The sequence below is a fragment of the Chryseobacterium sp. BIGb0232 genome, from assembly GCF_024810195.1.
GTDB lineage: Bacteria > Bacteroidota > Bacteroidia > Flavobacteriales > Weeksellaceae > Chryseobacterium > Chryseobacterium pennae.
Window position 1 is genome coordinate 1153427 of the sequence record NZ_JANUEH010000001.1, and the last position, 115343, is coordinate 1268769.

At 34.2% G+C, this 115343-nt stretch carries 101 protein-coding genes, 1 other RNA gene and 1 pseudogene (2 of these 103 running past the window's edge); 32 read left to right on the top strand and 71 right to left on the bottom strand.

All coding sequences use genetic code 11. The features are described from left to right. Positions 1–370 carry the 3' end of a discoidin domain-containing protein gene (locus M2372_RS04965; RefSeq protein WP_123318112.1) on the top strand. Its footprint begins 467 nt before the window's first position, so only the last 370 of its 837 coding nucleotides appear in the window; its start codon lies off the left edge, out of view; it ends in the stop codon at positions 368–370. Between the two features lie 100 nt (positions 371–470). Here the strand turns inward: M2372_RS04965 and M2372_RS04970 are convergent, their stop codons facing one another. Beyond that, positions 471–1193, bottom strand: a complete 723-nt coding sequence (locus M2372_RS04970; protein ID WP_123318111.1) for a phytanoyl-CoA dioxygenase family protein — start codon at positions 1191–1193, stop codon at positions 471–473. Positions 1194–1196: 3 nt separating this feature from the next. Then, the gene (locus M2372_RS04975) at positions 1197–2447 is read right to left on the bottom strand and encodes a dicarboxylate/amino acid:cation symporter (protein WP_115969252.1); all 1251 of its coding nucleotides are present in this window, start codon (positions 2445–2447) and stop codon (positions 1197–1199) included. Positions 2448–2667: 220 nt separating this feature from the next. On the opposite strand from M2372_RS04975, the gene M2372_RS04980 reads away from it, so the two are divergent. The 4 genes from M2372_RS04980 (at position 2668) to M2372_RS04995 (ending at position 8621) form a co-directional block, all read left to right on the top strand. After that, positions 2668–3156 carry a BON domain-containing protein gene (locus M2372_RS04980; RefSeq protein ID WP_115969250.1) on the top strand — a complete coding sequence of 163 codons (489 nt, stop codon included), beginning with the start codon at positions 2668–2670 and terminating at the stop codon, positions 3154–3156. A gap of 10 nt (positions 3157–3166) precedes the next feature. Then, positions 3167–3586, top strand: coding sequence for an SH3 domain-containing protein (locus tag M2372_RS04985; RefSeq protein ID WP_115969248.1), 420 nt, complete (start codon positions 3167–3169; stop codon positions 3584–3586). 75 nt (positions 3587–3661) lie between these two features. Beyond that, positions 3662–6364 carry an outer membrane beta-barrel protein gene (locus M2372_RS04990; RefSeq protein WP_123319061.1) on the top strand — a complete coding sequence of 901 codons (2703 nt, stop codon included), beginning with the start codon at positions 3662–3664 and terminating at the stop codon, positions 6362–6364. Positions 6365–6761: 397 nt separating this feature from the next. Next, positions 6762–8621 carry a CocE/NonD family hydrolase gene (locus tag M2372_RS04995; RefSeq protein WP_123318110.1) on the top strand — a complete coding sequence of 620 codons (1860 nt, stop codon included), beginning with the start codon at positions 6762–6764 and terminating at the stop codon, positions 8619–8621. Positions 8622–8834: 213 nt separating this feature from the next. Here M2372_RS04995 and M2372_RS05000 read toward each other — a convergent pair whose 3' ends face one another. From M2372_RS05000 to speB, 3 genes are all read right to left on the bottom strand, one after another. Next, entirely contained in the window at positions 8835–9446 is a 612-nt protein-coding gene (locus M2372_RS05000) for an alpha-ketoglutarate-dependent dioxygenase AlkB (protein WP_123318109.1), read from the bottom strand. 253 nt (positions 9447–9699) lie between these two features. Then, complete coding sequence (locus M2372_RS05005; RefSeq protein WP_115969240.1) at positions 9700–10542, bottom strand: methylated-DNA--[protein]-cysteine S-methyltransferase; 843 nt, start codon at positions 10540–10542, stop codon at positions 9700–9702. A gap of 69 nt (positions 10543–10611) precedes the next feature. Beyond that, the gene (gene speB / locus M2372_RS05010; RefSeq protein WP_123318108.1) at positions 10612–11472 is read right to left on the bottom strand and encodes an agmatinase; all 861 of its coding nucleotides are present in this window, start codon (positions 11470–11472) and stop codon (positions 10612–10614) included. A 359-nt stretch (positions 11473–11831) separates the two neighbouring features. Here speB and M2372_RS05015 point away from each other — a divergent pair, with 359 nt between their 5' ends. Continuing rightward, a complete protein-coding gene (locus tag M2372_RS05015; RefSeq protein ID WP_115969236.1) occupies positions 11832–12491 on the top strand; it encodes an HAD family phosphatase in 660 nt (219 codons plus the stop codon). Positions 12492–12579: 88 nt separating this feature from the next. Here the strand turns inward: M2372_RS05015 and M2372_RS05020 are convergent, their stop codons facing one another. From M2372_RS05020 to M2372_RS05045, 6 genes are all read right to left on the bottom strand, one after another. Beyond that, a complete protein-coding gene (locus M2372_RS05020; protein WP_103248181.1) occupies positions 12580–13974 on the bottom strand; it encodes an arginine decarboxylase in 1395 nt (464 codons plus the stop codon). A 122-nt stretch (positions 13975–14096) separates the two neighbouring features. Further along, on the bottom strand, positions 14097–14972 hold the full coding sequence (locus M2372_RS05025; RefSeq protein WP_123318107.1) for a tyrosine-protein phosphatase: 876 nt from the start codon (positions 14970–14972) through the stop codon (positions 14097–14099). Between the two features lie 309 nt (positions 14973–15281). Further along, complete coding sequence (locus M2372_RS05030) at positions 15282–15911, bottom strand: thiamine diphosphokinase (RefSeq protein ID WP_123318106.1); 630 nt, start codon at positions 15909–15911, stop codon at positions 15282–15284. Continuing rightward, positions 15901–16470 (bottom strand): cob(I)yrinic acid a,c-diamide adenosyltransferase, encoded by a 570-nt coding sequence (locus M2372_RS05035; RefSeq protein ID WP_123318105.1) that lies wholly within the window; start codon positions 16468–16470, stop codon positions 15901–15903. The genes M2372_RS05030 and M2372_RS05035 overlap by 11 nt, the downstream gene beginning before the upstream one ends. A 194-nt stretch (positions 16471–16664) precedes the next feature. Continuing rightward, the gene (locus M2372_RS05040; protein ID WP_123318104.1) at positions 16665–19079 is read right to left on the bottom strand and encodes a TonB-dependent siderophore receptor; all 2415 of its coding nucleotides are present in this window, start codon (positions 19077–19079) and stop codon (positions 16665–16667) included. Between the two features lie 331 nt (positions 19080–19410). Continuing rightward, positions 19411–19995 carry a hypothetical protein gene (locus tag M2372_RS05045; RefSeq protein ID WP_148060701.1) on the bottom strand — a complete coding sequence of 195 codons (585 nt, stop codon included), beginning with the start codon at positions 19993–19995 and terminating at the stop codon, positions 19411–19413. Positions 19996–20170: 175 nt separating this feature from the next. On the opposite strand from M2372_RS05045, the gene M2372_RS05050 reads away from it, so the two are divergent. Continuing rightward, positions 20171–20662 (top strand): DinB family protein, encoded by a 492-nt coding sequence (locus M2372_RS05050; RefSeq protein WP_123318102.1) that lies wholly within the window; start codon positions 20171–20173, stop codon positions 20660–20662. 79 nt (positions 20663–20741) lie between these two features. On the opposite strand, the gene M2372_RS05055 is transcribed toward M2372_RS05050, so the two are convergent. From M2372_RS05055 to lptB, 3 genes and pseudogenes are all read right to left on the bottom strand, one after another. Then, a complete protein-coding gene (locus tag M2372_RS05055; RefSeq protein WP_123318101.1) occupies positions 20742–21698 on the bottom strand; it encodes a YafY family protein in 957 nt (318 codons plus the stop codon). Between the two features lie 40 nt (positions 21699–21738). After that, a complete protein-coding gene (locus tag M2372_RS05060; protein WP_123319060.1) occupies positions 21739–23466 on the bottom strand; it encodes an ABC transporter ATP-binding protein in 1728 nt (575 codons plus the stop codon). 503 nt (positions 23467–23969) lie between these two features. After that, a pseudogene (lptB, locus tag M2372_RS05065) lies at positions 23970–24695 on the bottom strand (LPS export ABC transporter ATP-binding protein); the annotation flags it as partial. A 150-nt stretch (positions 24696–24845) separates the two neighbouring features. Here lptB and M2372_RS05070 point away from each other — a divergent pair. Then, entirely contained in the window at positions 24846–25139 is a 294-nt protein-coding gene (locus M2372_RS05070) for a TM2 domain-containing protein (RefSeq protein WP_115973962.1), read from the top strand. A 178-nt stretch (positions 25140–25317) separates the two neighbouring features. Here the strand turns inward: M2372_RS05070 and M2372_RS05075 are convergent, their stop codons facing one another. Further along, positions 25318–26835 (bottom strand): hypothetical protein, encoded by a 1518-nt coding sequence (locus M2372_RS05075; protein WP_123318100.1) that lies wholly within the window; start codon positions 26833–26835, stop codon positions 25318–25320. Positions 26836–27215: 380 nt separating this feature from the next. Then, positions 27216–28205, bottom strand: a complete 990-nt coding sequence (gene hemB / locus M2372_RS05080) for a porphobilinogen synthase (RefSeq protein WP_123318099.1) — start codon at positions 28203–28205, stop codon at positions 27216–27218. A 118-nt stretch (positions 28206–28323) separates the two neighbouring features. On the opposite strand from hemB, the gene M2372_RS05085 reads away from it, so the two are divergent. The 3 genes from M2372_RS05085 (at position 28324) to M2372_RS05095 (ending at position 31005) form a co-directional block, all read left to right on the top strand. After that, the gene (locus M2372_RS05085; protein ID WP_115973959.1) at positions 28324–28674 is read left to right on the top strand and encodes a T9SS type A sorting domain-containing protein; all 351 of its coding nucleotides are present in this window, start codon (positions 28324–28326) and stop codon (positions 28672–28674) included. A gap of 104 nt (positions 28675–28778) precedes the next feature. Beyond that, entirely contained in the window at positions 28779–29690 is a 912-nt protein-coding gene (locus M2372_RS05090; protein ID WP_115970221.1) for an ABC transporter ATP-binding protein, read from the top strand. Between the two features lie 4 nt (positions 29691–29694). Next, entirely contained in the window at positions 29695–31005 is a 1311-nt protein-coding gene (locus M2372_RS05095) for an ABC transporter permease (protein ID WP_123318098.1), read from the top strand. A gap of 353 nt (positions 31006–31358) precedes the next feature. Here M2372_RS05095 and M2372_RS05100 read toward each other — a convergent pair whose 3' ends face one another. The 8 genes from M2372_RS05100 to M2372_RS05135 all read right to left on the bottom strand — a co-directional run bounded on the left by M2372_RS05100 (position 31359) and on the right by M2372_RS05135 (position 39090). Further along, on the bottom strand, positions 31359–32030 hold the full coding sequence (locus tag M2372_RS05100) for a porin family protein (RefSeq protein ID WP_123318097.1): 672 nt from the start codon (positions 32028–32030) through the stop codon (positions 31359–31361). Between the two features lie 16 nt (positions 32031–32046). After that, positions 32047–32919, bottom strand: a complete 873-nt coding sequence (gene sucD, locus M2372_RS05105; RefSeq protein WP_002977143.1) for a succinate--CoA ligase subunit alpha — start codon at positions 32917–32919, stop codon at positions 32047–32049. A 90-nt stretch (positions 32920–33009) separates the two neighbouring features. Then, positions 33010–33912, bottom strand: a complete 903-nt coding sequence (locus tag M2372_RS05110) for an LpxD N-terminal domain-containing protein (protein ID WP_123318096.1) — start codon at positions 33910–33912, stop codon at positions 33010–33012. A 70-nt stretch (positions 33913–33982) separates the two neighbouring features. Further along, entirely contained in the window at positions 33983–34546 is a 564-nt protein-coding gene (gene efp, locus M2372_RS05115) for an elongation factor P (RefSeq protein ID WP_115970217.1), read from the bottom strand. A 29-nt stretch (positions 34547–34575) separates the two neighbouring features. Beyond that, positions 34576–35370, bottom strand: a complete 795-nt coding sequence (gene lpxA, locus M2372_RS05120; protein ID WP_115970216.1) for an acyl-ACP--UDP-N-acetylglucosamine O-acyltransferase — start codon at positions 35368–35370, stop codon at positions 34576–34578. After that, a complete protein-coding gene (locus M2372_RS05125; protein WP_115970215.1) occupies positions 35371–36768 on the bottom strand; it encodes a bifunctional UDP-3-O-[3-hydroxymyristoyl] N-acetylglucosamine deacetylase/3-hydroxyacyl-ACP dehydratase in 1398 nt (465 codons plus the stop codon). Next, a complete protein-coding gene (gene lpxD / locus M2372_RS05130; RefSeq protein ID WP_115970214.1) occupies positions 36761–37792 on the bottom strand; it encodes a UDP-3-O-(3-hydroxymyristoyl)glucosamine N-acyltransferase in 1032 nt (343 codons plus the stop codon). The genes M2372_RS05125 and lpxD overlap by 8 nt, the downstream gene beginning before the upstream one ends. A 71-nt stretch (positions 37793–37863) precedes the next feature. Continuing rightward, positions 37864–39090 carry an HD domain-containing protein gene (locus M2372_RS05135; protein ID WP_123318095.1) on the bottom strand — a complete coding sequence of 409 codons (1227 nt, stop codon included), beginning with the start codon at positions 39088–39090 and terminating at the stop codon, positions 37864–37866. Positions 39091–39385: 295 nt separating this feature from the next. On the opposite strand from M2372_RS05135, the gene M2372_RS05140 reads away from it, so the two are divergent. The 6 genes from M2372_RS05140 (at position 39386) to M2372_RS05165 (ending at position 44725) form a co-directional block, all read left to right on the top strand. Beyond that, positions 39386–39700 (top strand): hypothetical protein, encoded by a 315-nt coding sequence (locus tag M2372_RS05140; RefSeq protein ID WP_123318094.1) that lies wholly within the window; start codon positions 39386–39388, stop codon positions 39698–39700. 178 nt (positions 39701–39878) lie between these two features. Then, a complete protein-coding gene (locus tag M2372_RS05145) occupies positions 39879–41027 on the top strand; it encodes a S41 family peptidase (protein ID WP_123318093.1) in 1149 nt (382 codons plus the stop codon). A 131-nt stretch (positions 41028–41158) separates the two neighbouring features. After that, positions 41159–42703, top strand: coding sequence for a bifunctional response regulator/alkaline phosphatase family protein (locus tag M2372_RS05150; protein WP_115970211.1), 1545 nt, complete (start codon positions 41159–41161; stop codon positions 42701–42703). Positions 42704–42900: 197 nt separating this feature from the next. Beyond that, positions 42901–43527, top strand: coding sequence for an MliC family protein (locus M2372_RS05155; protein ID WP_123318092.1), 627 nt, complete (start codon positions 42901–42903; stop codon positions 43525–43527). Between the two features lie 143 nt (positions 43528–43670). Then, positions 43671–43961, top strand: coding sequence for a YciI family protein (locus M2372_RS05160; RefSeq protein ID WP_123318091.1), 291 nt, complete (start codon positions 43671–43673; stop codon positions 43959–43961). After that, entirely contained in the window at positions 43961–44725 is a 765-nt protein-coding gene (locus M2372_RS05165; RefSeq protein ID WP_115970207.1) for an exodeoxyribonuclease III, read from the top strand. The genes M2372_RS05160 and M2372_RS05165 overlap by 1 nt, the downstream gene beginning before the upstream one ends. Positions 44726–44795: 70 nt before the next feature. Here M2372_RS05165 and M2372_RS05170 read toward each other — a convergent pair whose 3' ends face one another. The 37 genes from M2372_RS05170 to M2372_RS05350 form a co-directional block, all read right to left on the bottom strand. After that, positions 44796–45167 carry a septal ring lytic transglycosylase RlpA family protein gene (locus M2372_RS05170; protein ID WP_115970206.1) on the bottom strand — a complete coding sequence of 124 codons (372 nt, stop codon included), beginning with the start codon at positions 45165–45167 and terminating at the stop codon, positions 44796–44798. Between the two features lie 1062 nt (positions 45168–46229). Then, positions 46230–46982, bottom strand: coding sequence for a hypothetical protein (locus M2372_RS05175; RefSeq protein ID WP_123319059.1), 753 nt, complete (start codon positions 46980–46982; stop codon positions 46230–46232). A 19-nt stretch (positions 46983–47001) separates the two neighbouring features. Then, positions 47002–47676 (bottom strand): hypothetical protein, encoded by a 675-nt coding sequence (locus M2372_RS05180; RefSeq protein WP_123318090.1) that lies wholly within the window; start codon positions 47674–47676, stop codon positions 47002–47004. 386 nt (positions 47677–48062) lie between these two features. After that, positions 48063–49364 (bottom strand): 30S ribosomal protein S12 methylthiotransferase RimO, encoded by a 1302-nt coding sequence (gene rimO, locus M2372_RS05185; protein WP_123318089.1) that lies wholly within the window; start codon positions 49362–49364, stop codon positions 48063–48065. A gap of 96 nt (positions 49365–49460) precedes the next feature. Then, the gene (gene rfbC, locus M2372_RS05190) at positions 49461–50006 is read right to left on the bottom strand and encodes a dTDP-4-dehydrorhamnose 3,5-epimerase (protein ID WP_115970201.1); all 546 of its coding nucleotides are present in this window, start codon (positions 50004–50006) and stop codon (positions 49461–49463) included. A 2-nt stretch (positions 50007–50008) separates the two neighbouring features. Further along, positions 50009–50971, bottom strand: coding sequence for a glycosyltransferase family 4 protein (locus tag M2372_RS05195; protein ID WP_123318088.1), 963 nt, complete (start codon positions 50969–50971; stop codon positions 50009–50011). After that, positions 50971–51867 (bottom strand): NAD-dependent epimerase/dehydratase family protein, encoded by an 897-nt coding sequence (locus tag M2372_RS05200; protein WP_123318087.1) that lies wholly within the window; start codon positions 51865–51867, stop codon positions 50971–50973. Before M2372_RS05200 ends, M2372_RS05195 begins: the two co-directional genes overlap by 1 nt. Next, positions 51864–53072 carry a glycosyltransferase family 4 protein gene (locus M2372_RS05205; RefSeq protein ID WP_123318086.1) on the bottom strand — a complete coding sequence of 403 codons (1209 nt, stop codon included), beginning with the start codon at positions 53070–53072 and terminating at the stop codon, positions 51864–51866. Before M2372_RS05205 ends, M2372_RS05200 begins: the two co-directional genes overlap by 4 nt. Further along, positions 53072–54208, bottom strand: coding sequence for a non-hydrolyzing UDP-N-acetylglucosamine 2-epimerase (gene wecB / locus M2372_RS05210; protein ID WP_123318085.1), 1137 nt, complete (start codon positions 54206–54208; stop codon positions 53072–53074). Before wecB ends, M2372_RS05205 begins: the two co-directional genes overlap by 1 nt. A 22-nt stretch (positions 54209–54230) precedes the next feature. Next, on the bottom strand, positions 54231–55349 hold the full coding sequence (locus M2372_RS05215; RefSeq protein ID WP_123318084.1) for an NAD-dependent epimerase/dehydratase family protein: 1119 nt from the start codon (positions 55347–55349) through the stop codon (positions 54231–54233). After that, the gene (locus tag M2372_RS05220) at positions 55346–55759 is read right to left on the bottom strand and encodes a WxcM-like domain-containing protein (RefSeq protein WP_123318083.1); all 414 of its coding nucleotides are present in this window, start codon (positions 55757–55759) and stop codon (positions 55346–55348) included. Before M2372_RS05220 ends, M2372_RS05215 begins: the two co-directional genes overlap by 4 nt. A 44-nt stretch (positions 55760–55803) precedes the next feature. Continuing rightward, on the bottom strand, positions 55804–56838 hold the full coding sequence (locus M2372_RS05225; protein ID WP_123318082.1) for a polysaccharide biosynthesis protein: 1035 nt from the start codon (positions 56836–56838) through the stop codon (positions 55804–55806). 2 nt (positions 56839–56840) lie between these two features. After that, positions 56841–57605 carry an AglZ/HisF2 family acetamidino modification protein gene (locus M2372_RS05230; RefSeq protein WP_123318081.1) on the bottom strand — a complete coding sequence of 255 codons (765 nt, stop codon included), beginning with the start codon at positions 57603–57605 and terminating at the stop codon, positions 56841–56843. A gap of 5 nt (positions 57606–57610) precedes the next feature. Next, a complete protein-coding gene (gene hisH, locus M2372_RS05235; RefSeq protein ID WP_123318080.1) occupies positions 57611–58225 on the bottom strand; it encodes an imidazole glycerol phosphate synthase subunit HisH in 615 nt (204 codons plus the stop codon). After that, positions 58222–59367, bottom strand: a complete 1146-nt coding sequence (locus M2372_RS05240) for an N-acetyl sugar amidotransferase (RefSeq protein ID WP_123318079.1) — start codon at positions 59365–59367, stop codon at positions 58222–58224. Before M2372_RS05240 ends, hisH begins: the two co-directional genes overlap by 4 nt. Before the next feature lie 20 nt (positions 59368–59387). Then, positions 59388–60383 (bottom strand): glycosyltransferase family 2 protein, encoded by a 996-nt coding sequence (locus M2372_RS05245; RefSeq protein ID WP_123318078.1) that lies wholly within the window; start codon positions 60381–60383, stop codon positions 59388–59390. Positions 60384–60440: 57 nt separating this feature from the next. Further along, entirely contained in the window at positions 60441–61397 is a 957-nt protein-coding gene (locus tag M2372_RS05250; RefSeq protein WP_148060700.1) for a right-handed parallel beta-helix repeat-containing protein, read from the bottom strand. 184 nt (positions 61398–61581) lie between these two features. Next, complete coding sequence (locus M2372_RS05255) at positions 61582–62697, bottom strand: glycosyltransferase (RefSeq protein WP_123318076.1); 1116 nt, start codon at positions 62695–62697, stop codon at positions 61582–61584. Then, on the bottom strand, positions 62694–63767 hold the full coding sequence (locus tag M2372_RS05260; protein WP_259080633.1) for a glycosyltransferase family 4 protein: 1074 nt from the start codon (positions 63765–63767) through the stop codon (positions 62694–62696). The genes M2372_RS05255 and M2372_RS05260 overlap by 4 nt, the downstream gene beginning before the upstream one ends. Before the next feature lie 77 nt (positions 63768–63844). Beyond that, the gene (locus M2372_RS05265; protein ID WP_123318074.1) at positions 63845–64900 is read right to left on the bottom strand and encodes an EpsG family protein; all 1056 of its coding nucleotides are present in this window, start codon (positions 64898–64900) and stop codon (positions 63845–63847) included. Continuing rightward, positions 64897–66153, bottom strand: coding sequence for an oligosaccharide flippase family protein (locus M2372_RS05270; protein WP_123318073.1), 1257 nt, complete (start codon positions 66151–66153; stop codon positions 64897–64899). Before M2372_RS05270 ends, M2372_RS05265 begins: the two co-directional genes overlap by 4 nt. Positions 66154–66181: 28 nt before the next feature. Beyond that, positions 66182–67471 carry a nucleotide sugar dehydrogenase gene (locus tag M2372_RS05275; RefSeq protein ID WP_123318072.1) on the bottom strand — a complete coding sequence of 430 codons (1290 nt, stop codon included), beginning with the start codon at positions 67469–67471 and terminating at the stop codon, positions 66182–66184. Between the two features lie 2 nt (positions 67472–67473). After that, positions 67474–69312, bottom strand: coding sequence for an acyltransferase family protein (locus M2372_RS05280; RefSeq protein ID WP_123318071.1), 1839 nt, complete (start codon positions 69310–69312; stop codon positions 67474–67476). A gap of 14 nt (positions 69313–69326) precedes the next feature. After that, a complete protein-coding gene (locus tag M2372_RS05285; protein ID WP_123318070.1) occupies positions 69327–70292 on the bottom strand; it encodes an SDR family oxidoreductase in 966 nt (321 codons plus the stop codon). Beyond that, a complete protein-coding gene (locus M2372_RS05290; protein WP_123318069.1) occupies positions 70293–72674 on the bottom strand; it encodes a tyrosine-protein kinase in 2382 nt (793 codons plus the stop codon). It abuts the gene before it with no gap. 7 nt (positions 72675–72681) lie between these two features. Beyond that, complete coding sequence (locus M2372_RS05295; protein WP_123318068.1) at positions 72682–73500, bottom strand: polysaccharide biosynthesis/export family protein; 819 nt, start codon at positions 73498–73500, stop codon at positions 72682–72684. Positions 73501–73537: 37 nt separating this feature from the next. Beyond that, a complete protein-coding gene (locus tag M2372_RS05300; protein ID WP_123318067.1) occupies positions 73538–75466 on the bottom strand; it encodes a nucleoside-diphosphate sugar epimerase/dehydratase in 1929 nt (642 codons plus the stop codon). A 126-nt stretch (positions 75467–75592) separates the two neighbouring features. After that, on the bottom strand, positions 75593–76729 hold the full coding sequence (locus tag M2372_RS05305) for an aminotransferase class I/II-fold pyridoxal phosphate-dependent enzyme (protein WP_123318066.1): 1137 nt from the start codon (positions 76727–76729) through the stop codon (positions 75593–75595). Positions 76730–76762: 33 nt separating this feature from the next. Beyond that, entirely contained in the window at positions 76763–77227 is a 465-nt protein-coding gene (locus tag M2372_RS05310) for a regulatory protein RecX (protein ID WP_409013130.1), read from the bottom strand. 50 nt (positions 77228–77277) lie between these two features. Beyond that, entirely contained in the window at positions 77278–78543 is a 1266-nt protein-coding gene (gene glyA / locus M2372_RS05315) for a serine hydroxymethyltransferase (RefSeq protein ID WP_123318064.1), read from the bottom strand. Positions 78544–78695: 152 nt separating this feature from the next. Next, entirely contained in the window at positions 78696–79598 is a 903-nt protein-coding gene (locus M2372_RS05320) for an NAD(P)/FAD-dependent oxidoreductase (RefSeq protein WP_123318063.1), read from the bottom strand. 151 nt (positions 79599–79749) lie between these two features. Further along, positions 79750–80787 carry a cytochrome-c peroxidase gene (locus M2372_RS05325; RefSeq protein WP_115970175.1) on the bottom strand — a complete coding sequence of 346 codons (1038 nt, stop codon included), beginning with the start codon at positions 80785–80787 and terminating at the stop codon, positions 79750–79752. Between the two features lie 228 nt (positions 80788–81015). Further along, positions 81016–82533 (bottom strand): glycosyltransferase family 39 protein, encoded by a 1518-nt coding sequence (locus M2372_RS05330; RefSeq protein WP_123318062.1) that lies wholly within the window; start codon positions 82531–82533, stop codon positions 81016–81018. A 175-nt stretch (positions 82534–82708) separates the two neighbouring features. Next, entirely contained in the window at positions 82709–83920 is a 1212-nt protein-coding gene (locus M2372_RS05335; RefSeq protein ID WP_185018689.1) for an efflux RND transporter periplasmic adaptor subunit, read from the bottom strand. Between the two features lie 99 nt (positions 83921–84019). Further along, the gene (locus M2372_RS05340) at positions 84020–85291 is read right to left on the bottom strand and encodes an ABC transporter permease (RefSeq protein WP_115970172.1); all 1272 of its coding nucleotides are present in this window, start codon (positions 85289–85291) and stop codon (positions 84020–84022) included. Between the two features lie 84 nt (positions 85292–85375). After that, entirely contained in the window at positions 85376–86608 is a 1233-nt protein-coding gene (locus tag M2372_RS05345; protein ID WP_115970171.1) for an ABC transporter permease, read from the bottom strand. A gap of 85 nt (positions 86609–86693) precedes the next feature. Beyond that, a complete protein-coding gene (locus M2372_RS05350) occupies positions 86694–87383 on the bottom strand; it encodes an ABC transporter ATP-binding protein (protein ID WP_123318060.1) in 690 nt (229 codons plus the stop codon). 423 nt (positions 87384–87806) lie between these two features. Between M2372_RS05350 and M2372_RS05355 the strand changes: the two genes are divergently transcribed. The 3 genes from M2372_RS05355 to M2372_RS05365 all read left to right on the top strand — a co-directional run bounded on the left by M2372_RS05355 (position 87807) and on the right by M2372_RS05365 (position 90895). Beyond that, on the top strand, positions 87807–88781 hold the full coding sequence (locus M2372_RS05355) for a ribonucleotide-diphosphate reductase subunit beta (protein WP_115970234.1): 975 nt from the start codon (positions 87807–87809) through the stop codon (positions 88779–88781). Positions 88782–88889: 108 nt separating this feature from the next. After that, positions 88890–89180, top strand: a complete 291-nt coding sequence (locus M2372_RS05360; protein WP_123318059.1) for a DUF1398 family protein — start codon at positions 88890–88892, stop codon at positions 89178–89180. Positions 89181–89236: 56 nt separating this feature from the next. Beyond that, positions 89237–90895 carry a ribonucleoside-diphosphate reductase subunit alpha gene (locus tag M2372_RS05365; protein WP_115970168.1) on the top strand — a complete coding sequence of 553 codons (1659 nt, stop codon included), beginning with the start codon at positions 89237–89239 and terminating at the stop codon, positions 90893–90895. A 230-nt stretch (positions 90896–91125) separates the two neighbouring features. Here the strand turns inward: M2372_RS05365 and M2372_RS05370 are convergent, their stop codons facing one another. Then, on the bottom strand, positions 91126–94329 hold the full coding sequence (locus M2372_RS05370) for a TonB-dependent receptor (RefSeq protein WP_123318058.1): 3204 nt from the start codon (positions 94327–94329) through the stop codon (positions 91126–91128). Positions 94330–94536: 207 nt separating this feature from the next. On the opposite strand from M2372_RS05370, the gene M2372_RS05375 reads away from it, so the two are divergent. Together M2372_RS05375 and M2372_RS05380 are read left to right on the top strand one after the other, a co-directional pair. Further along, positions 94537–95427: a DUF72 domain-containing protein gene (locus M2372_RS05375; RefSeq protein ID WP_123318057.1), complete on the top strand. Its 891-nt coding sequence runs from the start codon at positions 94537–94539 to the stop codon at positions 95425–95427. Between the two features lie 132 nt (positions 95428–95559). Continuing rightward, the gene (locus M2372_RS05380) at positions 95560–95790 is read left to right on the top strand and encodes a hypothetical protein (RefSeq protein ID WP_115970166.1); all 231 of its coding nucleotides are present in this window, start codon (positions 95560–95562) and stop codon (positions 95788–95790) included. 63 nt (positions 95791–95853) lie between these two features. Here the strand turns inward: M2372_RS05380 and M2372_RS05385 are convergent, their stop codons facing one another. The 6 genes from M2372_RS05385 to M2372_RS05410 form a co-directional block, all read right to left on the bottom strand. Continuing rightward, positions 95854–96372, bottom strand: a complete 519-nt coding sequence (locus M2372_RS05385; RefSeq protein WP_228455618.1) for a hypothetical protein — start codon at positions 96370–96372, stop codon at positions 95854–95856. Between the two features lie 113 nt (positions 96373–96485). After that, positions 96486–97130: an HD domain-containing protein gene (locus M2372_RS05390; protein ID WP_115970164.1), complete on the bottom strand. Its 645-nt coding sequence runs from the start codon at positions 97128–97130 to the stop codon at positions 96486–96488. Further along, positions 97130–97972 (bottom strand): serine aminopeptidase domain-containing protein, encoded by an 843-nt coding sequence (locus M2372_RS05395; protein ID WP_115970163.1) that lies wholly within the window; start codon positions 97970–97972, stop codon positions 97130–97132. The genes M2372_RS05390 and M2372_RS05395 overlap by 1 nt, the downstream gene beginning before the upstream one ends. A 90-nt stretch (positions 97973–98062) precedes the next feature. Beyond that, positions 98063–98953, bottom strand: a complete 891-nt coding sequence (locus M2372_RS05400; RefSeq protein WP_115970162.1) for a ribokinase — start codon at positions 98951–98953, stop codon at positions 98063–98065. A gap of 65 nt (positions 98954–99018) precedes the next feature. Then, a complete protein-coding gene (locus M2372_RS05405; RefSeq protein WP_123318055.1) occupies positions 99019–99654 on the bottom strand; it encodes a DUF4241 domain-containing protein in 636 nt (211 codons plus the stop codon). A gap of 93 nt (positions 99655–99747) precedes the next feature. Continuing rightward, on the bottom strand, positions 99748–102363 hold the full coding sequence (locus tag M2372_RS05410; RefSeq protein ID WP_123318054.1) for a valine--tRNA ligase: 2616 nt from the start codon (positions 102361–102363) through the stop codon (positions 99748–99750). A 128-nt stretch (positions 102364–102491) separates the two neighbouring features. Between M2372_RS05410 and M2372_RS05415 the strand changes: the two genes are divergently transcribed. Then, a complete protein-coding gene (locus M2372_RS05415; protein WP_115970160.1) occupies positions 102492–102956 on the top strand; it encodes a DUF1573 domain-containing protein in 465 nt (154 codons plus the stop codon). A 199-nt stretch (positions 102957–103155) separates the two neighbouring features. Further along, positions 103156–104025 (top strand): polyphosphate kinase 2 family protein, encoded by an 870-nt coding sequence (locus M2372_RS05420; protein WP_123318053.1) that lies wholly within the window; start codon positions 103156–103158, stop codon positions 104023–104025. Positions 104026–104043: 18 nt separating this feature from the next. Here M2372_RS05420 and M2372_RS05425 read toward each other — a convergent pair whose 3' ends face one another. From M2372_RS05425 to rnpB, 3 genes are all read right to left on the bottom strand, one after another. Beyond that, positions 104044–104628 carry a hypothetical protein gene (locus tag M2372_RS05425; RefSeq protein ID WP_123318052.1) on the bottom strand — a complete coding sequence of 195 codons (585 nt, stop codon included), beginning with the start codon at positions 104626–104628 and terminating at the stop codon, positions 104044–104046. A 47-nt stretch (positions 104629–104675) separates the two neighbouring features. Further along, positions 104676–105206: a hypothetical protein gene (locus tag M2372_RS05430; protein WP_123318051.1), complete on the bottom strand. Its 531-nt coding sequence runs from the start codon at positions 105204–105206 to the stop codon at positions 104676–104678. Positions 105207–105382: 176 nt separating this feature from the next. Next, positions 105383–105706, bottom strand: an RNA gene (gene rnpB, locus M2372_RS05435) — RNase P RNA component class A. A 209-nt stretch (positions 105707–105915) separates the two neighbouring features. Here rnpB and M2372_RS05440 point away from each other — a divergent pair. From M2372_RS05440 to M2372_RS05475, 8 genes are all read left to right on the top strand, one after another. Then, positions 105916–106407 (top strand): RNA polymerase sigma factor, encoded by a 492-nt coding sequence (locus M2372_RS05440; protein ID WP_115970156.1) that lies wholly within the window; start codon positions 105916–105918, stop codon positions 106405–106407. Then, positions 106400–107074: a beta-carotene 15,15'-monooxygenase gene (locus tag M2372_RS05445; RefSeq protein WP_123318050.1), complete on the top strand. Its 675-nt coding sequence runs from the start codon at positions 106400–106402 to the stop codon at positions 107072–107074. Before M2372_RS05440 ends, M2372_RS05445 begins: the two co-directional genes overlap by 8 nt. Positions 107075–107134: 60 nt before the next feature. Next, positions 107135–108760 carry an AMP-binding protein gene (locus M2372_RS05450; RefSeq protein WP_123318049.1) on the top strand — a complete coding sequence of 542 codons (1626 nt, stop codon included), beginning with the start codon at positions 107135–107137 and terminating at the stop codon, positions 108758–108760. 394 nt (positions 108761–109154) lie between these two features. Continuing rightward, on the top strand, positions 109155–109994 hold the full coding sequence (locus M2372_RS05455) for a carboxypeptidase-like regulatory domain-containing protein (protein WP_123318048.1): 840 nt from the start codon (positions 109155–109157) through the stop codon (positions 109992–109994). Between the two features lie 172 nt (positions 109995–110166). Then, on the top strand, positions 110167–110352 hold the full coding sequence (locus M2372_RS05460; RefSeq protein ID WP_115970152.1) for a class I lanthipeptide: 186 nt from the start codon (positions 110167–110169) through the stop codon (positions 110350–110352). Positions 110353–110413: 61 nt separating this feature from the next. Then, positions 110414–111331 (top strand): LLM class flavin-dependent oxidoreductase, encoded by a 918-nt coding sequence (locus tag M2372_RS05465; RefSeq protein ID WP_115970151.1) that lies wholly within the window; start codon positions 110414–110416, stop codon positions 111329–111331. After that, complete coding sequence (locus M2372_RS05470) at positions 111324–112478, top strand: lanthionine synthetase LanC family protein (RefSeq protein ID WP_123318047.1); 1155 nt, start codon at positions 111324–111326, stop codon at positions 112476–112478. Before M2372_RS05465 ends, M2372_RS05470 begins: the two co-directional genes overlap by 8 nt. Then, positions 112475–115343 carry the 5' portion of a lantibiotic dehydratase gene (locus tag M2372_RS05475; RefSeq protein WP_123318046.1) on the top strand. Its footprint extends 182 nt past the window's final position, so only the first 2869 of its 3051 coding nucleotides appear in the window; the start codon lies at positions 112475–112477; its stop codon lies beyond the right edge, outside the window. Before M2372_RS05470 ends, M2372_RS05475 begins: the two co-directional genes overlap by 4 nt.

Consider the following 115343-nt stretch of genomic DNA (forward strand, 5'->3'; position numbering starts at 1 on the left):
GAAAAAAGGAGACTGGCAGGGATATCTGGGACAGAATTTTGAAACTATCATCGATTTTCAGTCACCTCAGCAACTCACTCAAATATCCTCCACCTACCTTCAGGATAACAAATCATTGATCCTTATGCCTAAAAAAGTGGAATATTATGCCTCTATGAATGCTAAAGATTTTATTCTCCTGGATACCATCGAAAATGATATTGATCCTAAAGATGAAAAAGTTCAGACCAAAGACTTTACTACTGAAATTCTTCCTACTGAAGCAAGATATCTTAAAGTAAAGGCTTATTATTCTGGGAAAATTCCCGGATGGCATCAGAAAACCGGTAGAGAAACGTATATCTTTGTTGATGAAATTTCTGTACAATAATAAGAATAGTTGGAGATGAAGGTTCATTCAAAAGAGTTCACTTCAGCTTTTCAATCCAAAAATAAAGCCCTTCGAAAAGTTCGCAGGGCTTTATTTTTTATCAATTCATTCTTTCTGCCCATTGCAGGACTTCCGGGAGCTCCATGTCAGAAAATTCTATATGAATAACTCTTCTTTTCTTTCCATTGGTAGTTCTGTTTGATCCATGAAGAGTAAGAGGTTTCATAAGCATCACGCCACCTTTTTCTACCTTACAGATTTCTTCGGTTTCCACATTCCAGTCTATCGTTTCCGGCCTGTAAATTCCTTTAACATGAGATTGAGTAATCACTTTTAAGGCCCCATTATTTTCATCAGTCTCATCCAGATGGATTCTAATCGTATAAATATTCTCTAAAATATTCAATGGAGGCTGTACAGCAAACTGGTTCTGCTTTGTGGTCCATGGACCAAAACCAGACAATTCCAGTTTTTTATCTACAGAAATGGTGAGATCCTGATGATAAGCAACATACCAGTTAGAGGTTTCCGGCTTATCAAAATAGATACTTTTCACTACAAAATATTTTTCACCAAAAATTTCATTGATGATTTTCCTGATATTCTCATTAAAGATGAGGTCTTTAACTTCCGGAATTTCTTTTAAAAACTGTCTTATTGCAAATAAGTCTTCTGATTTCCTGAAGTTCTCTTTTGAAGTATCTATATTGTCCAGAACATGGATAATCTGAGCAATCTCTGCATCAGAAAATACTTCATTAATAACTGAAAAGCCATATTTTTCAATATGGCTTTTATATGATGATAAGTTTATTAAACTCATTATTTAAATTTTGTCTAAAGGTTCGGTTAGCTGCCCTTCCCATTTCGATACTGCTGATGTAGCCAATGTATTTCCTAATACGTTTGTCATACTTCTTCCCATATCACAGAAGTGGTCAATTGGTAAGATCAATGCAATTCCTTCCGGTGGAATTCCAAACATTGAACAGGTCGCAACAATAATTACCAAGGAAGCTCTCGGTACTCCTGCAATTCCTTTTGAGGTAAGCATCAGTACTAAAAGCATGGTGATTTGTTGTCCGATGGTCATCTCTACTCCGTAAATCTGAGCAATAAAAATCGAAGCAAATGTCATATACATCATACTACCATCCAGATTAAAGGAATATCCTAAAGGAAGAATGAAAGATACTACTCTGCTGTTACACCCGAATTTCTCAAGTTCTTCTACCAATTTCGGGAATACGGCTTCTGAACTGGTTGTAGAGAAGGCAATCAATAATGGTTCTTTAATTCTCTTTAATAAATCAAACAGTCTGTTTCCTAAGATAAAATACCCTACCAATAAAAGAACCAGCCAAAGTATACCCAATGCAAAGAAGAAGTCTCTCAGGTAGATCGCATATACTTTAAAGATTTCAAAACCATTGGTAGCTACCACAGCAGCAATAGCTCCCAATACTCCCAGAGGAGCAAACCACATGATATATCCTACCATTTTAAGGATACCATGAGCCATGATATCAAAAAGCTTTACTACCGGTTTAGAGTATTCTTCTCCTAGATTAGCTAAAGCAACTCCGAACATAATCGCAAATACTACAATCTGCAATACTTCATTGGTTGCAAAGGCTTCAAATAAACTTTTAGGAATCATATGCTTTACAAAATCTTCTAATGAAAAACTTTTACTGCTTTTCAAAAGATCTTCTGCTGAAGCAACGTCCTGAACGGGTAGTTTGGTTACATGTCCCGGCTCCAGCCAGTTAACAAGTATCAACCCGATAAAAAGGGAAACCAAAGAAGCGGAAATAAACCAAAGCATTGCTTTTGTTCCTACTCTTCCGATCATTTTGATGTCACTCATTTTAGCAATTCCTACCACAAGTGTAGTAAATACCAAAGGTGCAATAATCATCTGTACCAGTCTGATGAAAACCGTTCCCAATAATTTTATGTTCTTGGAAAAAGGTTCTGCGCTTTCCGGATACTTTACATGTACAAGTCCTCCAATTCCTACTCCCAGGATAAGCGCGATGATAATTGCTATAAAAAGTTTATTCTGTCCTTTCATATATATAGTTCAATTTGCGCAAATATAATGGTTTTTGAATTGGCAGAATATTTTATTCTCATCACCTTAAGGCCGTATTAAGTTTTCGAAACATAAAAATTAAAACGCTGGTTCATAAAATATTGTAAAAAATTTAAGAAACATTTATTGAATTTTTATTCTTTTGGTACAAATTTTATTATTACATTTGATTGTATAACAACATTAATAAATATACAATATGAAAAAAACTATCGCAATGGCTGCATTAGCTGTAGCTGTATCTTTCGGGGCAGTTTCTTGTAAGAAAAAAGTTTCTGATGCCGAACTTCAGACTCAGGCTACAACTGTGGTAACTTCTAATCCCAATGCTTCCGTTGAAGTAAAAGAAGGCGTGGCTCACTTAAGCGGAACTTTCGCAGACCAACAGTCTAAAGACGCTATGATTGCACAATTAAAAGCAATTAAAGGAGTAAAAGAAGTAATGGATATGTCTAAAGTTGAAGTAACTCCAGCTCCGGCACCTGTTGAAACTAAATCTGCTGTAGATCCTGTAGTTCAGAAAAAAGTTCAGGATGCAGTAAAAGATTTCCCTACAGTAAAAGTTGAAGTTATCAATAACGAGCTTACCCTTACAGGAAACGTTTCTCAGGAACAAGCTAAAAAAATCAAGCAGTCTGTTGACGCTTTAAAAGTTGGTAAAGTTAAGTTTAACTACACAGTAAAATAATTAAATTAAGATGAGTACATTACAAGATAAATATTCAAGCGTAGTTTCAGCAGCTCAGTCTGCCGGGATTTCAAACTTACAGGTTCAGGAACAGGATGGAATTTTATATGTTTCCGGAGATGCTTCCAATACAGCTGCAAAAGACGCAGTTTGGAATGCTTTAGGAGCTATTGATTCTACTTATTCTGCTTCAGATATCAATATTGATGTACAGGTTGCAGGTCTTACTTCAGGAGCTTCTCTTACTGTTGCTACAGAAGATTCTAACCTGAACATCAGACAGGAGCCTTCTACTGAAGCTGCCGTAGTAGGTAAAGCTGCAAAAGGTTCTGCTGTAACTTTAATTGAGCAGACTTCTGATGACTGGTGGAAAGTAAAAAATGCTGACGGTCAGGAAGGATATGCCTATTCAAGATATTTAAAAGCATAAAATATTTTTTAAAATATTCACAAGGAACATCCCTATATTGGGATGTTTTTTTATTTTTACGCTTTGGAAAGCTCAATGAAGAAAATCTTATTATTCGTGTTTTTGGTGTGTAATTTTCTAATTATATACGCTCAAAGACTACATATTGATGGAAAAGTAACCGATCCGGAAAAAAAACCTGTAGAAAATGCTACCATATATCTGCTAAAGGCTAAAGACTCCACTATTCTCAATTATACAGCTACCAATAAGGAAGGAAAATTCTCATTACAGACTGATGAGGTAAAAGAACCCTCCTTTTTAAAAATTGATACTGAAAAATTCTCTTATTCAAAAGCACTTGAAAAAATTGAGCAGTCATTATCCCTGGGCGATATAGAGCTTGAGAAAAAGAAAGTAATAAATCTTGATGAGGTAAAGATCACTGTTTCTCCGGTGAAAATAAAAAATGACACCATAGAATTCAATGCTTCTGCCCTTAAAGTACGTCCAGACAGTCAAATTGATGAGCTTTTGAAACAGATTCCGGGAGTAGAAATTGGCAATGACGGAAAAATAACGGTGAACGGGAAAGCCGTAGACCAGATTATGGTGAATGGCAAACCATTTTTTGATAAGGATGGAAAGACAGCACTACAGAACCTTCCCGCAGATATCATAAAAAATGTCCAATTTACCACCACTAAAACTAAGGAAGAGGAACTGACCAAAAGGGCTCCGAAATCTCAGAATACTACCATTAATTTCAATATTGATGAGAAGAAAAACAAAGGCCTTATTTCAAAAATATTGGCCGGTTATGGTTCTGATAAACGGTATGAAGGGAATGTTTTTTTAAATTATTTTAAAGGAGATACCAAAATCAGTGCTTTGGCTTCCGCCAATAATATCAATTCAAAGAGCAGTTCAGGAGATCAGATCTTTGATACAATGGGACGTAGCGCCCAGCAGGGAGGTGGAATACAAAAGTTCAGCAGCTTTGGACTGAATTATAATGACAAACTTGGAAGGGATGCCAATCTAGACAACCTCAGCCTGCAATATACAGATTCTAACAATGAGACCCGTTCCAAAGCTTCAAAGACAACACTTCTTCCGGATGCTACTCTAAAAACCGATTCTGAAAGCAGCAATGAAAATGAATCAAGGCAATATAATTTCAACAGTTCTGTAGGAATAAAACTGGATTCGTTAACTAACATTTACATAGCGCCTTCATTTTCAAAATCAGAAACGTTCAGTTCAGGGCAATCCATATCTTCAACATTAAAGGATGATAAACTTTTGAATGAAAGTAAAAACAATACTCAAACCAAAGGCGAGACCAATACTTTCAGTCCCAATATCAATTTTTTCAAAAACTTTAAGAAAAAGAACAGGTCAATGATGGCCATGATCAACACTTCTATTACAGAATCTAACAATGAAAATATCAATCAGTCACTGAATACATTTTATAAGGATGCCGTTATGAGTACCGATAACCGTAACCAGTTACAAAAGAACCGTTCTCAGGATAATAACTATAGCTTTATGGCCAGATATACGGAACCTATATCAGATTCTGCAACTATAGGTATCAGCCTTCAATACAACTCAAAATTAACCAGAAATATAATAGATTTCAATGATTTTGATCCTGCTACAGGGCAATATTCTCAATATAACACCCGTCTTTCCAACAGTATGGATCAAAGAATCAATCAATTTTCTCCTGAGCTATCCTATTATCTCTACAAAAAGAAATTCGGTCTCTGGGCTACAGTAAATGTTGATATTTCAGATATGAATGTAAACTCAGTTTTTAACGGGCAACTGTATAATCTTCAGAAAAATTTTCTCCTTCCTAAGTATTCAACCAATTTCCGATATTCTTTTACGGATCGTCAGTCGTTGATTATCTCCAACTCTTCCAGTTTCACAATTCCTGATTCCGGAAAGCTTATTCCCTATAAGGATGAATCTGATCCTTTAGTTACAAATACCGGAAATCCGGATCTTAAAAACACCTGGATCAATGAAACCAGCCTTTCTTTTAACAGTTATAACATAATCAAAAATCTTAATTATCATATTACCGCCGCGTTTACTTATAGAAATAATGATGTAATCAATTATTCCAAATATGATAGTTCCGGCAGGCAGATTATTACCTACAGTAATATCAGCGGGAATAAAAACTTTAGTTTGGGTATGGGGCTTACCAAAACATTTAAATGGAATGATCATAAACTCAGAATCGCTCCAAGGTTCAGCATGAATTACAATTATAATAATGGATTCATCAATGGTGAGTCATTTACCAGCAGAGCCTACAATTTTAATCCGGGTCTTAATCTGAATTATGAAATCAAAGATATATTTACTATAAAACCTTCCTATAGCCTTGGATATAGCTTTTCAAATTATACCAACTATAATGTAAATACAGTAAACACAACCAATCAGTCTTTAAAGGTTGAAGTAACCAATTATCTGTTTCAAAAGGCTTTTTTCATAGGTAATGATTTTTCCTACAATACGAATTCAAATATTGCTCCCGGATTCAAAAAAGATTTCTATTTCTGGAATGCCAGTGTGGGATATTCCTTCTACAATAAACAGCTGACAGCAAAAATAAAGGTCTATGATGTTCTAAATCAAAATCAAAGTGTAAAAAGAACCATCACAGATTCTTATTTCGAAGACCGTGAAGACCTGATTCTAAAACGTTATATCATGTTTTCTATTAGTATGAAGATTAATAAGTTTGCAGGTAAAAAACCGAAAAAAAAATAAACACCATACTTTTATATACTCTCAATCAATGGCCGGGAATTTTTCCGGCTTTTTTGTACGCTTTTTTAACTACAAAAGTTTTGGACACTAAAGTTATTTTAAATGACTACTAAATGTTTGAGAAGTATATTTAAGCTTCCGAAAATCTACGATTTTCACCATAATTTCAATTGAAGACGTAAACATTCCCCTCCAGTGGAGGGGGTGGCGAAAATTCAAAGAATTTTTGACGGGGTGGTTCTACCTGCATCTTACCCTTCTTCCTCCACAAAACTTCCTTTTACAAATTCCACAACCCACAGTAAAAAATCAAAACAAAATAACTTTTAAAGGAAGATTCATCTGAGAAAATACCGTGAAAGTATTTTTATTTTTAAATTAGCCCCAAATTTTACTTATGAAGACCCATATTTCACTTGTATTCATTCTTCTTTTCATTCTTGGAAAGGCTCAGAATACGGAAAAAAAAGACAATTTCGTTAAAGATAACTTTACCAAAAAGGAGTTTTATATTCCCATGCGTGATGGTGTAAAGCTCTTCACTGCAGTTTATATTCCTAAGGATATTTCAAACAAAAACAAATATCCGTTTCTGATGCAGAGAACCTGCTACAGCATTGCTCCTTACGGTGAAAATGAATATAAAACCAAAGTGGGTCCTAACACCTACCTGATGAAAGACAAATACATTTTTGTATATCAGGATGTCCGTGGAAGATATATGAGTGAAGGTACTTTTACCAATATGACTCCACAGGTGGAACGTAAAACAAAGAAAGATGTAGACGAAAGTACAGACACCTATGATACTATCGAATGGCTTTTGAAAAACGTTAAAGATAACAATGGTAAAGCAGGACAGTTCGGAACTTCTTATCCTGGATTTTATACCGCTGTAGGAACATTAGCACAGCACCCAGCACTGGTTGCTTCTTCTCCACAAGCTCCGATTTCTGATTTCTGGAATGATGATTTCCTTCACAACGGAAGATTTATGCTTGGTTATTTCAGAACATTTCCTGTCTTTGGAGTTCAGAAAACAAAACCGGAACAGAAAGGATGGTATATGGATTCTTTCATCAAGCAAACTTCTGAGGATGGCCTAAAATTCTACAGAGATATGGGAACCCTTAAAGATGGCTATGAAAAATATTATAAAGATAATTTCTTCATGACAGAAATTATGAATCATACCAACTATGATGAATTCTGGCAAAAAAGAGGCCTTCTTCCTCATCTTAAAAATATCAATCATGCGGTAATGACCGTTGGTGGCTGGTTTGATTCAGAAGATCTTGCCGGACCTTTAAATATCTACAAAACAATTGAAAAGACAAGCCCAAAAGCTAAGAACACGATTGTAATGGGACCTTTCTCTCATGGTGGATGGTCTCAGGAACAGGGTAAACATTTCCACAGTGAAACTTATTTTGGAGACAGTATTGCCACCTATTACCAGAAAAACGTAGAAACAAAATTTTTCAGCCACTATCTGAAAGGAAATACCAAAGAGGATGCAGGACTTCCGGAAGCATTAATGTATGACACCGGAGCAAAACAATGGAAAGAATTCGCTTCTTACCCTCCTAAAAATGCTCAGAAAGTAAATTTCTATCTTTCTGATAAAACATTGAAAAAAGCATCAGGACAAGGGTATTCAGAGTATTACAGTGATCCTAATAATCCTGTTTTAAGTTCTGATCATTTAAAAGACTTCAATGGATTTACTCCTAAAAACTATATGTCGGAAGATCAAAGATTTGCAGTTGGAAGGCCTGATGTATTGACGTTTACAACGGATGTTCTAACGGAAGATATTGCCTTTGCTGGCGAGATTATGGCAAAACTTAATATTTCTTCATCTTCTACAGACGCAGACTTTGCAGTAAAACTGATTGATGTTTATCCTGAAGATTTCAAACCCACAGAAAAGAAAGACGGTGTAATTTATGGAAACTATCACCAGATGGTAAGAAGCGAAATTATGCCTGCGAGATTCAGAAATACTAAAGAAAAAGGAGAAGCTTTGGTTCCTGACCAGAAAACAGCAGTGAACTTCAGACTTCAGGATGTGGTTCATACCTTCAAAAAAGGCCACAAAATCCAGATTCAGATCAGCAGCACATGGTTCCCGCTTTTTGCTTTGAATCCTCAGAAATTTATGGATAATCCGAATTTTGCTTCTAAGGAAGATTACACTAAAGCATTTATTAAAGTGTATGGTGATAGCTCTATTGAAGCTGATGTATTGAAATAAATTGAAAAAGCTGTTCGGATGAACAGCTTTTTTTGTCATTTATCTCTCGCGGATTTTATTGATGATGCAGCCTTGTCAAGGTTTAAAACCTTGACAAGGCTATTTAGATTAATTAAATAAACTTTGAGGTATTTTTTAACCACGGATGGCACAGTTTTTCACAGATGATGGTGTTATAAATCTGCGTGATTTACGTAATCTGCGAGATTCTTTTTATTCTTCAATCGTTCTGAAAGTAAGGTTTACTCTTGGGGTTTTCACTTTCGTTGTAGGAGGAAGTCTGTGAAGCCAGTGATCCTGGGTTGTGCCTTTCATAATCAGTAAGCTTCCGTTTTCCAGGAATATTTCAACCTTTTCTTTGGTAGTTTTATGCTTAAATAAAAATTTTCTTTCGGCTCCGAAGGTCATGGAAGCAATGGCTCCATGTTTTTTCAAATCGGTTTCACCATCACTGTGATAAGCCATTCCTTCGCTTCCGTCATGGTACAAATTGAGCAGACAGGAATTGTAGGTTTCATCTGAAACTTCTTCACATTTCTCTTTTAATTTCAATAACTCAGGAGTCCAGGGTTTTGCATATTTTGTTCTGTTGGAGTAGGTATATTCAAATGCTTTTTCTCCAAACCAGGCCACTTTTCGTTTGGTGAGAATCAGTTTTCCGAAAATTACTGCCTCATCATGTTCCCATGGAATCTGGTTGAAAAGATAGTCATAATACCTATCAGACTCTTCTTTTGAGAAGACTTTCCCATAGTATAAGACGGTTCCGTTATGTGGTAAGAGACTTAAAGGATAATCTGGTGTTTCATCGAACAGGCTGAGCATTGTTTTTGTTTTGATAATACAAATTACGTAATGTTTTGGAAATAACTGGAAGTTAGTATTAAAACCACCCCGTCAAAAATTCTTTGAATTTTCGCCACCCCTCCAGAGGATGGGAATGTATAGTCCTTTAACTGAGGTATTGGTAAAAATCGGAGATTTTCAAGGGCTTTAGTGAACTTCACAAACAGTTAGTAGTAACTTAGAAATAATTTAAGCATCTAAAAACTTTTGTGACTTTGTGGTCTAAAATATTTTATGAATAAAGCTGTGAACTTTCCCAACCCACAATCATCTGCTTTCTATCACTTCCCCATCGGTAACCACCAAGATGTCCTGTAGACTGAATAACACGGTGACAAGGGATGAGAAATGCCACAGGATTACTGCCTATTGCCGTTCCTACAGCTCTTGATGCTTTAGGATTTCCAATTTTTTCTGCAAGATTGCCATACGTAGACAGTTTTCCCATAGGAATTGTCAATAGGCTTTCCCAAACCTTCAACTGGAAATCGGTTCCTTTTAAGTGAAGTTTAATGGTATTGAGCTTTGTCCAGTCTTTATCGAATATAGACAATGCGTTTTTCTGAAGCTGATCTTGTTTTTCAAAAAAAGAAGCATTAGGAAATTTATGTTGCAAATTCCCTAATGCTGTTTCTTTATCGTTTTCAAAAGCCATATAGCAAATTCCTTTTTCTGTAGAAGCTACCAGAATATTTCCAAACGGACTCTCTGAAAAACTATAATTGATGACAAGACTTTTTCCCCCGTTTTTATATTCTGCCGGAGACATTCCTTCTATTTTTACAAACATATCGTGTAATCTGCTTGTACTGGAAAGTCCGGTTTCGTAAGCGGTATCAAAAATACTTGCTTTTTCTTCCTTCAATAAATTTTTAGCATGTTCAAGACTGATGAACTGTAAAAATTTTTTCGGACTTGTTCCTGCCCAATCCGTAAAGATCTTCTGAAAATGGGCCGGACTTAAGTGAATATTCTCTGCCACTTCCTCCAAACTTGGCTGAAGCCTGAAATTGCTCTGGATATACTCTATCGCTTTAGCAATTCTGTTATAATCGATTTGATTCTGTGTGGACATTTTGTATTGTTTTTACCTCACAAATTTCCAAAGAATATACGGCAGAAAAAATCCGATTCTTGCGGAATATTAGTTATCGTTGTTATAAATATCGTTATAAGCAAGCATCTTATAATATAATTTAGCCGCAAGGAAAGCGGTTGGCTTAGCCATTGGAGAATCCATTAACTCTACAATATCAAATGCCACTACATTACATTTTTCAAATACTTTTCTTAATAATTCTAATGTTGGATACCATTGTAATCCACCCGGTTCAGGAGTTCCTGTAGATGGAGCAATAGAAGGATCAAAGGCATCAAGGTCAATCGTAATATATACGTTTCCTGAAACTTTTTCCAATACATCATTCACCCAGTTTTCGTTATTAGCAATCTCGTGAGCAAAGAATACTCTTCCTTCCGGCAAATACTGAGTTTCTTCAGCATCCATAGAACGGATTCCCACCTGTACTAAGTTATGTTTCTGGTTAGCTTCAAACACAGCACAAGCGTGATTAGAAGTAGAACCGTGGAACTCAGGACGTAAATCTGTGTGAGCATCCAATTGAAGAACGGTAAGGTTTTCAAATTTTTCTCCTACTGCACGGATAGAACCGATAGAAACAGAGTGCTCACCACCAAATAAAGTGAATACTTTCCCTTCATTATTCAAAAGCTCTTTTGTTTTCTGATAAACAGCTTCTGTCATTGCTTCAGGAGTAGAATTTTCAGAAACTTCTCCAGCTAGATACACTCCCTGAAGATAAGGTTCAGTTTGTGTTTCAATGTCATAAAGCTCCATATTTTCAGAAGCGTCTAAGAATAATTCAGGACCTTTATCAGCTCCTTTTCCCCATGTTGAAGTTCCGTCATAAGGAACAGTTACCAACATTACTTTCGAATTCTCTAACGTTGCGTTTTCCTCGGGAATTCCTGCGTATGTTCTCATGCTTTATTTTAAAATTTTAATGTTGTAATTGATGACAAAGATACGAAGAGTTTGTGAATGATGGTTCTGGTTACATCTGAACTACAGATAATTTTTCAGTAAGGAAGCTGGAAGTTATGAAAGCCTTAAGAAGAGTTTGAACTGTATTTTAATTAACATTTTTACCCCATTATCATACCCATACTGAAACTTTGCTCATAATAACTTCCAGCCTCCAGCTTCCCGCTTCCACCTCATTGCCCTCTATTTCTTATTCCAAACTCAGATTAGTTAAGAGCAGATGTTTTAATTTACAATCCTTCGTTTCATTAACTTTCCCTTTTCAACACAATTTCCTATTTTTGTGAAAAACTTAGAATATGTCTTTAAAAGCTGTTCTTTTCGATATGGATGGGGTAATTGTAGACACAGAACCATTGCATAGAAAAGCCTATTTCAAAACGTTTGATGAATTGGAAATTGCAGTTTCCGAAGATTTATACACTTCTTTTACCGGGGCATCAACCAAAAGAGTCTCTGAAACTCTGATCAAGGAATTTAATTTACATCAGACTTACGAATCTATTGCAGACATCAAAAGGTCTCATTTTAAAGATTATTTTTATAATGATGATGAGTTTGACCTTATTCCCGGCGTAAGAAACCTGATCCAACATTATCATGAAAACGGTATTAAGCTTATTTTAGCTTCTTCTGCTACCATGACGACTATCAATATGGTATTTGAAAAATTTGGGCTTGAGCAATATTTCAGTGGAAAGATCAGTGGTGCCGATTTAAAGGAATCCAAACCTCATCCTGAAGTTTTTCTACTAGCTGCTGAAATGGCAGGTGAACCTGTTGAAAACTGTATGGTGATTGAAGATTCTACGAATGGTATTCTTGCTGCCCACAGAGCTAAGATATTCTGTACAGCTTACAGAAGTCCACATTCAAAAAATCAGGATTATACTTTAGCTGATACGGTGGTTTCTGATTATGAAGACCTTGTACTGGATAAGATTTCAAAATATTTTTAAATAAAAAGCTCTCAGAAAATCTGAGAGCTTTTGTTTTATTCTGAGATTGCTTCGTCACTTTCGTTCCTCGCAATGACTAGTTGAGGTTTTATTTGTAACCAAGAAGCTTCAAGATATCTTCAGGTTCCTGTTTTTCACGGAAAATTTCATACTGTAACTCTCCATTTTCATCTTTCTGGATCAGGACGTGTCTTGGCTGAGGCATCAGACAATGGTGAACTCCACCATATCCTCCGATAGTTTCCTGATAAGCTCCTGTATGGAAGAATCCGATGTACAAAGGCTTTGTATCACTGAAAACAGGCAGATAAATGGCATTGGTATGCTGCTCAGAGTTATAATAATCATCTGAATCACATGTCAATCCACCCAGGAATACTCTTTCGTAACTATCTTCCCAACGGTTTAGCGGAAGCATGATAAAGTGTCTTGAAATCGCCCATGTATCCGGAAGTGTGGTCATGAAAGAAGAATCAATCATATTCCACTTCTCTCTGTCATTCTGACGTTTCTGAGAGATAATCTTGTAAAGGTTTGCCCCACTTTCTCCAACAGTAAAACTTCCGAATTCTGTATAGATGTTTGGTTCTTCCACCCCTTCTTCTTCACAGAATTTTTTGATCTGAGAAACAATTTCCTCTACCATGTATTGGTAATCGTAATCAAAATTCAAAGAAGTCTTGATTGGAAAACCACCCCCAATGTTCAGTGAATCTACTTCAGGAGCAATTTTCTTCAAACGTGCGTATACACGAAGACATTTGTACAATTCGTTCCAGTAGTAAGAAGTATCCTTGATTCCCGTATTGATGAAGAAGTGAAGCATTTTCAATCTTGCATTCGGGTGTTCAGCAATCTTCTGGCTGTAATAAGGAATGATATCTTTATATCCGATTCCTAATCTTGAGGTATAAAATTCAAACTTTGGTTCTTCTTCAGAAGCAATTCTGATTCCGATATTAAAGGTAGAATCAATACTTTCTGTAAGTTTATCCAGTTCACGGTAATTATCCAGAATCGGAGTAATGTTTCCAAAACCATTATTGATCATATCAGAAATATTGGTCAGATAATCATCTGTTTTGAATCCATTACAGATTACCTCAATGTTTTTATCTACCTTCCCTTTCTCATAAAGAGATTTTACAATATCCATATCATAGGCAGAAGACGTTTCTATCGAAATATCATTCTTTAGGGCCTCTTCCAATACGAAATTGAAATGACTGGATTTTGTACAGTAACAGTAGGTGTAATTCTTTTTATATTCAATCTTTTCAAAAGCTTCTTTAAACCAGCTTTTGGCTTTTTGAATATTTTGAGAAATTCTCGGCAGATAGCTAATCTTTAGCGGAGTGCCAAATTGTTCAACTACGTCCATCAATGGAACGTCGTGAAACAACAAATTGTTCTCAGAAACATTAAATTCCTCCGTAGGAAAATATAATGTCTGATCAATAAGTTCCGAGTACTTTATTTTCATTTCTAAACAAGTGAATTAAGAAATGCAAAATTGCTAAAAAAGTTTGATTTTTAGGTGTTAAAATTATTATAATTTTAAATAAAACAACAATATTGTTGTTTAGAGAAATTTACCCCTGATAATCAGTGGGTAAACTTTTGAATATATCCCTCTCTTTTGATTTCAGAAATACCTAATACCTGCTGAATATAAGTATCTATAGACCCATACTTTTTATCGATCTCTTCAAAAGCTGCATCAAGGTATCTTTTTTCTACCCAACTAAGCTTTTCCAAAACCTGTAAATCCATCTTCGGATACAGGAAATGTAGGTTATTGGCCAATCGTAGTCTTTTCTCTACCAGGGGCTTCCTGAAATTATTGGACAAAAGATATTCATTATAAATGGTTTCTTTATCAAACTTCAATATGGTCAGGATTAAGGCAGTAACAATTCCTGTTCTGTCTTTTCCGGCTGTACAGTGGTAAAGAATAGGTTTCTCCGATTCCAGAATCTCTGTAATAATAGTTTTTATTGTCTCAGGATTTTCGGTTACATATTCACGGTAGAAGTCAATCATTCTTTTGTCTGCATCAGAAGCATTCACTTTTCCTTTCAAAACCATTTTTTTAGCCTGTGACAACTGATCTCCTTCATCTTCAAAAGCTGAATATTTCTTATAGGTTACCCCATCCGGAAGATAATCCGGGCTATCAGAAATCTCTTTTGAATTTCTTAAATCTATAATCTCTGCAATACCCAGTTTTCCAAATTCATCAAAAGATTTCTTTTTAAGCTTATGGAGATGGGCACTTCTATAAAACATTCCTTCTTTTAAGGTTCGTCCTTCAGAATTTTTAATATTGCCTACCGCCCGGAAGTTATTAACCTTTTTGATCTTAAGGGCTTTCTCAGTTTCATTTTTGCCATATTCAGGTGTTTCAAAATGTTGTGTTTTGCATGAAAAAATGCAGCATAATGAAATGGTGATAACCGGTATTTTGATGAATGTATTCAATAGCTTTTTGTTTTATTACAAAAGATACAAAAGTTTATTTTACTAACACTTTAGTTCACTTAAGTAAGCTTAAAAAATTACATAAAAGAAGTACACTTAAGAAGAAAATCAAAGATTTTCAGAACTTAGGTGTACTTCTCAAACAGTTACTAGTCACTTAGAAATAACTTAAGTATTCAAAAACTTTTGTGACTTCTGTGGTTAAAGATTTTATATTAAATTTTGGCTAAAGCCAATGCATCTTATTTTATTGAACGGTTTAAAGCCTGTTTCTATTGAATTACTTGTGTAATTTTACTTAAAACTTTATCACAAATAATTTTTCCCAATAAAAATCAACAGATCTCCTTTTTCATAGGTAATGGAAACCTCATCTTCTACCGCAAAGTTTCGGGTTCCGATTGTTGAGGTAATGTTCAGACTTCCATTATCCAAAGGCCAATTTAATCCTTTTGTTATAATATTTTCAGCTGCAGGAAAAGGGTACAGGGAAACCATTTTATCTTTTATTCCTTTTATCGTAAAGTTTTTAGGAATGAAGTAATACTCTGAAAATTCATCATAAAACTTCACATCCAGTTTATCTTTAAAGGCATAAGCCACCGTAAGATTTCCTAAAAAATGATCCTGCTCGCCCCCGCTTCCACCAAAAACATCTACATTTTTTCCTCCTTTTTCGATAATGATATCCAGTCCTTTATAAAAATCTGTATGATTCTGATCGGGTGTATGGATAAATTTTTCCTGATAAATATTTTCATCAGATCCGGAATGGGAATCAAAATCACCGGAAATAAAATCCAGTTGAGCCAAAGGAAAGCCTATTCTTTTGAGATAATGAAAAGCGCCGTCTGTACAGGCAATCAGATCATAATGATCCGGATTTGGAAAAGATTTTGGAGCTTCACCGTTGATGAAAAGTAATACTTTATCTTTCATTCGGGTTCCAGTATTCTTCAGGTTCGTTGTTTAGTTTTGATATATATCTTGCCAACACGAAAAGATAATCTGAAAGTCTGTTTAAATATTTAATCAATTCCGGACGTACTTCTTCAGCTTCATTTAAAAATACCAATGAACGTTCTGCTCTTCTACAGATTGTTCTTGCCGCGTGCAAAAATGTTGCAGGTTTACCTCCACCTGGAAGGATAAAATACTGAAGTGGTTCCAGCTTTTCGTCAAAAATATCCATCCATTGCTCCAGTTCTTCAATTTCTGTTTCTGAAATAATGATCGGAAGACGGGATTTTCCGTTGGCCAGCATCAGCTTATCTACTGGGGTAGCTGCTTCTGAACCTACTGTGAATAAATCAAACTGAATTTTTTTCAGCTGTCTCAAAACTTCTTCATCTTCAATATGGCTTTTAGCTATTCCGATGAATGAATTCAGTTCATCTATATTTCCGTAGCTTTCCACTCTGGCACTAGCCTTAGAAACTCTTGTTCCACCGTATAGTGCCGTTTGGCCTTTATCTCCTGTTTTTGTATAAATTTTCATAGTACTAAAATACCTTTTTTTGAACAATGTAAAAAGTAAAATGTAGCAATAGCTTCCTATTCTATCTGAAAATAATAAACTGACATTAATTCCTAATGTCAGTTTATATTTTCCCATATGGGTTTTATATCTTTTGAGGCTGCTTCACCTTTGTTAGGCATGACAACACAAATATCGATTCCTTTATTTATAGATTAAAAAGTATAATTAACATTTAGCTGAAAAGTGGTTCCATTAAATCCAAACTGATTCACTTCCCAAGGATATTTGAACCTTCCTCCAAGATCTGTTACTACATCTCCTTTGCTATCTATAACATCCGGATAAATATTTAATAAATTATTTACGACTCCGGAAACTTTAAGGTCTTTCGTGATTTTATATGTTAAAACGATGTCTGTAATTACCTTACCAGAAAATGTCTGATCTTTGGCAGGATCAGTTGCGTGCTGCCATGCAACAGAACCAAAGTAAGTATTATTTAAGTTAAAATTAAACTTTGAAATTTCATACGAAAGACTGAGAATAGTTTTTGTTTTTGGCCTTGCAGAGGTAATTCTAGATTGTTCTTTTCTATCAAAAAAGTTTTCTGAGTAATCATTTTCAGCCAAAATAGGTGGAACGGCAATATTATCTACTATTTTAGTTTCGTTATAATTGAAAGCAGCAATAATTCCCAATCTTCCTTTGCCTACAGCGGAATTATAATTAGCTACAAAATCTACCCCTTCAGTAACCGTATTTACCGCATTGGTAAAAAACTTCAAAGAGGTTATTTTATTATTGTTTAATATTACTTCCACAGGGTTTGCTACATCCGGACTACCCGGAGCACCGGTTTTGTACCCAATATCTCCTGAGAAAAGTACTCGGTCTTTAATTTTTATTCTATAATAATCTGCGGTAATAGTCAGGTTTTTAAAAGGTTTTATGGCAAATCCCCCAGTAATGTTAAAGGCTTTTTCAGCATTTAATTTTGGTACACCAAGATCAGATCTTACAATTTGAGAGTCATTATTAAAAGTCCCCTGATTAGCTACAGTATTCCCTGTAATTTTGGTTTGAACATTGGAATAATAAATTTGATGTAATGAAGGTGCTCGAAAGCCTGTAGAAACAGATCCTCGGAAAACCAGTTTATCATCTAACAATTTATATCTTGCATTTCCTTTCCAGGAAACATTATTTCCAAAATCACTGAAATTTTCATATCTCACGGTTCCTCCAAGTAACAGGTTTTTCGTAACATCCCATTCAGCATTTATATAAGCTCCAATATTCTGACGATTTTCATTGACTTCGTTTTGAGGCTGCAGCCCAGGAAATGATTCTGCACCACTTCCTATGTAAGATGCTTCCTCTCCTGCCGTTGCCTGATAATTTTCATTACGCACTTCCACTCCAGCTCCTAAAACAACCGCACCAAAGTCCCGGTTGATATCTATATTTCCTATAATATTACTAAACTGATGACCACCCGCTTTAAAACGGGTTGGTGAATTTGCACCCAAAGATGTATTTATGGTATTTACAACATAATTTACAGCATTAGAGCCAAAGGTTGCACTCCCATCAAAACTCCATTTTCCAAACATACCTTTCCATCCGGAGGTTAAATTATAATCATAAACATCTGTTTTAAATTCAGGCTGAAATCCATTGTAAGGTTGTCCTTTTGGAGTTAATAAACCAAAATCTGAAGCTACCCAATAGGGTGTTCTATACAAAGCATAACTGGTCCCATTCCTGTAAGTTGTACCCCCAAAAGCATAAAATTTACCTGTCTCGCTTGTTGGCAATTCAAAATTCACAAACATATTAGCAACTTTTGTCTCCGGTTGTCCTATAATCATTCCTAAACCAGGATTGGCTTGCGTCCAGGCATTATCCACCCCAAAAAGATCATCTTTTGTAACAGAACCTGCACGGTTCGTTTTATTTTGGGAAGAATATCCTAATGTAAGATTCAAACTTCCATTTTTGGCAACTCTGATTCCTGTATTAAAATCTGCTCCGATATTAAAGCCGTCTCCTTTTGAAGTAATCCCTGAAAAAAGATTGACTGCACTTTTTCCAACGCTGTTCTTAAGAATAATATTGATCACTCCTGCAATAGCATCAGAACCGTATTGTGCGGAGGCACCATCTCTCAATACCTCTACATTCTGTAAGGCGGCAGATGGAATGCTTTTCAGATCTGTACCTACCTCACCTTTTCCGGGGGTGTCATTTACATAAATTAAAGCACTTTGATTTTTTCTTTTATTGTTAACCAAAACTAATGTTCTGGATGGGCCTAATCCTCTTAAATCTGCCGGATCAAAATGAGCCGTTGCATCAGAAACAGTTTGTTGTGATGAATTAAAAGAGGGTACAGCGTACGTCAAAGCTTTATCAAAAGTAATCTGTCCTGTGGATTTTAACTGTACTGCCGAAATATTATCAATAGGAATTGCTGAGGTAATTATGGTTCTGGGCTTAGTTCTCCCTGTGGTCACCACAACTTCATCTATATTATTTTCTTTTACAGTTTCCTGAGCATATGCCATAGTACCAGCTCCACTTAATAGTAATGCATAGATTTTTTTATTAAAGATTTTCTTTTTCATGTCAAGTATTAATAATTGAATAAATTTATAAAAATATTAAATACTAAACATAAAAATATAGCATAAAATAAATATACCATCCAAAACATAACATATCTTTATTAATATGTAAAAATATAATGGTTAATTTACAAAATACAAATTGGTCTATTAATACTCTAAAAAAGAAATACAGTAATTATCTTATATTTTATATGAAAAATAATTAACCAAAATAACAAAATAACGTGATTTTATTCTTTTTAATAAATAGTTTAAATAGATTGAAATTGCATCAGCTATGGGCTTACAATAACTATAAAAATGGCCGGCAAAAGCCGGCCAATCCAAATTATTTATTTACCTCTACGTATTGTATGATGGTCTGGTTTTTGGGGTTGTAGATCAGAGTACTACTGTTGGGAAATCTTTTCAGCTTATAATACTGAATGCTTTTATCAGTTTTAATATCTTCTAAAAAGCTTGTATCAAAAGTATTATCAGGAAGAAATTTTGAGAGAAGGCTTATTTTACTGATAATGCTTTGCCCATCAATCTTTTTAGCCGTTTTATCTGATTTTCCTTCATTAGAAGTGGGTTGTTTTTCTAAAAAAGGCAACAAGACATCAATGTTTGCTTTGTATTTAAAAATATAACCTTCGGTTCCTGTAGGAAGCTTTATTTTCTTTCCTTTTTCTTCTGAAATCATATTACCTTCTGCGTTAGGGAAAACTGTATTGAACTTTGCATCCTCGGAATTAGTAAATGAATTAATAGATTCGTTCACTGTTTTTTTAACAGTCTCTTCTACTGCTTCCTGGGCTTTCTGCTGTACCTTTTCCTTGGTTTCCTGGACCGTCTGATCTATTTTTTCTTCAATTTTATTACATGATACTAATAAAAAAGTGGTCATAACAGGCAAAATATACTTCTTCATAATTCTAAATAATCATTTTCTTTTTATTAATATACTTCTCTTAAACGGAAAAGTAGTCTTCAATATTTCAGCAAAGAAATAAATATTTTTTCAGTATCAAAAATTCTACTGACAAACTGTTGTCATCATCCACTCATACCTTTGTATCAACAATAACAAACAAAAACGATACATTATGACAACTACAGCAACAGCAACTAAGCAATTCATGACTACTGAGCAGTTATTAAAGGACTGGCAAGGACACAGAAACCTTACAAGAAGAGTGATTGAGGCTTTTCCTGAAAAAGAATTATTTGAATTTTCAATTGGTGGAATGAGACCATTCGCTAAAATGGCAGTAGAGCTAATTTCTATTGGAGGTACAGCTTTGAAAGGAATTATTGAGAACAATGTGGAAGCCTATAGTGAAGAAGCTTTTAATCCAAAAACTAAAGAAGAAATTTTGAAAAAATGGGATGAAGAAACTGATGTGATCAACCATTATTTCAGACAAATTACTGAAGAACGTTTCCAGGAGACTTTTAATCTATTCGGACAGTATGAGTTCCCGATATATGAGAATATTCTTTATTTTGTAGATAATGAAATTCATCACCGTGCACAGGGATATGTTTATCTGAGAGCTTTAGGAATTGAACCTCCTTTCTTCTGGGAGAGATTTTAATACAAAAACAGATTTATAAACCATTTCATCTATTTGCCAATAAAAGTCAATCTACCTCAGCTGTTTTCGGCTGAGGTTTTTATTGATGCCTTTCCATCATTTTGACAAGCAATTCTCTCATCCTTACCTGAAGGCTTTCCGGTTCAAGGACAGTAGCATAGTCTGCAAAAGTAATAACCCAACGGGGAAATCCGTCACTGATCCATTCTGTTTCAAAAGTAAGTTCCATCCCTTGATCGGTTTCTACTTCTTCAACCAACCCATAATATTTTTTAGAATTGACTAAATGAGCCATTATTTTTTTATCTATCAAAAGTTTCGCTTTCACTTTATTTCCGTGTGACTTTCTGTAGTCATTGATTTGCCCATATTCCTGTAAAAAAGGAATCTGTGTTTTAGAAATCTTTAGAATTCTGTCTATTCTAAACTGCCTGAAGTCTTTTCTCAGTGTACAGTAAGCCATGATATACCAAAAATTGAATTCAAAGAAAATTCCGACTGCTTCAATGGTTCTGTTGGTTACTTTTGAATCTACTGTCTGATATTCAATATTCAGCTGTGTTTTCTCAGCAATGCTTTCCAGAATAATAGGAATTACATTCTTCAGAGAGTCTTCCTCTTTCTGTTGCGTATGAAAATTAAAAACATCAATCTGTTTTTCAATATTCTGAATTAAATTCTTATCTGAATGCCTCAACACGGAACGTACCTTTTCCATAGCGGTCTGATAATGATTTCCCAAACTCTGATGGGAAAATTTCTGCATAAGCTTTTCGGCGGTAATGAAGCTCAAAACCTCTTCTTTGGTAAACATCACTGGTGGAAGTTTATAGCCATCCATCAGGGAATATCCGTTTCCTGCTTCTCCAACGATTGGAATTCCTGCATTTTCAAGGGTTTTTACATCCCGATAAATAGTTCTTATGCTGACATCAAATTTTACTGCCAGATCCTGTGCTCTTACTACAGGTTTAGACTGCAGCTGGGTAAGAATAGCTGTGATGCGGTCGAGTTTTTTTAGATAGTGATCGTTCATGTATTGACAGTTGTTGGCTGAAGATAAGTCAACAAAATTATTAATTTTCTTTAAGAGTATTTACCAGTTTATCGAGATTTAAGCTTCGTGCTGAGGCGTCAAAAATTTCACGATAAGTTCCTTCTTTATTGTACAATTCATCATGAGTTCCATTCTCTACTACTCTTCCTTTTTTCATAACGTAGATCATATCAGAATCCAGAATCTGGGATAATGAATGGGAAATAATGATAACAGTTCTTCCCTCTTTTATAGCATCCAGAGAATTTTTGATCTGTTCGGTAGCGATGGCATCCAGACTTGCGGTAGGTTCATCCAGGAATATAATCGGAGGATTCTTCAAAAACAACCTTGCAATCGCAATTCTCTGTTGTTGTCCCCCTGAAAGTTGAGTGGCATCATGCTGGTAACCGGTAGGAAGATCCATAATCTGATCGTGCAGATAGGCTTTTTTAGCTGCATCCTTAATTTCTTCAAGGGTGGCATTCATATTTCCATAGCGGATATTGTCTTCAATACTGCCCTGAAAAATGTGGTTTTTTTGAAGAACTAATCCCAGATCGCTTCTCAGAAATGTATTATCAAATTCATTTAAGTTCACCCCATCAAGCAGAATCTCACCTGAATCAGGCAGATAAAATTTACACAGCAAGTTAATAACCGTTGATTTTCCAGCTCCGCTCAGTCCTACCAATGCTGTCGTTTTTCCATTTTCAATTTTCATGGAAACATTATGTAAGGCCTGGGTTCCGTTGGGATAACTAAAGTCTACGTTTTTCAGTTCAAAAGTTCCTATAATTTTATTTTCCACAAAGGTTCCATTCGGTTCTGTTTCATGATCAGCATTAAGAATATCAAAATATCCTTCAGCATAGATCATTGCATCATTCATATCATCATAAATCCTGTGCAATTGACGGATTGGTGCTGACACATTGTTGAAAAGCATAATATGAAGCATAATGGCTCCGATAGTCATTTGCTGATCCAATACCAGGTACACTGTTAGAAGAATAATTAAAACGACTCCAAACTGTTCGATGAAAGTTTTTAATCCGTCATAAATAAAGTTAGTTTTCCTTGTGAACATCTGGCTTTCCATCAACTGCATCTGCAGATCATATTGTTTTTTTCCTTCAAATTTTTCACGGACAAAACTTTTAATCACCATAATGGAATTCACCAGATTCAAAAGCCCAGAAGTCTTTTTCTCTCTCTGATTTCTCAGCTGCCGGCGTACTCCACTCAGTTTTTTAGCCTGCAGTGAACTTATGTAAAAATAGATCGGAACAATGATTGTTGACACCAATCCTACATACACATTCTGCATATACATGATGATAAGTGCAATAATGGCATTGGAAAAAAGCGGAAGAATATCAATAAAAAAATTCTGCACCAGTTTTGTTAAGCTTTCAATTCCACGATCAATCCTGATCTGCAATTTTCCGGATTCGTGATTTTCATCATTAAAGTAAGCCACTCTATAGCTCAAAATTTTGTCAATAGCAGATTGTGCCAGCACAGAACTGACATTGATTCTGATCTTTTCACCATAAAACTTCTGTCCGAAATTGATAAAAATATTCAACAGTTCCTTTCCCAATAAAATAATAGAAATGATGACAAGAATATGAATCCCTTCTGTCATTGGATTAGGAAGATGGGTAAGCTTGGTAACCTCATCTACTGTATACTTCAGTACAATCGGGTTTACCTGTGCTGCCAAAGCTCCAAGAAAAGTTAGAAACAATGTTCCGTAAATCATCGGCCGATAGGGTCTGATGAATGGAACAAGCTGTTTATAAATCCCGAATAAAGTAACTGTTCTGTTGAAAGGTTTAGCCATAGGAATTATTTAAACTGAAAAACGTACCGTTTCGAAGAGAAAAGGTACGTTTTATTATCATGTTCAGCAAATAAATGCTTTATATTTTATCCTTCAAACATATAAGTTGTAAGGTAGTGCAGTTCTTTTCTGCTGGCTTCTTTAGCCTCTGCTTCTGCCTGTTCCAGAGAATATTGGGAATTGATTTCTTTTTTCTGGAAAATAAATGAGTTGTTGGCATTCTTATCTACAACTTCATCAAAGATATGCTTAATTTCAGGGTTTCCTAGGGAGGCAAAACTGATATCTTCAAAACCGTACATCCGTCTCAAATCATCAAACTGACTAAAATTTTCACTAACAAATCCCTGCAGCTGTGCTTTGGAATCAAAGTTACCAGCCCAGATATTATAAGCATATTTCTTCTTTTTAGGCTTATCTAAAATACTTTGATATACGAAGTTTTCACCAAGATAAGCTTCTCTTACCTGTGGATCATTGGCAAGATCTTCCGGAAGTCCTTCTTTAAGGATCTTTCCTTCAAACATAATGTATGTTTTGTTGGTAATTGCAAGCGTCTGCTGTACGTTGTGGTCAGTGATCAGGATTCCGATATTTTTATCTACAAGACTTCTTACAATTTTTTGAATATCCTCTACCGCAATCGGGTCTACCCCGGCGAAAGGCTCATCCAAAAGGATAAAGTTCGGACTAGTTGCCAAACAACGGGCAATTTCTGTTCTACGTCTTTCTCCTCCGGAAAGAAGATCTCCCCTGTTTTTACGAACGTGTTGTAAAGAAAACTCTTCAACCAGCTCATCACATTTGATTTGCTGTTCGCGTTTTGAAAGTTTTGTCAGCTGCAATACTCCCATAATATTTTCCTCTACAGACAATTTTCTGAAAACGGAAGCTTCCTGTGCCAGATATCCGATACCCTTTTGGGCTCTTCGGTACATCGCATCCGTAGTAATCTCCTGTTTATCCAAGAAAATTTTTCCTGAAGTAGGCTTAACCAACCCTACGATCATATAAAACGATGTCGTTTTTCCTGCTCCGTTCGGACCAAGCAACCCAACAATTTCTCCCTGCTGAACCTGTACAGAAACGCCTTTTACAACTTTTTTAGGACCGTATTCTTTGATTAAGTTTTCTCCGCGTAAAATCATAGGGCAAATATATCAAAAATATAAACTTCACTTATAGGTAAATGTAAACTTGTTGATCTAAAATGTAAACTTATTCACTTCCAATCCATTGTAACTTTTCATGATTTTAAGCTACTTATACAATACAAAATCAGTTATAAATAGTAAGAAATGGAAAATTACGGATATACAAAAACGGAAAATACAGAGAACCAGCAAAGCAATATCCCCTATCGTTCAGAAAAAAAGATTCCCGCTGCCCTATTAGGAATTCTGGTAGGCTGGCTGGCTTTAAATAAATTTTATCTTGGATACAAAAGAGAAGGTATTATTCAGTTAATCCTGAATGTGGTTACTTGTGGTGCTGCTTCCGTAATTCCTTTTATTGAAGGGATTCTATATCTGTTTATGAGTGATAAACAGTTTGATGATACTTATGTACATGGAAGAAAACCATGGTTATAAAAAAACCTGTTCTTTTATTATTTAAAACAACAGAAATACAGAAACTTACATTAATTTCATTTAAAAAGATTCCGGCTGTTCTTATCTGAACAGCCGGTTTTATATTTTAATAATGGGAATATTTCTGCCAAGAACTCAAGATATTAATCTTTAGAGCTATTTCTTATTCATAAGGTCTTTAATCATTTCCATAAATAACAAAATACTTTGTTTTCTTGATAATCTTTTTCTTTTTCATTACTTCTACAGTAAATGAACTTTTATAAAAACCGTCTTTGAAAAGGATAAATTTCTTTTCATCTACAGCAAATATGTTAGCATCAAGTTTAGAAAGATCAGTCTTCCATTTTGGGTATTCCACATCCATTTCCCAGGATGCCCTGTCTAAATATTTTCCATTGACCACATCCAAAAGCGGAGATCCCGGTAAAAAAATAATATTGGGATACTCCTTTTCAAGATTTTCTGATTCTTTGATGTATTCATATTCTTTTTCAGACATCAGTAATCCGGAAACAGCAGGAATATCTTTTGCAAATACATAACGTGTAGAAAATATACTCTCGGAAAAATAAGGATAATTCAGTCTGATCAGTAAGAAAGAGCTTAAGGAAACCAACCACAGTCCCCAAAAGAAACGGGTCTTATCTTCCAGAAATTTAATCATGAGAATAAAAACAAAAAAAGTAGGGGTATTGGCTCCCCAGGAAATCGTGGAAGTCCAGCCTAAAAACAGCAAAAAGAATACATTTTTCTCTTGAGGATTATATTTTAAAAACAATACCGCCAACAGTAAAAACAATGTATTAATCCCCGTATATCCTCCATTATTAAACAACGGATAAATAATCAGAACAGGAAAAAGGATCAGTAAAATATATTCAAAGATTTCTTTCTTAACCTTAATAAAATAAATGGAAACCAAACCAGCAATCAAAAGGGCAGATTGCCATTTGCTTGAGAATAAATAAGGGGCAATACTGCTGTCATAAAAGCTTGATGCTATTGAAGTATTAAAAACAAGATTCCAGAATGCAGCAAAGTTTTCAATAATATGATATTGAAAGAGGGCAAAGATCAGCAATAGAAATGATATCCCCGAAACTATAATATCTTTTCTGATCAATGTTCTTTTTATAAACAGATCTCTGAATACAAACAGAGACAATCCAAAACTGAAAATAAAGAAAGACTGTTTGGTGAGTGCCGTTATTCCTAAAAACACTAAAGTACTCAACAGCCATTTTCTCTTATAAAAATAAAGGGAAATAGCTCCAAAAAAGATTCCGTCTACCGTATGCCACGGCATAATGGGAAATACATGCATAAAACAGATCACAAACAGGAAGCTGATCTCATATCTGATTTTATCAAAAAGAAGCTTCTGAAAAATCAGTGTGGTAGCGAAGCATTGTATTACAAACAGAATCCTGCAGATCAAAATAAAATATGCTGAGGAAGCAGGAATCCATTTCAGCAGGCTATCCCAAAATATCAAAGTAAAAAAGGGACGGATATAATCAAAATCCTTATACATCTCCTGCCCCTGCTGCAGTCGTCCCACTATGGAAGGGATAAAGCCCAGATCAAACTGATCGACACTGTAAATGCATACAAAGGAAAGATATATTATGGACAAAATTCCCAGTATATACTGAATGGGTTTTCTATAATGTTCTTTAAAAGTGATATTCATTGGTTTTTAATCTATTTTATTGATGACTGCAATACAAAGTATTTTTTACAATCATTGACCCCGGAAGAATGTAAACAGGCATAAAGACTAGCTTAAAGAAGGTTATCTAGCCTGGAGTATTCAGTCTGAATTTCAAAAAAACGGATGCTGATTTTTTCATATTATGTGTTAAATTTCTGGTGCAATGATAATAAATTTTGACCATTAAAATCAATATTTTTCCAAAAAACCAGTGATAATAAAGACCTTCAAAAAATATTGACATGCCCAACATCGTAGCATTCTACTTTAAAAAGGTATTATCAGGTCTCATTAAAAATTCCTGCAAAAAAAAATAGACTGCCTTACTGACAGTCTATTTAAGCTTATTTGGATTTCTCTTATTTGTTCAAAATCATAGCAGCTTCTTTAGCAAAATAAGTGAAGATCATATCCGCACCGGCTCTTTTGAAACAGGTAAGACTTTCGATGATTGTATTATCATTATCCAGCCAGCCGTTTTGAACAGCAGCCTTTACCATTGCATATTCACCGCTTACGTTATAAACTGCAATCGGAAGATCAATCGCTTCACGTACTTTAGAAACGATATCCAGATAAGGAAGTCCCGGTTTGATCATGATCACATCAGCCCCTTCATCAATATCTTTAAATACTTCATTCATGGCTTCACGTGAATTATGATAATCCATCTGATAGGTCTTTTTATCCTTCGGAATTTCCATATCGTCTTTTGGAGCACTGTCTAAAGCACTTCTGAAAGGTCCATAGAAAGAGCTTGCATATTTTGCAGCATAACTTACGATTCCTACATCTGCAAATCCGCTTTCTTCCAATGCTTCACGGATCACCTGTACTCTGCCATCCATCATGTCGCTTGGAGCTACAAGATCAGCTCCTGCCTCGGCATGAGAAACTGACATTCTTGCCAACGCATCATTGGTAGCGTCATTTAAAATTTTTCCGTTTTCAATAATTCCGTCGTGTCCGTAGATTGAATAAGGATCTAATGCTACATCTGGCATTACAATCATTCCCGGTACTGCATCTTTGATCGCTTTGATCGTATTCTGCATCAATCCGTTTTTGTTCCATGCTTCTTTTCCGGTATTGTCTTTCACATTTTCGGACACCTTCATGTACAAATTGACAGCTTTTACACCTAAAGAAAATAATTCCTTACATTCTTTCACTGTTAAATCTATGCTTCGCCTGAAAATTCCCGGCATCGACGGGATCGGTTCCTGCATGTTTTCGCCCTCCATTACGAAGATCGGCATTACAAAATCATCAGTTGTAAGCACATTTTCTCTTACCAAACTTCTGATAGATTCATTAACTCTAAGTCTTCTATTTCTTGAATGTATCATTTTGGAATACTTTTTGAATAAGTTTCTACAAATTTACTATAAGTTCTATAAAAAACTATTGTAAGAGATTATAGAATTTGTTATATTTGTTATATATATTCGAGAAATTATAAATTTGATGAAAAAACTTTTACTTTTAATTCTATTTGTAGGCACTTTTGTTGGATTTTCCAACAATTTACAAGCTCAGCTTAGAGAGCCGGGTTCCATCACTCAGAAGGCAGATGATGGCGTTTTGCTTGCCTATCCAAATCCTGCAAAGGATTTCCTTATCATTAAGGCAAAGGATTCTTCTTTAAGAATCAAAAGTGTGACTTTTTATTCTATTTTGGGTATGCAGGTTGCCAACTATACCGTCAATATGAACTCCGGAGAGATTAATATTGAAAAATTAAAACCCGGTAAATATTTGATCCGTTATATTTTGAGCGACAATACGCAGAAAGTTACTCAAATCGTAAAACAATAAATTAAGATCCTGATAATCATCAGGATTTTTTCTTTTATAACAATCTCTTTTAATATTTCCGTAACTTTAAAGACTTTTTTATACTAATTGTAAAAAACAACTTAATGCTAAGAGCTGAACATATTAAAAAGACCTATAATGCCGGAAAAAAGGTCGCACTGGATGATTTCAGCATCCATGTTCCCAAAGGCAGTATTTATGGACTTTTAGGTCCCAATGGCGCCGGAAAAACTTCATTCATCCGTATCATTAACCAAATTACCCAAGCCGACTCCGGAGAGATCTTAATCAACGGAGAAAAACTGAACCCAAGTCACATCAAAGATATTGGTTATATGCCTGAAGAAAGAGGGCTTTACAAAAACATGAGCGTGGGCGATCAGATCCTCTATTTCGGAGAACTGAAAGGGATGAGTAAGAATGATGCCCTGAATGAAGCTAAAAAATGGTTTGAAAAGCTGAACATCGATCAATGGTGGAAGAAAAAGCTTTCTGAACTGTCTAAAGGAATGGCACAAAAGATTCAGTTTGTGGTAACGGTACTTCACAGGCCCCATCTTTTAATCCTTGATGAGCCTTTCTCAGGCTTCGATCCTGTAAATGCCAACTTAATCAAAGACCAGATCATTGATCTTAAAAATAATGGAACCACTATCATTCTTTCTACTCACAGAATGGAAAGTGTGGAGGAAATGTGTGACTATGTAGCATTAATTAATAATTCCAAGAAGATTATTGACGGAAGAGTTTTTGACGTAAGAGAAAAATTCAAGAAAAATATTTTCGGAATTACGCTTTCTGAAGTCAACAATGAACAATTGGAAAGCTTTAGAAATAAATATGAGATCTTCAATTTTTCTAATGAAAACAGCCTGGTTTCTTTTGATCTGAAAAACGAAAGTGAGCAAAACAATATCCTTCTTGATCTTGTGCATGTAGGAAAAGTAAGATCTTTTGACGAGAGAATACCTAGTATGAATGAAGTGTTTATTAATGCTGTAAGTAACCATTCTTAATTTTATGAATAATATTTTTTTAATTACAAAAAGAGAGTTTCTTACGCAGGTTAAGAAAAAATCCTTTATCATATTGACCTTATTGGCACCTGTTATGATCATTGCTTTTGGAGCAGTAATCGGATTGATGTTTAAAGCCAATGAATCCCACAGTGTTATTGAAGTTGTTGACAAAAGCGGTTTATTCATCAATCAGCTGAAGTCTAATGATAAACTGAACTATGTATTCGTTTCTGCTGCGGATGAAAAGTCTAAGATCAATAACTTAAAGGGAAATGAATCTCTGGATGGAATCCTTATTTTACCTGAATTAAAAGGGCAGAATTATGAAGAGCTTGAAACAGGCACAAGACTAGTTATCAACAGTAAAATGGGTTTTGATACCAAGCAGAAAATTGTTTCCGATATTGCTAATGTAGTTAAAAAGGAAAAAATCAAGCAACTTGGAATTCAGGAAACCCAACTTAATGACCTTGATAAAAGTTTCAGCTTAAAGACCATTAATGTTGCTGATAATAACAAGGAAGATTCTGACCTTACCTTTGGTGTTAAATCAGGCCTTAGTATGGTTTTGATGTACGTCACCTTCATGTTCATCATTATCTATGGAGTAAGAGTAATGCGAAGTGTTCTGGAAGAAAAGAACAACCGTGTTGTGGAGATCATCATTTCTTCTGTAAAGCCCTTTGAGCTGATGATGGGAAAAATCCTTGGGGTAACAATGGTTGCTCTTACTCAGTTTCTGATCTGGATCACCATGTCTGTTATCGGAGCCTTGGTTTTAAATACGGGGTTTTCTCCTCTTCAACAGGCTGTTCCTGGTGGAAGTGAACAAATTACAAGTAAGCTCGATATGACACAGCTTGCCACTCAGATTTCCCACAGCCTACTGGAGCTGAATTTTCCTTTGATTATTTTTGTATTCATTGTTTTCTTCCTTTTAGGATATATTTTCTACAGCTCAATTTATGCAGCTATTGGTTCTGCAGTGGATAATGAAACAGAAACCCAGCAGTTCACTTTATTTGCGATCTTACCCCTAACTTTAGGAATGTACGGCAGCTTCTCATTGATGAACAATCCTGACGGTCCGTTAGGCTTCTGGTTATCTATCATCCCTTTTACTTCACCGGTTGCCATGATTGCAAGAATACCTTTCGGAGTTCCCGCATGGCAGATTGCTTTATCTATTGTATTGCTATTGGTCACAACTGTATTTATGATATTCCTTGCAGGAAAGATTTATCGTGTAGGAATTTTAATGTATGGTAATAAGGCTACCCTGAAGGAGCTTTGGAAATGGATTAAAGGTTAATCTTCACACAGGAAGCTGATAAAAATAAAAACTTAAAAGAGCAAATTTGCAAGTATGCGAATTTGCTCTTTTTATTTTTAAACATGAAAAGAATATTGTTGGCAAAAGGGTTTCGCCTGAATTCAGCTTGGATGACAAACTACTATCTGTATTGGGAAGTTTAGATTTGATGCAAAGTTCCAGGATTCTGATGTATTATTTTAGGGGGCAAAGGCGAAATCAATTTCATTGATTCTCCCTAAGCGAGCAGCCAAACTATTATATTGTACGTGATTTATTTTCTGTATTTAATTCAAAAAAAATCCCGGAAAAGTATTTCCGGGATTTCTTATTTATATTCTGAATAAAATGTTTTATTTGAATATATAGCTTAAGGTAAGAGCTATCACCTGTTCAGATTTTTTCTTATCAGATCCGCCTCTTTCTTTGACAAGATTTGGATAAGTATCTGAAAGACCTAAGTCATATTTTAAAGCTATTTCAAGTTGTCTCTTATAGCTATATCCTACTCCCAGTCCTATTCCCCAGTTAAAGCTATTGGCTTTACCATTTACACCCGCAGGTTGTGAAGGATCAGTAACATCTGGATCATAATAAGGTCTTTTTGCAGGGACGTCTTTAACATTTTGGTTCATCAAAAAGTTAAATCTAGGCCCTAATAATCCAAAGAATTCAGATTCTGCTTCTGAAAAATACCCTTTGAAATAAAGTGGCACACTCAGATAGTTATTGGCATATAATGCATTATAACCATCAATATTCTTAGCATCACTGTCTTTACCGGTTTCTCCCGCCCCATAGTATAAAACTTCAGGCTGGATATAAAACTGGTTTGTCTTTCCTACAGGAATTAAAGCCAAAGCTCCACCCTGGAAAGTATATCTTGGCCCGGAGGGATTATGGGCATTAGATACTCTGGAATAGTTTAAACCTGCCGTAACCCCAAATCTTGTATTTTTCCACTGCACTTGTGCAAAGGATAAAGCTGAGAGGGTTAAAGCTGAGGCCAATAAAAGTTTTTTCATATTATTTGGTTTTGTATTATCCTAGAATTTTAGCTACAGTAGCACCGATATCAGCAGGAGAATCAACAACATTGATACCGTTCTCTCTCATGATTTCCATCTTAGCCTGAGCTGTATCTTCTGCACCACCTACGATAGCACCAGCGTGTCCCATTGTTCTTCCTTTTGGAGCTGTCTGTCCAGCGATAAATCCTACAACCGGCTTAGTAGATCCACTAGCTTTGTACCATCTAGCAGCTTCTGCTTCAAGTCCACCACCGATTTCACCGATCATTACAACAGCTTCAGTTTCAGGATCATTGATAAATAATTCAAGAGCTTCTCTTGTAGTAGTTCCGATAATTGGGTCACCACCGATACCAATCGCCGTAGAAATACCGTAACCTGCTCTTACTACCTGATCAGCAGCTTCGTAAGTAAGGGTACCTGATTTTGAAACGATACCTACTTTACCTTTTTTGAAAACGAAACCTGGCATAATACCAATTTTAGCTTCTTCAGAAGTAATGATTCCAGGGCAGTTTGGTCCGATTAATCTGCAGTCTCTGTCAGCAATGTAAGATTTTACTTTTACCATATCAGCTACAGGAATACCTTCAGTAATACATACAATTACTTTAATTCCTGCTTCAGCAGCTTCCATGATAGCGTCTGCTGCAAATGCCGGTGGTACGAAAATGATACTTACGTTTGCTCCTGCTTTTTCAACAGCATCAGCTACTGTGTTGAATACCGGTTTTCCTAAGTGCTCGCTTCCTCCTTTTCCTGGAGTAACACCACCTACTACATTTGTTCCGTATTCAATCATCTGACCAGCGTGGAAAGTTCCTTCGTTCCCTGTAAATCCTTGTACAATTACTTTAGAATCTTTGTTTACTAAAATTGACATTTTATTGTTGTTTTAATTTATTTATTATTTTATTAATGCTCACAAATTTACTCAAATTTCTTTGATTTTGGATAAAACCTTTGGAATTGTTTATTTGAGATTTCTCAGTTTTACTTCTTTTTTCAGATATGTTTTGAAATCTTCAGCAAACATTCCGATGTAGGTTCCTTTTTCAAGGTCTCTGTTCACTCCGGTTTTCCCTAAAAGTACAGATCCGCTCTCAATTTTATTTCCGGAAGCAATACCCACCTGTCCCCATAAAGTCACTTCATCTCCTATTACACAACATCCGGCAATTCCAACCTGAGAAGCGATCAGACATTTTTTTCCAATCACAGTGTCATGTCCTATCTGAATCTGATTATCCAACACTGAACCTTCACCAATAATCGTAGAATCTGTAACCCCTCTGTCAATAGTACAGCCATTACCTATTTCCACGTTATTTTCGATCACCACGTTTCCTACAGAAATTAAACGGTCAAAATTTCCATTTAATTTTCTGTAATAGAAAGCATCACCTCCCAATACGGTATTGGACTGGATGATTACGTTATCACCAATTACGGATCTGTCACCGATCACAACATTCGGGAAAATTAAGGTATTTTTTCCAATTTTCACATTGTTTCCAATGACTGCTGAAGAGTGAATTTTTGTTCCTTCTCCTATTTCCACATCATGAAGTTCTTCTGTGAAATTATAGATTCTTGTAAAATGAGTATTGATCTTATTAAAGTCCCTGAACGGGTCATCAGAGACCAGAAGAGCCTTTCCTTCGGGACATTCTACTTCTTTATCAATCAAGATAATAGTTGCAGCAGAATTTAGTGCCTTATCATAGTATTTGGGATGATTAACGAATACAATTTCTCCCGGTTTTACCATGTGAATTTCATTGGACCCCAGAACTTCGAAGTCTTCAGGGCCAATAAATTTTGAGCCAATTAAATCTGCAATCGTTTTAAGCTTTTGCGGAGAATGGAATCTCATAATAATAGATTTTCTTATAAAACAAAATTCGGACTGCTAATGCAAACCGAATTTATGTAAATTTTATTTATTATTTTACTCTTTCCAAGTAGCTACCGTCTTCAGTGCTTACTTTAATTTTGTCTCCCGGTTCAATAAACAAAGGAACCATTACTCTTGCTCCTGTTTCAACGATTGCGTTTTTAAGAGCATTGGTTGCAGTATTTCCTTTTACACCCGGATCAGCTTCAATAACATCTAAGTATACAGATTGAGGAAGTTCAGCAGAAAGTGGTGTTTCATCAGCTTCTTTCAAAATGATTGTTACTTCTTCACCTGCTTTCATCAAGTTTGAGTTTTCAATCATTTCTTTATTTAAATATAGCTGAGAAAAATCATCGTTATTCATGAAGTGGAATCCGTTCTCATCATCATAAAGATACTGGAACTTTCTTGTGATTACTTTTACCTCTTCAATTTTGTGGCCTGCAGAGAATGTATTATCCAATACTTTTCCATTTGTCACAGATTTTAATTTTGTTCTTACGAAAGCAGGTCCTTTTCCTGGTTTTACATGAAGAAACTCAATCACTTTAAAAATATCATTGCTAAATTCGATGCAAAGACCTTTTCTAATATCGTTACTTGTTGCCATTAATATATTTTATCTTTTTTACTTAATTTTTAATTGCTGTCTTTTCCTGTTCCGTATCCTTTTACAATACCTCTTGGAGAGTTTTGGATAAACTGAAGAATTTCATCTCTTTCAGCAGTGGGAAGCATTTCTTTTTCGATATATGCCAACGCTTGGGAAACGTTCATTTTCATTTGGAAAATAGCTCTGTAAATCTTTTGAATTTCAAAGATCTTCTCATTGGAAAAACCTCTTCTTCTAAGACCTACTGAGTTGATACCAGCATAGGAAATAGGATCTCTTGCTACTTTTACATAAGGCGGAACATCTTTTCTAATCAAAGATCCTCCTGAAATCATCGTATGTTTTCCGATTTTACCAAACTGTTGAACTGCAGATAATCCTCCCATTACGGTAAAGTCTCCGATTTCAACATGCCCTGCAATACCACAACCATTGGCAATAATTACATTATCTCCTATAATGCAGTCATGGGCAACGTGGGAAGTCGCCATAATAAGGCAGTTGCTTCCTACTTTGGTATACCCTAAAGCTTTTGTTCCTCTGTTTATTGTTACACATTCTCTTAAAGTAGTATTATCTCCAATAATGGTTCGTGTATCTTCACCGTCGAACTTTAAGTCCTGAGGAATTGCAGAAATTACAGTGCCTGGAAAAATTTTACAATCCTTCCCTATTCTTGCTCCATCCATGATGGTAACATTTGGACCAATCCATGATCCTTCTCCGATTTCTACGTCCCCTGCAATTGTAGTAAATGGTTCTACAATTACATTTTTGCTGATTTTCGCACGTTTATCTACGGCTGCTAACTGATGAATCATTTAATCAACTTTATTTTTTGCAACTTGAGCCATAAGCTCTGCTTCTACTGCCACTGTGTCTCCTACATATCCGTACCCCTGCATGTGTACAATACCTCTTCTGATAGGCTCTATTAATTCAATTTTGAATATAAGCGTATCTCCCGGAATTACTTTTCTCTTGAATTTTACTTTATCAATCTTGATAAAATAAGTAGAATAGTTTTCAGGATCAGGAACACTTGCCAAGACCAGGATACCTCCAGTTTGAGCCAAAGCTTCTACCTGAAGAACTCCAGGCATTACAGGTTCTTTAGGAAAATGACCAACGAAGAAAGGTTCATTCATTGTTACATTTTTCAATCCTACTACATGAGAGTCTGAAAGTTCTAGAACTTTATCAATTAATAAGAACGGAGGTCTGTGAGGCATAAGCTTCATGATTCCGTTGATATCGAATACCGGTTCTTTTGTTAAATCAAAATCCGGAACGTTTTTCTTTTTCTGCAATTTCCACTGACGATTTAGTTTTTTTGCAAACTGAGTATTTACAAAATGTCCTGGTTTGTTAGCAATAACCTTACCTTTAATTTTCACACCTGCTAAAGCTAAATCACCAATTACATCCAGTAATTTGTGTCTTGCAGCTTCGTTAGGATAGTTTAAGTTAAGATTATCGAGAATACCGTTTGGTCTGATGGATACATTATCCTTACCAAAGGCTTTTTTTAATTTTTCTGTAGTCTCCGGAGTTAAATCCTTGTCTACGTAAACGATCGCATTAGAGATATCTCCTCCTTTGATCAATCCGTGATCTAAAAGCATTTCCAATTCGTGTAAGAAACTGAAAGTTCTTGCTGAAGAGATTTCGTCTTTAAATTCGGAAATATTTTTAAGGGTAGCATTTTGAGTTCCTAATACTTTAGTCCCAAAGTCTACCATTGTAGTTACTTCGTAAGTATCTGAAGGAATAATGGTAATTTCTGAACCTGTAGCCGGATCGCTGTAGGTAAGAACTTCTTTTACAACCAGATATTCTCTGGCAATATTCTGATCTACAACCCCTACACTTTCGATAGCTTCCACAAAATATTTTGAAGATCCATCCAAGATTGGAGGCTCAGATGCATCCATTTCCAACACTGCATTGTCTATATCACAACCCACTAAAGCAGCCAAAAGGTGCTCACAGGTAGTAATTTTTACGCCAAGCTTTTCTAATGTTGTACCTCTCTCTGTTGCTACTACATAATTAACATCAGCTTCAACCTGAGGATGTCCCTCTAAATCGGTTCTTACAAATACAAATCCCGTATTTTCTTTTGCCGGTTTGATGGTAAGTTTTACTTCTTTACCAGTATGAAGGCCTATTCCAGAAAGTGTTACCTCTTCCTGAAGCGTTTTTTGCATATCACTCATTAGTATTATCTTTTGAGTTATTCTCAAGATTATTTATTCTGTTGACAATTTCAGGGAAATTTCTGAAATGAACATAGCTTCTTAAATAGTCATTATAGCTGATCGCTGGTGAACCATATAAAGTTTCTCTATCATTAACACTGGAGTTCACGCCACTCTGAGCCTGAATTTTCACTTGGTTTCCGATTTTGATATGTCCGACAATTCCTACCTGACCTCCAATTTGATTCCAGTCTCCGATGATCGTAGAACCTGCAATTCCGGCTTGTGCTGCAATTACATTATTCTGTCCTATTTTCACGTTATGGGCAATCTGAATCAGATTATCAATTTTCGTACCTTTTCCAATGATGGTAGAGCCTATTGTTGCTCTGTCTATACTACAGTTTGAACCAATTTCAACGTCATCTTCAATAATAACGTTTCCAAGCTGTGGGATCTTTTTGAATCCTTCAGCAGTGGGCTGAAACCCAAAACCATCTCCTCCTACTACTGTATTGGAATGAATAACACAATTGTCCCCAATAATACAGTAATCGTAAATTCTGGCACCACTGTCTATTTTACAGTTTTTACCAATTTTTACTCCTTTACCAATATATACATGCGGATAAATCTGTGAACCATCACCGATCCTGGCTTTTTCAGAAACATATGTAAATGCTCCTATATAAACCTGATCACCTATCACAGCCGAATCATGGATGGATGAGCCATCTTCAATGCCTTCTTTTCTTCCTCTCATCTCCTGATATAAATTCATCAGAACCTGAAAAGATAAATAGGCATCTTTTACTACAATTAAGGTAGAGTTATAAGTATTTTTATTCAGAAGTTTTTCTGAAACGATGATTACAGAGCATTTTGAGGTATCTAAAAAATGAGAAAATCTATCCTGTGCTATAAAAGAAAGATGTCCTATTTCTCCATTTTCAATTGGAGAAACCCCTGTAATAAGTGCATTCTCATCACCTATTATTTTTCCGTCTATAAAACTTGCAATTTGCGAAGCTGTGAATTCCATATTCTGCAAAGATAAGAAATTCTATAATTTGCAAACATTTTTTGATTTCAGATATTCAATTTTAATATTATTTAAGAATCCAAATGGGAGATATCTCTTGGAAACATAAGAATATAACGTGTGGTTTTATTTACCATCAACCCTGATAAAAGCTGATCTTCCGACTCATGAAGCTTCATTCTTTTACCATTTTTCTGCAATAAATAAATTGGTTGCCTTTCTGTATCATAAGGTAAAAGTTTCCTTTTTATCTCATGAACCAATTCTTTTCCATTATCAATACCAAAAAATTCATTGGTAATTTTTATTTTTTCTTCAATAATATTCTTATCAAAAGGATGTGTTGAAATAATCGTCTTCGGAAGGTTTCTCTGAATAACGCTCTTACACCAATAGGACAGAACAAAATCTTCAGAATTCTGCCATTCTTTCATAGCCTGAATCACATCATTATCGTCCAGCCTTGTAAATCTTTCTATATCTTCATCTGTCGCTGTACTCTTTCCACGGTATAAAAAATATTTCAGATTCTCTGTTGCCGGAAGTTCAATCCCTTGAGAGATCAGATATTTTGCTCTTTCAAGGATCTTTACCAACAGAAATTCAGCCAAGGCAGATGTTTTATGATAATATACCTGCCAGTACATGAACATTCTGGCTGTTAAAAAATTTTCAATGGAATAGATTCCTTTTGCATCAATCACCAATTCCCCTTCTTCACATACATTCATCATGGAAATAATTCTCTGGGTATTAATATTTCCTTCTGACACCCCTGTAAAAAAGCTGTCTCTTTTCAGATAATCCAATCTGTCTACATCAAGTTGAGATGAAATCAATTGGTTAAAAAATTTTCTGTGATATTGCCCCTGAAACATTTCAATAGCCATGGATAGCTCACCGTTAAACTCTTCGTTCAGCTTATTCATCAATAATAAAGAAAGCTTTTCATGGTGCCAGTCATCCATCAGCATACTTTCCAAGGCATGGGAAAACGGCCCATGACCAATATCATGCATTAGAATCGCCAGCATCGCTCCTTTTTCTTCTTCTTCCGAAATTTTAACTCCTTTCTGCTTTAATGTTTCCAAAGCTGTAAACATCAGGTGCATTGCTCCTAGCGCATGATGAAATCTTGTGTGAGTAGCTCCCGGAAAAATCAGATTCAAAAGGCCTGTCTGCCCGATCCTTCTTAATCTCTGAAAATAGGGATGTTCAATAATATCAAATAAAATTTCGTGAGGAATCTTGATAAATCCATGAACAGGATCGTTGATAATTTTAAGCTTATTCTGCATTGGACGTCTATATGAGTAAACAAAGTTAGGGATTTTTAATTTGAAGGTTCATTAAATTAGTATTAAGGAGACTGGAAGCAGGAAGAGGGAGGCTGGAAGTCATTGAAAACAATAAGCAATGAATGTCAAATTCATTTTGAGAATAATTAATATGTATTTACTTTTTGTAATAACGCACCTTTATTAACTTCCTTCTTCCGGCTTCTAGTTCCCTTATCTTTTTCCCATTATTCATCAAAAAACCTTTGCTACTGTCCCATTAATCACTTATCTTTGAGAAAACTCAACATCCTTGATGAGAAAAGCTTTTCTTTTCATTTTATTCTTTTTAAGCCTACATTTTTCCGCACAGATTGTATCTGAAAATCAAAAACTGGAATCCCTCTGCAGAGTTTGGGGATTTTTAAAGTATTATCACCCTCAGGTAGCAAAAGGTAATTTGAACTGGGACCAGCAGCTTTTCAAAAAAATGAATGAACTTGAAAGGATCAATGACAAAGCAGCATTAAACAATTTATACTCCCGCTGGATTGAAAGTCTAGGAAAGGTTAATGAATGTACAGAATGCCTACAGGAAACTGATAAAACCTATTTCCTGAAAAAACTTTGATCTGAGCTGGATAGACAATTCAGATCTATTTACAGAAAGTACTTCCCAAAAGCTTCATTATATTGAAAATAACCGGAACATTGGCAACAATTATTATATAGGAAAAGGAGGACGAAAAATATATTTCAGAAATGAAAATTCTTATGGATCAAAGTTTTCATCCCAACAAACCAGTTTATTGGAACTGTTCAGGTACTGGAACTATGTGGAATATTTCTTTCCTTATAAATATAAAACCGACCAGCAATGGAATGAGGTTCTGACAGAAATGATTCCAAAATTTATTTCTGTCACCAATGATACGGACTATCAACTCACTTTGGCTGAATTGGTAGCCAAAACAGACGATTCACATGCTTTCCTTTTTTCAACTCTAATAAGTCTTCATCAATACGGAAACAGAAAGCTTCCCATAGAATATTCTTATGCAGAAGGAAAATTGGTTATTACAAAGATCAATGATAACCGTTTTCATGAAAAAACACTATTCGAAATAGGGGATGTCATTTATGATGTGAATGGAAAAACAATTCCTCAAATGGTAAACAGTCTTGGAAAATATATTCCTGCTTCCAACTCATGGGGGAAAGTGAATAAGGTGAAAAGCAAACTTCTTTTCAGTAATAATGATTCTCTTTCTGTTAAACTTGAAAGAAACGGCCAAAATATGGAGGTGATTGCCAAAACTTATTTCGTTAAAGATATCATCATCAAAAAAGTTCCGTCTCCCCAAAAATGGAAATTTCTGGATGAGGAAAAGAAAGTAGGTTATGTTAACATGGGAATCCTTGCTAAAGATGAAGTGAATGAAATGTACACGAATCTAAAATCTGCAGAGTCTATCATTTTTGACCTCAGAAATTATCCTAAGCTTACCATCATCCCTCTAAGTGAATTGTTACTTCCCCAATCAACCACTTATTATCAGTTTAACTTCCCAGAAACCGGTTATCCTGGAAAATTTTATAGCAGAAAGAACAATATTGGCAGAAAGAATCCCGATTATTATAAAGGAAACGTAATCGTTTTGGTGGACGAAAATACACAAAGTCAGGCAGAGACTACCACTATGATGTTTAAGCAGCATCCAAAAACCAAAGTGATAGGAAGCAATACTTCAGGGGCTAACGGCGATATCATCAGGTTTAAAATTGCAGACTTGGATACTTGCTTTACCGGTCTTGGCGCGTATTACCCTGATGGCAGAGAGACCCAAAGAATCGGAATCATTCCGGATATTATTATAAAGCCAAGTGTAGAAGGGCTCAAAAGCGGAAAAGATGAAGTTTTGGAAAGAGCTTTGTTATATATAAAAAATAAGAATTGAAGCGTACAAAACAGGAAATACTGCAGAGTATTTTCATTTAACTAATATTTAACTTTTAAACTCTCGATTTTGTGAGATTTTAAAAGGATTTGGTCAACATTTTGATACAATAACCATGTAAAAAATAAATTATGTCAGAAAAGATATTATGGATAGATGATGAAATAGATTTACTTAAACCTCATATCGTATTTTTAGAAAAGAAAGGTTATCAGGTAACCCCTGTTAATAACGTGAATGAGGCTTTGGAACTTATGGATTCAGAGAAATTTGCCTTAACACTCATTGATGAGAATATGCCTGGCATCTCCGGGTTGGAAGCCATTCCTATGATCAAGGAAAAAGATAATTCCTTAAAAATAGTAATGGTCACCAAAAGTGAAGAGGAGCACATCATGGAAGAAGCTATTGGTTCCCAGATTGCAGATTATATTTTAAAACCTGTAAACCCTAATCAGATACTACTTTCGTTAAAAAAGAATCTTCAGGAGGATAATCTTGTAGAACAAAAAACCATTTTACAATATCAACAGGAATTCAGAAACCTTTCTATGGAACTTTCTTATTTAAGAACGTATCAGGAATGGGCGGAATATTATAAGAAAATTCTAAGCTGGGAAATTAAATTCGATAAAGTGGCAGATAATGAATTTGCCGACCTTCTGCAGTCCCAGAAAGAAGAGGCTAATATTCAGTTTGCCAAGTTTATTGAAAAAAATTATGCAGACTGGCTTATAGACTCTGATAAACCGCTGATGAGCCACACGCTTTTCAAGGAAAAGGTAAAACCTGAAGTTGAAAAAGAAAAGGTTCTTTTATTAATGGTTGACAACCTTCGTTATGACCAATGGAAAGTTATCGAACCATTATTTACAAAATATTACAATAAAATTTCGGAAGATTATTATTACAGTATTCTTCCAACCGCTACACAATATGCGAGAAATTCTTTCTTTGCAGGGTTAATGCCTTCTGAGATTGAAAAACGTTTCCCTGATAAATGGTTTAATGATAATGAAGAAGGAAACAAAAATGAATTTGAGCGTGATTTCCTGGAAGATCAGATGAAGAGAATCGGTCTTGGATCTAAATCTATGAAATACCTGAAAGTATTGAACGCAGATTTTGAAAAAAAGATCTATGATGATTTCAATCAGCATAAAAATAATGATCTCCTTGTAATTGTCTACAACTTCATTGATATTCTTTCGCATGCAAAGACAGACAACCATATTGTAGACCAGCTTATCCGTGATGATAAAACATTCCGTTCTCTTACCTTCAACTGGTTTGAAAACTCTTCATTGCTGAAGATTATCAAAACTGCTGCTGAAAACGGATATAAATTAGTGATTACAACAGACCACGGAACAGTGTACGTTAAAAAACCAAGCAAAGTAGTGGGTGACAGAGAAACCTCTACCAATATCCGGTACAAAACAGGTAAAAGTTTAACCTATGATGACAGTGATGTTTGGGCAATTACCAATCCTGAAAAACTTTTCCTTCCAAAAGGAAACTTAAGTTCGAAATATATTTTTGCCAAAAACAATATATTCCTTGCTTATCCTAAGAACTACAATCATTTTGTAAATTACTATAAAGAAACCTATCAACACGGTGGAATTTCACTGGAAGAATGTATCATTCCTATCAGTGTGTTAGAACCCAAGTAGTTTTTTCATAGTTTATTTAATTTTGGGTTTAAGCGGGAAAAATCAGTTGATTTTTTCCGCTTCTTTTTGGAACACCTCCAGAATACCCCAGATATAAACTTGATTACTTTAAATATTGGCAAAACAAAATCCAGGTTACATCAAGCTATTGCTTTACGATTAGTAGTTCGTACATTTACCATACATAAACATATCAAATGAAAAAAAACATTTTTGGAATGGCAGTATTGGCTGCATTGACATTAACATCCTGCAAACAGGAAAAAGCGACTCCGGAGGCAAGCTCCGAAACACAAAGCGCAGAATCAGTAAATAATGATTCAATAATTGCGGCAGCACCCGCAAATGATATAGTAAAAAGTACTTTAAAAGATAATTCAGGAAAAACACTGGAAGTAACTTTTGACAATACCAAAGACATCGCTACTTTAGTTTTTAACGGTGAAAGCCTGGAATTAAAAGGACAAAGACCAGCTTCTGGAATCTGGTATAAAAATGACCATTATGAACTGCGAGGAAAAGGAGATGATGTTCAGCTTTCCAAAGATGGTAAGGTTGTCTTTCAGTCTGCGGCTTCAACAGCAACAGCAGATGATATATTAAAAAGTACTTTAAAAGATAATTCAGGAAAAACACTGGAAGTAACTTTTGACAATACCAAAGACATCGCTACTTTAATTTTTAACGGTGAAAGCCTGGAATTAAAAGGACAAAGACCAGCTTCTGGAATCTGGTATAAAAATGACCATTATGAACTGCGGGGAAAAGGAGATGATGTTCAGCTTTCCAAAGATGGCAAAGTAGTTTTTGCAAACATTAAATAAGATTAATTTTAATTTTCTTAATATTAATTCGGCTTTACAGCATGTAAAGCCGTTTTTTATTCTAAAATAGAAATTCATCCATAATATTTTTTCACTTCTTTTTTATACTCTGCAAGAGTTCCTATCTTCGTAAAAAAATAAACATGTTTATTATTTCGCTAACCTATAAGATGGCTATTGAAAATGTAGAGCATCATATCCCGGAACACAATTCCTTCCTTCAAAAACATTATAACTTGGGAGTATTTATTGCGTCCGGAAGAAAAGAGCCAAGAACCGGAGGGATTATTATCTGTAATGCTCCATCTAGAAATGAAGTTGAACAAATCATCACAGAAGACCCTTTTTACATCCATCAGATAGCGGATTATGACATCACCGAATTTATCCCGTCTAAATACAACGAAAACTTTAAAATATTTATAGAAGACTAATGAGATTAATTACATACAATGTCAACGGAATCAGGGCCGCATTTACCAAAGATTTTCTGGGTTGGTTAAAAACTGCTGATCCGGATGTAATCTGCATCCAGGAAAGCAAAGCAGGAAACGATCAGATAGACATCGAAAGCCTTGAAAAATTAGGATACCACAGTTATTGGCATTCAGCAGTAAAAAAAGGCTATAGTGGAGTTGGAATTGCATCAAAAGTAAAACCTAATCATGTAGAGTACGGTTGTGGTATTGAAAGCTATGATAATGAAGGAAGAATTATCCGTGCTGATTTTGATGGATTCTCTGCTATTTCAGTCTACGTACCTTCTGCATCGAATATTGAAAGACTTGATTTCAAGATGCAGTTTTGTCATGATTTCCTTGAATATATCAGGAATCTAAAGAAAGAAATTCCCAACCTGGTTATTTCCGGTGATTTTAATATCTGTCATGAGGCTATTGATATTCACAATCCTGTTGGCCTAAAAAATGTTTCAGGATTTCTTCCTATGGAAAGAGAATGGATGACCAATTTCATTAATGAATGTGAACTGATTGACAGCTTCAGATTTTTCAACAATGAACCGGACAATTACACATGGTGGAGCTACAGACAAAATTCAAGGGAAAGAAACAAAGGATGGAGATTGGATTATAACTTCACCTCTTATAGTTTAAAGGATAAACTTACCCGAGCTGTTATTTTGAAAGAAGCAGTACATTCGGATCATTGTCCTGCCCTATTGGAATTGGATGTATAGTGTTCCTTTATATCTATCAACACAAAAGCCAGCTGAAATCAGCTGGCTTTTTTTAATTTAAATCATAAAATTAATCGACAATTTCATATTCGACCGGAATTGTACCATGATTGATATCTCCGATCTCATCGAACGCTGCTTTAGACATGTCTAAAGATCTTGATGAATGGAAAGGCCCTCTGTCATTTATCCTCACTATTACCTCTTTCCCATTCTTAAGGTTAGTAACCTTAACGTTTGTTCCAAATGGAAGCGTTCTGTTTGCTGCAGTAAACTTTGAATTATCAAAGATTTCTCCGCTAGCAGTTTTTCTACCGTTAAATTTATCGTGGTAGTACGATGCATAACTTGTTTTTTTCGCATCTAAGGCATTACCTGTAAACGAGTAAACACCTAAGGTTGAAATCATCATTATGATTACGAGAATGAATCTTTTCATCATGTTGAACTTTTATTGGTTTTGACAGGGCAAAAGTATCAGGAATCCTATTAACTCCCTACTCCAATTGTTAAAAACTGTTAACTAAATTAAAAATATATGTTAACAACCTCTGTAACTTACTATGGATAGGGATTTTAAAAGCACCTGTTAAAAAGTGTTAAAAAAATAAGCAAAATGTTAATTTAATTAACTAATTTATGCATAATTTAGAATACACTGAATTTTAAAATACTGAAAATCAATCAATTATAAAACAGTAAAATATTGATTATGAATCTAAATTCATTTTTAAAAAGCCGAAAACGTTAAGACATAATTTAGGGTAAATCGCTATTACAATAGGCTCAGAGCAATAAAACCACATTATAAAACTTTTTTTTAACAACAATATTAACTGCAACATTCAGAATCGATGAAATCCTGCCACGTTTTTGATTCACCGTTTGTGTAAAAGATCATATTCGCTTATCAAATATTCTTCAAAAATAAGTTTTAAGAATCAGATTAAAAAGCTTATTACTAGAAAAGTAAGCGGGTCAAGTTGAATATATGTTATAATATGCATCCATTTCATATGACAACTTACCTTAAAAAGCATCAATTTATATTTCAACACTTCTTAGTAATTTACTTTTTAATTCGTTTTAAAGCAACAGTTATCAAATCTATCTTCTCTATTACGAATTTTACTTCTTAAAAACGTAAATGATATAAGTATCCTATATATTATATCTAAGTAATCAATTCACAGCATACTAGATACAAAGAAATTCAATCCAATTGGCTTACTCGCTTAATTTTACCAGATCCGCTATAAAGATACATTCTTCCTATTCTTATCAATTAATATTGATTATCATTAGAAATCATAAATAGCTTGAAGGTAAATTTTATAACAGGATAAAAATAAGAGTAAAACGAAATAGCTATTCGTTTTAATCTTTTAATAAAATGCTTTTATGGTCTCCCATTATAAATCTGGTAATATTTGGCCGGGATTAAATAAAAAAAGCCGATGAAAATTAAATCATCGGCTTCTATAAATTTATAATTAATCAAAAATTAATTGTTTGTTTTTGTATACTCTACAGTATAGTTATATGTTCCTGCAGGATAAACTACAGACATACTTGGTGAACCAGTTACAAAAGAACCATCAGCGGCATATGAATATACACTGTTTGAGTATACATTATTTGTTCCGGACTGATAAATTGTTATTCTATAAAGGCTTCCCGGACTTGCGATTGCAGCCTGATTTGAATATGCTGTAGGAGCTGTAGAAGTTCCACTTGCAGTGAAAGTTCCTCTCTTTGCATATACCTGATTTCCGTTGACTGCTGTATTTGTAGTTGTTTCAGCAGTAGCAATATTCACTCTTGGGCTTGCTCCCAATGGTAACCATCTACCTGTTGCAACTGCAGCACTACCTGTAGTACTACCTGCAGCTATAGGATTGGAAAAATAATAAAACCCTGGCGCAACAGTAGATGCTGTACTTGGGTTATTAGCTCCTGTTAGAGTATTTCCAGTTCCTGTATTATAAACAATCATACCGTCAAAACCAGTAGGGAAATTAATACCGTCAACGTTATCTGTTTTAAAAACCCAAGTAGTAAGGTTTGTTCTTGGATATACTAAACCTTTTCCTAATGTATTAGATGAGTTAGCACTTATATCAAAATTTGAACTTGCATCCATAAATGCGTTCTCATCCGTAATGGTAGCAACAGTCTGTTGGTTAGTTGCTATTTGAGCATGAGATAAATTAGAAGAAAGGAAACAAAATATGCTGAATAAAACTATTTTTTTCATTGTATTGGATTTTAAAGTATTAATTATAGGATATTGTAACCCATCTTGTACCATCAGAAACATACTGTTTTCCTCTAAACTGTAGAACAGTATTAGTACCAGCAACCGCAACACCGTTTGCAGCTACTACTGTAACAGTAGAACTGGCTGTATTCTGATTAGAGACTACTACTACTCTACCAGCATTGGTAGGATCAGCAGCAGGTAAAGTAATTGTAAGTCCAGCTGCAGCATTTGTTACAATAAAGTAATCATTCCCGGTAACCGTGTAAGCAGCATTAACTGTAGTAGCAGACCCTACAATACCTTCATACCTTTGGGTAACTGAACCTCCTCCTACAGGTTTCCAAACGTTATTACCGTTTGTACCATCATAGTAATAAAACCCAGTAGCTGTAACGTTAACTGTTTTACCAGTTCCATTACCACCTAATGCATTAACAAATACAAGTGCGCCATTTTGAGCACTGGCCACAGTAGATGTACCATTGGCATATGCATTAGTTTTAGCTTCTAAATCAGCTCTTGACAAACGAGGGACTAATAAGGCATCAGGTCTAGTAGCATCAGCGTTAGCTACTACATCTAGAGTTGCGGCAGGTGTGGACGTGTTAATCCCCACTCTACCTTGCTGAGCCTTGGAAAGGGCCGTAAAGGCAACGAGCATAGTTGCTGTTAATAAAAATTTTTTCATAAGTTTTTAAAGATTTTAATTACATTATTTTTCATCAAAAATTTCCCAAAAGGAAAATGTATCTCAACTTGCGATTATTATCTTAAGGCTAAGATAAATAAAAAAAACATATTTTTTAAGTTTTAGCCCAATTTTAATAAATAACTTATTGATAGCATATGATTTAAAAAACATTGCTTATGCCGCAAATTTAAGATTAAATTTTTTAATTTGCGTACTTTATAGTAGAAAATTAAAAAATCTTAACACCATAACAACCAAAATACTGAAAATCAAATAATTAAAAAACTTAACATAAAAGTATTTATATTAAATTGTATTAATATTTCATTTTTTCATATTTCAGGAACTAGATTTTTCTCTCTGATTAATAGCGTTTTATATTTTTATATTAGTTCACCATACAAGTCAAATTCTTCAGCTGAAGTAATCTTCACATCTGCAAACTCCCCAATAGAAATATAGGTATCTTCTGCTGAAACCAGAACCGTATTATCTACATCCGGGGAATCATATTCTGTTCTTCCGATAAAGTAGTTTCCTTCTTTACGGTCGAAGATACATCTGAACACTTTTCCTACTTTTTCCTGGTTTTTTTCCCAAGAGATCTGAGACTGCAATTCCATAATCTCTTCTACTCTGGCTTCTTTTATTTCTTGGGGAATATCATCCTCCAATACATAAGCACCTGTATTTTCCTCATGAGAATAGGTAAAACATCCTAATCTGTCAAATTTCTGTTCTTTCACCCAATCTTTAAGCTCCTGGAATTTTTCTTCAGTTTCTCCCGGGTATCCAACAATAAGGGTTGTTCTGATAGCCATATCGGGAACTTTTTCTCTGAATTTACCTAAAAGAGCATCCGTTTTCTCGTGGGTAGTTCCTCTTTTCATTGATTTCAACAGGTCAGAATTGATATGCTGAAGAGGAATATCTATATAGTTGCAAACTTTGGGTTCTTCACGGATAATATCCAAAACATCTTCCGGGAAACCGCTTGGGAAAGCATAATGAAGACGAATCCATTCTACTCCTTCTACTTTCACCAATTCTTTTAATAAATCTCCTAATGCACGTTTTTTATAAATATCCAGACCGTAATAAGTAAGATCCTGAGCGATAAGAATTAATTCTTTAGTTCCTTTTTTGGCCAATTTCTGAGCTTCAGAAACCAACTTCTCAATAGGAGTGGAAACGTGGCCTCCTCTCATCAAAGGGATTGCACAGAAAGAGCATGGTCTGTCACAACCTTCAGAAATTTTAAGGTATGCGTAATGTTTGGGAGTTGTGGTTAATCTTTCCCCTACTAATTCATGCTTGTAATCTGCTCCCAAATGCTTTAACAATACCGGAAGATCTCTTGTACCAAAATACTGATCTACATCCGGAATTTCTCTCACCAAGTCCGGCTTATATCTTTCGGAAAGGCAACCTGTAACGAAGACTTTTTCAACCTCACCTCTGTTTTTGGCTTCTACATAATCCAAAATGGTATTGATGGATTCTTCTTTAGCATTATCAATAAATCCGCAGGTATTAATAACAACAATATCTCCACGGTCTTCATGAACCACTTCTTTGCCGTTGGCTTTCAGCTGACTCATTAATACTTCGGAATCATATACATTTTTGGAACACCCAAGTGTAACTACATTGATTTTCTTCTTCCCTACAGATTTTGTACGCATCTTTTTGATTTTGAGTCTGCAAAGATACAAAATATTAAAGAGTAAAGATTACAAAAATAAAAACCACTTTAAAAAAGTGGTTCTCAATAATATACTTTAAAAGTTTTTTTCTTTAAATCCAGGTGCGTTCTGGTCTTTTTCCGAAAGAACAGCGTCTTTATCTTCAATTTTCCAATCGATCCCAAGATCAGGATCATTAAATTTTACGCTTCCCTCTGATTCTTTATTATAAAAGTTATCGCATTTGTATGAAAATACAGCATGGGTACTCAAAACAGAAAACCCGTGCCCAAAACCTCTGGGTACATACAACTGTAATTTATTTTCAGCAGTAAGTTCAATTCCAAACCATTTTCCAAAAGTTGGAGAATCTTCTCTAAGGTCTACAGCAACATCCCACACACTTCCTTCGAGACATGAGACTAATTTTGCCTGTGCATGCTCTCCTTTCTGAAGATGTAGTCCTCTCAATACGCCATAGGAAGACTTGGAAATATTATCCTGAACAAAATGCCCATTCATTCCCGTAAGTTCTTCAAATTTTTTTTCGTTGAACTTTTCAAAAAAATAGCCTCTTTCGTCTTCGAAAACGGTAGGTTCTATAATATAGCAATCTTTAAGTGGGGTTTCTTTGATTTTCATGTTTATAGGTTATATTTTTTTTTCAGACTCCATTTTAATCCCAAATATACTCCACCTGTCGGAATAAATATAATTAAAATAACAGCCCAAATTGGAAGTTGCGAATGAATTAAAAATATATTAATAATTAATTGACATAATGCATACACAAAACTTACTATTAAATGTGAAACTTTTTTCTCATTGGCAAAAAGCTGATATAAGTGTCTTCTATGGGCTTCAAAAATATTCTCCTTCAATAATAAACGCTCTATAATGGTAAGTACTACTTCCATTCCATAGATAGCCAGTAGCAAAATATATTTGTACTCCCCTGTTTTCATGATTAAAAGAGTAATAAGGCCTATAACCCAGAACCCTATTCCCATACTTCCCACATCTCCTGCAAAACACTTAGCTTTTTTTCTGAAATTAAAGAACAGAAATACAATGCAGGCCAATATAGGATAATATATAAAATTATGATCTGTAAATTGAATCACTTCTCTATTGATATATGCCAGTGAACTCAAGGTAACCAAACTGTATAATCCTGTCATCCCATTAATCCCATCCATAAAATTGTAAGCATTCAGGGTACCAATAATTACGACAAATAATATGGGCCAGGCCCAAACGGGCATTAAAGTAAATGCTCCCGTAAAATAGAGTAACAATATAACTGAAATCAAATGTACTGATAATCTGATCTTATTAGATAAAGTTCTGATATCATCAATAAAACTGATTGTACAGATGGACAGCAAGCCTAAGCCAAAAGACCAGTAGTTTTGTATAGCTTCATTTACATTAAAAAAACAGAAAATAATAAATGCTATCGGGAAAATAATCCCCCCTCCTCTTAAGGTAATCTGTGTGTGTGCACTTCGATGATTGGGTTTATCAATAATATTGTATTTATCTGCTATTTTGAAATAAATGAGTATTGATACAAATAATAGTAGTGTTACAAAAATATATTCCATTATTTTGTTTGAAAACTTTTTATAGTCTTTGTTAATCCTTCTTCAGCTGAAACCGGCAGCTTTGAAATTTGTAAGGCTTCTTTAATTTTAGCATTAGAGACTGCATAACTTTCGGTAAGTTTTTTTAATCTCTCGGAATTCAGTGGCAATTTAATTTTATCACCCAATTTTGCAATAGAAATAACCAATCCTTTGGAAATTTTCAATAGTTTAGGTTTTCTACCGGATGTTTTGCTTATAATTTGTATAAGTTTATTTGTGGAAATAAAATCATCATCAGCAAAATTATAAATTCCTGAGTTAATATTTTTATTTTTAAGAATTTGTAATATTAAAAAATTAAGATTATCAATACTTAGAAATGATCTTTGATTTTCAAAAGAAGCAAGTGGCCATGGAATCCCTTTTTCTACCACTTTGTATAATAAGTTTAAATTGCCTTTATTTCCTGGACCATGGATCATACATGGTCTAATAATAAAAAGTCTTTTCCCTGTTGGAAGTTCTTTTGATAACAGATATTCTTCTGCTAAGAGCTTAGATTTTCCATAAGGTGTTTTAGGATCTGAAGAGTGATTTTCGTATAGTACTCCATCCACTGTATCCGCGGTAGCTTTTACGCTACTGAAGTAGAAAAAATCTTTAATATCGGATTCAATAAATTCATCAAAAAGTTTTTTTGTCAACTCTGTATTAATCTTAAAATACTCTTCATCAGCAGAAGTATTAGCTGTGTCATGAGCTTTTCCTGCAAGATGAATCAAAGCATCAAAATTTCTGGAGAGCTTCCAGTTAGCTCTTAAGGATATTCCTATTGAATTACACTGATTTTCCTCAAGATATTTAAGTAGGTTTTTTCCTACAAATCCCGATGCTCCGGTAATGATAACATTCATTTTTTTGAGATTATTTTTTCAAGATTCGAAATACATTCTTCCATTTTATAATTTTTCTCATAAAATGATTTTCCGTTGAGACCCATTATATTTAACTCTTCCTTATTCTTTTGAGCAGCCTCTGCTATTCTCTGGGCTAATTGGTCTCCATCTCCCGCAGGCACAGTAAAGCCACAATCAGCTTCTTTTATATTTTCAGCACCTTCTCCGTTTAACATTGCCATAATGGGTTTTCCTGAGCTCATATATGCCTGTACTTTAGCTGGTACAGTTAGGTTAAAGATTGGATCATCTTTAAGACTTACCAATAATATATCTGCAGCATTAAAAAAAGAAGCCATAGCCTCAACAGGAAATCTTCCCATTGTATAAACAGTTTCCTGTAAACTATGTTCTTTAATAAAATCGTGAACGAATGACATTTTACGACCATCTCCTACCAAAATAATCTTAATATCAGTATTTTTTTTCAGTTGAAGTGCAGCCTGCATAATACTTTCCATATCCTGCGCTTCCCCTATATTTCCGGCAAACATCACCTTAAATCCATCGGGAAGTTCCGGAATAGCATATACAAGATTTCCTGAAGAAATAGTGTCTTCAGCCCAATTAGGAAAATATTCAATCTTATCTTCATAATTCCCTTTTTCTAATATTGATTTCTTAAATCCTTTAGACGTAATCAGTATTTTTTCAGATTCATTATAAAATTTTTGAACCATTTTGGTAAAAAAGTTCAGAACAAGTTTATTCTTTACTCCACCTGCTATTTCTAAACTTTCTGGCCAAAGATCCATTACCCAAAAATAAATGGGCGTTTTATGTATTTTTTTAATGGCTAAAGCAGGATAGAACTGTGTAATCGGAGAAGGTTCGTGAACAATAATTGCATCATATTTTTCCCGAGATGATAATTTTCTAGCTTTTAACGAAGCAAAAAAAGCCCAGCTAAAATAATTGAGAAAGATTCTTATTCCTCCCCCTTTTCCCCGAGGTAATAATAGTGCTCGAATGACTTTTACTCCATTAATAATCTGTTCTCTATTTTCTGAAAAACCGTATCCATCATAAATTTCCCCTTCAGGATAATTCGGTATACCAGTCAAAACAGTAACTTCATGGCCTCTTTTCTGAAGTTCAAAGGCCATATCATTACTCTTAAAATTTTCAGGATAAAAATATTGGGTTACAATTAATATTTTCATTATTTTTTACTCCAAACCACTCTGTTAATATAATCGGTATAGCTTAAAATAATTCTTACCATTTTTTCAGATACATTTGGCATAGAATAATCTGATACTTGTCTATAGTTTCTTTCTTTCCCAACTTTCTGTTGCTGAAGCTGCGCCAAACCTTGTAAAATTCTATCTGGCGAAAGCCCTACCATCATTACCGATGCTTCTTCCATTGCTTCAGGTCTTTCATGAGCTTCTCTAATATTCAGTGCTCTGAAATTCAGGATTGAAGATTCTTCTGAAATGGTTCCTGAATCTGAAAGCACAGCAAATGAACGCATTTGCAAAGCATTATAGTCATGGAACCCCAGTGGTTTTAAAAATTGAATTTCAGGACGCATATCAATCTGCATCTTATCAATCATATTTTTGGTACGCGGATGTGTAGAGACAATGATTGGATATTGATATTTTTCTGCAATAGCATTTAAAGATTCCATTAATCCTCTGAAGTTTTTCTCAGAGTTTATATTTTCTTCTCTATGCGATGAAATCACAAAGTATTTACCTTCTTCTAGGTTTAATCTTGATAAGACATCTGAACTTTCTATTTGAGGGAAATAATGATTTAATACTTCAAACATTGGAGAACCTGTTTTGATAATTCTATCAGCAGGAAGCCCCTCTCTTAAAAGGTATTCACGAGCTATATCAGAATAGGTTAAATTCACATCTGCTGTATGATCCACAATCTTACGGTTAGTTTCCTCAGGCACACGCTGATCGAAACATCTGTTTCCTGCTTCCATATGGAAAATTGGAATCTGACGTTTTTTTGCAGGAATAGCGCACAAACAAGAATTAGTATCTCCTAAAACTAAGAAAGCATCTGGCTTTAATTCTTCTAAAAGAGGATCAATTTTAATAAGAATATTTCCGACTGTTTCTGTCGCAGTTTTCCCTGCTGCTTCAAGGAAAAAATCAGGTTTACGAAGACCTAGATCCTCGAAGAATATTTGATTAAGTTCATAATCATAATTCTGTCCAGTATGGACAATAATATGTTCTACTGCTTCGGAAGCATCCAAAGCTGATAATACTCTTGATAATCTTATAATTTCTGGTCGCGTTCCTACAACCGTCATTACTTTTAATTTTTTCATCAAACCAATCTTACTTTATAATTTATACTTCTAGGAAATAGGTATCTGCATCTTCAGGATTAAATGGTTCATCAATCCAAAAAATAGTATATAATTCTTCTTCTCCTATGTTTTTAATATTATGTGTATACCAAATTGGCATATCTACATAAGCAGGCTCTGTTCCATCTAAATAGAAATCCATTACTTCATCAGTATCGATCTTTCTCAACTGAATCAAAGCTTTTCCTTTTATTACGGCAAAGCGTTCTATTTTTCTGGTGTGATAGTGGTTACCTCTTGTAATTCTTGGTACTGTAGTTGAAAATGAACACTGTCCACCAATTCCTAATCTGATTACTTCTACGAAAGCTCCTCTTGGATCTGTATGTTGAGTAAATTTAACAGGATAACGTTCTTTATGATTGATATAAGAACGATAAGTATTGAATAAATTGTGTTCAAAATTATCTTTCAAAACAGGAATTTCTCCACCATCAAGATATTTAATTTTAAAATCGTTCAATAAAGCCAGCACTTCCGATACTTTTTTGACCGCAGTTGCTTCAACCAATAATTCCGGTTGGCTTTTCTCTGAACGAACTTCAGTAATAATTTTCATTACAAGCTCCTGAACGTAGATCAGCTTTACTTCACCATCATTGTCAATCTTTGGAATCTCACCAGATGTTAACTGATGGCAGAAAGTAGCTATAAACGAGTTATAAAATGGTTTACCAAAAGCACCAAACACATTAGGAATAATTAAGCCTGTTACTTTCCCTCCATTTTCATTAGCCCAATTTACAATAGCTTCCCTTCCTTCACGTTTTGACTTTCCATAAAGGTTGTCACGCTCTTCCTGTGTAGATGATGAAATTAAAACATGAGCTTTAGAATCTGTTCTTTTTAATGAATCTACTAATGTCTTAGCTAAAGTAACATTTGTCTCATAGATTACTTCCTGGTTTTCGTGACGATTCATTGCAGCTAAATGTACAATAACATCACATTTCGATACGAAAGCATCTAATTCTGATTGATTTTCAAAATATTCTTTCTGAAAGTCAACACGTTCGAATTCTTCAGGAAATAGACCTAAAGTATTATATAAATGACGACCAACAAAACCATTTTGGCCGGTAATTCCTATTTTTTTCATAGTTTAATATTAAAATGATTCAGAGGAAAACGGTATTCATCTTTGATTTCTCCTAGTCCATAATTAGCCAGAACTAATAATTTACTACCCTCTTCTTCTGCTTTGATCGCGGTAATACAACCCGCTTTTATATGAAGAAAATCCAGTGTTTCAGGAGTAAGTTCATAATATTGAACGTCTAAATCTTGTGAAGGATTATTAAAATCATCCACTTCAACAACAGCAATTCTAAAGCTTCCTTTGATACAAGAAAACCAACGCTGCTCAATAGCATGCCCTTGCCATCCTCTTACAAAGTTGATGTTTGCATTTTCAATGATATAAATTCTTTTGACAACAGAAGCATCAAAATCATTATTAAATCTGATTACCCCTCTTTCGTCTTCAAATTTATTTCCTTTAGTAAGCATATGTTTTTCCCTTTATCATTTTTAAAGAATAAAATTATCCGGATTTAGTAAGGATATTGCATTACATCTTCTCCGAAAACTTCTTTACGTATTAAAGGTAAAGAAGAAACTAATTTTTTAAGTCCTTCCACTCCTTGTTGTTCAGTATTATGGGAATGATAATCTTCTACTTTAGAAATATCTTCTTCTCCTTCGGAAAAATATTTAGCATAATTAAGATCGCGATTATCTGCAGGTACTCTATAGAAATCGCCCATATCTTCTGCTTTCAGCATTTCCTCACGAGTACATAATGTTTCATAAAGTTTTTCACCATGGCGTGTTCCTATTACTTTGACTGGAACCTCTTTTCCTGTTAGTTCAATTAGGGCTTTAGCCAGATCACCAATACTTCCTGCAGGTGCTTTATTAACAAATAAATCTCCTGGATTACCATTTTCGAAAGCAAACAATACCAAATCAACCGCATCTTCCAAAGACATGAAAAAACGAGACATATTAGGATCTGTAATGGTAATAGCTTCTCCTTTTTGAATCTGATTTAAAAATAAAGGAATCACTGATCCTCTTGAAGCCATTACATTTCCATAACGTGTAAGACACACCACAGTATCTGTAAGGTTTCGAGCTTCTGCAACTGCTACTTTTTCCATCATGGCTTTAGAAATTCCCATTGCATTAATAGGATAAGCAGCCTTGTCTGTTGAAAGACAAATTACTTTTTTCACTCCATTGGCAGCAGCAGCACGAATAACATTCTGTGTTCCTTCTACATTTGTTTTCACTGCTTGCATTGGAAAAAATTCACAAGACGGAACCTGCTTCAAAGCAGCGGCATGGAAAATGTAATCTACACCACGCATTGCTGGTTCTACTGAATTATAATCACGAACATCCCCGATATAATATTTAATTTTTTCACTTTTGTAAAGGTTTCGCATATCATCCTGTTTCTTTTCGTCACGAGAGAAAATACGAATCTCTTTAAAATGATCTGTTGCTAAAAAACGATTAAGCACAGCTGTTCCAAAAGAACCTGTGCCACCTGTGATCAAAAGTGTTTTATTTTGAATTTGCATAATTATTTTCTTAATAAATTTTCTTTTTCTTCTTTAATTGGATAGTTAATCAAAACTGCCTTATATTTTCCTTTAAACACGAATAAACTTCCGGCTGCTACTCCAATAATCTCATGTTTATCAATAACTTTTTTGATATCTTCCAGGCTTCCTGCACCTCCTAGTACAGTCATAGGAAGTGATGTTTTTTCTCTTGCTTTATCAATTAGGGACATGTCATAACCTTTCATTACACCATCTTGGTCTATGGAATTGATTACGATTTCACCAGCTCCTAATTGCTGCGCTTCTTCAATAAATTTAAAAGGATTAATTCCTGTTGCTTTTTTCCCATTATGGGTATACACTTCATATCCTCCAAATAACTTCTTCTTCACATCCAATACCACAATCACACTCTGAGCACCTACTCTGTCTGCTATTTGGGTAATAAGATTAGGATTATTTAGCACTGCAGAAGACAATGCAATTTTTTCAATTCCTAACCCAAAAATTTTCTGAGCCTGCTCAACAGTTTTTACACCTCCACCATAGCACAAAGGCATTCTGGATTGATTAGCGATTCTCTCAATAAGACTATAATTAGGCTCCAACCCTTTTGTTGTAGCATCAATATCAAAAATAGCGAGCTCGTCTACTTCTTTTTCATTAAAGATTTTAACAGCATTGATAGGATCCCCAACATATTTAGGGTTTTTGAAATTAACAGTCTTTACCAAACCATTATCTTGTATCAATAAACTTGGTATAATTCTCGGTCTAAGCATCAGTATTAGAGTTTAGCAAAATTGTGAAGTAATATTTCTCCATAAGAATGGCTTTTCTCAGGATGAAACTGAATTCCATATTTATTTTCGTGATGAGCAGCTGATGCGAATTCACCACCATAATCTGTAATCGCCATAATATCTTCTGAATTATTACATTCAAAATAATAAGTATGTAAAAAATAGAAAATGGCATCTCTTTCCAGCCCTTTGAAAAGATCAAGATCTTTAACTGGTTTTACATCATTCCAACCCATATGAGGAAGACGTGTAACCTGCTTGATTTTGTTCTCATCAAACTTTCTAACAGTGGCATCTATCCATTTTAAGCCTTCCAGACTTCCTTCATCACTTTTATTAGCCATCATTTGCATTCCTACACATATTCCAATAACTGGGATTTTTTTCTCAAGAACCAATTCGTCCAAAGTATCCCTCATTCCTGAATTATTAAGTTGTGACATAGCATGATCAAAATGTCCCACTCCCGGAAGGATCAGTTTTTGAGCATCCAGCAAATCTTCTTTTGTCTTTGCAATTTTTACAGGGATATCCACCCTTTTATATACATTGACGAAGGCGTTGATATTTCCAACGCCATAATCTATAAGTGTTATCATCTGAATAGTCTTTTTTCCAATCCGAGTTTTTGCATTGCTTGAGCTCCGAATTTGATGATTCCCATTTTATTTTTATAATTTTTGTAGGTTTTATTCTCACCTTCAAATATCTGTTGTAGTTCTTCTGTTGTTAAGTCCAATTTATGAGCTACATATTCAAATTCTTTTTGTAGAAATTCTTCCGACAGTTCAGGTCTTGATACTCTGTCCAGAGCTTCTTCTCTTGTCATCTGTCCTGTAAGGATAAGAGATGAAAAATGTGCTTTTCTTTTCTGATAGCCGAATTTCCTAGGTAACCAGTAATCTTCATAAAATCTTGTAAATCTAGATTCATGATGCTTATGCTGGAAAGATTCCCAGCCGAATTTTGTTTCCAAAAGATTTTCTGCATCTTTTTTGATATACGGAATCAAATTAAGAGGTTTGAAAACTTCCATTCCATATACATATTTGTAATAAATCTTATAAGAAAGAATGTCAACTAATGGAAATGTTTTTAAAGGTCTTTTTCCAAATTTTGAATGAATATCTTTTACTAAAGTTGTATCAATTCCTGGGAAACCACCCCATTCTTCTGGTTCACGACAACATTCTGTAGAAAAATTTCCACCTGTAAGTACATAATTAATTTTATGTTTTCTAGCGAACTTATATAATCCTGAGAAAAAGGCATAATCCTGAGGAAGATCTTGGTCTGAAATCTGAGATTTAAGAAATGCAACCTGAAGATCTTTCATTTCCTCCCAATTTATTACCTCTGTATAAAGGTCAAGATTAAGACCATTAATAAGTTTTTCAATATTTCCTACTGCTTTATCTGTATTCCATCCTGCATCTACGTGAAAGATCAATGGGCGAATTCCCATAACTTCTTTGGCAACGTATGCCGCATATGAACTGTCTAGCCCTCCACTAAGACCAATGATACAATCAAAATCTTTATTCTTACTTGTCTTTTTGATTTTATCTGCAATTTTCATCAGCTCATCGTAACCATGCTGATCAGTATGCCAATTGGGTTCTATATTTTCTTTAAAATTTGTATAATAATCACTTTCTCCTTTTTCGTTGAAAATGATATTAGGATCCGTAGTATCCATTATTGTTTTAGTACAAATTTGATATGGTCTATTATTTACCATTTTCAATATTATATTTGAGATTAATATTTAACTTTTTCAATTTGTTTATCAGAATTAAATCCTTCAATAATCCAGAGCATAGTCATATATCTGTAAATAATATCAGAATAAAAGTTTTTGTTTTCATCAGTTGTGAAAACATACTTTTCTACCGGTATACGAAATAAAGCAGAACTGAAAAATTTTATCCCTAATTTAAATAAAGTCTTTTTTAAATTTTCTTTTTTTGCGTCGATTGGCATTAATAAATCATATAATGAATTATCAATTAATTCAGGCTCCTTTTCTTTTAATGTTCTCAAGCTGTATCTTCCTAATTCGACAAATTTGATTTTCCAGTAATGAGGAGATATATTATTATCATAATGAATCAGTTTTGCATCCGGACAAAATACAATTTTAAAACCTGCTTTTTTTAATCTATATCCAAAGAGTTCATCTTCGGATCCATATTTTTTTAATCCTTCTTCAAACAGACCTATTTTGAAAGCATCCTCCTTTTTACATGAAGATCCACCTCCTGCAAAAAAATTGCTTGGTATATCCGAAAAATCTATCCCACGCATATATTTTTCAGATCGATATCCTATTGCCCTACTCTGAATAAATCGCCCAAAATTGGTTTTATCCAAATCTTCAGCCTGATAGGTAACATCACTAACAACAGCAATATTTTCATCCTGCTTAGCTTTATAAAGATTTAAATGGGCTTCCAGAAATGTATCGGAAACCAATAAATCATTATCTAAAAACAGTACTATATCACCCTTTGATGCTCTGATTCCTACATTTCTTGTTGTAGCCTGACCTGAATTTTTCTCATTACGGATATATCTTACATTTTCAGATTTTAATACATAGTTTTCGCAAAATTCCGGGGTATTATCTATGGAACAATCATCTACAATAATAACTTCGTAATTCTCAATTCCAATACTCTGATTTTCGAGATGCTGAAGACATTTGTTAAGTGTATCCACTCGGTTATAGGTTGGAATGATAACGGATATGAACATAATTCTATATAATTTTTAGTATCGTTTTAACATTTTAACTCTTTCTTCCTATAAGAGTTATTTGATGATCTGTTCTTCCCCTGATTTAATTTTTTGGACAAAAATATCTAAATTATTGTTATTTACTTTTCTATTATTTATTTTTATATTTTGAAAATTCACGTGCATATTAGATTTTGTGCTGTAGCTATTTCTCATAGGATATTTATTCTTAAACAACTTAATATCTTTCATGCTAATTATTCCTTTCAGTGGTTTTAAAAATTTGTTATATCCACGATCTACATAAAAATCAATTCCACTATTTGAGAAGTAATCCACAAAGTTATTCACATCAATTTTTATACGATCCAGAGAATTTCCCTGTAAATTATCTAATGCAAAAATAAGCCCGCTGTCCGCATTATTATAAGTAACAATATTTTCTAAAAGAATGTTATTAATATAATCACGAGTATTATTAGGCTCAATATCAATTCCCGCCTGAGGAATCGCACCATAAGTATTTGCAATAAGACTATTTTTTATAATTACATTCTCTCCTGCCACAATTGATATGCCATTTCTTCGATTATTATCAATAAAAGCATAATTTACTTCAATTTTTTCAGAAGGATCGTTTAAGTTCCCAATATAAATACCATCTCCCCACATTTTGGTTATGGTAGGATTATATATATTTACATTTTTACTGTTTCTGATAAAAAAACCCATTCCCCACTCTCCTTTATTTCCTTGATGGTTATCTCTATCACCAACTAAATTTGCAAAATATACATTAACATTTTCTACACCTTCAATATAAAGCATCCCATATAATTCTTCTTTATTAGGCTGCAACAATAATTTAGAGTTCTCCTGGAATAAAACTGAGGAATTGGATGTTAACCTTAGCCCTCCAAAATCAATCATCACAGGAAAATCAGGAAGAATAACTTTCTTATTATCATCAATCCCCTTTTGCAAATATTTGGTATAGTTTACATCTCCATTTTTAGAAAAATTCTTTGGCAAATAATCCGTAAGGTTCTTAGCTTTTGTAAATAATGTAGACCTTATCTTTTTAATTTCAACTTTCTTATTGAATGGTAAAAGCAGCGAGTCCTCAATTTTTTTATACTGAAACTGGGCAAATATATTTAAGGGCAATACAATGAAAAGAAAAAAAATAATTTTATAGTTACAGTTACTTATCATATTATTTTTTTTGAAGGTTATTTAAATATCTGTTTACATCCATTGCATGTGAATACTTTCTTGTTTCTAGCAAATTACTTACCGTTTTTGTAGCTTCTTTTGCAAATAAGCTAAATTGATCATAATTATCAAAAATTTTCTTTAAAGATAAAACAATGGATTCTACAGATTTCGATTCGATTTCCAAGCAATTTCTTCCATCTTTCATTAGGGAAGGTATTCCCCCTACAAATGTAGTGATGATAGGAGTACCATATATCATTGCTTCATACAGAGTTCTTGGAAAACCTTCATGATAAGAAGGTAGTATATAGATGTCTGAATTTACAAAGTAGCTTCTAATCTCCTGTGCATCGAAAGTTGCTCCTTTAAAAGACACCATATCATTAATATCCAGATCATTGGCTAATTGTTTCAATTCTTCAAAATACTCACCATCTCCGACCAAGTCTACATAAAGTTTATGCTGTAAATATCTCAATTCGGATACTGCATTAAGTAATTCTATAATTCCTTTATCATTGGTCATACGTCCCAAATAAAGAACTTTATAAACATCTTTTTTCATGTATAGCCTATTCTCTACGATATCTTTTTCTGTAAGGGTAATCATAGGTCTCATTGTATAAGCAATTTTTTTTCCAACAACAGCATTGATGTTATCCGTGAAATAATCAGCTACACAAAATGCAACAGCCGCTTTTTTATATATTAATGAGGGGATTTTTCCCTGCATATCATCTGCTCCTCTCACATATAAACCATACTTTCGACCTAGTATATTACAAATGAAAGCTATATACTTAAAAGCTGTAGGATAAAAAATGTATACAAAATCTGATTTCGCGATTTCAGGAATAACCCTCAGATAAAGAAGTATGTAATTAAGAATTTTATTAGATTTTCTATATAGTCCTCTAACTTTTAAGCCATTTTCATTAAGTTTATAGACATGGATATTATTCGGTTCATCCATGATTTGCCCATAAATTGTAACTTCAGAACCTAGGTTTTGTAATTCTTTAGCAAATTCACCTGTATTCTTTTCTACAGTATAATCTTCATTTACTTTGGTAATTTCTGCGTTTGGGATAATTAATACCTTATGTTTTTTCATTTCTTAATTGAATTTAAAAACTCCAACAAACTATCAACATAGGTATCGGCATTAAACTTAATCTGAGCTGTATTTATAGCGTTTCTACCAACGAGCAGAGCTTCAGCTGGATGATCTTCAATGAAGACAATTTTGTCTGCCATAGCCCCCCAATCTCCAACTTCGCATAAAAATATATCATACTTGTCCGTAACATAATCGGAAATTTCACCAGCCTTAGTTGCTACTACAGGAACACCGGACAGCATATATTCACCTAATTTTGTAGGAAAACCGCCTGACACATATTTTGTAGGAGTTGTTATTAAACATTCTGCCCCTGCAAGAATTGCTGGAACCTCTTGAATTGGTTTCCTTCCTAGAAAGAAAATATCTTTCTCTAAATTATTTTCCTGAATATATTTTTCAATGTTTAGGCATTCAGGAAAATTCTCACACAATATTTTATAATCACCAATTAAATATAGTTTAAAAGATTTTTTTTGTGATTTATTTAAATATTTGTGAAAAGTAATGACACTGTCTAATAATCCATCTCGATTATGCACTCCAAATGTCAGGCTGACATATTTTTTCTGCCCTTTTTCAATTTTCACATGTTCAAATCTATTGGGATCAATTGTCATTGGAAGAAGAAATACATTTTTTGAAATTTTAGAATAAAAATCTTTTAATGTATTTGAAATAACTATAAAACCATCAAACAAAGATAAGTTCATCCGTTCCAGAAACTGTCTGATACGTGACATTTGGAAATACCCATATGGATATTCAGTCTTATCGATTACGAATGGTATTGAAGCTAAAAATGTAAACAGCTTTACAAACAAATTGGTAAGTATATTATCATGATAGGATAAGACTACTTCTGCTTTTTTATTAAAAATGAATTTTTTAATATGATACAATCCTGAGAATCTAAAATAAAATTTATTTAAAATATTGCCATTATAGTATTTTTTATCAGAGAGAAAGGAATAATTTACACCTTCAAAAACTCCATTATCCGGACATTCTGTGTGTGCAGGATACACCATTAAAACATGAATATCTATTCCTTTTTTAGCCAAAGCTTTGCAATAGCTGTGTATTCTCAGGGACGAAACATCCTGTATTGGAAAATAATATGAAGCAATCAATATAATTTTCATGGTGAACTATAAATAAGATTAGATTCAATTAACGGATAATAGGTTAATTTCAGAGTACTAAAAGCAAACTGATACAAAACGATAGAGTACATACCAATCAAAATTAACCCAAGAACAACACGTAAATTAATTTTTTTATAACTATAAAATAAATATAAAATGAAAAATAACTCTAACGGGAATAATACCCGGAAAAATCTTCCAAAATCTGGAATAAAGAAGTAGAGTGGTATGTATATAAGGGTTATTATATTTATTTTTTGAAATAAAATGATAATCCGGTTATTTTCGGCAGACAAGCTGAGCTGCTGTTTTTTGGTAAAATGAATAAACAATAATAATACAACTACAATTATAAAATGAGTCAAAGCAGGTCCAATAGGACTATCTCCAGTTGCATAATACTTTATTTTACCTGCAAGAAATTCGCTATTAATCAATGATATGAATAATGTCATTGATGTAGATAATACTAAAACAATACCCATTACAAGAATAAAAAGCTTTTTAATGCTCAATTTATTTCTCAAAACAAGCAAAAATGCAAAATAAAATATTCCTGTATTATGGAATGCAAGTGCTAATAACAGTACAATTAAAGACTTTACTATTAAGTATTTTGGATTTTTATATAAAAGAGCTAAAAACACAAAAAATAAAACATTTGCCATATAATTACGCATAAAAACGTAATCCATGATGAAAATAATAAAATATAAAATCGCAAATACTGCAGGATAAGGGGATTTATTTGTAAAGTACATAATTAATCCCAAAATGACAAAAGAATATACAATCATAAAACCCTGGAAATCAAAACCAAGACTATAAATCCAATGATTAAATATATTATATCCTATTTCAACATTAAGTGCATCAAGTCCAAATTTTCCTAGTGTATTATAAATATATTCGTATTGAAAGTAATCTCCGTTCCAAGTATTCCACCCCCAAAGCTGCCACATAAACAGGAAAACTCCTCCTGCAACCATTTTAGATTTAGGGAAAATAATACATAGCAATAAAAGGAAAACAAAAACTGCAAAAATCATAATCCTTTAATTTCTTTTTTATAATAATATAAAATTACCAATGCATACATTAATCCTGATAAGATACGCGCAAAGGCTGCCCCTTCACCTCCGTATAAATAAATAAATAAAATATTTGCAATGAGTAAAGTAAATCCAACAAGAAATGATGCATTTCTCAATTCTTTCCCTTTTCCTTTTGCAAGCAAAAATCGGTTAAAGAAATCTCCTATTCCATAAAACACAAATCCTATAGATAAATATTGTAACATAACTATCGAATCAAGATACTCCTTTCCAAAAAAAACAGATACAATTGGTCTTGCCGCAAATATAATAAATAGCATAAGAAATGTACTTAATCCAAATGTAAGCAGTATCATTTTAGGTGGAATAAATAAACTTTGTGCAAAATTTTTAAATTGTGTTGTAGCAATAATATTAGGGATCATAGATAAAGGTGAAGCTAACAATGTAGCTAATGTATAGTATCCCACTTCAACATTATTGACTCCAAAATGACTGATTAATATTCCAGATAAACTACTACTTCCTGAAGCAATCAAAGCTCCAAAATAAATATCAAAACCAAACTGTTTATTTCCTACCAATACTTCAGACAACCTTCTTCTGAATTGTTTAAATGTAGGTTTAACCTTTATGAAAACATACACATAAGCAATGATAAACGTAAGATAGTTAAGTAAAACAATACTGATAAGATCTATTTTTTTAAAATAAAAGAAAATGATCGCCAATATAATCGTTAAAAAAATTTTAGGAAGCAGTCTTGACCATGATAAAAGATTAATTTTGTTATCTCCGGGAAGAAAATTTTCATTTAATGTGGTCAATAAATACACCCATGAAAACGGAATGGAAATTAACAATACTTTAAATAAACTGCCTTTGTCAATATTTTCAGAAAAGAAAGCATATCCAATTACTGATATTGCCATGACAATAAAAAGTATGACTACAAAGAAACTGCCTACCAGATAATATCCTCTTGCTCTACTGGTATCATTAGTAATGGCCACCAGACGGGAAATAGTATAAAATATCCCAAAGTTGAAAATTATTTGGCAAAAACTATAGATGTTAAATAACAGTGCATAATCACCATATACATCCTTTCCTAAGATTCGAGTTAAAAGAGAATTAGTTACAAAACCTAAAACAAGCCCTACTACAGTAGAAACTAATAACCAGAAGGCTTGAGTAATATTTTCATTTTTATAACCTTCTCGAAGGAAGTTAATTAATTTCATCATTATAAACGGGCTACATTTTTGGATATTTTTATAATCTGATTACATCCTCTTGATCTACAAACCCTTTTATATCATAAATTACTCCACCTTCAGCCAGATATTTCTTAAAGTCAAAATCTGCAAATTCTTTATGGGCAACAGTTAAGATAATAGCATCATATTTTTCTTCAGGGACTTCATTATAGATAGATAAACCATACTCATGCTCCACCTCGGAAGGGTTTGCCCATGGGTCGTATGTAGTTACTGCTAACGAATAATCCGAAAGTCCTTTTATTACATCTACTGCTTTTGTATTGCGAACATCTGGGCAGTTTTCTTTAAAAGTAATTCCAAGATTTAAAACTTTACTTCCATTAACTTTAATATTTTTTTTGATCATTGCTTTAACGATTTGTGAAGCAACATACTCCCCCATTGAATCATTAAGTCTTCTTCCTGCCAAAATGATTTCCGGATGGTACCCGTGTTCTTGTGCTTTCTGTGCAAGATAATATGGATCTACCCCTATACAATGCCCACCGACAAGTCCTGGTTTAAATGGTAAAAAATTCCATTTTGTAGATGCAGCTGCCAGAACTGCATGAGTATCGATTTTTAAAATATTGAAAATCTTTGCTAATTCATTTACAAATGCAATATTAATATCTCTTTGTGAGTTTTCAATTACTTTGGCAGCCTCAGCAACCTTAATAGTGGGAGCTAAGTGGGTACCAGCAACAATGACTGATCTATAGAGATTATCAACAATTTGTCCTATTTCTGCGGTAGACCCAGAAGTTATTTTCAGAATTTTTTCTACTGTATGTTCTTTATCTCCTGGATTAATTCTTTCTGGTGAATATCCTACATAGAAGTCCTTATTAAAAACCAACCCAGATACTCTTTCAAGAACAGGAACACATTCTTCTTCTGTAACTCCAGGATACACTGTAGATTCATAGATAACAATATCTCCTGATGAAAGTACCTTTCCAACAGTTTCAGAAGATTTATAGAGAGGAGTTAAATCTGGTCTATTATTCTTATCAACAGGAGTAGGAACAGTAATTATATAAATATTTGCCTGCTTAATATCTTCAATAGTATTGGAGCAGAATAAACCATTTTCTTCTGTTTCAAGAGGATTTTTATCAATAAGAACAGATTGTAAAACATCATCCGCAACTTCCAATGTATTATCCTTCCCCTCATTTAATTCTTTAATTCGTTGTTCATTGATATCAAAACCAACAACAGGAAATTTAGTAGCGAATAAGCGAGCTAAAGGTAATCCCACATATCCTAATCCAATAATGGCAATTTTAAAACTTTTCATTATTAATGTCTTTGTAAAATTTTGTTAATACTATTCATAAATTCTTCATCAAATTCTCTGGATACGACTTCTGTTCCATATAAATTTAAATGTCCTTTATCATAGTACATTAATGTATCTTTATTAAATGGTATATCTTTCAGCTTTTGTTTAAAATCTATACTCACTACATGCACATTCTTATACTGATCCAAAACTTTCTTAATTCTTACAGGAAGTTTTTTATATTCAATTTTATATTCATAATTTGAATTGTCATTTTTTATAAAATCTCTATTTATCCTTATTGGATTCTTATCCGGAGTAGGATAATCTGGTAGGATAATAACAGTCTGAGATGCATTAAGATTTTTTAAGAACTGATCTAAAGCACTTGGTAAAGAAGATTGATCATCAAACCAAACTGAACAAATGAAAATAATCTTTGCGTTCTTTATTTCATTATTAGTTCTCGCTACAATATTAGAATACTGTACAAATAAATCTTTATTAGAAAAATCCTTCTGATTTAATCCCGGAATATTCGGGTACCTATCATTTGTTATTGTTCTAAAATTAAATGAATTGACAAGTCCTAAATTGTGTAAAATATTTTTATAAACTAACGCATGGCTATCACCGATTAATAAAATTGAATCTGATTTTTTTGATAAATCCCCAAAACTTTCCACTTCTTCAAATGAATTGGAGTGAGACTTAAGACCAAAAGTAGGTCGAGAATATTTATCTGGTATTTTATAAAAATAAGTATTTAATCTAGGTAATAATACAGCTACCACTCCAAGAACGACTACTAAAGCAGTAAGTAAAGTAAAAAATTTTTTATTATTAGTTTTTCTAAAATAACTTTCTACCGTAAAATATGTGAATAGAGATAAAAGGTAAGTCAAAATTACAATTAGGACAACTTCTACTCCAGTAAACTCATAATTAACCTTATAATAACGCCATAAAGCCATCACCGCCCAGTGCCACAAATAAATAGAATATGATAACTCTCCAATATGTACTGCGATCTTATGGCTGAAAATATTACGATTTATAAAGCTATCCTTATTGATTAATAAAAAACTGGTGGCCAGACAAGGAATAATGACCAAATATCCAGGATAATCAGACTTTTCAGAAAACAGAAAAGCACAGACAAGAATTACAACAAGGCTAATGCCTGATATATAATTAAGAGTGGAAGTTCCTATTTTCTTAAAGGTATCTTGCTTTACAGCAAACAATGCTCCTATACAAAACTCAGGAATCCTCGCTGCCAAAGAGAAATACATTTTACTTTTAAGATCTAAAAAATAAGTTCCCCAAACCGAATACCCTAAAAAACCAATAATAATAGCTATCAATGCTGTTGGTAACCATCTTTTATTGATAAAATAAAGTAATAATGGTAATAAAAAGTAAAACTGCATTTCAATGGAAAGAGTCCAAGTATGGAGAAAAGGATTCTCGATACTTGATGCCCCAAAATAGGTATCCAAAGTAGAAAAATAGATATTGGAAGCAAAAATTGCGGACCAAAATGCATTCATCCTGAGCTGCAAAATATCAGAAGGTAGATAAATTATTACAGCTATAATTAAAATTACAGTTAAAACTATATAATATACTGGTACAATACGTTTAAGTCTGCCAATATAAAAATCTATAAATCGAAAACTTTTTTTTTCTACTTTATTTAAAATAATTCCAGAAATTAAATAACCGGAAATCACAAAGAAGATATCTACTCCCAAAAAACCTCCAGGAAGCACTGAAGAAGAAATATGGAAAATAAATACCAGAAAAACAGCTAATGCTCTTAGCCCCTGAATGTCTGCTCTAAAATCATTCATATAAATTTATTACCTTAAATATTCTCCCAATACCACTTCACGGCTTCCTCCAACCCTTTTTCAAGAGTATGACTAGGAGAGTATCCTAATAATGTTTTAGCCTTTTCTATTGAAGCTAATGAATGAGGAATATCTCCTAATCTGTTAGGTCCATATTCTATTTCGATATCAGCTATTCTTGCATCGTAGTTACTTAGGAGCTTTTTTAAGCATAGTACCAAGTCATTTAATGTAGTACGCTCTCCAACAGCTGTATTATAAACTGTATTTATTCCTTCGGGGTTATCTGTCAACATTGCTAATTCATTCATCTGAATAACATTATCAATATATGTGAAATCTCTGGAATAATCTCCTGTTCCATTAATTCTTGGCGAATCCCCATTCATAAATTGTTTTACAAATAGTGGAATTACTGCTGCATATACTCCGTGCGGGTCCTGGCGTCTTCCAAAAACATTAAAATAACGAAGGCCAATACATTCCATCCCATATGTTTTGCTGAAAACATCAGCATATAATTCATTCACATATTTTGTAATAGCATAAGGAGATAAAGGGCGTCCAATCACCTCTTCCACTTTGGGTAAAGCTTTAGAATCTCCGTAAGTAGAGGATGAAGCTGCATATACAAATCTTTTAACATTTGCATCCCTTGCAGCCACTAACATATTTAAAAAGCCTGAAATATTAACCTCATTAGAGGTTTGAGGATCTTTGATAGATCTAGGAACTGATCCTAAAGCAGCCTCATGGAGTACATAATCTACTCCTTGTACAGCTTCTACACAAGTTTCAAAATTACGGATATCCCCTTCAATTAACGTATAATTCGGATCTACAAGAAAAGGTTCTACATTATGTCTATGTCCTGTAGCAAAGTTATCAAGACAAACCACCTTATATCCTTTCCCTAAGAAATATTCTGTAAGATTAGAACCTATAAATCCCGCGCCTCCTGTAATTAGAACCTTTTTCATTTAAAATCTATCTTTTAATTTTTGAAACCAGGTTTTCTTTTCAAAAGTATAACCATAGCCATATTTATTACTGTAACCCAAATTTTCATGGCTTACATCATTTAATACAAATCCAACGTTCTTAATTTTACTTTGGTCAACGTTGTTATTAGCAAATTCAATTAATGATTTCTCTGTATAGTTAGATCTTGCTACATAAATTGTTACATCTGCCATATCTGCAATTAAGAAAGTATCCGTTACTAAAAGCAATGGAGCAGTATCTAGAATTACATAATCATATCTTTCCTTCAACTGATCAACCAATACTTCATATCTTCCATTAGAAAGCAATTCAGTAGGATTAGGAGGAATCATTCCTGAATAAATAACATCCAAATGTGGGTTAAAAGATGAAACATGAATAATTTCCTCTAACTGGATCTGATCTGAATAAAGATATTCAGTAAGTCCTGCCAACCCTTTTCTTGATGGATTATATCTCTGTAATTGAGGATTCCTAATATCTGAACCAATAATAATAGCTTTCTTCTTTGGATTCGCTAAAGTCAGAGCCAGGTTTACAGAAGTAAATGTTTTTCCTTCCCCTTTAACGGTGGAAGTAACAAATACAACTTTTCCTTTATTCTTGTTTTTAGGAAGCATAAAATTCATATTGGTTATCAGAATTCTAAATGCTTCAGCCATTGGAGTGATATCATTCATCTGAACAATATCAGAATCTCCTTTCTCCAGACTAGGCAATTCTGCAATTACTGGAGCATGTATCAGATTTTCAAGATCATGCTTAGATACAATCTTATTATTTAATAGCTCAAGCAAATAAATAATGATGAAAGGAATAAGAAGTCCTACAAGCAATGCTCCCCCAAGAATAATGATTTTTTTTGGTGAAACCGGAGCATTTGATGCATATGCTGTATCAATTACTCTTGCTTTTGGGGCTGTAATAGATAATCCGATAGCCGTCTCTTCTCTTTTCTGCAGAAGAAGAAGATATAAATTCTCTTTAATTTGTTGTTGTCTCTCTATTCCTCTAAATAACCTTTCTATAGATGGTAACTTGGATATTTTTCCTGAAACTTTATTTTGTTCACCCAGATACTCATTTCTAGCTAATTCTAATCCATCCTTATTTTTCTGCAAACTTTGCGTTATTGTTGTACGCATTGAGTTGATCTGCTTAGTAATATCAATAACAGCAGGGTTTTCAGGGGTTGCAGATTCCAACAATCTATTACGCTGCATTACCAGCTGGTTATAAGTAGAAATCCCAGAACTAGCTTCTGGACTATTTAGGCCTACATTAGATGGAAGAACCTGAAATTGACCTTGCCTGGAAACAAATCCAATTAAAGAATTGGTTAATTCCAATTGAGCATCAAGTTCAAGTTGTTTACTTCTTGCCGCTGCAGAACTTTCAAGGTTTATTCTGGCTTCCGTTTCAAGATCAGTAAGATTATTTTTTGTTTTAAAATTTTCTTTCTGGCTTTCTACATCACCTAGTTCAGTAGAAAGTTTTTTTATTCTGTCTTCTATAAAATCTAAGGTTTTCTTAGATTCAAGATTTTTATCAGTAATAGCATCATTATTGTAAGCAATAACCAGTGCGTTCAAAATATCAATAGCTTTTTCACGTTGCGGATAAGTCATTGATAATCCCAAAACAGTAGCATCTTTACTTACAGTACCAATTTTAGAAATACCTTGCAAATAAGAAACTTTAGCTTCCATCGGGAATATTCTAAGCTTCAGGTCTTTTGTATTTATATCCTTAGTTAATAACGGATTAAACTCGTTATTCTTCAGAATAATAATTGTAGCATACGGTAAATTAATAGTCTTACCAAAACTGGAAACAATTTCTTTATTAAGTTCTTCTGAGGTAAGATATAATTGATCTCCTTTTATCTTTAAATTGATAGGTACTTTTGGAAATTCCGCCAATGATTTTTCTGAAACTAATTTAACAAGTACCGGAGATGATTGCTTGTATAATTCAACACTTCCGATCTTTTTTTCTGCAATAATATCAGCCTGTAAATTCAAAGATTTTACAACATCTCTCATGAGTTTTTTAGATTTAAAAACCTCAATCTCGTTATCAATGCTATTAGTTTTCATTCCTCCAAATCCGGATAAATCTTGGAGTATGCCCATTTCACTTCCGGCAGCAGGAGTATTTTTAGAGTCCTTTATAAGAACTGTAGTTTCTATACTATAAACAGGAGTAATAAATTTCAAAGCAAAGTAAGTAGCAATAACACATAAAAGCATTGAAATAATAAACCATTTCCACTTTCTTAAATAGGGCTTAATGATTTCATTAATATTATTTGAATTTTCTACTTCTGAGGAATGCATAGTTTTTTGGTTGTCCATTAATTTTTTACTTCTTGATTAAACTTACAACAACTGCTGCTGCTGTTATAGCAATTGAAGCAGCTGTTAAATATAATCCTGTATTTGGGTTTTGTTTAGAGGCTAAATCTTTTGTATTACTTGCCGCTACAATAATAGCATCTCCTTGTTTTAAATGATAATAAGGTGAATTAATTAGATTGGCATCCTGAAGATTTATTTTACCATGTGTTATCTCCCCGTTTTCATTTCTGATGATCAGTATATTATCTCTTTTACCATATGCTGTTAAGTCACCAGCCATACCAAGGGCATTAAGAATAGTAGCCTGTCCGTTGGAAACCACATAATCTCCCTGTCTCGTAACTTCTCCTAAAACTGTAATTTTAAAATTAGCTAATCTAATATTTACAGTTGGATTAATAACATATCGGGTCATTTCTGATCTCAATATATCTTTAAATTCAGATAATGTTTTTCCTGTTGTATTAAGCTTTCCTACTATAGGAAAATCTATCTCACCTTTAGAATCTACAATATAAGTAGGCCCAGAGATAGTTGTTAAGCCTTGATTAGGAGTATTACCTCCGGCAAAGGTATTTGTCTGAATAAGTTCGGAAGATGAATAATTTTGATTAAATGCTTTTACAACATCCATATCCTTAGCAGTAATAAGAATAACTAATTGATCACCTGACTGTATTGTAGAGTTTGAATTTTTCGTAGATGATTCTATAGCAACATTTTCTATATTTTGCATATAGTTTAAATCATTTTTTGCCTTCTCATTGACCTTACAAGAAATCAATAAGAAAATACAAAACATTCCTATTATTTTACTTTTCATATTTTAAAATTGTACAAATATACATTTATATTTTTTTTTACCTATCTAAAACCTCATAGATGGAGTTATTACTTCTAAACTCAGGAACTATGAGTTTTAAAATTTTCACCACCTCTACTTTTTCTTTCATTATGGATGCTTCAGTGATCAAACTAACAAGATCATCAATTTCTGAAAATGATATAATAGGATCCTTAGAAATCATAATTTTATCATGGTGAGTGGGAAGAGTTTTTGCGTTATCACTTAATAGCTCTTCGTATAGCTTTTCACCTGGTCTAAGCCCTGTATAAATAATCTTAATATCAATATTGGGTTCAAATCCAGATAACTTTATCATTCTGTTGGCCAAATCTAAAATCTTTACAGGTTCTCCCATATCAAATACAAAGATCTCCCCTCCATGTCCCATTGTTCCAGCCTGAAGAACAAGTTCACAGGCTTCAGGAATCGTCATAAAATATCTTACAATATCAGGATGGGTAATCGTTACCGGGCCACCAGCTTCTATTTGCTTTTTAAAGTGAGGAATAACAGAACCATTTGACCCCAAAACATTTCCGAATCTTGTCGTAATAAATTTTGTAGTATTTCCCTCAGTATGTTGTAAAGACTGTACAAATAATTCAGCAGCTCTTTTTGATGCTCCCATTACATTTGTAGGATTCACAGCTTTATCTGTAGAGATCATAACAAATCTATTAACCTTATATCGGCTTGATAAAAGAGCGATATTCTTTGACCCCAAAACATTTACGCGAATTGCTTCATTAGGATTATCTTCAACTAAAGGTACATGCTTATATGCCGCCGCATGGTATACCATCGAAAAATTATAGGTTTGAAATAATGTTTCCACCCTATTCATATTAGAAACATCAGCCAGAACAAATTTAAATCTGATATGAGGAAACTTCTCCTTCATTTCAAGTTCAATATCATACAATGGTGTTTCGGCCTGATCAAGTACAACAATTAATGAGGGAGTAAATTGGGCTACCTGTCGGACAATTTCACTACCAATAGACCCAGCTCCACCTGTAACTAAAACAGTTTTGCCATAATGTCTGCTCTTAACTTCTTCGTTTTCTATCTTTATAGGTTTTCTGTTAAGTAAATCTTCAATCTGAAGGTTTCGTATTGATCCTCCTAAATCACTATCTCTTAATTTTTGAACAGAAGGGGCCTTAAATACATTCAGATCTTTTTCCAGAAATAAATTGACCCAGGAATTCATTTCATCCTTTGCCATCATTTCCTTGACAATAATAATCCCATCTATAACAAGATCATCTTTTGTACTGGTTTCAATCTTTTCTTTTGCATAGATTGGTTTTCCAAGAAGTGAAGCTCTCTTTGAATCTGTCCGCTGAGTCAAAAAACCCACTACTTGGTAAGGCAGATTTGGATTATCCAAAATAGCTCGGGCAATAGCAATAGATTGTTCATCAATACCCAGTACTAAAATCCTTTTTTTCAAAGCACTTCTTCTATATTCTCTTACAATGTGAAAAAACTCTTTGACATAAAGTCTAAAGAGAAATAATCCCATAAAAGAGATTACAAAATATAAAACCAGATAGGGAGTTAGAATAAATTTACCTCCCGTCACCCAGAAATACGTCATATTGATTGTAGCTACAACAAACATGGTACAAAAGCATGAAATAAGAAGCTTAAATAAATCTATAAAAGTAGAATGCCTAATAATCCCTGCATAAGTCTTAAAAAGATACATAAAGATTGTATTCACCAGTATAATAAAAGCAAAAACTACACTTTTATCTTCATGGTAAATAAACTCTTTTTGAGTGATTTTTTCGATAATATACGTTGAAAGAAATAAGGATATAACCAGAATAATAATATCTATTATGAGTATTATCCATCTGGGAAGATATCTTACATCTGAGAGATTGACAACATTATCTCCTCCAAATATTTTTTTTCTGAAAGAATTATACATTGTCTTTATTTGTGTTCATATTATTATTCGGTACAAAACCCCTTTATTAAATTAATATCAATTTCTAGGGATCATGCAAAATTAAAATAAAATCTCATCAATTCCCTAAATCTGAAAAAAATAAATCTAATCCTTGAGATTAATCAGGATATTCTTTATTTTATCTTTATCCCCATCAGTCAGATTAGTCCCGGATGGTAGACATAAACCCTTGTCAAAAAGTATACCACAAACATTACTGCCAAAAAATTTATACTTTTCAAATAATACCTGAAGATGCATCGGCTTCCACAAGTATCTGGTCTCTATATTACTTTCAGAAAATACTTGTTTTAACTTTTCTTTTGTAATTTTCGAATCCTTTTTTTCAAAAGTGATTGTATTCAGCCAATAATTTGAAAAGAAATCTTCATTAGGTTCTTCTAAGAGATCAATTTCTTCATATTTTTCAAAAATATCACGATAGAATCGATGGTTCTCTCTTCTTTTTATTATCCTGTCTTCTAAAACTTCCAGCTGCCCCCTTCCTATTCCTGCCGAAATATTACTCATTCTATAATTGTATCCAACTTCTGAATGACTATAATAATCTCGGTTTTCTTTTGCCTGCGTAGCAAAGTAAAGTATTTGGTTTTTAGATTCCCGATCTCTTGATATAAGAATTCCGCCACCAGAGGTTGTAATAATCTTATTTCCGTTAAAACTAATAATTGATAAGTCTCCGAAATTTCCGCAAGGTTTATTTTTGTATTTACTTCCTAATGCTTCGGCACTATCCTCAATAATCGGAATCTCATATTTTTGTGATATTTCTAGAATTTCATCTACCATAAATGGCATCCCATATAGAGAAACAGTAATAATTGCTTTGGGCTTTTTTCCTTGCTTCAAGCAATATTTAATGGCATCCTCCAATGCGTTTGGACAAATATTCCAGGTAGTGGATTCACTATCTACAAAAACAGGAATGGCTTTTTGATAAAGAATGGGATTAGCAGAAGCAACAAATGTAAATGACTGGCACAAAACAAAATCACCTTCCTGAACATTCAATAATCGCAAGGCTAAATGTATTGCAGCTGTTCCTGAAGACAAAGCCGTTACAAATGAATTATTTCCAAGATAGTTTTCAAGTGTTCTCTCAAAACTATCTATATTTGAACCATATTGAGATACCCAATTGGTATCAAAGGCATCTTGTATATATTTCAATTCATTTCCTCCTAAGTGGGGAGGTGACAGCCAAATCTTCTTTTCTTCCAAGCTTTTTGCGTTTTGGTGTTTTGGTCAAATTTTTCAGTCAAAAATATCATTTATTTTCTCATATTCAAAACCTCTGCTCATCAAATATTTTATGGTCTTCGCTTTTTTCTGATATTCCTGCAGTCCTTTTTGTTTAGAAGAGTAATCTTCGTAGATTCTTGTGATCGTTTTGGTATAGTCATCTTCATAGATTTCATCAAAACACATATTGATCAGTTTTTCAGAGATTTGCTTTTGCTTCAGATTCATTCTGATCTTATTTCTTCCCCAATGTTTGATATAAAATTTGCCTCGGATATAGCTTCTGGTAAACCTTTCCTCATTGAGATAATTTTCTTTCATCAGATAGAGAATAATTTCTTCTTTAGCCTCTTCAATCAGCAGAAATTCCCTCATTTTCTGTTCCACTTCAGCATGACAACGATCCTGATACACACAATAGCTGACCAGTTTCTGCTTGATTTCAACAAAAGTAAAAGATTTCTTTTCCATATGAATAAAAAAAGAATGAGCTTCCGCCCATTCTTTATACTATATTATATTTTATATTAGTAGTTGAACAATGCTTTTCCTTCCATTAATTCATTTACTTTCTTTCTTACCGATGCAAGAACTTCTTCATTTTTGATATTATCTACTACTTCAGAGATTAATCCTGCAATAGTTTCCATATCATTTTCTTTAAGTCCTCTTGTTGTAATAGCAGCTGTTCCTAATCTGATACCGGATGTAGTAAATGGTGACTTATCATCAAAAGGAACCATGTTTTTGTTACATGTAATATCAGCAAGTACTAATGCTTTTTCTGTTTCTTTACCGTTTACGCCTTTATTTCTAAGGTCTACCAACATTAAGTGGTTATCTGTACCTCCGCTCACGATATCGAATCCTTTGTCGATCATTGCTTTTGATAATGCCTGAGCATTAGCTCTAACCTGTTTTGCATAAGTTTCAAACTGACCATCCAAAGCTTCGCCGAAAGCAACAGCTTTACCGGCAATTACGTGCTCTAGCGGACCTCCCTGAATTCCAGGGAATACAGCACCATCCAATACCTGGCTCATCATTTTTGTTTCTCCTTTTGGAGTTTTATGACCGTAAGTATTTTCAAAATCTTTACCCATCATGATCATTCCTCCTCTTGGACCTCTTAAAGTCTTGTGAGTAGTCGTAGTTACTACGTGACAGTGTTCAAATGGTGAATTCAATAATCCTTTAGCTACTAAACCTGCAGGGTGAGCAATATCAGCCCAAAGTGTTGCTCCGATTTCATCTGCAATCTCTCTGTATTTAGCATAATCAAGATCTCTTGAATAAGCAGAGAATCCAGCGATCAGCATTTTAGGTTTTTCTCTTAAAGCAACTTCTCTCATTTGGTTGTAGTCGATAAGACCCGTTTCTCTTTCTACTCCGTAAGAAACTACTTCATACTGAATTCCTGAGAAGTTTACTGCAGAACCGTGGGTAAGGTGTCCTCCCATTGAAAGATCCATTCCCATGATTTTATCTCCTGGTTTCAAAACTGCAAGATATATGGCTGCATTTGCCTGAGATCCGGAATGCGGCTGAACGTTTACATAATCTACTCCGAAAAGTTCTTTTGCTCTGTTGATCGCTAAGGTTTCAACCTCATCCACAACTTCACATCCTCCGTAATATCTTTTCCCGGGATAGCCTTCAGCATATTTATTTGTCAGTACACTTCCCATTGCTTTCATCACATTTTCAGAAACAAAATTTTCCGATGCGATAAGCTCTAATCCATGGGCTTGTCTTTGTCTTTCCTTTTCAATCAGGTCAAAAATAATATCCATTTTACTTTTAGTTTTTGAAATTTTTCACCCCAAATATACGGATTTTTCGTTGAGATTTTAGTATTGACAAGGATGATTTTTAAACACTAAACAATAAAAAGACGGAAAAACAATCAAATCATTTATATCCTCAGATTGTATAAGGTAAATCTTTAAAACTCCTCTTCAGAAAGCTCTTTATTCACAACAGCTCCTGCTAAATTACCCTGTGCAACGGCATTGGCTACAGACCTCATCATCGTTACATTATCTCCACAAGCGAAAACTCCGGGAACAGACGTTTTCTGCATAAAATCTGCTTTGATAAACCCATATTCTGTTAGCTCACAGCCTAATTCTGATACATCAACATTCTGCTCAAAAGGGATTTTTGCATATAAGGCTTTTAAAGGTGCAACGCTACCATCTTTGAAAATTATTTTTTGAATATACCCATTTTCATGTTCAATATTCTCTATTTCTTCTTCATTAAGATTGATCTTATTCTGTTTTAACTTTTCAACCTGTTTATGGGTAAGCTTTGTTTTCCCATTAGTGAATAAGGTGAGCTCTTTTGTCAAATTAAAGACCAACTTTGAAAATTCAAAAGCTAAGTCACCGTCTGCTAAAATGCCTGTTATTTCATTTCTTACTTCATAACCATGACAATAGGGACAATGGATGACAGAAATCCCCCAACATTCTGAAAATCCTGGAATATCCGGCATCATATCTTTTACTCCGGAAGCCAGAATAATATTTTTAGCATAAAACTCATCACCGGAAAACAACTCAACACAAAAGACATCTCCATTTTTCTCTATTTTCTTAGCTTCACCTTCATAAAACTGTACCGTCTTATATTTTTCTACATCCTTTTTCGCTAGTTCTCTGATTTCTTTTGGAGTTTTTCCATCATGGGTAATAAAATTATGGGAATGCGGAGTCTGTCTGTTAGATGGCTTTCCGTGATCTATAATCAACACGTTTCTCAAAGATCTACCCAATGCCATTGCTGCAGATAATCCGGAGTAACTCCCTCCTATGATAATAACATCCATTTTTTTGTTTTGCATACTTTCTGTCGGGATATAATTTATTGATATACAAAATTACAATAAAAATCATTTAACGCAACTTTATTGCATTAAATAATTAATAAATAAAAATGATTCCTGAACATCTGAATTCAGGAATTATTTTTTGACAAAATATCTGTTCAAAAGATTAAGGTGCTTTTGCTAATTCAGGATTAACTTCACCTGTTAATGATTCAAAAAAAGCATATATATTATCGACTTGCTCTGATGTTAATTCTTTATCCAATTGTATTTTACCCATTATTCTGATGACTTCCTTCAAATCTGTCACGCTCCCATCATGAAAATAAGGTGAGGTTTTAGTAACATTTCTCAAAGAAGGAACTTTAAACATATATTTTTCGGCTTCATTTTTACTAATAGCCGACTTACCTTCATCAATTTTAGTACTTTTAGTTTCCTTCCAATATTCTTTATATACTCCGAATTTCTGAAAAGAATTACCTCCTAAAGCCGGACCAGTATGACAAGTAATACATCCCACATCAATAAAGTTTTGAAGTCCAAGTTTTTCTTTATCTGTTAAAGCATTATTATCTCCCTCAATGTATTTATCAAAACGGGAAGGAGTTATTAACTTTCTTTCAAATGCTCCAATTGCGTTGGTAAGATTATCCCAATTGATGGGACTCTTATCCTTTGGAAAAGCAGTGGCAAACATTTTTTGATATTTTTCGTTTTTCTTAAGTCTTTCAATAACAAAATTTTCATCAGGAATTCCCATTTCTATAGGATTTAGGATAGGCTTGCCAGCTTGTTCTTCAAGAGACTTTGCTCTTCCGTCCCAAAATTGTGCTGTATGAAGCGCTGCATTCAAAGTAGAAGGTGAATTCCTTACTCCTACAGATCCTTTAGCGTCTCCAGGAGAAAAAGCTTTATTATCCACTCCATAGGTGTTTAGATTATGGCATGTATTACAACTTTGGGTTCCATTCTTCGAAAGGATAGGATCAAAATACAATGCTTTTCCCAATAGTACTTTTTCGTCACTTATAGGACTGATTGGATTATCCACGAAGCCAGGTAAAGCACCAAATATAGCTTTTGCTTTATTTTGCAACTCGGTAAACATTGGAATTAAAGGAATATCGGTTTCTGTCTTCTCTTTATTTCCCTGGCATGAAAATAATATCAGAAGGCCCAATATTAAAATTAAATTTTTCATATTATGTTTTTAGGTGAAATTAAAAATAATAAAACCTATTCACAATATTAAATCAAAACTAAAGGATATAACAAATCAGAAATAAATAATATATAAAACATACTATTCTCAACAACATTCATTAATCATAAACCTCAAGAATAAACTATTCTAAAAATTAACCTGACTTAAACATTTTTTTTTTCGAATCCCTTAAACCTATTAGACTCAACTACAGCTATATGTTCGTTAATTTCTACTTTTCACTTCATCTATTTCATTCTGAAGTCTTCTGCGTATGTCAATTTTTGCATCTTCAAAACTAAAAATAACAGTTCCCTTTTCTCTTGCATATGGATTAGTGACAGAATCCGCCAGTATCGAATAATTGAAAAAAGCTCCGGTTTTTTGGAGTTCATTTTCTGGAGTATCTTTAACTCTAATCAGATTTTTATACTTCTTACTTAAATCCATCCAATTGATATAATCTGCGTTGAATGAAACGGCCTTCACTCCTTTTTTTGAATAAAAATTAATAGCTCCTGCCTGCCCATAATTATCACAAAGCACTAAGGTATTTCCGGATTTTGACAGTCTAGAATATTCTTTATCTACTTTTTGAGCTAATTCTTTCCAGCCCAACATGTCTGCAAAATCCTGAGGTAAAGAATGATCTTTACCATCTTCCCAACGCAAGAGTCCAAATTTCTTATAAGAATCTGGATTCTGAACTATAGATTCCGGAGGTTTATTAGGAAATGCTAGATTGTATATTGGCAAAAACAAAAGGATAGGATGTAAAATACAAATAGGTTTGAGAAACCTCTTCCATCCGCTTTTTAAAATTTCCTCAAGGTAAACAGCCCCGAAACCTATATAAATAGGGTAAATACCTACAGCATAATAGTCTTTTGCTCTAAAAAACATAAATACAGATATGGTGATCATATATCCCCAAAAGAAAAACCTAATTTTTTCGAAAGATTTATAAAACAACAAAGCATAAAAACCAAACAGAATAACAAAAGTTACCCCGATAAAGAATAAAAACTGAGATTTCAAAAAGTCAAACCTATTGACATTTACTAACTGATATTCGGAAAGCTCTTTCATGTGATGAACTACCGGAAAATTATTATTATACTGCCAGATGAGATTGGGAAAAATAATCACTAGGGCTAAAAGTGAAGCGCCATATGTATGAGGATTTGCAAAAATCTTTCTTTGCTTAGTCATTAAAAGAGCTGGAATAAATCCTAATGCAAGAAAAACGATATTGTATTTATTCAATATTCCAATCGCGAAAATGAAACCACCCCAATACAGCCAACTTATTTTTTCAGTATTGACATATTTTATCAGAATATAGAAAAAGGAAGTCCACAAAAGAACATCTAATGAATTGGGTTGATACAACATGTTCAAACGAAGTAATGAGGAAAACAACAGTCCCAATGATGCAAGAAGACAAGCAAAAAGGCCACCTTTTAATTCTTCAATAGCTTTCCAGACAACAACTATTGTTAATGCTCCGAATAAAGCCGGAAAAAATTTAATCCAAAATACAGAATCACCTAATGCCTTTATCAGCCATGATATCCATGAACTTACAGGAGGAACGGAAATATAGCCCCAGGCAAGATGATTCCCCTGGTCCAAATGTAAATATTCATCTCGTTGCAGGTCGTATTCAGGACTTATCAGCGAATATTGAAGAATAAATTTGACGATGATAAAAATAATAAGAATAAGGCTGCTTTTCTTCATGGCTATATTTTAAAACTAAAAATAAGACATTTTAAACTTCTGATCTATTACATTTTAAAGATGAAAAAATATTAGAAACTATATGCTGGGAGATATGATACCTTTACTATTCTATAAAAAATCCCGAAGAATATATCTCCGGGATCTAACAGTTTAAAATGTATAGTGTAGTTTATTATTTTGCTTTTGATTTTTCTTTCAATTCTTCTTTGTCTTTATCTGACGGGTTCCAAACTTTTATTTCAGAATCTTTGGTAATATCAGATCCCGGAAGAACCTGAACATTAATTCCGTCACTAGCCCCAAGTTTTAAATATACTTTTTTAAACTTTCCGTCTTTCTGCTTTACTTCTACAAAAGGAACATCTTTCCCTTGCTTTTTTTCATACTGAACTAAAGATTCGTCCAGTAATAAAGCATTTTTCTGAGAGCTTAATACAATTTCTCCGTTAGCAGAGAATCCTGCTCTGATATATTCATTGTTAGGGTTTTCTACGTTACCTTCAACTGGGAACTTGATTGTTCCTACATTATCTTTTCCTTTTGGAGCAATCATGGTCAGTTTTCCAGGGAAAGTTTTGTTTTGTAAAGCACCAATTACAATGTTCATATCCATACCCTGCTTTAATTTTCCAGCCTGAGCTTCATCAATCTCTCCTTTAAAGATCAGAGAATTCAGATCTGCTACGGAACAGATTGTTGTTCCGGCATTAAAGTTATTCGCTTCAATTACCTGGCTTCCTAATTTTACAGGAACCTCAAGAACTGTTCCTGAAGCTTTGGAACGGATTTGCGTAGTAGCCAGACCTTGACCCTGAAGTTCAGGAGTAGCACCGGTTTTCGCAATCTGTAATCTTTTCTGTGCTGTATTCAGCTGTTGCTGAGAATTTTTAAGAGTTTGCTGCTGAGAGAAAAGCTGCTGCTGGGCATTAAGAAACTCCTGTTTAGAAGCTACTCCCTGCTTATACAGTTTATCCTGCATTTCAAACTGCTTCTGCATATTGCCTACATTCATCTGCGCATTGCTGATCTGAATCTGTGCATTCTGAACTTCCTGCTGAGCAGCGTTTACTTCGGAAATACTTGGTACAATTTTCACAGTAGCAATGAGCTGGCCTACTTCTACTTTATCTCCTTCTTTTACTAAAATTTTATCGATAATCCCTGTAATATTGGGCTTAATTTCAATTTCTTCCTTTGGAACAATTTTTCCGGTGGCCATTACCTTATCATCCATATTCTGAATACTGGGTTTACGGGTAAGGAAAGCCTCGCCTTCTTGGGAATTCGATTTTACCAGATAACCGATCCCTGAGAACAATGCCACTGCAAATAAAAGCCCCAATACAATATAAATGGCTTTTTTCCAAGTGAATTTCTTTTTCATATGTATAGTTTATTTTTTATTAAAAGATTGAATGATTTAAAAATTACAAGATGATACTTTTATATTTTTAAATACTCAAATTATTTGATTTTCAAATTATTATTCTGTTCTTAATGCTTCAATCGGCCTGATTTTCACTGCTCTCTGCGCAGGGATCATCCCAATAATCAATCCTAATATAACCATTACAGCCATGGCAGCAAATACGTTTCCGTAGTTTACCGTTGGATTATAGAAAGGAAACGAGTCCTGTCCCTGCGTGGCCATATTTAAGATCATCAGCACAAAGATTCCAAACATAAATCCCAGCAACCCGGAAGAGAGTGTAATCACAACACTTTCCAGCAGGATCTGGTTTCTTACTTCAGCAGGCTTGGCTCCCAATGCTCTTCTGATGCCTATTTCCTTTGTCCTTTCTTTTACAGTAATCAAAAGAATGTTTGAAATGGCAATAACTCCTGCCAGGATCGTTAATGTTCCAACAATAATGGTTAAAAGCTGCATCCCTGTAAGGAAACCTGTCAGTTTTTTAAATTCTTTTCCTAAGTTGAAACTTCCAAAGGCATTGGTATCTTCAGGGGAAATTTTATTTTTCACCTTCAAAACCTGCTTTACTTCTTCTTCTACTCCATTAACGTTGGCATTAGGTTTACTGACAATAGCAAACATATCAATCTGCTCTCCCGCATTATACATCTTAGTATAAGTGGATAGTGGAATAAATGCTGTTTGATCATTTTCAAAACCACCTCCTTTTTTTACTCTGAAAACACCAATTACATTGAAGAATATTCCTTTTATATTGATAGACTGCCCTATAGGATCTTCTTTTTTCTTGGAATCAAAAAAGTTTTTATAAATCTCTTCTCCGATCACTACCACATTTTTGTTACCGGAAACATCTGCATCGTTGATATAACGTCCGAAAATCAGCTTCTTTTCTGAAATCTTGTTTCCTACAGAATAATCTCCCGTCAAAGAGTAAGTAGCACTTTTCCCGTTTCTTGACATAGATTCCCCAGGTGTTCCTGTAAAACTTCCTCTTGCATTCTGAGGTGATATATAATCAATATCGATTACTTTTCTTTTCAGCATTTCCATATCCGGTAAGTTCAAATGAACATCTCTTCCTTTCGGAAACCCTTCATACGGAATAGATGTTTTCTGTGCCCACAGGAAAATGGAATTGGTAGCAAACCCGGAAAACAACTTATCAAAACCATTCTCCATCCCTTTTGCTGCCCCAAGAAGGCTCACATATAAAAACATGCCCCATCCTACCCCAATCATGGTAAGAAATGTTCGGAGCTTATTATTTCTCAATGAATAATAGATCTCCTGCCAAGTATCTTTTTTAAATATGATATTCACCTTTCTGAATTATAAATTATTAATAGTTGTAAAAGAGTAAATAGCTGTCATTACTACATTTACAGATTATCTTATTTTCAATTACTATTCTGTTCTCAATGCTTCAATCGGTTTAATTCTTGAAGCTCTGTATGCCGGAACAAACCCTGCGATCAATCCGGAGAAAACTAATGCTATAAATGCCATAAAGATGGATCCCCAACCTACACTCGGACTTTTAATGAAGAATTCTTCAAGGCTGTCACCAATCAGGCTTAATGTTAAAACACCCACTCCTATTCCCACAAATCCGGAGACTACAGTAATCACGACACTTTCCTGAACAATAAGGGCAACAATTCCTGCCGGTTTGGCTCCAATAGCTTTTCGTACTCCAATTTCCTTGGTTCTTTCTTTTACAATATAAACCATGATATTACTGATCCCGATAATTCCCGCTAATAATGTTCCCAGTCCAATAAACCCTACGATTGCAGTAAGAACCGCCATAAAGGTGAATGTATCATTCATATTCTTGGCATTATTCCATACACGAACTCCATTTTCGTCATCAGGAGAAACATTTTTCCTTGCTTTCAGTTTATCTCTCAGCTCGTCTCCATACTTGATTGCATCCTGAGGGTTGAGCAGTTTATCATTATAGGCTATATAAACCGTATTCACGGTATCAGACCCTTTTTTCATCTGCTGTAAAGTGGTAATGGGTACGGTAATGTGTCTTTCATCTCTGTCCCCGCCATCATCTGAAAATACCCCAACAACTTTAAACATTGTTCCGTTAATATCCAGTTCTTTCCCGATAGAACCTCCGTTTTTAATAAGGTCTCTCTGAACCATTCTTCCGATAACCGCTACATTCTGTTTTCTGGCTAAGTCGAAAGAATTAATGTAACGTCCATCAACTAGCTTTCTGTTTTCAATAACCTGTTCTCCCGGCTCTGCACCATGTACCTGATAAAGTCCACTTTCTTTGCCATATTTGACCATTAAATTGGTCGCATATCTTGGACTGGATGCTCCTACATTTTCTTTATCTGCATTGACAAGAAAATCGTAGTCATCATTGTTCATACTAACATTTCTATCGGATTGTAATCCTTTATAAGCTAAGGTAGTTTTTCCTGTATAAATGGTAATCAGGTTTTTGGCATCTCCTGCAAATCCTTCCGAGAAAGCATTCTGAAGCCCTTTTCCTATTCCAAAAAGAACAATAAAAATAAACAGTCCCAAGGCTACCGTAAATCCCGAAAGTACCGTCCGAAGTACATTACTACGGATAGAACTGAATATTTCCTGCCAACGATCTAGGTCAAACATTTTTATTAATATTAAAAGATTGAAAAATTAAAAGAATAAAGTCATTCAATTTTCAAATTATCTCATTTCCAAATTTTCAAATTGTCTAAAGTACAATCTGCTTAATAAACTCATCACTTTCAATGATACCGTCCTTCAGGACTACGTTTCTTTTTGTCTGTGCGGCTACATCCGGTTCGTGGGTTACCACAATGATAGTTTTTCCTTCATTGTTAATATCCTGAAGAAGCTTCATAATATCATGGGTGGTTTTGGAATCCAATGCTCCGGTAGGTTCATCTGCCAATACCACTTTCGGATTTGTGATAAGAGCCCTTGCAATCGCGACCCTTTGTTTCTGTCCTCCAGAAAGTTCATTGGGAAGGTGATTGGCCCATTGTGCAAGACCTACTTTCTCCAGATATTCCATGGCTTTCTGATTTCTTTCTTTTCTCGGTACGTTCTGATAGTATAGAGGAAGAGCTACATTTTCCAGGGCTGTCTTATAGCTGATAAGATTAAAGGATTGAAAAATAAACCCTAAAAACTTACTTCTGTATTCTGCCGCTTTCACTTCTGATAAATGCTCAATAGGAACACCATCCAATTCATAGGTTCCTGAATCTTTTTCATCCAGAATCCCAATGATATTAAGAAGGGTAGACTTTCCGGAACCTGAACTTCCCATAATGGAAACAAACTCTCCTTCTGAAATATTCAGATTGATCCCCTTCAAAACATGAAGTTTGCTTTTCCCTGTATCGTATGACTTATGTAAATCCTGAATTACTAACATTAAGTGATGTATGTTTTATACCCAATAAGTAGATGATAATTTCAAATTGTTACAAGATTGAAAATTTATTCAAATATTTTTTTGTTTAACCCTTTAATCCTTTATTTAAAGCAGGTTAATAAATTTTGTTTAACTGTAACTTAAGTTTTCCATGTATTTATCCCCTATATTGCCTTCTAGCCTATTATCTGTGCCAGTTTCATGTAAATGTGGAAAACTTTTACAGCTAAAAGTCAGCCTATTAGTATTTACCTCTTTCAAAATCAGTTCTTTTTTTCGAACTTTGTCATTAGATTTTGCTCAGAAAAGAAAACTTACAGTGTGAATAACTTAAATTCACAACCATCACAAAAACAAAAAGTTACACTTCTTCTGAACATTATCCACAGAGATCTGAATTATTTAATTATAAAGATATTTAATATGGGAATTTTTGATAAGAGAGTAAGCTATAAGCCATTTGAATACCCGGAGGTTCTGCAATTTGTAGAAGCTATCAACAAATCATTCTGGGTACATTCAGAAGTGGACTTTACTGCAGATGTACAAGATTTTCATTCGCAGTTGGAACCACATGAAAAGCATGCTGTGAAAAATGCGCTTTTAGCCATTGCACAGATCGAGGTGTCTGTAAAGACATTCTGGGGAAACCTATACAACCACATGCCAAAACCTGAATTGAATGGACTGGGAGCTACTTTTGCAGAATGTGAATTCCGACATTCTGAAGCTTATTCCCGTTTATTGGAAGTGTTGGGATATAATGAAGAATTTTCAAATGTAATAGAAATTCCTGCCGTAAAAAAGAGAATTGATTTCTTATCAAATGTTCTTAAACACGCCAATTCTACAACACCAAAAGAATACGTTTCTTCTCTTTTATTATTCAGTATCCTTATTGAAAATGTATCGCTTTTCTCACAATTTGCCATCATCCTTTCTTTCACAAGATTCAAAGGATATATGAAGAATGTTTCCAATATTATTGCATGGACTTCTATTGATGAGCAAATTCACGCTAATGCAGGAATTTATCTGATCAATAAAATCCGTGAGGAGCAACCCGACCTATTGACAGATTCAGATATTGAAGACATCTACACATTGGTAGACCAATCTATAGAATTGGAAGGAGAAATCTTAGACTGGATCTTTGAGCTTGGAGAATTAAATGTTTTCTCAAGAGAAGATCTATTGAACTTTATGAAATATCGTGTTGATGACAGTTTAAAGAAGATCAATATGGAAACCCGTTATAATGTTTCTCCTGAGGAATACCGCCCTATGAAATGGTTTGAAGAAGAGGTTTTTGCCAACTCTATGGATGATTTCTTCGCAAAAAGACCAGTAGATTATACGAAGCACGATAAGAGTATTACAGCAAACGATTTGTTTTAGTTTAAGGGCGCGAGCGAAGCGAGCGTCAAAACAGACTGTATTATCACGTCATCCATAATACAATTAAAAACAGAATCACAGTTGACTTAATAAGCACAAATATAAAAGATGATTAATGTAATTGTAAGCTACACCGTAAACCCTGAATTTGTTCCTACAAATAAAGCCAATATTCAAAAGTTTTTAGAGGATTTTAAAAATCTGGATCAATCAATATTTGAATATAAGGTGTATGTAAAGGAAGATGGTGTTACCTTTGTGCATTATTCTAACTACATCAATGAAGAAATTCAGCATGAGGTTTTGAATGTACCATCTTTTAAAGAGTTTCAAAAATTAAGAGATGAAAGTGGACTAAACGGTTCCCACAAAGTAGAATTTTTACAATCAATAATATAAAAAATACAAAATTCCTGAGTGATTATCTCATTTTGGAATTCGAAAATATAACATCTATGGAAGAGCAAAATTCAAATATATGGTGGCTCAATGAAGAGTCTGAACAGATGCTAAACAGAGGATATCTGTTGAAAGGAGAAACAGTAGACGGAGCCATTGACAGAATCACCACCGCTGCCGCAAAAAAATTATATAAGCCTGAATTACAAGCTGCATTCAAAGAAATGATCACCAAAGGATGGATCAGTTTTTCTTCACCGGTATGGGCTAATATGGGAACACAGAGAGGTCTTCCTATCTCATGTTTCAATGTTCACATTCCCGATAGTATTGAAGGAATTACTCACAAAATGGGTGAAGTAATCATGCAGACTAAGATCGGAGGCGGAACTTCAGGATATTTCGGAGAACTTCGTAACAGAGGTACTGCTGTAACAGATAATGGTAAATCTTCAGGAGCAGTTTCTTTCATGAAATTGTTTGATACAGCAATGGATGTGGTTTCTCAGGGAGGAGTGAGAAGAGGTGCTTTTGCTGCTTATCTGGACATCGACCATGGTGATATTGAAGAATTTTTATCCATTAAAGATATTGGAAGCCCTATCCAAAACCTATTCACAGGAATTTGTGTTCCGGATTACTGGATGCAGGATATGATTGATGGGGATATGGATAAGCGTAAGATCTGGGCAAGAGTTTTAGAAAGCCGTCAGCAAAAAGGTCTTCCTTATATTTTCTTTACAGATAACGTAAATAGAAATAAGCCACAGGTTTACAAAGACTTAGGATTACCTGTTAACGCAAGTAACCTTTGTTCTGAAATTATGCTTCCATCTACAAGAGAAGAATCTTTCATCTGCTGTTTATCATCTATGAACTTAGAATTATATGATGAGTGGAAAGATACGGATGCAGTAAAACTGGCTATTTATTTCTTAGATGCTGTTTTATCAGAATTTATCGAAAAAACTGAAGGGAATTATTATTTACAAGGAGCTAGAAACTTCGCTATGCGTCACAGAGCTCTTGGGTTAGGTGTTTTAGGATACCACTCCTATTTACAGAAAAATATGATTCCGTTTGAAAGCTTTGAGGCAACTCAGTTTAACGCAAGAGCTTTTAAACATATTAAAGAACAGGCAGAACAGGCTTCCAGAGAACTTGCTAATATTTACGGTGAACCGGAATTACTGAAAGGTTATGGATTGAGAAATACCACTACAATGGCCATTGCTCCTACCACTTCAAGTTCTGCAATTTTAGGACAGACCTCTCCAGGAATTGAGCCATTCGCATCTAATTATTATAAAGCAGGTTTAGCAAAAGGAAACTTTATGCGTAAGAATAAATATCTGGCTAAATTATTAGAAGAAAAAGGATTGGATAATGAGGAAACCTGGAGAACGATCATGTTAAATCATGGTTCTGTACAACACCTAACTGAATTAACCGAAGAAGAAAAAGCTGTATTCAAAACATTCAAGGAAATCTCTCCGATGGAGGTTATCTCCCAGGCTGCACAAAGACAGCAATATATTGACCAGGCACAGTCTCTGAATCTTCAGATTCCTTCTACAATGCCTGTAAAAGATGTAAACTATCTCTATATCGAAGCTTGGAAAAAAGGAGTAAAAACTCTTTACTACCAAAGAAGTTCTTCCGTTTCAAAAGAAATGATGGTGAACTTTGTAACATGTTCAGCTTGTGAAGCATAGACTACAAATAATAAACACGCTATATTAGCAAAGGCACGTCGTAAGGCGTGCTTTTTTATTTGCAACTCAAAATATAAAAAACTCTTGAGAGACATTCACTCCGAAAGTTTGGGATCATTTTAAATTGATTACATTCCCAATCAAAGCAATGTATCTATTTTTTAAACAAAAGGCCCGGAAAAAATTCCGAGCCTATGAAAAAGAATTATATTGAAGTAAAATAATAGCATTTAGAAATTATATCTCACCCCCACCTGTGCCTGAAATCTTGATGCAAACTGATCAATTGTATAAGGTAACCCCGGCGTTTTGAAGTTATAAGTAGGATCTCCGGCTGAAGGTTGGCCTGCCGCTATATTTCCAGTTTTAGTAAGTCCTACACTTGCTGTAGAATTAAACGTATTAGGTACAAAGTATACTTTCCCCCAATCTTTATTCAAGAGGTTAGTAAAGTTGATGATACTTAGAGAGATCTGGATATTATTTTTAGATTTCTCGCTCAATCTGATTTCATCCATAATTCTGATATCTGCCTGAATATTCCAAGGCGTTGTATCTCCATTTCTTTCCGTAAATTTCCCTCTTCTTGATTTCAGATAGTCATTATTATTAACCAAGTTCTCATAATCAGCAACCTGCTGCTGGGTACTTACCACTACGTTTCCTGATCCATCTCTTATAGGAACAATATATTTTGCAGCTTCGGCAGCATCCTTAAAGATATAAGCAAGACCCACAGCCTGTCCCGTATTGGCAATTGTACTGTTTATAAATCCCCATGAGAAAGGGTTTCCTGACTGTGCATTAAAATATACATTGGTAGATAATCTGTTGGATTTGGAAATATTAAACGCATATCCAAGGTTAGCTACAATTCTGTTCTTGATTGCAAAATTGGAAGTTGTCAACTTAGGGTCATTTGGTGTCAACGATTGATTCATCTGCCAGTTACTTTCCATTGAGTTTCTGATACCATTCGTAATATCTTTCGCATCACCATACGTATAGGCTGCAAAGAAATTAAATCCAAAATTATATGATTTTGAAATCTGAGCCGTCAGGTTGTAACGATATCCCTCTTTTGTATTGGATAAAAGGTAGGCGTTAGAAAACTTGCTATTGATATTGGTTGTGTAAATTGGCATTTCATGATTCACATCATAGCTGTAATACGTTACATTATCTGTTTTATTCACCTGCTGAAATTTCAGATCATACAATACTTTCGTATAAATACCTTCCAATGTCAACTTATATCCTGCAAGAGTATAATCGAATGCCAGGGAACTTCTCCAGACTCTTGGCATTTTAAAATTATTATCAATAAGGTCAACCTGTACTTTAGAGGATTTTGGATCTTTGTTTGGATTCTGCCAATTCGGAAGATTAGTTCCTACCAATGGATCTCCGTACTGAGCAATCTGTGCTGTTGTTGGTCCATTGATATCGTAACTTCCAAAACCAACTCCATCATTATAATAAGCGTATCCTAACCATGCAAACGGAATTCTTCCTACAAAAATACCGGAACCTCCTCTTAACACCATAGATCTGTCTTCTGTAACATCAATGGTAAATCCAAGTCTTGGGGATAGTGTCGGCTTGTTAAGATAACTATTGGTTAGCTGGCTCAACGGAGTATAGTTGTAAGTATTTCCGAAATAAGAATCCTGAGGAGATTGGTTTACAAGCGGACTAAGCTGTGGCTTGTTAGGTAAATCTGTATAATCTACTCTTACCCCCGGTGAAAGTCTCACTCTTCCCCAATTGATTTCATCCTGCAGATATAATGAAAGCAGGTTTACTTTATATTGAGCATAAGGATTGTCAAAAAGATCCTGTCTGCTGTTTCCGCCAAAAGGATATGTCCCTCTTACTCTTGCAGGAGTGCCATTATAAAAATCATTTAGTGATCTATAAGATATCCTTCCATTTAAAGCATTTACAAAACCATAATTAATATTGTATAATTCATTGTGAGTTCCCAGCAAGAAGGTATGATTCCCTGTTTTATAAGTTAGGTTATTCGTAATTTCGAAAGTCTTCTGTTTCATATTGAAGACAGTTGCCTCCCTGTCATTTCCTAACAAAATAGTTCCACCGTTATGGGTAATTTCAACCTGTGGAAACATTGCATTACCAGAAGTGGGATCTCTATAATCATGAATAGAAGAATACCCAACCACCAAATTGTTGTTCCATTGATCATTAAAACGGCTTTTCAATTCAAGAGTAGTTGTAGATGCTGTATTTTTCTGCACAAAATCCATACTGGAAAATCTGAAATTAGCACCATCCCTTTCAAGATTGGATGCCTGGGAAAAGACTGTATTATTTTTGATGGATAAAGTATGTTTATCATTGATTTTCCAATCTAACTTATTAAAAAGCTTAGCACTTTCAGAAAAATTATTATATCCATTAAAACCTCCTACATTGAATCCATATTTCTGCTGTACAAAATCTGAAAGTTTCCGGGCAACGGATTCATCTATCAGTGCATTAGGATCATTGGCATTATAAAATACCGGATCTACCCTTTTGGTATATTCCAGGTTAGTAAATAAGAAAACCTTATCTTTTACTATAGGCAGGCCCACTCTACCACCATATATAAAATCGGAAAAACCACTTGGCATTTTGGAATTATCACCTACTCTGTTTCTACCTGTGATTGCGGCATTTCTACCATACACATACAGGGAACCTGTTACGTCATTACTTCCGCTTCGGGTCACCGCATTGATACTTCCTCCAAGAAAATTTCCCAGCTTTACATCATAAGGAGCAATATACACTTGCACATCCTGAATAGCATCCAAGCTAATAGAATTAGAACGAGTACTGCTTCCAGGCATCCCTGAAGTACTGGTCTGACCTCCTAATGAGGGACTGAAACCAATTGCATCATTATTGATAGAACCATCAATTGTCACATTATTATAACGAAAATTGGTTCCATTAAAAGAGTTATTGGCACTTTGAGGAACCAATTTGGTAACATCCTGAATTCCTCTGTTAATATTTGGAAGTCCTGAAATTTGCGTCTGGCTGATCCCAACTCCATATTTTACGTTAGCTTTTTTTGAAGTAATCTTTACCTCATCAATAGACTTCTCTTTACTGCCAATCTCTACTATTGGCAAGTCATTGCTTCCTAAAGAAAGTTGTAAATTAGGATTTTCATAAATAACCTGTGAACCATCATATATCTCAATTCTATAAGGCCCTCCCGGTTGAAGATTATCTAAACTAAACTGTCCTTTATTATTACTTTTAGTTTCAAAGGTACTATTGGTAGGGACATGCACTACCTTTACCGTAACCTCGGAAGAAATTCCTTTTAATCTTCCAAAAATCCTAGAGCTGGTTTCCTGTGAAAATGCAAATCCAAAAGATAATAAAGCAAAAGCACAAATCAATTTTTTCTTCATAATTTTTAATGCTACAAAACTTGTCGTAAAATTAGATTGATAAAACATGAAGTATGGTAACATACAATTAACATAGCGTGATATAAAGTTTAACATTTCCTTAAAAAAAACTTAATACACACAAGGGATTTATGATATCTTTTTTCGGTCTTTCCATGAAGATTACAGCAAAAAAATGCTTAATTTTAAAGTTTAAAATCGCTTAATATGAAATTCGGACAAGTAGAAGACCCGTCAAAAATAGACTTCACCCTTCCCAAAGATCACTCCAGAACCAAAGAAATTTTAAGCCTTAATAAAAAAGGTCTGGAAAATATTTCTATCGGATGTGCCAAATGGAACAAAACAGATCTTAAAGGATTCTATCCTAAAGGAACCAAGGATGAACTGACCTATTATGCCACTCAATTTAATTCCATTGAATTAAATGCAACCTTTTACGGAATGCCTACTCCGGATCAGGTGAAAACCTGGAAAGAAAAAACACCTGAAAATTTCAAATTCTTTCCAAAAATCACCAATACCGTTTCTCACTTCAGAAGACTCATCGATGTTACAGATCCCGTTACTCATTTTGCATCAGCTATAATTAATTTTGATGAAAAACTGGGAATGGCTTTCCTTCAGCTTCATGATAACTTTAAACCTAAAGATTATGACAGACTTGAAAAATTTGTAAAGGAATGGCCTAAAGAAGTTCCACTTGCCATAGAACTCAGAAATACGGAATGGTTTACCGATGAGGAGATTCTGAATACAACCTGCGAGCTCTTTGAAGCCCATAACATTACAAATATTATTGTAGATACTGCAGGAAGAAGAGATATGCTTCATATGCGCCTTACAACCCCCAATGCCTTCATCCGTTATGTGGGTGCCAATGCAGAAAGTGACTATGAAAGACTGAATGATTGGTTAAAACATCTTTCCCAATGGAAAAAAGAAGGTCTTCAAAATCTATATTTCTTTGTTCACCAGAATATTGAAAAAGCATCTCCCCTCCTTTCCGCTTACTTCATCAAACAAATGAATGAAGAATGGAAAACAGACATTCATATTCCGCAAATGGCCACTGAAAGCACAGGAACCCTGTTTTAGTTAAAATTTTAAATAGACTAATTTTAATTTACTGCTCAAATTACAGTAAACCCCTTTTCATAACAGAAAAATTTATACATTAGAGTAATACCCTATTCAGTATGGATAAGGTATACTTAAAAAATAAATGACATGAAAAAGGAAATCTGTAAAATCAGTGTCTCCAGCAACTGGCTTGGAGATGAATATATCTTTTATGAAGACCATACTATAAAAAGAGTATATGACAATCACAGTCTGAACTCCAATAAAACGGAATGGTTAGAACCTCATCAGATCAGTAAACAAAATATGGATAAATTAATAAAAGCATGTCCTGAGGAATGTAAAGAAGAAATTATGCACATTCTAGATTATCCTTAAAAATAAAACTCTCACAGATTTTGCAAATAACGGATCAGCAAAATCTGTGAGAGAATATATAATTTATTTATTCTTTTTCAGAAGGAGAACAAGGTTGAGAAATAAAAGCAGAAAATCCAATGTAATCCAGATTCCAAGCTTTGTATTTTCATAATTATAGGAATCCACCTGCTTTTTGGCAGCTTCGGACAGCTTCATGCTTTGGTTGATATAATTCTGTACCTCTACAATCTGGTCAATATTTTTATTAGGAACCGAATGTTGTGAAAAATAAACCAGATTCTTCTTTCCAAGATAACCTACAATCCAGTATTCATCAGACTTATCCATCTTCAGATATTCTACCCTGTAATATTCCGGACGTATTTTTCCGATATGCTTCGGCTCAAGCTTAGTATTCTTGTCAATTTTATTGACGTTGATCAGATAGAAATCCAGAGCTTGTGGAAGCTTGTTGATGACCTGTAACCCTACAGAATTATCAACAAATGCCACAGCACTCTTCTTAATAAACCAATAAGTAAAAATAGAGATTGAAGAAACTACTGTCACAATACGGAACAGTCTTGCCCATTTTGCCATTCTTCCTGATTTTACTTTATACAAAATCAAAGAAAAGATACACGCCCAAAAGATAACAAGAATGAAAAATACCATAATGCAAAGATACTCATTTCAGAATTTTTGAGAGAATGTTAATCTACATTCCACTCTTTATAGAACTCATCAAGGAAATTCAGCATATAATCATGCCTTTCCTGAGCCATTTTTTTACCATGTTCAGTATTCATCAGATCCTTTAGCAGCAACAATTTTTCATAAAAATGATTAATGGTTGTTCCATTCGATTTTTTATACTGTTCCTTAGACATATTTAAGTCTGGCTGAACATTGGGATCATACATCGGATTATTTTTAAAGCCTCCAAAATTGAATGTTCTGGCAATACCAATGGCTCCAATGGCATCAATACGGTCAGCATCCTGTACAATTTTCAGTTCGATAGGTGGATTTTCCGGTGCCTGACTTCTGTTTTTAAAAGAAATATTTTCTATTACAAATAAAACCTTTTCAATTGTTTCATCAGGAACATTTTGTTTTTCTAAAAATTCTCTGGATATTTTAGGAGCTATCGTTTCATCTCCGTTATGAAATTTAGGATCTGCAATATCATGTAATAATGCAGACAGTTCTACCACATCAGGATCACAGTCTTCTGTTTCGGCTATTTTTCTGGAAAGCTTCCATACTCTTTCAATATGGAACCAATCATGTCCTGCTTCAGCTCCCTCTAGTTTTTCCTTTACAAATTCTACCGTGTTGTCAATTGTACTTTTCATTAATCTATCAGTTCATTTAAAATAATATTCCAGAGCTTGTGATTATAGCTTCTAAAAAAATTAATGTGTCCGATTTCTTTTTTCTCAGACTCTGCAGTTTTTACCAGCCTATATGTAGGTTTAAGATTAGGATAGGTATTGTTTAAAAGACTCATAACCCCCTTCTCTGTCAGCCAGACATCATCCTCAGCACGAATTACAAATACTTTCTGCGTTAAATTTTTAGAATAATCATCAATTTTCTCCAACAGCCTGTTGGTTGATTTTTTGTTTAAAATTAAGGTTCTCCAGTCATATGCACAATTTTTCGGAAGACTTTCTCCAAGTCCGAACCAATTTGCAGGAAAATACCCTAATAATGAAGTAGTTAATGGTTGTACAATACCGAATCCCAAATAGGCCTCAATCTTCGTTTTCAGCTTTAAATTTCCTACAAAAGCGTTTTGGGTTCCTACAAATACAAATTCTTCAAACATTTCAGAATCTTTATTCATACCCAGAATTAAAGCCCCTACAGAATGTCCCAGGCAAAATTTCCTATATTCCGGAAACTGATCATTAATATATGTCGTTAATCTTTTATAATCCTTTGAGCCCCAAATTCTCATAGATCCATGGAACCCTTTCATATTATCAGGTTTAGACAACCCTATTCCTCTGTAATCATAAGTAATTACAGTAAACCCCTGATCAGAAAAATATTGAGCAAATGAAAAATATACCTGCTGCTTCACACCGGTTGCCGAGTTGATCAGCAATAACTTTCCATTATTCTTCTCAGGCTGAAAAAGATGAGCGGTCACGGAAGCTTGGTCCTCTGTGGTAAATATTAGTTTTTCCATAGGATAAAAAGAAAAAATCCACTATAAAAGTGGACATTTTCGATATATTTTAATGCTTAGTTTTAAACTTTCGATATGCCGTAAATAACGTTAAGAAAAGAAATCTGACATTCTCGGCAGGCCGGTCTGTGAACCTTTACCTCCGGAAACGCGCGATGAAACCTCATTTCCAAACTTCACACAATCTTCCACAGAGTTCCCATGGCAAAGTGCGATTGCAAATCCTGAAGTAAATGCATCTCCCATCCCCATCTTATAAACAGTCTTTTCTTTATTCTTCCTGTAATACTTCATTTCTGTCCCGTCAAAATAAATGGTAGAATTGGTATCATCCCTTACAAACACCTTATTAAAGTATTTTTTTAGAACTTCTTCTCTTTTTTCTTCTCCAAAAATAATGAACAGTTCATTGCTTTTAGCTACAATAAAATCTACATCTTCCAGAACTTCATCACTTACTCTCATAGCGGGAGAAGCGTACAAGCCTACTTTTTTGCCATATTTTTTGGCCTTTTTCACTGTATATTCCACAACATCCATCGAAACCTCAAGCTGTACAAGGACAAGGTCCGAAGTATGGAAATAACGGTCAGCCTCATCAATATGAGATTTATTAAGATATTTATTGGCTGCAGGAACTACTACAATAGCAGCATTTCCCTCAGAGGTTGTTACATAAGCTGTTCCCGTTGATTCTTTATCGGTTTCATGTACAAAGCCTACATTCACATTTTCGCCCACCAGATTTCTCATGATTTGCTGCCCAAGAGGATCCATTCCTACACAACCTATAAAATAAACGCTTGCCCCCAATCTTGCGGTTCCTACTGCCTGATTGGCTCCTTTTCCTCCGAAATAACTCTCTGAGTTTACAGCCAGTACTGTTTCATTAGGTAAAGGAAGTTTATCGGTTTCCAAAACAAGATCTATTGAGGAGCTTCCTACAACGATAATTTTTGGTTGTTCTGATGAGAAATTCATTGTGTTTGATATTAGTTTAAAAATTATAACAGACTAAATTCCGTGCCAAAAATAATTAATTTTACCTAACTTATTTCAATAAATTCTGTAATAATTTTCACTGGTGTTTGATTTTTATCATAAGCAATGTAGCTGGCATAAAAACCTTCCCCATATCCGGTCTCAAATGCGAATATAGTTCCGGGATGATCTTCCGAAGGTTTTAAAAATGCATATTGATCTATTGCTCCGTTTTCATCGAAGAAATACTCATGGAAAAACTCTTCGTAGATTCCCATGAAATCTGCACCTTTGTTATGATAAAGTTTCTGTTCCAGCTCATTAAGACTGCTCTGGGTATCCACATCCATCAAACAGCCCATACCACTTTCTACGGGATATCCAAAAACCTCTTCTTCTGCCAGTTCTTTTATGTTCTGCCCCGCAGTGGTAGCCAACTTCCAATCTGTAATTTCGGCAGTATTGAAAACAATTTCGGCATAGGCTACACAATTGCTTTCTCTTTCTTTATGCAACATTACAGAGAATTCTCCTTTTGGAAATTCTGTAGAAAAAGGAAGCATATCATTTGTGATCAAAGGATCGCAAGCCACCAGTTTCCCACTGGAAAGATAAATCTTCCCTACTTCAAAACTTTCTAACAAGGGACTTTCTACAAAGTCCTTCGAAAATAGTTTTTTTATGTTTTCTATATGTGTCATTTTATTTCTTTTCTTTAAACCATCAGGCTGGATACAAGTTATTCATCTGTACCCAGCCTGATTATTAAGCAATGCATTGCCTATATTTTAAATTTACAAAGTCTTCAGCTTCTCTTCCAGGATCGCAATCTTATCAAGAGCATCTTTTTGTTTCTTACGCTCTACCTCTACAATTTCAGGTTTAGCATTAGCCACAAACTTTTCGTTGGAAAGCTTTTTATCTACTGAGATTAAGAATCCTTTCAGATACTTTAATTCTTCTTCAGTTTTAGCCTTTTCTTCTCCTAAATCTAAGTTTTCACTTAAAGGAATAGAAACTTCTGTTGCTCCAACAAGGAATGTAAAGCTTGGCTTATCTGTTTTCTGTCCGAAATGGATTTCAGAAACATTGGCCAATTTTCTTACCACTGCTTCGTTAGCGAATTCAGAAGCATTGGTATAAATTTCAGCGGCTTCCCTTGGTGAAATTCCTTTGGTCTGACGGTAATTTCTCACTCCCGAGATCAATTCTGCTGCAGTTTCAAAGTTTTTAATAACAGCTTCATCAAATACACCAGCCTCTTTCTGCTGGGCAACGACTAAAGCTTCCTCAATATTTCTGTCTGAAATCGTCTGCCATAATTCTTCTGTTAAGAAAGGCATGAACGGATGAAGTAGCTTCATCAGTTCTTCAAAGAAATATATTGTTTTGTTATACACTTCCTTAGAAATACCTTCTCCATAGTTAGGCTTGATAGCTTCAAGGTACCAACCACAAAAATCATCCCAAATTAGTTTATAAATCAAATGAAGAGCATCAGAAATTCTGAATTTTTCAAACTGATCGTTGATTTCAACAATGGTTTTATTTAATTTATTTTCGAACCATTCGATTGCCTGGTTATCTGTAGCGATTGCTGGCTTATCTTCATGATTCCACATGTTGATCAGACGGAAAGCATTCCAGATCTTCGTCATGAAGTTTCTTCCCTGAAGCATCAGGTCCTCATCGAAAAGAAGGTCATTTCCTGCTGCAGAACTTAATAAAATTCCTACACGAACTCCATCAGCTCCATATTTATCCATTAGCTCAAGCGGATCCGGAGAGTTCCCTAAAGATTTAGACATCTTTCTTCTCTGCTTATCTCTTACAATTCCTGTAAAGTAAACGTTCTTAAATGGCACTTCTTTTCTGTATTCCAATCCTGCCATGATCATTCTTGCTACCCAGAAGAAGATAATATCCGGTCCTGTTACCAGGTCAGAAGTTGGATAGTAATAGTTGATATCTTTATTTTCAGGATCAAGTAATCCGTCAAATACAGACATTGGCCATAGCCATGAAGAGAACCAGGTATCCAATGCATCATCGTCCTGTCTAAGATCTTCTACAGTGAACTCCTGATTTCCTGTTTTTTGTTTTGCTAATTCTAAAGCTTCATCTTTGGTTTCAGCTACTACAAAATCATCATCTCCTGCCCCATAATAATACGCAGGGATTTGTTGACCCCACCAAAGCTGACGGGAAATATTCCAGTCACGGATGTTTTCCATCCAGTATTTGTAAGTATTTTTAAACTTCTCAGGATAGAATTTCACTTCGTCATCCATTACGACATCCAATGCAGGTTTAGCAATTTCAGACATTTTAAGGAACCACTGTACTGAAATTTTAGGTTCAATCACTGCCCCTGTTCTTTCAGATGTTCCTACTTTATTTACATAATCTTCTGCTTTTAGTAAAAGATCTTTTTCTTCTAATTCTTTTGCGATCTGCTTTCTTACCTCAAATCTGTTTTGTCCTGCATAATGTAAACCATGTTCGTTAAGGTTACCATCATCATCCAGCGCATCAATCATTTTCAGCTGATGTTTCTGCCCAATCTCATAGTCATTGGTATCGTGTGCAGGGGTAATTTTTAAAGCTCCCGTTCCGAACTCGATGTCAACATATTCATCCTCAATAATAGGGATTACTCTGTTAACGATAGGTACGATTACATTTTTACCTTTTAAATGAGCATATCTCTCATCATTCGGATTGATACATACCGCAGTATCCCCGAAAATAGTTTCAGGACGTGTAGTGGCAACTGAAAGGAATTCTTCTGAACCTTCAATTTTATATTTAAGGAAATATAATTTTCCGTTCTGCTCTTTAAAGATTACCTCTTCATCTGAAATATTGGTTTTCGCTTCCGGATCCCAGTTTACCATTCTGTATCCTCTGTAGATCAAACCTTTGTTATATAGGTCTACAAAACTTTTGATAACTTGCTGAGAAAGCTTATCCTCCAATGTAAAACGGGTTCTGTCCCAGTCACATGAGCATCCTAATTTTTTAAGCTGTTCAAGGATTGTTCCTCCGTATTTATTAGTCCATTCCCAAGCGTGTTCAAGGAATTGCTCACGGGTAATATCTGACTTGTTGATTCCTTCAGACTTCAGTTTAGCAACAACTTTAGCTTCGGTAGCAATGGAAGCGTGATCTGTTCCCGGAATCCAACAAGCATTAAATCCGCGCATTCTTGCACGACGGACCAGAACATCCTGAATGGTATTGTTCAACATATGCCCCATGTGTAATATTCCTGTCACGTTTGGTGGTGGAATAACAATGGTATATGGTGGTTTATCATTAGGCTCTGAGTGGAAATACTTGTTTTCCAACCAGTAATTGTACCATTTTTGTTCTGTTTCCTGTGGATTGTACTTTTCTGAAATCTGCATAAATTCTATTTCTTTGGCTTGCAATTTGCAAAAATAGTCTAAAGAAAAAAATTTTTAAGCATGAATTAAAATAATTTTTAACTTTGTTTCACAAAATTTATCTAACAAACATATTAACATTCAAGAATATGAAGAAATTAATCGCAGGAATTGCATTATTCGGAACATTTGCCCTTGCATCTGCACAAACTATTACCTTTGATAAAACTACTTTTGACTACGGTAATATTAAGCCTAGTTCAGATGGTACAAGATTCTTTACAGTAACAAATACTGGTGATAAGCCTTTGATCATTTCAAATGTAAAACCATCTTGTGGGTGTACTACTCCTGAATTCAGCCAGGATCCGATCATGCCAGGAAAAACTGCTAAGATCAAAGTAGGATATAACACAGCTCTTACAGGAGGCTTCAACAAAATGATTGAGGTTTTCTCTAATGACCCTGCCAACAGCAGAAGTGTAATCTACATCAAAGGAAACGTAGATGCTAATGCTCCTGAAGCAAAAGTATTAACTCCTGCTGAGCAGAAAGAAGCTGCTAAAGCTGAGAAAAAAGCTGCAAAAGTTGCTAAAAAGGCTGCTGCGAAATAGTTCTCTACTAAAAAATAAGGAAACCGTCTCTATTGGGGCGGTTTTTTTGTTATATTTATATTTGAGTTTTGGCTAAAACCACCTCTATTGATGTTGATATCCGTGTGGGTATACATATGGGAATTGTTTTTTAACGGCAATATCTTTTATCTTTTATCTTTTATCTTTTATCTTTTATCTTTAAATAAAAAAATATTATATGGACACCAATTTCTCAGATGACTTTAGGGTAAATGGAAAATTCTCAATTAAAAAAGCTTCTACTTCTTACAAAGGAAAGCTTACCAAAGAAGAAGGGACACAATTATTAATTCAGGAAAAAGAGAAACTTCGTGAATTACAGGAAAAGCTTTATGCTGACGGAAGCCAGTCGCTTCTGGTCGTTCTTCAGGCCATGGATGCTGCTGGAAAAGACAGCCTGATAGAACATGTTTTTGGAGGGGTGAATCCTCAGGGCTGTAATGTAACCAGCTTTAAAACGCCAAGCTCAAGGGAATATTCACACGATTTTTTGTGGAGACATTATCTGGCCTTACCTCAGAAAGGAATGATCGGCATTTTTAACCGTTCACATTACGAAAGTGTTCTGGTCTGTAAAGTTCATCCTGAATATAATTTAAGTGAAAAAACATGGTCTTCTGTAAAGGATTTTGACAATAAATTCTGGGAAAACCGCTATGAAAGCATCCGTAATTTTGAGAAGCATCTTGCCCAAAACGGTACTACCATTATCAAAATTTTCCTGAATGTTTCTAAGGATGAACAAAAGAAAAGACTATTGGACAGAATCAATGAACCGGAAAAAAACTGGAAATTTTCTACAGGAGATCTTCCGGAAAGAGCATTATTTGATCAATATATGGTAGCTTATGAAACAGCAATCAACGAAACATCAAAGGATCATGCTCCATGGTATGTGCTTCCTGCGGACAATAAGTGGTTTGCCAGAACGGCAGCAATTCAGATCATTATAGATACTCTGGAAAAAATGGACCTTAAGTATCCTCAACTTTCGGAAAAAGAAAAAGAAGCTCTTCAACAGTCTAAAAAACAGTTATTGGAAGAGTAATTTGGAATTAATTTGTTTTTAGACCGATGTACCGTGAATATATTTAAAGACTTTTGAATGCAAATTTTCAAAGGTCTTTTTCCATGTAAACTGTTTGGTAGTTTTTATTTTACTTTCATTTTCCGGTAACAGGAAAGGTATAATTTCATTGGGAATCCTCCAAAAAATTTCGGATGGGTTCTGTCTAAAAATATGGATGTAAAGTTTTAAGGTTTCCAGATACCAGTCCTGATGCTTATGATAATCATTAATTCCGCCTACATTCGGGAAATGATGCAATTCTTTTTCGAGGATTTTCGGACAGAATCCTTTCCAGTATTCGGTGGTATACAGTAGATGCTGATGCCATACTTTATCTACTGTTATAGAAGGAGATGCTCCATTTTTGGAGATACAGCATAAATAAACAAATTTTTTATATTCTTCAATGGCTAGCATACAAAATCTTCTTGTCCAACCTTCAGTTTGAGCCAATTTTCTGGAAAAAGGAATAACTACTTCTGCCTGGTCAATCTGATAATCTGAAATCCTTTTCCATAAAGGGTTTTGGAGATAATCAAGCTGGGTATTGTCCAATAAAACGGAGGTAAATTCAGGTTTCATAGGTTAAAATCTTAATTGATTAATGCTTTTTTAAAACAAGTATTCAATCAGCATCCACATCCGCAGGATGATGGAGCATTGTAAATATATACGTCTTTTTTATAATGATATTCCAGTAATTTTTCAAAACTGTCCTGCGTCATTTGCTTTTGAAGATCCGTTTTGGACAGGTTCAGTTTAAAATCTTTTTCAGGATTAAGATCCACAGTTACAGAAAGTACCGCATCTATAATCTGTATTTCTGAAATATCTTTCCATTCTGTTTTCTTGCTTTCTGTATAATAATTTATTCCCATTTCTGAAATACTCAAAACAGGAAGAATAACAGGACTTCTTCTTTGTTTCTGTATCAGATAAAGAAAATATTTTACAACTTTATAATGTAAAAACATATATCCTATCCATATAATATTATTGAGTATTTTTACTAATAGTTCGTTTGTTATATCACGGAAAAGATAGATCAGGCCTTGATTAATTACCCAAAATAATCCGTATATAAAAGCCAGATAGAGTATGATAACAATAAAGCCAGGTTTTTCTTCCGGAACTGATTGTAAAGTTATTTCTGTTTTCATCTCTGTCTCTTTAAGACAAATTTGAGATAACAGAAAAATATAAAAGTCGTTGATAGGTCTTATTTAGCCTGCTAAAGATCTTATATTGGAATTATAAAAACATAAAACACTATATTACAAACACATGCAACAATGATAATTTCAGGAAAAAGTACTTTAGAAAATTGTATTGTAAAAAAACGAGAAAATCTATAAGCCGGATTTTGTACTTCCAAAGAAGTGCCTGTTATTTATCTACGTCTTACATTGCTGCAAAACTTGAGCTGATTACCCCTCGGTTTTCAGGACGAGCCGCCCCTATTTCCATTACTGAAAAGAACCGATATACTTACCATTGCACCGCAAAGAGTTTACCTGGTTTCACTACAGCCGAACTGTACTTGCTTTCTGTTGCACTTGTCCTACCCTCACGGGTGACGGATGTTATCCGTTTTGCTGCTCTGTGGTGTCCGGACTTTCCTACCTCCCTTAAACGGGAAATCAACAAGCCGATTTTCTCGTGGGCGCAAAGATACGTAAATTTCACAGGAAATGAGCGTACGCACGAAGAAAGCTAAGAAGGTAATTTTACAAATCAGATTATTTCTTTATCCTTTTTTCAAGTTTTTTTGCCATTTCTTTTTCTTTGCTTTTTACCTTTCTTCCCGTTCACAATAATTATTCTTCTCCAATTACCACATTATTATTATCTTCGTGCCATTATACATCTATGAATTCCAGAGAAAAAGAATTTGCGCAGCTCATCAAAGATAATCAGGGCCTGATTATTAAAGTATCGCGCTTATATACCAATTCGCTGGAAGATGAAGAGGATCTTTTCCAGGAAATTGTATTGCAACTCTGGAGAAGTTATGACTCTTTCAAAGGAAACTCCAAGATTTCAACATGGATGTACCGTGTAGCGCTTAATACAGCCATTACCCTCTTTAGAAAAAAAAGCAAAAGCCTTCCTACCAATGAACTGGATATCAACCACAGAGATTTTGTGGAAGATGATGATGAAAAACAACAACAGATTTCGCTTTTGTACACTGTCATCAAGACTCTTCCTAATATAGAAAGAGCCATTGTCATGATGTATCTTGACGATCTGCCTTACAAGGATATTGCAGAAAACCTCGGAATCACTGAAGTCAATGCACGTGTGAAAATGAACAGATTAAAGAAAACCCTTAAAGAACAGATGGAAAAATATGCCTGAATTTGATTTAGATAGCTTTAAGAAGACTTGGCAGGAACAACCTGTAGAGCCAAAATATGACAACAGTGAGATTCTTCGGATGTTGAACAGAAAATCACGCAATTATGTAAAGTATATTTTCTGGATCAGTGTTGTAGAGTTTATGTTTTTTTCAGTTTTGGGGTTATTTTACTTCTTTCAGGAGGAAGAATCGGATAGCTTCCGTAATGTGCTTGAAAGGTTGGGAGCTCAGGAAGCCACAGAGGTAGAAAACAACTTCGGACATTTTTATCTTGCTATTAAAATTCTAAGCTTACTGATTACGGCTTATTTTGTACTGAAATTTTATCAGAACTACCGAAGAATCAAAATTGAAGAAAATCTTAAAGGGCTTATTACCCGGATTATTAAATTCAAGAAGACCGTCAATGCATTTATTCTTATCAGCATTGTATTGCTGCTTATGTTTACATTTGTATTAATTGCCTTTATCTTTTATACTTTAAACACTCAAAATATACAGCCTACCAACTCTAATCTCACCATCATTATTGTTGGAATTACAGTCAGTACGCTTCTTGCTGTATCTATGATCTGGTTTTACTACAAACTGGTATATGGTAGTATCATCAAAAAACTGGATAAAAACCTGAAACAGCTAAAGGAGATCGATTCACAGGAAAATTAGCATTCATAGGCTATAGTTCAAGATATTATTGTTAATTTTATTTCACCAAATCTTTTTACTATGCCTTTATCATATGTTTATGGAGCATCTGAAATTCCATTATTAGGACAGACTATTGGAGGAAATCTTAAAAGTACTGTAGAAAAATTCCCCAACCAAGAAGCACTTATCAGTGTTCATCAGGATTACAGAGCAACTTATCAGGAGTTTTATAATCAAACAACTGCCATTGCTAAGGCCCTGATATTTTTAGGAGCCAAAGCAGGAGACAGAATAGGAATATGGTCTTCCAACCGTTATGAATGGGTTCTTTTACAGTATGCTACTGCCAGAATCGGTACCATTTTAGTGAATATCAATCCGGCTTACAGAACCCATGAGCTTACGTATGTACTCAATCAGTCTGAAATCCGTTTTATTTTTTCTTCTTTAAGCTTTAAAACCAGCAATTATAAAGAAATGGTGGAATACGCCAAGGAGGTTTGTCCTACTTTGGAGCACGAAATTTTCTTTGATGATACCTGGGAAGCATTTGTGAATAACGGACAGGAGATTTCTGATGAGGTTCTTCATAGTTTCGAGGAACATGTACAGTTCGATGATCCTGTCAATATTCAATATACATCAGGAACAACAGGATTTCCAAAAGGAGTTACCCTCTCCCATCATAATATTTTAAATAATGGATATTTTATTGGTATCCGACTCAAGTATACGGAAAAAGACCGTGTATGCATTCCTGTTCCCTTTTATCACTGCTTCGGAATGGTTATCGGAAATATCTGTTGTACAACTCATGGAGCCTGCATGGTCATACCAAATGATAGTTTTGATCCGGACATTACATTAAAAGCTGTTTCGGATGAGAAATGTACTTCTCTTTACGGTGTCCCTACCATGTTTATTGCCGAACTTGCGGTAAAAGATTTTGACTCTTATGATTTTTCAAGTTTAAGAACCGGGGTAATGGCTGGGTCAGTCTGTCCTCCCGAAATCATGAAAAAAGTGGAAAGTCTGATGAATATCAAAGAAATGAGTATATGTTATGGAATGACAGAAACCTCTCCAGTATCTACTCAGACTTTAATTGGCACTCCATTGGAGAAACAGGTCAGTACAGTAGGAACCGTTCAGGATCACCTTGAGATCAAGATTATTGATGAAAACGGAAGAATCCTGAAACGTGGTGAACATGGAGAGCTTTGTACAAGAGGCTACTCTGTTATGCTGAAATACTGGAATGATCCGGAAAATACAAAAAAAGTACTGGATGATGCCCGATGGATGCATACCGGAGATATGGCAGTGATGGACAAAGACGGATATATTACTATTTCCGGAAGAATTAAAGACCTTATCATCCGTGGCGGAGAAAATATTTCACCTAAGGAAATTGAAGACTTCCTATACACTTACACCAATATTCTGGATGTTCAGATCATTGGCATTCCGAGTGAAAAATTCGGCGAAGAAGTAATGGCATGGGTAAAAGTAAGACAAGGATTTACAATCACTGAAACAGAGCTTTTAGACTATTGTAAAGGAAAAATTGCCCATTATAAGGTTCCGAAATACTGGAAATTCGTGGATGAATTTCCAATGACCATTTCAGGAAAGATCAGAAAAGTGGAAATGCGGGAGATTTCTATGAAAGAATTGGGACTGGAAAATGTAAAAAATCTATAACTAAAAACACCGGTTAAACATTAGCAGTGTAAAAAAAATCATTTTCCACTGAAAAAATGAGATAAAAAAGACAAAAAATTCACCTAATTCAAGGTGAATTTTATTTTTTTTAATAAAAAATGAAATTACAATTTATATATATCATTAAAATTAGAATTATTATGAATATATACAAGCTAATTGCCCCTTCAATAAATAACAACAAACAGATTTCACTCGTTTGCAAATTCAATATTATTTTTTGACATATTATAAAAATAACACACATATTATAGCCAAATAATACATATACAATAAAAAAATACCGATATTTTATTCCTAAGATGGTGATTAATATAAATTAATTCCTATATTGGCTCAAGAAAAAATTAATAATTAAAATCTAATAACCACGATGAGGATTGTAATGGCCATCTGCGCCTTATTACTTACTATGCCTGTTTTTTCACAAAAAATTTCGGGTACTGTCACGAATGAAGATAGAGAAGCTGTTTCATATAGTTCAATAAGTATAGGGAAAGAAAAAGTAAGTACGATTACCGATATCAATGGTAACTATTCTTTGGAGATTCCTAATAACACGAATAAAAATGATTATGTCATCATTGAAGCTAACGGATATGAAAGTAAAAAGCTTACAGTAAATGAAATCATCAAGAATGCTGATATCAAATTAGGCAAAAAGGTGAATGCCATTCGGGAAATTAATCTGACAGGACAAAAAACTAAAAGAGAAATAATAGGGGCAAAAAAAAGACCTATGTTTACCTTCTCTAAAATGTTTGATCAAAACGTTCCTACCATTGAACAAGGTCAAATATTCAATATTTACAACTGGACTAAGCTTAACAGCTATAGCTTTCATATTATTCCCAGTTCAAGATTTAAAGAAATTACTTTAAAGTTAAATATATATAGCGTTAAGGATGGATTGCCTTATGAATCTCTTCTTAATGAAAATATAATATTCAAAACCACCACGACAGGCTGGCAAACAATTGATCTTCAAGAATATAAGCTTATCTACACTCATCTGGATAAACTGGCTATTACCTTACAACTCGTAGAAAGTATTCCTCAGGAGGATACAGATTTCATATTTGGAATATCAGCCAAGAAGACATTGTCAAATGATCTGTTATATCATTATCAGAGTCAGGGAGATTGGGAGACCAGCATGGGAAGTTTTATCTCCAATATAGATGTTAATTACAATAAAGATAAACGCAAGTAATTCGTTGGATAAAACAAGAATAAATTTTGTTTTGAAGATTTTTAACACCTCCAATTATTCTTCAAAACAAGGTATTACACATAGCATTATCAATCAATAAGGTATTATAATTAATACATATAAAGCGGAAACCGAAAAGCTAACGAGTAGGTAAATTTTAAATTTTTTAACCATGAGCAAAAAGCTTACAAAAAAGTTAACTCTTAAAAAAGAGAAGTTATCACAATTGAACTCTGACGAAATGAAGTCTGTAAAGGCAGGAAAGTTAGCATTCACATCTATTGCTGACTGTACACACTGGACATGTACAGCTGGAAGTACTAGATCTTCTAATGCATGTATCTGCGGATCATTCTAAATCAGAACATTTTACAAAAGAAAGCTACTCCCCAGGGAGTAGCTGCTTTTAAAAGCTTATCATGGCAAAAAAATTAAAAATAGGTCTTTTAGAGTTTGGAATCAGAGAAAATTCACTCAACAATTCTAAAAAGTCATTATATGACATCATCGATTATGCTACAAGAGCAGACGAAATTGGTTTCTCAAGATTCTGGGTTACTGAAAATTATTTTTCAAAAGCACATGATATGGCCTGGTCTACTCCTGAAATGCTACTTCCCATCTTATTAGGATTAACAGATAAAATAAAAATAGGAATTGCAGGAATTATTCTGCCTCTGCAAAGTCCATTCAGAGTAGCTCATAATTACAAACTGTTGTCCAGCTTATACCCAAAAAGAATAGATCTTGGATTTGTAAAAGGTTTGGTTGGTGAATATGATTTTCAATACTTTAATGCAGGTGTTGATAAGGATACCTACTATTCATCTTTCCTTCCAAAACTGGAATCTACCTTAAGTTTCTTAAGGGAAGAAAGTGAATTTCTTAAAAAAGATTTAATTATTCCGCCTTATAAAGGTAATATTCCTGATGTATGGTATATGGGCTCTTCACATTCCGGATTGAATGTGTCTTTACAGCATGATCTTAACTTTGCAAGATCTATATTTCATGTAGGATCCAACAAAGACTATTTAAAAGAAGAGTTACAAAACTTTAAAGCAGAATACAAAGCAAAACATGGAAAAGAACCTTCAATGGTATTGACCTTTTCTGGCTGCTGTCATAAAACAAAACAAAAAGCAATAAAAGTTGCCAAAAGCAGTACCAATAATGATTTAAATAGTATAAATCTTATCGGAGACGGAAACTTTTTTCATGAAAAACTTCTGGAGTTCAAAGAACTTTATGGATACAATGAATTTATCTTTAATAATATCTCCAGAACACACAAAGATTCTTTAACCGCTATCGAAATATTAAGCCAATATGTATAAAGATAAAATTGATTTTTTTCTAAACGAAATTTCAAAAAAATGCAATGAGGACAAAGCTGAAAACATTACCTTCAGCCTGGGCAGTAGTTATTATTCATTATTTTACCATGAGGATGTAGAGATTGAAAGAGTTGAAACTCTCATCGACCTGGCTTCTGAAGCTCCTTATTATTCATTTGCCAGTGGCAGTCTGGCGGTAACCTATTTTATGAGGCTTTTACATACTGCCGACATTATTACTGATGAAGATATTGATGCAATAGAAGAAGATTCTATCGAATTTTTCTTAGAATTACTAGCTACCTGTGTAGACAAAAAAGAATATGATTTATTCACAGGTCTTATTGGATTAGGTCTTTATTTTATTGAAATTCAAAGATTTGACACAGTAGCAAAAATAGTGTCATATATTGACCATTTAAAACATGAACAAAACAATTCATTTTTTTGGATTGATCATATAGTAAAAGAGGATAATATCTGCGATCTTGGTCTGGCTCATGGCTTACCATCCATCATTTCTTTTTTAGCAGAATGTTATCATAAAAACTGTGAGAAAGAAACCTGTGAGAAATTAATCAGAGGAACTGTTAACTTTCTTATAAACCTCTATGAAGAAAATAAAAATGCAACTCATATATTTCCTTCCAAGATAAATGTGGTTACCGGTGAAAAACAACTATCAAACAGGCTGGCATGGTGCTATGGAGATCTAGGTATAGCACTCAGCATATGGAAGGCCTATACCGTTTTGCAGGATGAAACCCTTAAAGATATCAGCCTTTATATGGTTTTAAATTCTGCAAAAATCAGGTTGGATAAATCAGGCGTATTTTCTAGTACAGCACATGATTGTATCGATACAGGAATCTGTCATGGTACATCGGGAATATCACATATTTTCAATAAATTTTTCAAAATTTTTCAACGAGAGGAACTCAAAGAAGCTCACGATTACTGGATGTCTATTACATTACAACAACTGGAAAAAGGAATAAAGTTCCCTTATGATCCTAAAAATGATGTATGGGTGGAACATACCGGGCTTCTGGAAGGTATTTCCGGAGTAGGAATGGTATTATTGGATTATCAATATCCTGACAAAGCTAAGGATTGGGATAAAATTTATTTAATGAACATAGGATGAAATACAACGATATAGAAAGATTAAACTTTTATGTACTGAGAACTCCTTCGTTTCCACAAACAAATATTGAAGAGTGGGAAAAAGATATCAATACAGAGAGTTTCCGAAAAGCCATTTATCTATCTTCACCAGACTTATATGACCAGCTTATTCTTTGGGATGAAAAAAAACTTCCAAAGGAGAAAGTTGATAAAATGAAAAAATCATTACTTAAGTATTGGCTAAGAATACATTTCAGAACGATTCCATTTGGCACCAATGCCGGAGTAAGCATGGGACAGTGGGATGATCATACCCTGATAACATTGGATAAAAAACAGGATAAAGTGCATGCCAGATTAGACATGCAGGTTATCCATGATATTGTTGAACTATTAGAGCAAAAAATATTTATAAGACAATCCTGTAAATTCTATACCAACAATACGATATACAGCACTAAAAACAAATATCGCTATATTGAGCCTTCATCAAAGGTTGCAATGCTGAATTATGAAGTTATTTCTACAGAAAAAAATAAATACCTAAACTCAATTATAAAAGCCTGTCAAAGTGGACTAAAACTTTCATCCATCATAGAGATATTGGTTAATCAGGATATTTCTTATGAAGATAGCTTTGACTACATCAATGAACTTATCGATTCAAAAATTCTTGTCAGTGAACTTTCTCCAAAAGTGACTGACAAACATTTTCAGGATTCCATCTATCAGTTTTTAAAAGAAATAAAGATCCCTGCTTCAAAAAATAATAATGATGATGTACAGCTTATAACTAAGCTCATTTCCATATTTGAAATTGTACAGGAAGTAAATAAAACCCACGAAATAGGTAATGCTATTGATAAGATTTATCAAATCTTAAATACCATAGGAATTATAAGCAACAAGAAAAACATTCTTCAAACTGATTTATTAAAAGGCAATACTTCTAATTCACTTCATAAAAATATCTTTAAAGATTTTAAAAAGGTAATTTCCTTAGCTTTTCAAATTGGAACAGAAGACACTATTGAGGACCTGGAAAATTTCAAAAAAGCATTTACAGCAAGATACGATCAGCAGGAAATTCCTTTATTATTAGCACTTGACCCCTTATCAGGTATCAATTATCCATTACATTCGGATCACGACACTCCTGATTTGATTGAGGGAATTCAGTTTAAATCTGAAAACACTTCCAATGTAGTTCGAGGATCTCTAAAATGGAATGAATTTTTAGGTAAAAAATTAATTGATGCTGTCCAAAACAATCATCATTCAATACAGCTTACACAGGATGATTTGGCACCATTTTTACATGAAAATAAAAATGTTCCATTTTCAATGTCTTCGCTCGTACAAATTTATGAGGATCAGGAAAAACAACCTATCATTTTCAATAAATTCACAGATGGACCGTCATCATCAACGTTTATCGGACGTTTTTGTCATCTGGACGACCAGTTGGAAGAATCTGTAAAAGCAGCTTTATTGCAGGAAGAAAATTTCTTTGAAAATCAAATCATTGCCGAAATTGCTCATACTCCACAACCAAGAGTTGGAAATATTCTTCTTAGACCCTGTTTAAGAAAATACGAAATCCCAATTCTTACTCCTCATAGCACTGGTAGTGAACCAATTTATCTGAATGACCTGATGATTTCTATCAAAAATGATAGAATTGTCCTTCGTTCTAAAAAATACAATAAAGAAGTTATTCCAAGTCTTTCGTCTGCTCACAATTATAATTTACATAAAGTACCTCTTTATCATTTTCTTTGTGATCTCCAGTATCAGAATGCAACTCCCTCTTATTCCTGGAATTGGGGCATGTTTACCAATTATGACTATCTCCCAAGGGTCATGGTCAATAATGTTATTTTATCAAGAACATCATGGCAACTGTCTTATGACAAAATTTTTAATGGAAAACAAGCATCTATAAATATTTTCAGAGATTATTTAAAGGAAAGGAAAATTCCTGAGATCTTTACATTTGCAGAAAGAGATATGGAGCTTCCTGTATTTATGAATGAGGATGTGTCCCTGGAAATATTACTTGATCATCTTAACAAGGAAAAAAACATACGTGTTTTTGAAAGCCTACCTCATCAGTATGAAAGCATTGTAAAAGATATTGATGGAAATAAACACAGTAATGAATTTCTCATTCCATGGAATAATATAAGCAGTAAAAAAAATAAAATACTGCCACTTTCTACTGTTAAAAATACGGTAATTAGAAATTTCGTTCCAGGAAGCAAATGGCTTTTCTATAAGATCTATTGCAGCCCAAAGGCTACCGATCAGATTATCAAAAATGTCATTTGTAAATTTGCCAATAACCTTATCAAAAAAGGGATTATCAAAAAATGGTTTTTCATGCGATATAGCGATCCGGATCACCATATCCGACTTCGTTTTTTAACTTCATCTGAGAATCATAACATTTCAAATCAGGTTTATCAGCTGCTTGATAAATATTTGACTCAGGAAATGATCATCCATAAAATCGTTATGGATACCTACAACAGAGAGATCGAACGATATGGAGAATCTACTATTGATCACATGGAAAGTATTTTCCATTTTGACAGTGAATGTGTTTGCAGTTTATTAAAAGAAGCAGAATTAACAGAAACAGTTACCTGGAAATTCGCCATTGTAGGAGTTGATAGAATCCTGGATGATTTTGGCTATAACCCAACTGAAAAGAGAGATATCATGAACCAGCTAGCCCATGGATACAGCAATATGGTGGATGAAGATTCTAAAACAACCCTAAAAGATAAATATAGAAACAACAGAAGCGATCTACTCAATCTTTTGACGGAAAATAATGACTTTAATAAAATAGTAAACATCAGGACAAAAAAAACTGCCA

Excerpts from the sequence above, each read along its gene's own strand:
- M2372_RS04970 (WP_123318111.1), bottom strand. The coding sequence starts at position 1,193 with ATGAGTTTAATAAACTTATCATCATATAAAAGCCATATTGAAAAATAT.
- M2372_RS04975 (WP_115969252.1), bottom strand. The coding sequence starts at position 2,447 with ATGAAAGGACAGAATAAACTTTTTATAGCAATTATCATCGCGCTTATC.
- M2372_RS04980 (WP_115969250.1), top strand. The coding sequence starts at position 2,668 with ATGAAAAAAACTATCGCAATGGCTGCATTAGCTGTAGCTGTATCTTTC.
- M2372_RS04985 (WP_115969248.1), top strand. The coding sequence starts at position 3,167 with ATGAGTACATTACAAGATAAATATTCAAGCGTAGTTTCAGCAGCTCAG.
- M2372_RS04990 (WP_123319061.1), top strand. The coding sequence starts at position 3,662 with ATGAAGAAAATCTTATTATTCGTGTTTTTGGTGTGTAATTTTCTAATT.
- M2372_RS04995 (WP_123318110.1), top strand. The coding sequence starts at position 6,762 with ATGAAGACCCATATTTCACTTGTATTCATTCTTCTTTTCATTCTTGGA.
- M2372_RS05000 (WP_123318109.1), bottom strand. The coding sequence starts at position 9,446 with ATGCTCAGCCTGTTCGATGAAACACCAGATTATCCTTTAAGTCTCTTA.
- M2372_RS05005 (WP_115969240.1), bottom strand. The coding sequence starts at position 10,542 with ATGTCCACACAGAATCAAATCGATTATAACAGAATTGCTAAAGCGATA.
- speB (WP_123318108.1), bottom strand. The coding sequence starts at position 11,472 with ATGAGAACATACGCAGGAATTCCCGAGGAAAACGCAACGTTAGAGAAT.
- M2372_RS05015 (WP_115969236.1), top strand. The coding sequence starts at position 11,832 with ATGTCTTTAAAAGCTGTTCTTTTCGATATGGATGGGGTAATTGTAGAC.
- M2372_RS05020 (WP_103248181.1), bottom strand. The coding sequence starts at position 13,974 with ATGAAAATAAAGTACTCGGAACTTATTGATCAGACATTATATTTTCCT.
- M2372_RS05030 (WP_123318106.1), bottom strand. The coding sequence starts at position 15,911 with ATGAAAGATAAAGTATTACTTTTCATCAACGGTGAAGCTCCAAAATCT.
- M2372_RS05035 (WP_123318105.1), bottom strand. The coding sequence starts at position 16,470 with ATGAAAATTTATACAAAAACAGGAGATAAAGGCCAAACGGCACTATAC.
- M2372_RS05040 (WP_123318104.1), bottom strand. The coding sequence starts at position 19,079 with ATGAAAAAGAAAATCTTTAATAAAAAAATCTATGCATTACTATTAAGT.
- M2372_RS05045 (WP_148060701.1), bottom strand. The coding sequence starts at position 19,995 with ATGAAGAAGTATATTTTGCCTGTTATGACCACTTTTTTATTAGTATCA.
- M2372_RS05050 (WP_123318102.1), top strand. The coding sequence starts at position 20,171 with ATGACAACTACAGCAACAGCAACTAAGCAATTCATGACTACTGAGCAG.
- M2372_RS05055 (WP_123318101.1), bottom strand. The coding sequence starts at position 21,698 with ATGAACGATCACTATCTAAAAAAACTCGACCGCATCACAGCTATTCTT.
- M2372_RS05060 (WP_123319060.1), bottom strand. The coding sequence starts at position 23,466 with ATGATTTACGGAACATTGTTTCTAACTTTTCTTGGAGCTTTGGCAGCA.
- M2372_RS05070 (WP_115973962.1), top strand. The coding sequence starts at position 24,846 with ATGGAAAATTACGGATATACAAAAACGGAAAATACAGAGAACCAGCAA.
- M2372_RS05075 (WP_123318100.1), bottom strand. The coding sequence starts at position 26,835 with ATGAATATCACTTTTAAAGAACATTATAGAAAACCCATTCAGTATATA.
- hemB (WP_123318099.1), bottom strand. The coding sequence starts at position 28,205 with ATGATACATTCAAGAAATAGAAGACTTAGAGTTAATGAATCTATCAGA.
- M2372_RS05085 (WP_115973959.1), top strand. The coding sequence starts at position 28,324 with ATGAAAAAACTTTTACTTTTAATTCTATTTGTAGGCACTTTTGTTGGA.
- M2372_RS05090 (WP_115970221.1), top strand. The coding sequence starts at position 28,779 with ATGCTAAGAGCTGAACATATTAAAAAGACCTATAATGCCGGAAAAAAG.
- M2372_RS05095 (WP_123318098.1), top strand. The coding sequence starts at position 29,695 with ATGAATAATATTTTTTTAATTACAAAAAGAGAGTTTCTTACGCAGGTT.
- M2372_RS05100 (WP_123318097.1), bottom strand. The coding sequence starts at position 32,030 with ATGAAAAAACTTTTATTGGCCTCAGCTTTAACCCTCTCAGCTTTATCC.
- sucD (WP_002977143.1), bottom strand. The coding sequence starts at position 32,919 with ATGTCAATTTTAGTAAACAAAGATTCTAAAGTAATTGTACAAGGATTT.
- M2372_RS05110 (WP_123318096.1), bottom strand. The coding sequence starts at position 33,912 with ATGAGATTCCATTCTCCGCAAAAGCTTAAAACGATTGCAGATTTAATT.
- efp (WP_115970217.1), bottom strand. The coding sequence starts at position 34,546 with ATGGCAACAAGTAACGATATTAGAAAAGGTCTTTGCATCGAATTTAGC.
- lpxA (WP_115970216.1), bottom strand. The coding sequence starts at position 35,370 with ATGATTCATCAGTTAGCAGCCGTAGATAAACGTGCGAAAATCAGCAAA.
- M2372_RS05125 (WP_115970215.1), bottom strand. The coding sequence starts at position 36,768 with ATGAGTGATATGCAAAAAACGCTTCAGGAAGAGGTAACACTTTCTGGA.
- lpxD (WP_115970214.1), bottom strand. The coding sequence starts at position 37,792 with ATGGAATTCACAGCTTCGCAAATTGCAAGTTTTATAGACGGAAAAATA.
- M2372_RS05135 (WP_123318095.1), bottom strand. The coding sequence starts at position 39,090 with ATGCAGAATAAGCTTAAAATTATCAACGATCCTGTTCATGGATTTATC.
- M2372_RS05140 (WP_123318094.1), top strand. The coding sequence starts at position 39,386 with ATGAGAAAAGCTTTTCTTTTCATTTTATTCTTTTTAAGCCTACATTTT.
- M2372_RS05150 (WP_115970211.1), top strand. The coding sequence starts at position 41,159 with ATGTCAGAAAAGATATTATGGATAGATGATGAAATAGATTTACTTAAA.
- M2372_RS05155 (WP_123318092.1), top strand. The coding sequence starts at position 42,901 with ATGAAAAAAAACATTTTTGGAATGGCAGTATTGGCTGCATTGACATTA.
- M2372_RS05160 (WP_123318091.1), top strand. The coding sequence starts at position 43,671 with ATGTTTATTATTTCGCTAACCTATAAGATGGCTATTGAAAATGTAGAG.
- M2372_RS05165 (WP_115970207.1), top strand. The coding sequence starts at position 43,961 with ATGAGATTAATTACATACAATGTCAACGGAATCAGGGCCGCATTTACC.
- M2372_RS05170 (WP_115970206.1), bottom strand. The coding sequence starts at position 45,167 with ATGATGAAAAGATTCATTCTCGTAATCATAATGATGATTTCAACCTTA.
- M2372_RS05175 (WP_123319059.1), bottom strand. The coding sequence starts at position 46,982 with ATGAAAAAAATAGTTTTATTCAGCATATTTTGTTTCCTTTCTTCTAAT.
- M2372_RS05180 (WP_123318090.1), bottom strand. The coding sequence starts at position 47,676 with ATGAAAAAATTTTTATTAACAGCAACTATGCTCGTTGCCTTTACGGCC.
- rimO (WP_123318089.1), bottom strand. The coding sequence starts at position 49,364 with ATGCGTACAAAATCTGTAGGGAAGAAGAAAATCAATGTAGTTACACTT.
- rfbC (WP_115970201.1), bottom strand. The coding sequence starts at position 50,006 with ATGAAAATCAAAGAAACCCCACTTAAAGATTGCTATATTATAGAACCT.
- M2372_RS05195 (WP_123318088.1), bottom strand. The coding sequence starts at position 50,971 with ATGGAATATATTTTTGTAACACTACTATTATTTGTATCAATACTCATT.
- M2372_RS05200 (WP_123318087.1), bottom strand. The coding sequence starts at position 51,867 with ATGAATGTTATCATTACCGGAGCATCGGGATTTGTAGGAAAAAACCTA.
- M2372_RS05205 (WP_123318086.1), bottom strand. The coding sequence starts at position 53,072 with ATGAAAATATTAATTGTAACCCAATATTTTTATCCTGAAAATTTTAAG.
- wecB (WP_123318085.1), bottom strand. The coding sequence starts at position 54,208 with ATGAAAAAATTAAAAGTAATGACGGTTGTAGGAACGCGACCAGAAATT.
- M2372_RS05215 (WP_123318084.1), bottom strand. The coding sequence starts at position 55,349 with ATGAAAAAAATAGGAATTACCGGCCAAAATGGTTTTGTTGGTCGTCAT.
- M2372_RS05220 (WP_123318083.1), bottom strand. The coding sequence starts at position 55,759 with ATGCTTACTAAAGGAAATAAATTTGAAGACGAAAGAGGGGTAATCAGA.
- M2372_RS05225 (WP_123318082.1), bottom strand. The coding sequence starts at position 56,838 with ATGCAAATTCAAAATAAAACACTTTTGATCACAGGTGGCACAGGTTCT.
- M2372_RS05230 (WP_123318081.1), bottom strand. The coding sequence starts at position 57,605 with ATGCTTAGACCGAGAATTATACCAAGTTTATTGATACAAGATAATGGT.
- hisH (WP_123318080.1), bottom strand. The coding sequence starts at position 58,225 with ATGATAACACTTATAGATTATGGCGTTGGAAATATCAACGCCTTCGTC.
- M2372_RS05240 (WP_123318079.1), bottom strand. The coding sequence starts at position 59,367 with ATGGTAAATAATAGACCATATCAAATTTGTACTAAAACAATAATGGAT.
- M2372_RS05245 (WP_123318078.1), bottom strand. The coding sequence starts at position 60,383 with ATGTTCATATCCGTTATCATTCCAACCTATAACCGAGTGGATACACTT.
- M2372_RS05255 (WP_123318076.1), bottom strand. The coding sequence starts at position 62,697 with ATGAAAAAACATAAGGTATTAATTATCCCAAACGCAGAAATTACCAAA.
- M2372_RS05265 (WP_123318074.1), bottom strand. The coding sequence starts at position 64,900 with ATGATTTTTGCAGTTTTTGTTTTCCTTTTATTGCTATGTATTATTTTC.
- M2372_RS05270 (WP_123318073.1), bottom strand. The coding sequence starts at position 66,153 with ATGATGAAATTAATTAACTTCCTTCGAGAAGGTTATAAAAATGAAAAT.
- M2372_RS05275 (WP_123318072.1), bottom strand. The coding sequence starts at position 67,471 with ATGAAAAGTTTTAAAATTGCCATTATTGGATTAGGATATGTGGGATTA.
- M2372_RS05280 (WP_123318071.1), bottom strand. The coding sequence starts at position 69,312 with ATGAATGATTTTAGAGCAGACATTCAGGGGCTAAGAGCATTAGCTGTT.
- M2372_RS05285 (WP_123318070.1), bottom strand. The coding sequence starts at position 70,292 with ATGAAAAAGGTTCTAATTACAGGAGGCGCGGGATTTATAGGTTCTAAT.
- M2372_RS05290 (WP_123318069.1), bottom strand. The coding sequence starts at position 72,674 with ATGGACAACCAAAAAACTATGCATTCCTCAGAAGTAGAAAATTCAAAT.
- M2372_RS05295 (WP_123318068.1), bottom strand. The coding sequence starts at position 73,500 with ATGAAAAGTAAAATAATAGGAATGTTTTGTATTTTCTTATTGATTTCT.
- M2372_RS05300 (WP_123318067.1), bottom strand. The coding sequence starts at position 75,466 with ATGTATAATTCTTTCAGAAAAAAAATATTTGGAGGAGATAATGTTGTC.
- glyA (WP_123318064.1), bottom strand. The coding sequence starts at position 78,543 with ATGGATATTATTTTTGACCTGATTGAAAAGGAAAGACAAAGACAAGCC.
- M2372_RS05320 (WP_123318063.1), bottom strand. The coding sequence starts at position 79,598 with ATGCAAAACAAAAAAATGGATGTTATTATCATAGGAGGGAGTTACTCC.
- M2372_RS05325 (WP_115970175.1), bottom strand. The coding sequence starts at position 80,787 with ATGAAAAATTTAATTTTAATATTGGGCCTTCTGATATTATTTTCATGC.
- M2372_RS05330 (WP_123318062.1), bottom strand. The coding sequence starts at position 82,533 with ATGAAGAAAAGCAGCCTTATTCTTATTATTTTTATCATCGTCAAATTT.
- M2372_RS05335 (WP_185018689.1), bottom strand. The coding sequence starts at position 83,920 with ATGAAAAAGAAATTCACTTGGAAAAAAGCCATTTATATTGTATTGGGG.
- M2372_RS05345 (WP_115970171.1), bottom strand. The coding sequence starts at position 86,608 with ATGTTTGACCTAGATCGTTGGCAGGAAATATTCAGTTCTATCCGTAGT.
- M2372_RS05350 (WP_123318060.1), bottom strand. The coding sequence starts at position 87,383 with ATGTTAGTAATTCAGGATTTACATAAGTCATACGATACAGGGAAAAGC.
- M2372_RS05355 (WP_115970234.1), top strand. The coding sequence starts at position 87,807 with ATGGGAATTTTTGATAAGAGAGTAAGCTATAAGCCATTTGAATACCCG.
- M2372_RS05360 (WP_123318059.1), top strand. The coding sequence starts at position 88,890 with ATGATTAATGTAATTGTAAGCTACACCGTAAACCCTGAATTTGTTCCT.
- M2372_RS05365 (WP_115970168.1), top strand. The coding sequence starts at position 89,237 with ATGGAAGAGCAAAATTCAAATATATGGTGGCTCAATGAAGAGTCTGAA.
- M2372_RS05370 (WP_123318058.1), bottom strand. The coding sequence starts at position 94,329 with ATGAAGAAAAAATTGATTTGTGCTTTTGCTTTATTATCTTTTGGATTT.
- M2372_RS05375 (WP_123318057.1), top strand. The coding sequence starts at position 94,537 with ATGAAATTCGGACAAGTAGAAGACCCGTCAAAAATAGACTTCACCCTT.
- M2372_RS05380 (WP_115970166.1), top strand. The coding sequence starts at position 95,560 with ATGAAAAAGGAAATCTGTAAAATCAGTGTCTCCAGCAACTGGCTTGGA.
- M2372_RS05385 (WP_228455618.1), bottom strand. The coding sequence starts at position 96,372 with ATGGCAAAATGGGCAAGACTGTTCCGTATTGTGACAGTAGTTTCTTCA.
- M2372_RS05390 (WP_115970164.1), bottom strand. The coding sequence starts at position 97,130 with ATGAAAAGTACAATTGACAACACGGTAGAATTTGTAAAGGAAAAACTA.
- M2372_RS05395 (WP_115970163.1), bottom strand. The coding sequence starts at position 97,972 with ATGGAAAAACTAATATTTACCACAGAGGACCAAGCTTCCGTGACCGCT.
- M2372_RS05400 (WP_115970162.1), bottom strand. The coding sequence starts at position 98,953 with ATGAATTTCTCATCAGAACAACCAAAAATTATCGTTGTAGGAAGCTCC.
- M2372_RS05405 (WP_123318055.1), bottom strand. The coding sequence starts at position 99,654 with ATGACACATATAGAAAACATAAAAAAACTATTTTCGAAGGACTTTGTA.
- M2372_RS05410 (WP_123318054.1), bottom strand. The coding sequence starts at position 102,363 with ATGCAGATTTCAGAAAAGTACAATCCACAGGAAACAGAACAAAAATGG.
- M2372_RS05415 (WP_115970160.1), top strand. The coding sequence starts at position 102,492 with ATGAAGAAATTAATCGCAGGAATTGCATTATTCGGAACATTTGCCCTT.
- M2372_RS05420 (WP_123318053.1), top strand. The coding sequence starts at position 103,156 with ATGGACACCAATTTCTCAGATGACTTTAGGGTAAATGGAAAATTCTCA.
- M2372_RS05425 (WP_123318052.1), bottom strand. The coding sequence starts at position 104,628 with ATGAAACCTGAATTTACCTCCGTTTTATTGGACAATACCCAGCTTGAT.
- M2372_RS05430 (WP_123318051.1), bottom strand. The coding sequence starts at position 105,206 with ATGAAAACAGAAATAACTTTACAATCAGTTCCGGAAGAAAAACCTGGC.
- M2372_RS05440 (WP_115970156.1), top strand. The coding sequence starts at position 105,916 with ATGAATTCCAGAGAAAAAGAATTTGCGCAGCTCATCAAAGATAATCAG.
- M2372_RS05445 (WP_123318050.1), top strand. The coding sequence starts at position 106,400 with ATGCCTGAATTTGATTTAGATAGCTTTAAGAAGACTTGGCAGGAACAA.
- M2372_RS05450 (WP_123318049.1), top strand. The coding sequence starts at position 107,135 with ATGCCTTTATCATATGTTTATGGAGCATCTGAAATTCCATTATTAGGA.
- M2372_RS05455 (WP_123318048.1), top strand. The coding sequence starts at position 109,155 with ATGAGGATTGTAATGGCCATCTGCGCCTTATTACTTACTATGCCTGTT.
- M2372_RS05460 (WP_115970152.1), top strand. The coding sequence starts at position 110,167 with ATGAGCAAAAAGCTTACAAAAAAGTTAACTCTTAAAAAAGAGAAGTTA.
- M2372_RS05465 (WP_115970151.1), top strand. The coding sequence starts at position 110,414 with ATGGCAAAAAAATTAAAAATAGGTCTTTTAGAGTTTGGAATCAGAGAA.
- M2372_RS05470 (WP_123318047.1), top strand. The coding sequence starts at position 111,324 with ATGTATAAAGATAAAATTGATTTTTTTCTAAACGAAATTTCAAAAAAA.